This window comes from Aeromonas sp. TS_SC_11 (assembly GCF_057318915.1).
Genome location: NZ_CM170470.1, coordinates 2,195,198 through 2,307,123 on the forward strand (window position 1 = coordinate 2,195,198; position 111,926 = coordinate 2,307,123).

Genomic DNA, 111,926 nt, shown 5'->3' on the forward strand with positions numbered 1-111,926 from the left:
ATCCTGATGTTCGTCATCGCCCTGACATTCTTGCATGATTACCCCGACTACATGGTTGGTCTTATCTTGATTGGCCTGGCTCGTTGTATCGCCATGGTGTTGGTATGGAACGACCTCGGTGGCGGCAACAAGGAATACGGCGCGGGTCTGGTGGCGCTCAACAGCGGTTTCCAGATCCTCACCTATAGCTTCATGGCCTGGCTGTTCATTACCGTGCTGCCGCCGCTGTTCGGTTTGCAGGGTTTCGCAGTGGATATCACCATGCTGGATATCGCCGAAAGCGTGCTGATCTATCTCGGCATCCCCTTCCTAGCAGGCTTTTTGAGCCGTCACTATCTGGTCAAGGCTAAAGGAGAAAAGTGGTACACCGAGCGCTTCATCCCGGCCATCTCCCCCATTACCCTGATCGCCTTGCTGGCCACAATCGTGCTGATGTTCAGCCTCAAGGGGGAGATGATAGTCGAGCTGCCCATGGATGTGGTTCGCGTTGCTATCCCGCTGGTGGTCTATTTCGTGCTGATGTTCTTTACCAGCTTCCTGGTGGGCAAGAAGCTGGGTATTCCCTATGACAAGAACGCCTCCATCGCCTTTACTGCGACCGGCAACAACTTCGAGCTGGCCATCGCGGTCTCCATCGCGGTATTCGGCCTGAACTCGGATCAGGCCTTCGCCGGTGTGATAGGCCCGCTGGTTGAAGTGCCCGTGCTGATCGCCCTGGTCAACGTGGCCCTGCGCATGAAGCGCAACTATGGCAAAGCGGAGGCGCAAGCATGAGTGACCCCAAGATCACCATTTACCACAACCCGGCCTGTGGCACCTCTCGCAATACGCTGGCACTTATCCGCAACTCAGGGGTTGAGCCGACCGTCATCCACTATCTGGAGACGCCGCCGAGCCGCGAGATCCTGGTCGCGCTTATTGCCGCCATGGGGATATCGGTGCGCGACCTGTTGCGCAAAAACGTGCCGCCTTTTGAGGCGCTTGGACTGGCCGAAGAGAGATTCAGCGACGACCAGCTGATCAATGCCATGCTGGCTCATCCCATCCTGATCAACCGTCCCATAGTGGTGACCCCGCTTGGCATCAAGCTGTGCCGTCCGTCAGAGGTGGTGTTGGATATCCTGCTGAACCCACAGCAAGGGGCCTTCACCAAGGAGGATGGGGAGCAGGTAGTGGATGCGCAAGGAAAACGCATCAAGTGACCCAACCAACCGGCGCACCACCTTGCCTGATGACGGCATGGCAGCAGCACGAACATGAGATCTATGGGTGGCTGCTCAAGCAATCTGGCAGCCCGATGGATGCAGATGATCTGCTACAAGAGACCTTCTTGCGAGCAATCCGCCAGCAGGGCAAGTTCTGCGCCATTGAGAATGCCAGGGCTTGGCTGTTTGAAGTCGCCAGACATCTGGTGATTGATAGAAGCCGGCGACAACGCCCGATGTTTCAACTACATGACGAGCTGGTCATGCAGCAGAGTGAGCTTGATGCAGTGGATTCGCTTGCTGGCTGTTTGCCCAGAGTGCTGGAGAAGCTGGCCCAGGCTGACCGGGATATTCTCGGACACTGCGATTTGGAGGGGATGAAGCAGGCGGATTATGCCGCCCAATACGGCTTGACCCTCACCGCCACCAAGTCGCGTTTATTGCGAGCCAGGCAACGCTTGCGTCAGCAGCTTTCTCTGGACTGTCAGGTCAGGCTGGATGAGACGGGTCGGGTGTGTTGCTTCACTCCGGCTGCGAAGTAAGCCATGACCCATGTTCAGCAAAAAGGCCAAGGTGTTCACCTTGGCCTTTTCTTTATTTTTTCTTGGCTTCGGCCAGGTACTCATCCAAGGTTTCTTGGTTGGCTGCTTTAATGGTCATGCCATTGGGGCCTGCCCCGATATTGCTGAACTGTTTTGCCGGTTCGCCATGTTGCTTGAACTCTTCCAGCTCTGGCGAACCTTCTTTAAAGACCCATAGCCGCCCATCTTCCACTTCGGTCACAAAACCGGGCAGGTTGAATTCGCTCGCAAAGGCGGCGGTGCTAAGCAGACTAAAGCCCAGCAGGGCGGCGGAAGCGACGATTTTCTTCATGTTCATCTATCCATACCGGTTGATTAATTCTTATTAATCATTGCTGGGGAGTATGACGAGAATATGACAATGCCTGGGTCAGGTTGACGTGGTTCAGAAAATTGAAGTGCATCCTTTTCGCTGCTTGCGCGTCTTCCTCGTGACGTGCTGCGCTCGTCTGATGAGGATATGAAGATCGCTGTGCGATATGAGGGCTGGGCAACCAGGCCTTGAGGTTCGTGAGTCAATAATCAGGATCGTATGATGAGTTCTTTTGACATCCAGAAAGCCAAAGATGATGCAGTCGAGTGGGCCTTAACCCACGGTGTCGCCTTTAAAGAGTCGCTGTATTCTGCCGTGCATACCCCATTTACCCTGGCGCCGACACCAATCAGCCAACGGGACTACCTGCATTTGAAAAGTGCGGCACAGACCTTAAGCAAACTGATTTATGCCGTCTCAGAGGATCATGGCTTTTTATATGATGCCATTCATCCCATTACGGCGGGCGATCCCTTCTTTTCAGCCCTGCTCAGCATGCATCAACAGATACACTCATCAGCCACCAAGCCACCCCGGCTGCCATTGCTCATCATGCGCAGCGACTTTATGAACGACAAACGAGATGGCCACAAGCTGGTCGAGTTCAATGGCATCGCCGCTGGTATGGGGCCATTTGGTCAGCGAATACATGAACTGCACCACTATCTGCAACGGCAATGGCCTGCTGCGTACATGCAAGAGCCGCATCAGGCAATGGGTGAACTTGTCAGTAATCATGCCATTGAAGGATTGTCAGCAGGTATTGCCGAGGCCACCTTCAAGATCAAGCGTGAGTTTGGCGACCCCGGCCCGGCAAGGTTTCTGATGATTGTGCAGGAGCATGAAAACAATGTGTTTGATCAACACCTGCTTGAGCTGGCACTCCAGCGCAAAGGGATTGAGACGCAGCGCAGAACCTTTCGTGAACTTCATAATCAACTGAGCACGGGCGCTAACAACAGGCTGCTCCTCGATGGTGTCGGCTCCCTCGATACCGTCTATCTGCGGGCCGGATACCAATATTCGGATTATGAGGCTGCTGATCTCAAAGAGCAGAGATGTTGCCAGTCGCTGATGGCGACCCGTGTGTTGATTGAGCAACACAGAGTCGCCGTCAATGCCACGGTTGCCCAGCAATTGGCGACCAGCAAACGAGTACAAATGCTGCTGTCGCGTTTGGGAGAAGAGGGATTCGCTGCATTTGGCTTGACCCTGCAAGAGGCTGACACAGTGAAAGGTGTTCTGGGGGAGATGCACCCTGTTACCCCTGACAGCGCACACTTTATAGAAGCTGCGCCCGCCGATAGTTGGGTGCTTAAAAATCAGGGTGAAGGGGGTGGGCATTGTCTGTTTGGGGCAGACATCCTGGCAAAATTAGAAACACTGGAGCCCCGGCAATATCAGGCTTGGTCACTGATGGGCCGATTACATCCTGTTCCCAGACCGATACCTGCCTGGATAGTACGCAAAGGAGAGCTGCATCGGGTGACGGACTTGATCAGTGAACTAGGCATGTTCACCATTCAGATAGATGGCAATCCTGGTGGCGCCGAGCCGAGCTTTGCTGGATACCTGCTTCGTAGCAAATCAGCCGAATCGACAGAAGGGGGCGTTCATAGCGGGCAAGGCGTCCTTGACTCACTGGTATTCAGTGATTGATTGATGGAGGGGCGGGCTGGGGGCGAACCATGAGATCGCGGCGTTAGCAAAAAAATGAGCATCTTTTGCTGACATGCCACGTCTTCTGGATAACACCGATGTTGATGGAGCCATTATGTTTCAGATTTTCACCGACCTAGCCAGCTGGCTGGTCTACGAGCAATTGGGCCTAAGCCCGCAAACCAAGCTGGGGGATGCGCTGCATTTCTTCGTGGAGGATGTGAGCAAGATCTTTGCTCTGCTGCTGGTCATGATCTACATCGTGGCCATGCTGCGAGCCTCCCTGAATGTTGAACGGGTGAGGGACTATCTGGCGGGCAAGCACAGAGGGTTGGGCTATCTTCTCGGCTCCGGCTTTGGTGCCATCACCCCCTTCTGCTCCTGTTCGAGTATCCCTGTGTTCCTCGGCTTCACCTCAGCCGGTATCCCGCTAGGGATTACCATGGCCTTTCTCATCACCTCACCGCTCATCAACGAAGTGGCCGTCTTGTTGCTGGTCAGTCTGCTGGGCTGGAAGTTCACCCTGATTTACGTGGTGGTTGGCATGGCGGTTGGCATGCTGGGTGGGGCGTTTTTGGACAAGATAAAGGCCGAGCGTTGGCTGGCCGATTTTGCCGCTGAGGCCCTCAAGCAGGGGCAGCATCAGCAAGGCGATATCATCCAGCCGCATGCCGATGCCCCGAGCCTCTCGCTGGCCAAGCGCCATGCCTTTGCTAAAGATGAAACCCTCACCATCTTCAAACGGGTATGGCTCTGGGTCATTGTCGGTGTGGGGCTTGGTGCCGCGCTTCATGGTTTTGTGCCTGATGGCTGGATTGCCTCACACCTTGGTGCCGGTCAATGGTGGTCAGTTCCGGCTGCCGTACTGATCGGTATTCCCCTCTATTCGAATGCGACCGGTGTGATCCCGGTAATGGAAAGTTTGATCGTAAACGGCTTGCCCATTGGTACGACACTGGCTTTTTGTATGAGCACAGTGGCGGCCAGTTTTCCTGAATTTATTCTGCTCAAACAAGTGATGAAGTGGCAGTTACTGGGCACCTTGCTGCTGGTGCTACTGGTTTCCTTCACGTTGGTTGGGTGGGTGTTTAACTTCGTATCGCCGTTAATTTCTTGATGAGGAATATGAGATGAAAAATGTAAAAGTGCTCGGCATCGGCTGTGCCAACTGCAAGAACACTGTTCAACTTATCCAGCAGGTGGTGGATGAGCTTGGTGTGTCAATTCAGCTTGAGAAGGTGGAGTCATTGCCCGAGATAATGAAGTACAAGGTGATGTCTACGCCAGCAGTCGTCATCGATGACAAGGTAGTACATGCCGGTGGGATCCCTGCCAGAGAGGCGGTGCAAAGCTGGTTCTGATACACGCAGGGGCAGGTTATCCCGCCCCTGCTACTTAATTACCTCAGCAACAACAGAGAGGCTTTGGTCGTTTTCAGTATCCCCGTTGTCGTGCTTCCCACAATGAACTGCCTGATCCGAGAGTGACCGTAAGCCCCCATCACGATAAGATCGCTCCCCACCTCGCTCGCATGCTGGCAAACCACTGGCACCACCTCTCCTTGCAGCAGCATTGCTTCAACCCTGATACCCGCACTTTTCAACACCTGCTTGGCTTGTGCCAGCTGGCGTTCGTGCTCGTCACTCGGTTCGCCAACCATCACCAAGTCACATTCCAGCCCCTTGAGCAGCGGACTACTTGCTATCAACTCCAGTACCTTCTTGGCGGTCGGGCTGGCGTCATAGGCAAACAGGAAGCGGCTTGGCGCCTGAAAGCCCTGCTGCACCACCATGATGGGATTAGCCAGGGTACGGATGACGTTCTCGATATTGCTGCCAATCAGATCGTGGGCATGGGTCGTGCCCTGCTTGCCCATGATCAACATCCGCATACCGGATGAGAGCTCCTGGGTCGTCTCTACCAACTGGCCGTGGCGTTGCAGGGTATCGACCTCTGGCATCCCCAAGCCAGCAAGATAATCCTTACCGCTGTTGAGCAGCATCCGTCCCTGCTCATGGGCGAGGCGGCTGCGTTGATGATCCAGCTCGGCGAGCTCCTGGAGAAGAAGCTCGCGACTGCCAAGACCAATGTTGCCGGAGAGATCGCTGTGTCCTTCAAACTCGTTTCTTTCCAATACGTGCAGTAAGGTGACGGGTAACCCAGTATTGGCAGAGGCCCATGCCGCCGCATCACACACTGCTGTCATGGCTGGGGAGCCATCGATACAGGCAAAAATGTTTGTCATGATGAATTCCTTCTTGTGATCAGTGTCCAGCCAGCAGCTTTTCAACTTCTTCCGGCTTGTCGTGTACACCAAAGCGGTCAACGATGGTCGCGCTTGCTTCGTTCAGACCGATCAGCTCAACCTCGGTGCCTTCACGGCGGAACTTGATGACCACCTTGTCCAGCGCAGTGACAGCGGTGATGTCCCAGAAGTGGGCATGGGTGAGATCGATCACCACCTTCTCTACCACCTCCTTGAAGTCAAATCCGGCAAAGAACTGCTCGGCACTGGCGAAGAACACCTGGCCCTGCACCTGATAAGTTCGCACCTCGCGACTGCGCCCACTGTCACTCTTGACCAGCATGAAGCGGGCAACCTTGTTGGCAAAGAAGAGGGAGGCGAGCAGTACCCCGACAAATACCCCAAGCGCCAGGTTATGGGTAGCGACGACCACAGCAACTGTCGCGATCATCACGATATTGGTGGAGAGCGGGTGCTTTTTCAGATTGCGCAGTGAATCCCAAGAGAACGTGCCGATAGAGACCATGATCATCACAGCAACCAGTGCCGCCATGGGGATTTGGCGGATCCACTCATCCATGAAGACCACCATCAGAATGAGCAGTGTCCCTGCGACAAGGGTAGAAAGGCGACCACGGCCACCGGATTTGATGTTGATGATGGATTGGCCAATCATGGCGCAACCCGCCATGCCGCCCATCAGGCCCGCACCGATGTTGGCAATCCCTTGGCCCTTGCATTCGCGATTGCGGTCGCTCTGGGTATCGGTCAGGTCATCGACAATGGCTGCCGTCATCATGGATTCGAGCAGACCGACCACAGCCAGGCCCGCAGAGTAGGGGAAAATAATCGCCAGCGTCTCCAGATTGAGTGGCACTTCGGGCCACAGGAAGATGGGCAGGGTATCGGGCAGTTCGCCCATATCGCCTACAGTGCGGATATCGATCCCCATTGTGATGGCGACTGCCGTCAGGATGACGATGCAGAGCAGCGGAGAAGGCACTAGCTTGCCAACCACCGGAATAAGCGGGAACAAATAGATGATGCCAAGGCCCGCCGCCGTCATGGCGTATACCTGCCAGGTGACATTTGTAAGCTCCGGTAGCTGGGCCATAAATATGAGGATCGCCAACGCATTGACGAAGCCGGTGACCACGGAGCGGGAGACAAACCGCATCAGGCTACCCAGTTTCAAGTAACCCGCTGCGATCTGGAGTACCCCAGTGAGCAGGGTTGCTGCCAGCAGATATTGCAGACCATGCTCTTTGACCAGGGTCACCATCAGGAGCGCCATTGCGCCTGTGGCTGCCGAGATCATGCCTGGACGACCGCCGACAAAAGCGATGACCACTGCGATACAGAAGGAGGCATAGAGGCCGACCTTGGGGTCTACTCCAGCGATGATAGAGAAGGCGATAGCTTCTGGGATCAGTGCCAGGGCGACCACGATTCCGGCTAACAGGTCACCACGTATGTTGGAGAACCACTCTTGTCTTGCACGTTCCAGCATGGGGGGATTTTCTCGCTTGTTTAGGATCCATAGCGCAGCGCATCCATCGACTTGGGGTCAGATAGAGTTAGGGCAGGATCAGATTGTTGTATTGGGATCTAATGGGTGTAAAAAGGTGCTCCGGTTGTGACAACCAGAGTCAAGCGGCAGGAGCCGCAGAGGGAGGGGTTAAGGCGGCGTTACAGTCACGCCAGAGTTATAATTGATCATTGAAGCTATATGCTAACAGGCATTGTTCTTACTTTAAAGTGAGCTGGACCTATCCCACAGGAAGGTGTCGTAGAATTTTGAGTTCTAAGGATGCCTTTTGACGTTTTCAGGCAAAAAAAAAGAGTTCAGCTTGATTAACGGCATTCAAATGGGCCTCTTAGTTACGAGGTTGGTAAGCTGATAGGTGCCGAGGTGCTCCCCGGCGACCAGTTTGTGATACAACATGATGGTGTTCCATACTCCATCGCCCGCCCCACCGCGTTGGACGCGGCAGGGTAGGCTAGGTGTTAGGTGAATGGGGGGACGCGGTACTGGCTGACGGTGTTCAGGCCGCCTGTGTTTACGGGGTGAAGTCGTGCAACGGAATGTGGTAACTGGTGGCTAGCAAATTTCCGACCTGTTTTAGCCAGCAACGATCCGGGTGATCACACAACCATTGTGCCAACGTGTCACCACGTTCATTTTCATAGCGCAGGTAGAGTGCATAATCATCTACCAGTGTGCCTCGGTCATGCACCACTTCAATCTGACCATTATGCTCAAGGTAAGCCTCTAGCTCGATGGCGATCACGGCGTTAATCATCTTCGGTCTCCTTGTCGGGGATGGGGTCAATCTCCACGGTGGTGCAGCAACCAGCGCTCGCCCTGGCGAGTGGGCTGCAGTTTGGCGTTGGCCGCAACCAGTCCCAGCCACTGGCGTGAGGTGTGGGAGAGCGCTAATTCATGGGGCATCGTGTCCTCCTAATCTCCTGCGACCGTGACGCTGAAGCATTCCAACCGGCAGTAGGCAATGAAATTGCTCTGCCAGATATCGAACAACTCCCGTGCTTCGGCCAGTCGCAACGGTCCCCAGCCCAACATGGTGTGTTCCCCATCGAGGAAGTTGAAATCGAGCTCTTTGCAGAGCTCGGCATCCTGCCCCAGCCCTTGATAACTGAAGTCGGTGACGTAATCGAACAGCCAGCCATCGAGCCCACGGATCATGCGGATCTCGACTGGGTGCACGCCGCCATGTTCGGTGCTGTAGCCGGGGTTACGAAAGTTGAAGGTCAGTTGGGTTAAGCGCTCAAGATTGAGCTCGGTTTTAGCGATTTCCTGGTTGAGCAGAACCAGCAATGCTTGATCAACGGGCAGGGCAAAGCCGTCCCGGAAAAAGGGAATGGTCATGGTGTTTCCTCATTGAGTTCAAGCAGGAGGGCCCCTGCTTTTGCTTTGAAGTGATGGGTCAGTCGTTTAACCAATCCCACAGCTTGCTGACGCCATAGGCTGCGACGGCGCCCACGGCAAGGGGGGCTAACAATGGGGCTGTGGCAATACCGGTCACCGACACTACCGTTGCAGCAGTGCCACTACCGCCAGCCGTTGTGGCCAGTGTGCTGGCAGCAAGTCCTGCCGTTGCACTGGTGGCCGCCTTGCCTAACGTGTGACGAGCGACTTCGGCAGCCACCACCGTTGCTACAGCGGTCTGCAGCAGCTTGGAGGAATGCTGAATCCCTTCAATACACCAAGTGACAAACAGCTCACTGTTGGCAAACGGCTGGCCCTGTTCACCTTCACTGAGTCGGGCGTAAGCCCGTGTCAGGCTTTCCTCTCGACTGAACAGGCGTTGAGCATGGGGTTTGACCTCAATAGCGCAGTGTTGACTGAATTGAGCCAACGAGGTCAGCGCCAGTTGGCCTGAATGCTTTCCTGAAGCGGATGGTAGACAGTGAATGACCTGGTCATGGCCAACAAAGATGCCATGATGGTGGCCTTCAGACTGTGGTGATACCAAGTGATCGCCGATAATGAAATGTCGTGTCATGGAGTGATGATCCTCATCAAGAGTTGGAAATGAAAAAGGGCGTCACCGTAATGGTGACGCCCTTTGGCTTTGTTTTCCTGAGCGGGCTAATTGCCGCCAACGGTTATCTTCAGTGGTTGATGAAACTCGGGGGTGAAGGTGGAAACTGGTAGCCGGGTGACTTCGTTGTGAGCGAGCACCTCGGTTGCCTGAATGATGGCGATGGACTTGGCCTGCTCTACCTGTCCGCAGTCAACTTCCGTAAAGCCACCGCCATAGCGTGTAGCGGAGCTCCCGCCGAACGGTTCAACTTCCAGCGTTGATTCGGCCAGCGCTTTGCCCTTCTTGTCATTAAACTGCAGCGTGATATACAAGTGACCAAATTCATCTGCTCCACCACTATCGAGGGAAAAGTGGTACGCACAGACGCCTTGGTTGGCGTATACAGTGTCGGTGTGTTGGATAGCAAGATAACGTTGTTCTTGGGCACTGCAAGCTATGGCCGAGAATATCAGTGTGGAGGCCAATAAATATCGATTTATGTCTTTCATGGAAACCCTCGTAATAATCACTTTTTCTTAATCTATTTAGTTATTTACGTCCGAGATATCTGAATATTTCTTTTCCATTGTAAAAACCAACCAAGTCATCCTCACTCTTATATTTTTTGTTTGGTTGAAATTTGACAATGGTTCCTGGTCGACACATGTCTTTCATTGAAATATTGAATTTTTCATCAGGCGTAATTGTGTAGCCAATGGCAATTTTCTGTGGGGATCCCGCAGTGGCGATCCAGCCCCACATGCCTGCTTCACACTCACCGAATGGCTGACTGCGAACAATGACCATTGAAAGATTACTGATTTCAGTTGCGATACATTTTCTGTTTAACTTCAAATGGGCGTTACACCAAAATGGTTTCCCTGTTTTGTCCTGCACTAGTGCCGGCAGAAAGCCTGTAAACGGCTCTGCTGCCCGTAGTGATAGACTTCCAGACATAAGAGTTAGTAGTAAGCAGAATGTCAGCTTTTTCATTTTTTATCTCACCGAATAACTATTATTAAATAGAGGTGTATGGCTATCACCAGGAACGGTAAACCACACTACTTTTCAGTTGCTCTGAGATCTGAGAATGCGTTGCACACTGGAAATACTGATCCCCGTGCGCTTGGCAATTTCAGATCTGGGTAATCCTTTGGCAACCAGTGCAAGAACTTCATTACCTTTTGCCATTGCGGTAGGCTTACGACCCTTATAAACACCTCGGCGCTTGGCTAACTCAATTCCTTCAGCTTGCCGCTCCAACATCAACTCTCGTTCAAAGGTTGCGATAGCACCGATCATGGTGAGCATTAACTTGCCGGTAGGCGTTGAGGTATCGATCCCCAGATTCAATATCCGCAATGCAACTTGCTTGTGTTGTAGAAATTCTGATGTCTCCAATAGGTGACGAGTATTACGAGCCAGACGGTCCAGCTTGGTAACCATCACCACATCCCCCTCCTTCACATAATCCAAGAGGAGAGCGAGTTGTGGCCTATCATCACAGGCACCGCTAACCTTCTCTTGGAAAACTTTATTGCATTCGGCCAGCGCTCGAAGCTGGACTTCAAGGCTTTGACCTCCCGTACTAACACGTGCGTAACCTACCAGTGCCATGGTCTCCTCCCGGTCAATAGGGCAAGGTACACTGACCCCCATGGTCAAAAGTCTCGAAGAGACCTTCTTGACCTGAAAATGGAGGGAAATAGATGAAATGAGTGCCGATTTCGTGAGTGTCACTAGGGCTTGATCTATTGACCCCAAACCAGCGATGGGGAGAAATAACGGGACGCTTTGTGATAAACATCCCGTCGTGATGGGTAGCAGAATATTGTGCTACTGATTGATTTGATTGGATGTAACAAGATGCCAACGTAAGTTATTGGCATTGTGGCTCAGGCGTAGGCGGTGAAGGGGCCGCGTTTTTACCCAGTTTACTGGTCAGGGGTGAGGAACGAGGGCGGAGGCGTTTTGGTGCTGTTGCGGTTGCCAAAGGCTGTGAGGTGGAAGATGACGCTATCATTTCTGGCTCGGGATAGAACTCCTCCAGTAACATCGGCACCTCTTCATCGATATCTTCAAACTGGCCGTTACGCAGCAACTCACGAGCAGCCTGCTCCATCTGCTCAATGGCCAAGCCTGCCTCTTGGTCACGCTGGGCCGCCTCCTGTGCCAGCCTGACTGCCTCGGTCAGGTTGGTCTCTTCCCGCAAGGTCAAATCCACGTAGTAGACCGGTGTGCGGTAGGACTGGGTGGTGCTCTTGGCTCGCAGCCGTAGGGTGAGTGGCAGATAGCGGGTATGGCCACCGCTCACAGCCTCCAGGTACTTGAGCCGTGCCGCCAGGGTGCGCACCGAGTTGTAGCCGGTGGTGCGGAAGATAAAACTGCCCAGCTCATCCCCTTGCCCCTCCACAAACAGGTTCAGCCGTCCGTACAGCTTGCAGCCCTGTTGTCCACCGTAAGCGCAGCGCTCTGGTCCAGGGCAGCTGACCTCCTCCATGCCTTGCGCCCCCACGCGTCTTGCCACCTCCCCATTCCCGACACACAGCGGCCTGCCGGTTTGCCGGTCAAACGCGCTGTATTCCGCCCGCAGATTCAGGTCGCTATCGTTGAACAGCACCCGCACCGGAATGGCGCGGATCTTGGTCTGCTCCTGCCCTTGGCCACTTTTCTGCGATGAGTAGTGTTGATGCAGAGGATGGAGCAACCATCCCCCCTTTTGTTGTACCTGGGTGGTGAGGGTGAAGCTGTCGTCCTTCTCCGGTACCCACTTATCCTGTTTTTGCACCAGCTTGCCGATGCAGATCCGCCCGATCACGGGCGGGGTGATCGCCAGTCCTTTGATCATGGTGTTTGCCTCAAGGGTTGAATGGTGAAACGGCGCACGCCGGGCACCGGTTTGACGTAACGGGTGAGCAGGTCGGGATGATCCTGTCCGAGCTTATCCAGATCCGGTGCCAGCCGGTCTTTACTGCGTTTCCAGGTGATCTTGCCATCGGCAAACAACCCGGCTGTCGCTTCACCCAAGGTGGCTTGCAGCCGCTGCTTGAGCTGCGACTCCTGCAGCTCGACCGCTTCCTTTTGCTGGCGCAAGCGCAGTAGCTCGCCAAACAGCTGGTTGAACTCGGGGGAATCGGAGAGATCCACCGTCTGGCCATCGTCACGCGGAAACAGCCAGCTCAGGGCATTGGCGGCATCGGAGGAGCCGTCAGGCTCGGGCTGCTGGTCTTGTTGCACCATCTGCCAGAACTGTGCTTCCCGCTCGGTGAGATCCTGGATCTTCTCCTCATCGCGCTCGATGCGGTAAATCCGAAAATCCTGGCCGCCGATCAGCACTGCCACTTCAGCCCAGGCATGGCCGGTAACAGCCAGTTGATGCAGTACCTGACACTGGTAAGCCACCGGCACTCCTTCCTCCCACTGGAGGGCGCTGTGATAGCTGGCGGTCTTGATCTCCAGAATGCCCGGCCCATCGGGATGGCCGACTACCTCCCGGTCGAGGTTGGCGAGCATGAAGGGTTGCTCGGAGTGTTGCAGTACCGCATTGACCCGGCGCACCTTGTAGCCGGTGCGTTTGGCATAGACCTGCGCCAACACAGGTTCCAGCTCAATGCCCCACAGAACCGCTTCCTTGTGGGAGATATCCTCCGGTTCCTTGCGACCGGTCTTCTCCAGCCACAGGCTGAGCGGGCATTTGTAGGGGGATAGCCCCACTGCCACGGCGGCATCGGAGGAGCCAATGCCGAGTTTGCGGAGAGTAAGCCATTGCTCGCGGGTTAATTGGGTAGTAGAGGCCAGCCGCAGGGCTTGGCCGTATTTGGCTTTTGCTTTCATGACTATTCCTTGTTGACGGCATAAATAGCTACGTCCGGATTGGCTTGCGCCAGTCCGGGTGAGGTCGTTATGCGGTTTAAATGGGGAAGAGGAATTACTGCAGTAGGGTGAGGGCCTGATTCAGGGCTTGGGATTTGAGTTGGGCGCCCTGACCAAACCAGGCGGAGTCAAGCCGGTGATCTTGGCTGCGGGCACGGCGGTGGTGATCCACGTATTCGGTGACCGCATTGACCAGCCCCCAGGCGGTATTGCGGGAACTGGCAAGCTCTGAACCCATACCCGCACCCTGATAGAGCTCATGCAGGCGTTGTACCGGCTTGGTGAGGATGATGTTCTCCTCATCCAGCGGTTGCGCCAGCAAGTCGCTGAAAAAGCGTAGCGCCTCTTCGGGGGCCACGGGCCGCTGTGCCAGTGCCTTGCTCTGTACTTTGAACTCATCCCAATGGAAGAGCCCCAGCCCGAGCGACTCTTTGACGGCTGCCGCATCGAACTGAGTAGAGTGGGGTACCTTGATGGCACCGGTCGAACCGCGCAGTGCCATCTGCAGGGTGTTATTGCAGACCACTCGCAGCGAAGTGAACTGCGCCGTGGTGCAGAGTGTGCCGTCGCAGCTGGTCGCCAACAGCAGATAGGACTTTACCAAGTCATTGCCTTTGAGTTTTAGATCCTGGCCGGTCTTGGCCAGTGCCCACAGCTTGCGGCCGCCTTTAAGCGAGCCTGCGGTCTCTAGCTCAAAGCCACCAGCTTCCACCAGGTCTTGGTAGAAGTGCAGCACCTCGTGAGGCTGTACCACGTTGTAACGGCTTGAGACCACCGACAGGGGGGCGAGGGTATCGGAGCGATAAAGTACCTTGCTGTCGCTGTAGGGGCGAATATGCAGCGCATCGGAGGCGACGTTAAACATCACGTCGCTCTGCTCGATGGTCCAATCCATCCCGGCTGCCTGTAGCCAGATATCGAGGGATTGTTGCGGGGGCAAAACATTGCCAAGGCCATGCCAGGGCGTTTGACCGTTGTAGGCCATGGTGTCGATCAGGTGAGCCATGAGAAATCTCCAATGAAAAAGGGACTGCACAGAGCAGTCCCTTAGGTAGGTTCATGGAGATAATATATATCTGAAATTAATTCAAATGAGACTTATTTGTCTCTCTGGTTTTTAGCTATGGAATGCGCGCTGTGGTACCCCGTGTGGTACCCCAGGCCAAAAAAGACCAAGGGGTTGGCACCATTACGATGCCAACCCCTTGTTTTATATGGTGCTCCCGACTGGAGTCGAACCAGTGGCCTGTCCCTTAGGAGGGGACCGCTCTATCCTACTGAGCTACGGGAGCTTTGTGGCGGGCATTATACAAGAAGCCGCTCCCTTTTAAACCCTTGATTCTTATTCCAATACTGCCAGATCCCCGATCTGGATGTTAAACGGTGAATATTTGTTCTGGCTGCTGATGATGGCGCCATCCTCGAACACCTGTACCACTTCGAACAGGCCGTCGGCCGGGTTGCGCATCATGCGGGATTTGCCGTAAGGATCGATGAAGTCGGCGCTGTGCTGGATGCGGTACTGATCCCCCAGCCTGACGCCGTTGCGTCGGCCGAGATTGATGTGGGGGCCCCGCTCGTTCTGACTTATCACCCGGGCGGTAACCGGGGCACAGTTCAGCTGGGCAACCAGATCCTGCACCGCCTCCTGCAACTGATAGTTCACCTCCTGGCCATAGCTGGACTGCCAGAACTGGCCGCTGCTGCTGCCGACCTGATCCCGCTTGCCGAAGGTCCAGTTGGCACGCCCCTGATACTCCTTGCGGCTGATCAGGCTGCCGTTGATGCCATCGAACAGGTAGAGCTGCATGCGAAAATTGCGGATAGGGTCTTCATACCAGCTGGTCAGCTGGTTGCCCTGAGGCTCGAGGGAGAGGTCGTCTATGCTGCCGAGCACCAGATACTGGCTGTCGGTGCGCAGGCTGAGGGCCTTGATCTCCTCCAGAGCGCTGCGATCCCCCTGTTGCAGGTGGAGCGGGTCGATGCGCAGGTTCTCGTCCAGCCACTGACGGGCTGCCACGCCTTGCGGTGCGTTGGCCAGGGTCTCGAACATGCGGCGTGACAGGTTGGCAGGCATGTCATCGAGGGCGCCATAGCTCGCCTGGTCCGGATAGCGCAGCCGCAGCCTGACCAGTGTCAAATCCTTGGCGTAATGCTGGGTCTGGCAGATCTGGCGCTCGGCCTGGATATCGGCCTGTACCGTGATGTACATGCGGCCGTTGCGCACCTCTTCCCGTTTGAGCCTGTACTGGCGAATGTCGCCACCGGAGCGGATCTGGATCTGCTCGGAGCGCAGGCTGCCGTTTTCCAGGCGCTGTATGCTGGAGACGGCAGCGCCGCTCGCCAGCAGGGCCTGGCGCAGGGCGTCGCGGGTCGCTTGCTCACGGGCATAGGCCTCGTCGCCCCCCAAAATGGCGGCACTGCCCTGGGCTTCGATAAGCTCGGCCCGGGCTGACAGGCTGGCCAGCAGCAGGATTAACAGCAGCGGTAATTTCATGACAAACACCTTGAATATGCGGGTCGGCGCATTCACTCCTGTCGAAGTGACGGCGCCGGCCGATACAGACCACAGAACCGTGTCAGTTGCACAGCACACTGCAAATCAAAAGCAAGATTCATGCCTCATTCCTGACTCAAGCTTTGGCCGGTCGAACCGATAACGAATCAGGTGCAGATACAGGAAAGGTATCCATGAACAAACTCATCACGGCGTTGGCCCTTGCGCTGGCCCTGACCAGCTGTAGTGCCGACCCCATCAATCGGGATCAGGGTGACCCTCGCCAGGCCGCTGCTGGCATGGAGCTCAACTGGCTGGTGGCCCGCATGACCGATCAGTTGATGGAGCGCAAGTCGCTCACGACCCTGACCGAGCCCATCGCTGTCTCCTCCTTCGTCGATCTCGATACCTTGCAGGACACCAACTGGATGGGGCAGCAGATTGAGGAGAGCTTTATTTACGAGCTGAACCGCCGTGGGGAAGTGGTGGTGGACTTCAAGATGACCGGCAGCATCAAGGTAACCCCTCAGGGTGACTTCGTGATGAGCCGCAATTACAAGGACCTTTCTCCCCGTCTGCCCATCTCCCGCATCCTGACCGGCACCTTTAGCCGCAATGGCAAGGGGATCCTGGTCAATGCCCGCATCATAGATCTGCGGACCAAGATGGTGGAGACCACAGCCCAGAGCCTGATACCGCAAAAATACCTGTTTGGCGCCAACAATTCGTTCGGCCGGGCCTCCATCAACCGTGGTTATCTGATGCGCGATAGTCAGGCGCGTCCCGGCGGCCATCTGGTCAACCTGACGCCCTGATATAGGAGTGAGCACAATGAAAATCCTGTTTGGATGCCTGCTGGCCCTGCTGCTGACCGCATGCAGTGGCAATCGGGTGGTCAACTACGGTGGCAACAACAAGCCCGATGACTTTCCGGTGCTCAAGGCGGTCGGTTATGCGGTGATCGATATCCAGCCCGGCCCGTCCCAGTCAGAGAAGATGCTGCAAGCCATCCGGGCCTCCAAGATGGATGCCTACCGCGAGCTGGCAGAACAGCTTAATGGCCAGCAGGTGCGCGGGCAGAGCAGCTACAAGGACCTGACCCAGACCTCCAACTCGCTGGATGTGTCCGTGGCCGGCATGGTGCGCGGCGCCCGGGTGGTGGCCTCCTATCCACGTGGCAATACCTATGCCACCGAGATGGAGCTCGATACCCGTGCCCTCTACAACATCAACCAGTTGATGGCGGGTCAGTTCTGACGACGTGCCGAGCTGAGGTAAAAACAAAAAGGCGAACATGATGTTCGCCTTTTTTGTTTGCAGTTACGGTCAGTTGCCCATCAGGACCGGCGGCACTGTGGTCGGCTTGACGTCTTCGCTCGGGTAGCAGCCCAGCACCTTGATGTAGCGGGTGAGTTTGGTCAGCTCGATCAATGCGGCTTGCATGGCCGGCGTCTGCAGGTTGGCGGAGACATCCAGATAGAACATCTCTTCCCAGGGGTTGCCCTGTACCGGCCGGGATTCGAGCTTGGTCATGTTGATCTCATTGTTGCGCAGCACCAGCAGCGCTTCCACCAGGGAACCCGGTTTCTGGGAGGTGGACATGATGAGGGTGGTCTTGGCCGGAATTTGCGGCGCTACGTCGATGGGCTTGCGCGCCACTACGATGAAGCGGCTGTAGTTCTCCTTCTGGTTGGCGAGCTGTTCGGCCAGCACGTTCAGGCCATAGAGCTCACCGCCGGCTGCGCTGCCGATGGCGGCAGCATCGGGGCTGGCCAGCTCTTTCACCTTCATCATGGCGCTGGAAGAAGAATCGCAGATCTCGTGGCGCGCCCCTTCCAGCTTGCTCAGGTAGTGGGAGCACTGCTGGAACACCTGAGGGTGGGCATAGAAGGTTTTGATGCGACCCAGCTCGGTCGGCACTGCGGTGAGGATGCAGTGCTCTATGGGGTAGGTCAGCTCACCGACGATGGAGAGGCTGGTGTGCTGCATCACATCGTACACCTCGTTGATGGAGCCCGAGCTGGTGTTCTCGATGGGCAAGACGCCAAAGGCGGCGCGCCCTGACTCCACCGCATCCAGCACCTCGCGGAAGTTCTGGCAATTCACCTCTATCACCTGATCCTTGTAGCGGGCCAGATACTTGCGGGCCGCCAGGCTGGAGTAGGAGCCGCGCGGGCCCAGATAGGCGACGCTGGTCATGGGCTCCTGCTGCTCCGGGTTGATCAGGCTCTGCAGATAGGCCTGCTGGGAGAGCACCGAATCTTCGATGATGGTGTGGTAGATGCGGGTGATGTACTGGGCATCCAGCCCCAGCAGCCGGCCCTGCTGGATCAGGGCGACCAGCAAGTCCTGCTCGCGCTGGGTATCGCGAATGGGACGGGGATTGGCCTGCTTGGCACGGGCGACCTCGATGCTGAGAGTCTTGCGCTTGGCCAGCAGGGCAAGCAGCTCCTGATCCAACCGGGTGATGTCTTGTCTGATCTCGTCGAGCGTAGCCATGATTGTTCCCTATCCAAGTAATCGATTGTTGTAGCTGCAAAAAAAAGCCTCCACTAGGGGAGGCTCGATTCGTCTTTGGTTGCTGTTCACGCGACGACAGGGCCTTCCCTCATGTGGGCCGGATAAACGAGAAAGCAAAGAAGAATGGTGCGTGCATGGGTCTTGTCCTGAAAATATCGTCATAACCATTAAGGGATTTGGACCCGGGATGCAAGTAAAACTTGCCCGTGGGGTGCGAACGGAGCAGGGTATTTGCTGGCGCTGGCCGGGGCGCTAAAGAGCTGGATTGGTACTGTCAGCCTGGCGGCAGAGGCATATGGAGGAAGTGAACATGGCGATTATTTTCGATCTGGGGCGGGTAGTGGTGAGCTGGGATCCTGTGGCCATAGTGAGTTCGGTGCGAGGGCCGGGCGGCGCTGAGGCGCTGGCGGAGCGGCTGTTCAATCACCCGGATTGGCTGGAAGTGGACAGGGGCACGCTGTCACTGCATACCATGGCCCGTCAGGCGCAGGAGCGTACAGGTTTGTCAGCGGCAGAGAATCTCACCATTTTGCAGGCTGTGCCCGCTTCGCTCCTGCCGGATCCCGCTATGCTGACCCTGATAGCCGAGCTGCATGGCGCAGGCCACACTCTCTATGCGCTCTCCAATATGGGTCATGCCAGCATCGACTTGCTGGAGCAGCAGCCGTTCTGGCGCTTCTTCAGCGGCAAGGTGGTATCTGCGCGGGTGCGGATGATAAAGCCGGAGCCGGATATTTACCGCTACCTGCTGGTGTCGTTTGATTTGAAGGCCGACGAGTGTCTGTTTATCGATGACAGCCCCGCCAATGTGGCCGCTGCCAAAGCGCTGGGGAGCAGGGGCATGCTGTTTACCGATGCGCACAGCTGTCGTCAGCAGCTGGTATCGCTGGGCTATCTGCCCGGTTGAGCTGACTGTCAGGAATGCTCGAGGAGAAGTGATGGAGCATGGCCGGTTTCGCAATTGGTTGAGTCACTATCCGGATGCCGGCTTGCTGATTGCCTGCAAGGATGGCAGCGGTTACCAGCTCTGCGTCGATGTGGATGGCGAGATGCAATGTCTCACCGACAGTGAGGGGGCACGGCTGACATTCGGCTCCCTCGAACAGGCCGAAGGCTTTTTGCGAGCACACAGAGTGCATCAGGCGAAACTGCGGATTTATGACTCCATCCAAGATGAAAATGAAGATAATTGTCATGAAATTATAATTAAATTCTGATTAAACTTGTTTTTTAAGGGTGTATTCAGGATTGCACCGGCACAATGGCCGCCAATTCATCATCCGGTGCTGTCGTTATGGCTGCCAATATAGTTGTGCTGAATCGAGGATACGATCAGACCTTTCAGACCAGGGAACAGTCACTTATCGAGACCCTGGCCAGTTACGGCGAGCTGGTGGTCTCCTTTTCTGGCCGACTGGAATCCTGCTACAGCATGGATTTGTGCCGAGCCAGCGGCGTCCGGATCCGGGCCATCACCCTGGACAGCCCGACCCGCCACCGCAAGGAGATAGCGCGGGCCAAGCGCTACTGTCAGCGCTACGGTATCGAGCAGATCGTCATCAAGACCGACGAGATGATCTTCTGCGATCACCTGCGTCACCTCAACGAGGTCATCGACCCTGTGCGCTACATCTGCCACCTTATGGCGCAGGAAACCGACTGGAGCCATCTGCCCATGTTGTTGCCCGCACCGGTAGAGGAGCAACAGGAGTACCTGCGTCGTTTTGGCAGCCTGCCGGCCAACACCCTCTGGCTATTTGCCGAGCAGGGCATGACCCACAGGGATTTTCGCTATGGTTTCAACAAGCGGCAACTGGGGCGCTGGGGCAAGAGTGCCTATGGCTGCTTGAGCCGCCGTTTCTCCGATCCCGAGCTGGTGGACAAGCATCATCTGCGGATGGTGGACATGGCGGAGCAGATGCTGGCCGACATGGGGTTGGAGGAGGCGCAGGTGTTCTTTCATACCCTCTCTGATCAGGCGACCACACTGGCGCGGGTGAGGGTGCCACCGAAGCTTCGTGCTCAGGCCTTTGATCTGCAACCGGATATCCTCAATGCCCTCAAGAGCACAGAGTTCGATCTGGTGACCCTGGACATGGTGCAGGAAGAGGAGCGACAGGAGTCTCTGCGCTGAGACGAGCGCCACGGCAGAGGACAAGAACGTGAGTTGTGTCATAGGCAAGCCGGAGCCGACTCTTTATACTGACGCCCTTTTCCATCGACGCCGAGCCATCACCCTATGAAACCCTTGTCCCGCCTGCTGGTTGCCCTCTGCCTGTCCCCCCTGTTGGCTCAGGCCGCCCCCATGACCCAGGTAACCCTGCCGGATGGCCGCCAGGTGCAGCTCAACGATGACTTTACCTGGGAATATCTGCTGATCAAGCCGACGGCGAGCGGCGAGAGGGCCACGGGCGCGGTTGCCGTGCCTGTGCTGACCGAGCAGGCGATGACCAATCCGGATCTGCTGGCTCAGGCGGTCAAGGATGGCATCGGCGTCAAGCTCGACAAGGTTGAGGGCTCGGATCCCTTGCTGCTGCAATTTACCGTGAGCAACACCGGCACCCGCAGCGTGGTTCGGGTGCGTGGCACTGTCACCCTGTTCAGCGAACAGGGTGCGCAGCTGGCCAGACAGGAGGCCCGTTTCTGGGTCGGCGAGAACCGTCTGCCGGAATCCTATCTGCGCAAGGGACAGCAGCGCCCCTCCCTGGTGCTCGAGATGCCGCGCCCGGCCGGCCTGACCGGCAAACCCCTGGTGCGGGTCGAGATTGAGGAAGTGGAGTTTCGCTAAGCCCTTGCCAAACAGGCTCCATTAGGGAGCCTGTTTCAGTTCAAGTGTTAACCCGGTAACCGCCAGCAACAGTTGCTTACATCTGACATGATTTGGCAACAGCTTGCCGCTCGGCATTCTGCACGCCCCTCGGCACAATGACTCCATTCCAGCTAGGTCTCAACTAGCTCAACACGAGGAGTCATCAAAATGAAAAAAGTTGCACTTTCTGTTCTGGTTCTGGCCGGTTTCGCTTCTACTTCCGCTCTGGCACAGGATACCTTCAGCTACGCCAAGGGCGGCCTGACCTGGGCCCACACCAAATCCGACTACATCGGTGGCAAAGACAGCAACAACCGCGACTTCGGTGGTCTGAACCTGGACGTCTCCAAGAGCTTCGGTTCCAATTTCTATGGCCGCATGGGCAGTGAATACACCTCCCGCAACGACGGCAATGACAGCATGGGCATCTCCAGCCTGGGTCTGGGTGTCTACACCCCGCTCAGCACGGGTCTGAACCTGTACGGTGAAGCGGGTCTGATGGGTTACACCATGGAGCGCCAGCAGGCTGCCAACGTGAACAACACTGGCTGGGACAACATCAACCGCAAGAACAGCGGCAGCATGTATGGTGAAGTGGGCCTGCGCTATGACATCGGCGCCGTCGAGCTCTCCACCGGCTACCGTTACGCCAACATGACCGACGACATGCAGGACTTCAAAGTGGGCGCCGCCTACAAGGTGAGCCAGAACTTGGCCCTTACCGCCGACTACACCTATCGCAACTGGGATCTGCAAAAAGGTTCCATCTCCAGCCTGGGTGTGAAGTACAGCTTCTGATCTTCCCTCCCGTAGTGTCTTGATTGCTTGCCCATGACGTCAGTCATGGGCTTTTTGGTTTCTGGTGATCCAGATGTCGCCCTTGCGCCGTATTCAGTCCGCAATAGTTATACAGCTTCCATTCTTTTGTATAACTGCTATAACTGAATCAAGGCTTATACAAGGAGCGCCAACATGTACAAGATTAAAGTCGGTATCAGTGCCTGCTTGCTGGGACAGGAAGTGCGGTTCGATGGGGGCCACAAGCGCTCCAGTTTCTGCGAACGGGATCTTGGCGCTCACTTTGACTATCACCCCGTCTGTCCCGAGATGGCCATTGGTCTGGGATCGCCCCGCGCCGCCATCCGGCTGGTCAAGCGCAACGGCGAAATACGCGCCGAGGCGAGCAACGGCAGCTTCGATGTCACCGAACAGCTGATCGCCTTCAGCGAGCAGAAGGCTCGCCAGCTCGACTTTATCTCAGGCTATATCCTCTGCGCCAAGTCACCCAGTTGTGGCATGGAACGGGTGCGCATCTATGGCGCTAACAACGAGGGGAGTGCCAAGGAAGGGATTGGCCTGTTTGCCAAGGCGTTGATGGAAGCCAATCCCCTGCTGCCGGTGGAGGAAGACGGTCGGCTGTGCGATCCCATACTGCGGGAAAATTTCGTGCTGCGGGTCTTCGCCTACCACGACTGGCAGCAACTCTGCGCTCAGGGGCTGACGGCCGCGGCCCTGATCCGGTTCCACTCCCGCTACAAGTATCTGGTGCTCTCTCACGCCACTACCCACTATCGGGCGCTGGGCAAACTGCTTGGCAATCTCGGCAAGGCCAACTTGCAGGAGGTGGCCGACAGTTACATCACGGGGCTGATGACAGCGCTGACCCTGAGAGCCAATCGCCGCAGCCACACCAATGTGCTCATGCACCTGCAGGGTTACTTCAAGCGGGTATTGACTCCTTCCCAGAAGCAGGAGCTGGCCGAGACCATCGACAAGTACCGCACCGGCATTTTCCCGCTGCTGGTGCCGCTGACCCTGATCCGCCATTACCTGCGCGAATACCCCAATCCCTATCTGTCCGGGCAGGTTTATCTCAATCCTCATCCCGATACGCTCAAGCTGCGCTACGGGCTCTGATCCCTGTTTTGCGACCCCGGCCCCTTGGGCCGGGGAGCCCCATAGATTGATGGAAGTCGTTATGTCTGACCTACCCAAACAAGATGATGTCACCCAGCCGGATGAGGGGATCTATCCCATCCGCGACGTTTCCCGCCTGACCGGTGTCAACCCCGTCACCCTGCGTGCCTGGCAGCGCCGCTATGGTCTGGTGCAACCGGCCCGTACCGAGAAGGGGCACCGCCTCTACAGCGAGCAGGATATTCGCCAGATTGGCGAGATCCTGAGCTGGCTGGAGCGGGGGGTGAGCATAGGTCAGGTCAAGGGACTGTTGAGTGATCCTCAGACCCAGCTGGTCAGCGATCACTGGCAGCAGACCCTGGAGCAGATCAGCCAGGCTGTGCTTGGTTTCAATCAGCGCAAGGTCGAAGCGCAGCTTAACGAACTGCTGGCGAGCTACCCGTTCGAGCTGGTGCGCAGCCGGGTGCTGCAACCCTTGGTGGATCAACTGCTCGGCCTGTGGCGTGAGCGGCCCGATGGCGAGCTGCTGCAACAGGTCTGGCTGGGCTGGCTCCATGCCCGCTTCGCTCGCCACCTCATAGAACAAGAAAAGGGACGCCCGGTTACCCTCGCAAGCTGGGGGCAGCTTGGTCCCCTCGACTTGGTCTGGAGCGCCTATGAGCTGGTAAGCCAGGGTTATGAGGTGCAACTGCTGGGGGCCGTCGAGCCCAGGCTGGCCACCTTGCTCGAAGGACGTGCCATGACGCCCTGGCTGGTGTTGCTGGGGGCTGGACTTGGCAAGCAGGAGCTGACTGCCAGCTGGCCCGATGGTACTTGTCTGTTTGGTGAGCTGGGCAGTCTCTATGACGCCCAGTGGCTGGCGACTCAGGGGTGGCAGCCCACCCTTGCCGACTGGCTGGCTGCACAGTCGGCAGAGACGCCAGTCCAGGGCAAGCGCACTCGCGGGAGGAAGGCATCATGAAGCTGGTCTGGTTTCGCAATGACTTGCGCCTCGCCGACAATCCGGCTTTGCGACACGCTTGCGCCGAGGCGGGAGAGGTGGCCGCCCTGTTTGTCATCTCTCCGACCCAGTGGCAGCAGCACAAGATGGCCCCCATCCGTCAGCAGTTCCTGCTGGCGCAGGTGGATGAGCTGGGCAAGGCGCTGGCGGCGCTCGGCATCCCGCTCCATCTGCTGCGAGTGGAGACCTTTGCCGAGATGCCAACGGCGTTGGCGAGCCTCAGCCGCGAGCTGGGTGTCAGCCAGCTGTATGCCAATCAGGCCATCGAGATCGACGAGCAGCGCCGCGACCTGGCCGTCAGCGCCATGCTGGCCGAACAGGAGGTGAGCTGCCACTGGTTCAACGGCTGCTGCGTGCTGCCACCGGGACGGGTGCTGACCGGGTCGGGGGAGATGTTCAAGGTCTTTACCCCCTTCAGCCGCGCCTGGCTCAAGGCGCTGGAGGAGGATGGCTTCGTCATTCATCGCGCCCCCGCTCCGCGCGCCGAGCCGCTGCCGTGGCAACCGCTGGCCGAGAGGGAATGGAGCTATGGGGCGCTCGGCGAAGTAACGCCGGATCCCCGCTGGCCAGTGGGGGAGGCGGAAGCTCAGCGCCGTCTGCACGGCTTTCTGGAACAGGCGGTGTTTGACTATGGGGAGACCCGGGACTTTCCGGCGCAGGCGGGCACCTCCATCCTCTCGCCTTATCTGGCCGCTGGCATCATAAGTCCGCGCCAGTGCGTCGGGGCGCTGCAACAACGGCTCGGCCACCGGCCTCAATCCAAGGCACAACCCGGTTTCGTCTGGCTCAACGAACTTGTCTGGCGCGAATTTTATCGTCATCTGCTGGTACTTGTACCAACCCTCTCCATGAACCTGCCCTTCAAACCCGAGACCGCGGCTCTGCCCTGGAGCTGGGATCCCGTGGCCTTTGCCGCCTGGTGCGAGGGACGTACCGGTTATCCCATCGTCGATGCGGCCATGCGCTGCCTCAATGCCACCGGCTGGATGCACAACCGGTTGCGGATGATAGTGGCGAGCTTCCTCACCAAGGATCTGCATATCCACTGGCGCCTCGGGGAAGATTACTTCATGAGCCAGCTGATTGACGGGGATCTGGCGGCCAACAACGGTGGCTGGCAATGGGCCGCAGGCACAGGCGCCGATGCGGCCCCCTACTTTCGGGTGTTCAATCCCACCACTCAGGGGCAACGATTTGATCCACAAGGAGACTTTATCCGTACTTGGGTAGCTGAACTGGCCGATATTCCCACCGCCTACGTGCATCAGCCTCATGATTGGTTGCGACTCAAAGGAGGAAGGGGGTATCCGGCACCCATGGTGGATCACGCCCTTGCACGGGTGAAAGCCATCGAGATGTTTCGAAATCTGGAGAAATAGGATGAAGGAGCCGCTGGCCCGCTTTATTGCCCTTTACCAGCAACTGGACAAGCAGCAACTGCACCGCTTGCCAGAGGTTTATGCCGAGCAGGTGATCTTCATCGATCCGGCGCACCGCATCGACGGGCTGGCCGCGCTCACCGACTACTTTGCTGCCATGTACCAGCGCCTCGCTTATTGCCGCTTCGAGATAACCAGCCAGCAGCAACAGGGTCGTGAGGCCTGGATCAGCTGGGTCATGACCTTCTCTCACCCAAGACTGGCCGCGGGTCAGCCGGTGAGGGTTGAGGGGGCCACCCGGCTTGAGTTCGACGACGCAGACAAGGTGTGTCTGCATCGCGACTACTTCGATCTCGGGGCCATGCTCTACGAGCAGTTGCCGCTGCTGGGCACCCTGGTGCGCACCATCAAGGGGAGGTTGGGATCATGAGCGGACGTGTGTTGATCACGGGTGCCAGCTCCGGGCTGGGTCGCCAGTTGGCGATGGATTACCGGCAGGCGGGCTGGCAGGTATGGGGTTGTGGTCGCGATGGCGAGCGGCTGGCGCAGTTGGCCCGGGACGGCATCACCCCCTTGCAGTTCGATGCACGGGATGCGGTTGCCATGGCAGAGGTGGCGGCCAGCTTGCCAGCCCTCGATCTGCTGATCCTCAATGCGGGCAACTGCGAGTACATGGATGTGGAGGATGGCTTTGACGGCGAACTTTTTGCCCGAGTGATCGAGACCAATCTCATCGCTACCGGCCATGCGCTTGCCGCCTTTTTGCCGCTGCTTGGCGAGGGTGCGCGGCTCGCCATCGTCAGCTCGTCGGTTAGCTGGTTGCCGCTGCCAAGGGCCGAAGCCTATGGCGCCTCCAAGGCGGCACTCGACTATCTGGCCGCTACCCTGCGACTCGATCTCAAGGCCAGGGGAATCGCCGTGACCCTGATCCGCCCCGGTTTTGTACAGACGCCGCTTACCGCCAAGAATGATTTTCCCATGCCTTGTCTGGTGCCGGTGGAGCAAGCCTCCCGGGTCATCATGACCGGGCTTGCTGCGGGTCGGCATCAGATCCACTTCCCCAGCCGCTTTATCTGGCTGCTGCGCGCGCTGGGGGCGCTGCCGGTGTGGTTGTGGCTGCGCCTTGGCAGCTCGCTTGTTTCGAAAGGACGCCATTCATGAAGAAAAAGATTGCCATCGTCGGCTCGGGTATCTCGGGCCTCACCGCCGGTTTTCTCTTGCACAGGTTGCACGACGTGACCCTGTTTGAGGCCGCGCCCACTCTGGGCGGCCACACTGCGACCGTCGATGTGAGCCAGGGTGGTCGCAGCTATGCCATCGACACCGGCTTTATCGTATTCAACGATCGCACCTATCCCAATTTCCTTAAATTGCTGGAGCGGATCGGCGTGGCGCGCCAGGACGCCGAGATGAGCTTTTCGGTGAAAAGCCCGGAGGGGCTCGAGTACAACGGCCACAACCTGGATACCCTGTTTGCCCAGCGCAGCAATTTGCTGAGCCCGGGTTTTTACCGCTTCGTCGCCGAGATCCTGCGTTTCAACCGGGAAGCGCGCGCCTGGCTGGCCGACAGTCAACGGCAGCAAGATAGTCCTGAGCTGACACTCGGGGATTTCTTGCTGGTGGGGGATTTCAGTGACTACTTCGCCCGCCACTACATTCTGCCCATGGGGGCGGCCATCTGGTCATCCACCTTGGCGGACATGCGCGCCTTTCCCCTTGGCTTTTTCCTGCGTTTTTTTGCCAACCATGGCCTGCTCGATGTGGCCAATCGCCCTCAGTGGTACGTGATCCCCGGCGGCTCGCGGGAGTACATAGGCCCGCTGACCGCAGGTTGGCAACAGCAGATCCGCCTCGCTTGCCCGGTGCAGGGGATCCGGCGCCTGGCCGAGGGGGTGCTGATCCAAAGCAGCTATGGCGAGGAGCAGTTTGACGAGGTGATCCTCGCCTGCCACAGCGATCAGGCGCTGGCCCTGTTGCAGGATGTCAGCGAGCGGGAGCAGGCGATTCTGGGCGACATGGCCTATCAGGCCAACGATGTCTGGCTCCATACCGATGTCAGCTGTTTGCCCACTCGCCGCAAGGCCTGGGCCAGCTGGAACTATCAGCTGGACGGGGACGACGAGGCGCGGCCGCTGGTGAGCTACAACATGAACATATTGCAGGGGGTGAATTCACCGCAGCCCTTCTGCGTCAGCCTCAATCCCAAAGGAAAGGTGGACGAGAGCAAGGTGCTGCGCCGCTTCGTTTATCACCACCCTGTGTTCAATCAGGCATCCATCCAGGCGCAGCAGGCGCGCCTGGAGATCTGTGGTCAGCATCACACCCACTTTTGCGGTGCCTACTGGTACAACGGTTTTCATGAAGACGGGGTGCGCAGCTCACTGGACGTCGCCAGACGCTTCGGAGCCGAGCTATGAGTGCTGTCACCATGGCTCAGACAGTCAGCGCCATCTGGCAGGGCTCGGTGCGCCATCGCCGCTTTGCACCCAGGGCCCACGCCTTCTCCTACAGCCTCTTCATGCTGGGGCTGGATCTTGACGAGCTGCCGAGCCTCAGCCAGGGGCGCTGGTTCGGCGTGGAGCGGGCCGGGTTGCTCTCCTTTCATCGCAAAGACTATCTCAAAGGCAGCGAGGGGAGCCTCAAGCAGGCGGTGTGGCACAAGGTGGCAGAGCTGGGGGGCACAGCCGAGCCGGACGGGCGAGTGCTGCTGCTCGGCAATGTACGCTGCATGGGCTTTTACTTCAGCCCGGTCAACTTCTACTTCTGCTACCGGCAGGGTGAGGCGCGTTACCTGCTGGCCGAGGTGTCGAACACCCCCTGGAACGAGCGTCACTATTACCTGCTGGATCTGGCGGCGCTGGCGCCCCACGACAAGGATTTTCACGTCTCCCCGTTTATGGGGCTGGCCATGCGCTACCACTGGCGCATTCGCCCACCGGAGCAGGAGACATTGATCCACATAGAGAGTCATCCCCAGTCCGGCGAGGCCAAGTTGTTTGACGCCACCCTGGCGCTGAGCCGCGAGCCCCTGTCCCGCAAGGGACTGATGGCGCTGCTCGCTCGCTGGCCCTGGATGACCCTGAAGGTGCTGCTCGGTATCTACTGGCAGGCCCTGCGTCTTTTTATCAAGCGAACACCTATTTTCAGCCATCCGGAGACGCGCTAATGGAGCAGATACAATCCACTTCCGCAGCCTCAATTTCTTATCCGGAGGCCAGCTCAATTCATGAAGCAGATTCAATTCAGACTCTCTGCCACTTATTCTTCAGCCATCCGGAGACTCGCTAATGGAACTGGTGCAATCAACAAGTTCGGCCTCTTTCATCGATAAAGGCGCAAGGCAACTGCTGCTCAAGCTGCTGGGGCGTCTCGAGCACGGTCAACTGCTACTGCGGGACGGCAGCGATCGTCATAGTTTCGGGGTGGCGGGCACTGACCTGCACGCCGAAGTGGTGGTAAAGGATCCGGCCTTCTATCGCCGCTTGCTGCTGGGAGGCAGCATTGCCGCCGGTGAAACCTGGGTAGAAGGGCTTTGGACCAGCCCGGATCCGGTGGCGCTGGTGCGCTTGCTGGCCCGCAACATGACACTGCTCGACAGCCTGGAACGGCGGCTCAGTTGGCTGAGTTTCCCCTTCAACAAGGCGCGCCACTGGCTCAATCGCAATACCCTGACAGGTTCACGATCCAACATCGCCGCCCACTACGATCTGGGCAATACCCTCTATCAGGGTTTTCTCGACAGCCATATGCAGTATTCGAGTGCCATCTATCCGGGGACAGAGTCCACTCTGGAGGAGGCACAACAGGCCAAGCTGCATACCATCTGCGAGCGCCTTGAGCTGGGACCGGACGATCACCTGCTGGAGATAGGCACAGGCTGGGGCGGGCTGGCCATTTATGCGGCCCGTCACTATGGCTGCCGGGTGACCACGACGACCATCTCCCAGGCCCAGCATGACTATGCTCGCGAGTGGATCGAGCGGGAGGGGCTCGCAGATCGCATCACCTTGCTGCTGGAGGATTATCGCAAACTGGAGGGAACCTTCGACAAGCTGGTCTCCATTGAGATGATAGAGGCGGTGGGCCACGCCTTCCTGCCCGATTACTTCCGCCAGTTGTCACGTTTGCTCAAACCCGGTGGCCGCCTGCTTATTCAGGCAATCACCATTGCCGATCAGCGCCACGCCCAGTATGTGCGCAGTGTCGACTTCATCCAGCGTTACATCTTCCCAGGCGGCTGCCTGCCGAGTGTCTCCCAGATGGCGGGACTGATTGCCCGCGAGACCGACATGCAGCTGGTGCGGCTGCATGATCACGGTCATCACTATGCCCGCACCCTGGCGCACTGGTGCGAGCGCTTTCTGGCGCTGGCCCCCGAGCTGCCCAAGCTGGGTTACAGCCAGGATTTCATCCGGTTGTGGCACTTCTATTTCGCCTATTGCGAGGGGGGCTTCTGGGAGCGGGCCATCAGTCTGGTCCAGCTGGAGGCGGCCAAACCAGGGCCAACGGGCTGGCGGGGTGATGTGCCAGTGAGCGGTCACTGACCATGTGGCAGTGGGCCCATCTGCTGGGGTTCAACCTCTACTGGCTGCTGGCGGTGAAATGGCAGCAGCCGGGTCCGCTGCTGTTGATGCTGCTGCTCCACTTCATCTTCTCTCCAAGCCGCAAGGGGGATCTGCGGTTATTGCCGGTGGCCCTGGCCGGTTGTCTGCTTGATGGCCTGCTCTGGCAACTGGGGCTGTTTCAATTCCCGGCCGGCTTTCCTCTCTGGCTGGTGCTGCTGTGGCTGGGATTTGCCTTGAGCCTCAGCCATGGACTGCGCTGGTTGCGCCCCTTGCCTCGCTGGCAGCAGGCGCTGTTTGGCATGGCGGGTGGCGCCTCCTCCTATGTGGCGGGAGCGGCCATGGGCGCAGTACACTTACCCTGGGGCATCTGGATCAGCACAGCACTATTGGCGGTGATCTGGATGTGGTGGTTACCCGTACTCCTGTGGGTAACGGTCAAGCTTGAGGGTGAATCAAGATGAACACCTTTTCGACCGACGCCTTGTTGTTTTCCAAGTGGACCAAAGAGAGCCAGCACGAGCTGACCGAGCGTTACTATCTGGTGGTTGCCTGCCAGCGTGATGCGCAGGGTCGACTGGCGCGCGTGGTGATGCAGGATATCAACACCTTGCTGGAACAGGAGATGGATTGGCATGAACTGGAAGATCCCGCGAATTGGCACATGGGGTGGAATTAGCCTCCTGATTGCCGCACTTGGCGCCATGATGGCACCCTCTGCGCAGGCATCTGCCGCCCCCTGGCAACAGCTGCGCCCGGTCGGACAGGGGGAGATGAACTGGCTCTGGTTCAAACTCTATGATGCCACCCTCTACAGCCAGAGTGGCCGCTATCAGCCGGGCCACTATCCCCAGGCACTGACCCTCACCTACGCCAGAGATATCGAACGAGATGACCTGCTGACCGCCACCGCAGAGGAGTGGCAACGGCTGGGGCTTGGCAGCGAGACGCAGCGTCAGCAGTGGCTTGGGCAACTGGCAGCCTTCTGGCCCGATGTGGCGGCGGGGGACACACTGACCTTCTATGTGGATGAAGCCGGGGTTGGCCACTTCTGGTGGCAGGACAAACCCCTCGGCACTCTTCCTGACCCACAATTTGCGGTCGCCTTTCTGGCCATCTGGCTTGCCGACAACAGTCGCGATCCTGCCCTTACCCGCCGCCTGCGCGGTCAACTCTGATGCTGGAGTACTCAATGTCTTTCTATCGTTGCTGTCGTTTTCTGCTCGTGTTGCCACTCCTGTTGCTCACTGGCTGTGGCGCCAGCCTGGATGACTATCGCGGTCAGGGGCCGAACTGGGATCTCGCCCGTTTCTTCAATGGCAAACTGGTGGCTCATGGCCTGGTGACAGACCGCAGCGGCGAAGTGACCAGTCGCTTTCGGGTCGAGATGGTGGGGCGCTGGCAGGATGGCAAGGGCGAACTGTTTGAGCAGTTCTACTTTGATGACGGCCGTCAGCAGACCCGGACCTGGTTTTTGAGCAAGGGGGCAGATGGTCACTGGCGCGGTACCGCATCCGACGTAGTGGGGGAGGCGGTAGGCAAGACGGAAGGTTTTGCTCTCAACTGGCGCTATCAGCTCGATCTGGTACTGCCGGATGAGCAGGTGGTGAGGGTGAGCTTTGATGACTGGATGTACCTGCTGGATGAGGATCGCCTGATCAATCGGGCCGAGATCAGCAAGTTCGGCATTCATCTGGGAGAGGTGATCCTTTACATCGAACGCACAGAAGGGTGATAAATCTGGATAATCAGCGGGTTGTCACACCAGGCGATAGCCATTCCCTATCAATCACTCAGGTAGCAACGATTACCTCTTGAGTCTTAATGGCGTTAATCTGGCTCCGTCGTCAAATCTGGAGGTGAAACATGAAAAGTCCGATTGGTCTTGATACCGTTCAATCACAAGCCTTGGCCGCCGAGCTGAACAAGTTGCTGGCCAGCTACCAGATCCTCTACATGAACGTCCGTGGCTTCCACTGGAATATCCGCGGCAATCAGTTCTTCGAACTGCACCTGAAATTTGAAGAGATCTATAACGATCTGCTGCTCAAGGTCGATGCCCTGGCTGAGCGCATCCTCACCCTGGATGGGGTACCCATGCACAGCTTCAGCGACTACCTGAAAGTCTCTGCCATCCCGGAGCAGAAGGGGCTGCATGACGGTCGTGCCTGTGTCGAATCCCTGCTCGAGAGCTTCCGCGAGCTGCTGGTCGCCCAGCGCCGGATCCTGGGAAAAGCCGCCGAGGCCGGTGACGAGGGGACGGCATCCATCCTCTCCGACTATGTGCAGCAGCAGGAAAAACTGGTCTGGATGCTGCGCGCCTATCTGGCCTGACCGCTTGTTGATGTGAGTTTTGTTGTAAACCTTTGTCGTAAACCTGAGTTGTCTCTCCTTTTATCCACCCGCTTGCCGCCCTGTTTGGGCGGCTTTTTTGTTTTTGATCTGCATCAATGAAAACTTAATTGGCAAATTGAATGCCTATTAAGTTTTTGGCGAGGGGCATAGAATCGCCACAAAACAAGTAACTGAAATGTCCAATTAGGAGAGGCATGATGTTTTGTGTGCAATGTGAACAGACAATTCGTACCCCGGCAGGCAATGGCTGTGCTTATGCACAAGGCATGTGCGGCAAGACGGCCGAAACCTCGGATCTGCAGGATGTGCTGATCTATGCGCTGCAGGGCCTCAGCGCCTGGGCGCTGGCCGCCCGCGAACATGGCGTCATCGACAACGAGATCGATGCCTTCGTGCCCAAGGCCTTCTTCGCCACCCTCACCAACGTCAACTTCGACTCCGCCCGCATCGTTGCCTATGTCAACCAGGCGTTGGCTCATCGTCAGCAGCTGGTCGACCGTCTGGCTGCACTGGCGGTGCAAGTCACCGGCTTGCCCGAGGCCGCCGGCTTCGAGCCGGGTGACGAGCTGCTCGCCCAGCTGGCCCATGCGCCGCAAACCGCGGTCAATCGCGGCAAGAGCGAGGTGCACGAAGACATCATGGGGTTGCGTCTGCTCTGCCTCTACGGCCTCAAGGGGGCTGCCGCCTACATGGAACATGCCCGGGTACTGGGTCAGCAGGATAGCGAGGTAGCCGCCGAGTTCCATCGCATCATGAGCTGGCTCAGCACTGACCCGAGCGAGCTGGATCCCCTGTTCAAATGCGCCATGGAGATTGGTCTGCTCAACTTCCGTGTCATGGAGATGCTGGATCTGGGCGAAACCACGGCGTTTGGCCACCCCGAGCCGACCCAAGTGCGCGTCACACCGGTGCCGGGCAAGTGCATCCTGGTCTCCGGTCACGACATGGTGGATCTCAAGCTGATCCTGGAGCAGACCGCAGGCACTGGCATCCATGTCTACACCCACGGCGAGATGTTGCCGGCGCTGGCCTACCCCTTCTTCAAGCAGTACCCGCACCTGGTGGGCAATTACGGCTCCGCCTGGCAAAACCAGCAGAAGGAGTTTGCCAACTTCCCCGGTGCCGTTGTGATGACCTCCAACTGCATCATAGATCCCAACGTGGGCGACTATAGCGACCGCATCTTCACCCGCTCCATCGTCGGCTGGCCGGGCGTGACGCACCTCGAAGGGGACGATTTCTCCGCCGTGGTGGCAAAAGCCTTGTCGCTGGACGGTTTCAAGCACACAGAGCTCGAGCACTTCATCACCATCGGCTTTGCCCGCAATGCCCTGATGCAGGCCGCCCCGGCAGTGATTGAGAAGGTGAAAGCGGGTGAAATCAGCCACTTCTTCCTGGTGGGCGGTTGTGACGGCGACAAGGCTGAGCGCGCCTATTTCACCGAGTTTGCCAAGGCCGCCCCCAAAGACAGCCTGCTGCTCACCCTGGGCTGCGGCAAGTACAAGTTCAACAAGCTCGATTTTGGCAACATAGGCGGCATTCCCCGTCTGCTGGACGTGGGTCAGTGCAACGACGCCTACTCCGCCATCCAGCTGGCGCTGGCGCTCTCCGAGGCGTTCGAGTGTGGCGTCAATGACCTGCCGTTGACCCTGGTACTCTCCTGGTTCGAACAGAAGGCCATCGTCATCCTGCTCACCCTGCTGGCCCTCGGGGTGAAGGACATTCGCACCGGCCCGACCGCACCGGCCTTCCTGACCCCGGCCCTGCTCAAGGTGCTGGAGGAGCAATTCGGCCTGAAAGGGACCACCACGGCCGAAGCAGATCTCGCCGAGATCCTGGCTGCCTGAATCCGGTGATCGCGCAGGCCGTGCCGGCCTGATCATCTCAGCATGTTGTAAGCCTTTGGCGAGCCTGGTGGCTCGCCTTTTTTTCAAAGCGTCGTGTTTAAAAAACATGTTTTCAAAATGAGGAGCCTTGTGATGACCTCCACCTCTCTCACCCTGCGTTGCATCGGTCGTCGCGCCGACACCCATGATGTGGTGAGCTGGCAGTTCGCGCCGCTCGCTGGCAGCCTGCCTCCCGTGCTGGCAGGTCAGTGCGTCACTCTGCACACAGAGATAGACGGCCAGCCCATGTGCCGCGCCTATACCCTCTCCTCCAGCCCGCAGGATGCGTGCTGGCAAGTCACCATCAAGGATGTGGGGCGGGTCTCCCACCATCTGCACCAGAGCCTGCAGGTGGGGGACGAGATCCGGGTCGACGGCCCTTTTGGCGACTTCAACCTGACTGCGCTGCCCTGCGAGCGGCCGCTGCTGCTCAGCGCAGGCTCCGGCATCACCCCCATGTGGGCCATGTTGCGCGACGAGCTTGCCAAACGGCCTGAGGCGGACATCCGCTTTATCCACAGCGCCCGCTCGCCAGCGGATGTGATCTTCGCAGATGAGCTGGCTGCGCTGGCCGAATCTCATCCCGGCGTGCGCCACGCTTTAGTGCTGGAGCAAGTACTGGAAGAAGCGCCGACGGCTTATCCCTGGGTTGGCCGACTCAGCCCGGACATGCTGAGGGAATTGGCGCCGGACTTGCTCGCTCGCCACGTCTATCTGTGCGGCCCTGCGCCTTACATGGCTGCGGTGAGTAGCATGCTGGCGGAGCTGGGGTTGCCAGCGGAGCAGTTGCATCAGGAGTCGTTCGGCCTGCCCGAAGCTGTGCCGGTTGCTGCCGCCAGCGACCATTTCTGGCTGACCCTCAAGAAAAGCGGCAAGAAGGTGAAGATACTGCCGGGCCAGACCCTGTTGGCCGCACTGGAGGGGGCTGGCGAGACCATGATGGCCGCCTGCCGCGCCGGAGTATGTGGCGCCTGTCGCTGTACCACGATTGGCGAGATCGAACGGCAGAGCGTGATGACGCTGAGTGCGCAGGATCTGGAGATCGGGGTCGCACTGGCCTGCTCCTGCACCGCCAGGGGGGATGTCAGCCTCGACTATTGATGGCTTCATTGGCATCTCAAGCTTTTCCCGATGACGCAGGGTAGGTAGACTCTGCCCAGTTTCACCAGAACACGGGATAAAAAATGACAATATTGGTCACGGGCGGCGCCGGTTATATCGGTTCCCATACCCTGGTTGAGCTGCTGGGTGCCGGGCAGTCGGTGGTGGTGCTGGACAACCTGTCCAACTCCTCCCCCGAGTCCCTCAAGCGGGTCGAGCGGATCACCGGCAAGCCGGTCATCTTTGTGGAAGGGGACGTGCTGGACAGAGCCTGCCTGCAGCAGCTGTTTGCCGCCCACAAGATTGAATCCGTGATCCACTTCGCCGGCCTCAAGGCGGTGGGGGAGTCGAGCCAGATCCCGCTCACCTACTACCAGAACAACATCACAGGCACTTTGGTGCTGTGCGAGGAGATGGCAAAGGCGGGCGTGTTCCGGCTGGTGTTCAGCTCGTCGGCCACCGTGTATGGCGATCCTGCCTCTGTGCCGCTGCGGGAAGATTTCCCCACCAGCGCGACCAACCCCTATGGTCGCTCCAAGCTGATGGTGGAAGAAATACTGCGTGACTTGTCCAAATCCGATCCGCGTTGGGCCATAGTGCTGCTGCGCTACTTCAACCCGGTCGGCGCCCACGAGAGCGGCCTCATCGGTGAAGATCCCAACGGTATCCCCAACAACCTGCTGCCCTATATCAGCCAGGTGGGTGTCGGCAAGCTCAAGGAGCTGGGGGTGTTTGGCAACGACTATCCAACCCCGGATGGCACAGGCGTGCGTGACTACATCCACGTGGTGGATCTCGCCCTCGGCCATCTCAAGGCGCTGGCCCGCATCGCTGCCGATACCGGTGTTTTTACCTACAACCTGGGTACCGGTCAGGGCTATTCCGTACTGCAGATGATCAGGGCGTTCGAGGCGGCCAGCGGTCGCACCATAGCGTACCAGATCAAACCGCGCCGCCCCGGTGACATAGCCGAATGCTGGGCCGAGCCGCACAAGGCCCGTGACGAGCTGGGCTGGCAGGCGGAGCGCGGGTTGGAGCAGATGATGATCGATACCTGGCGCTGGCAAAGCCAGAACCCGAATGGCTATGGTCCTGCTGCGAAGCCGTGATCAAGGATCATGCGCTGCTCTTCGCCTTGCTGACAGCTCGTCGCGACGGCCCATCAGTTCTGAGGGCTAAAGCCTGAATGGCAAAACGCCCCGGCATCGCAATGCCGGGGCGTTTTTTATGTACGAAGGGCTGGGTTACTGAATGCTCTTGCCCGCGCGCACATCCTTGATGAAGCCTTTCAGGCTCGCCAGATCACGGGGTGCGCCACGCAGTATCTGGTCACCTATGATGAAGGCCGGTGTGCCTGAGATGCTCATGGCTTCGGCCAGCGCCCGGTTGGTGCCGAGGTTCTGATCTATGCTGCCGTCCTTGAGCTTGGCCTCGACCTTGCTCCAGTTTACCCCGGCCGCTTCTGCCAGCTGCTTCACCTGGGCTTCATCGGACAGCGGGCCCTGATGGGCGTACAGCTTCTCGTGGAAGGCCTGGTATTTGTCAGGCTGACCCAGTTGCACTGCCAGCGCCGCCCGGGCCGCGAAGTAGGAGGTCTCGCTCAGGATGGGGAACTGCTTGTAGATGTAGCGGATATCCTTGTCTTCACCCAGCAGTTGCTTGATCAGCGGATGGGCGCGCTTGCAGTAACCGCAGTTGTAATCGAAGAACTCGACCACGGTCAGGCTGCCCTTGGGGTTGCCGCTCTCGGGATCCTTATTGGAATAGAGCTGCTTGGCGTGCGCCTCGATCAGGCTCTTGTCGTTGGCCGCTTGCTGGCTCTCCTGCTTGGCACGCAGGGCATTGGACATCTCGACCAGGATCTCCGGATTCTTGACCAGATAGTCGCGCACGATTTGCTCGACATCGCTCTTGGTCAGCTCGCTTGCCTGAACCGGCGCCGCAAGCAGGGTGGCGCCAGTCAGGGCGCAAAGCAGGGCATGTTTGATTCTCATAAGTCCATCTTGCTGGGAATTTCGTGATGGTCACTATAGTGGGTGAGTCTGTTTTCAAGTCAAGTTATCTGGTTGAAAAAGCGCTGTTTCTGCCCGTTTTATCGACTTTATGCGTCATTTAGCCCAATAAATCGGCAAACGAACCAAAAGGGGATTTACAAGCCGGATCGCCATGGGTAATATTCGCCGCACTGTCGCGGAGGGGTGGCAGAGCGGCTGAATGCACCGGTCTTGAAAACCGGCGATGGGCGACCATCCGTGGGTTCAAATCCCACCTCCTCCGCCATTTATTCAGCCCAAAAGGCCATCCGAAAGGATGGCCTTTTTGCTATGTGCTATGTGCTATGTGCTATGTGCTATGTGCTATTTCTACTTCTTGTTCGGTTTTTAATTGCGTTTTTATGCAGAAAAATGGCGAAACGGTAGCATAAAGTGTGGGAGACCTCTGATTTTAGGATGTGTTGGGGTGTGTCATCTATTGACGCTTGTTAACATGCGATACGTTTCCATGTTTGGTCACCCTATCTTGTGCACGATCCTCATACCGTAGAAATGAACACCCTGCATGCGCTGGATCTCATCGCCCAGTTTGAGACGGCCGCTGATGAGCGCACCATAGTGACCTTGTTGCGTGAATTGACAGCGCGCATGGGGTTCGATTATTTCAGGCTCGGCCTGATCTTCCCCAGTACCATTCAGCGTCCCGACGTCATCATCTTTAACGGTTGCCCACAAGCCTGGGTAGATACCTACACTGCCAGCGGCTTCTTTGCCATCGATCCCATCGTCAAACGCGGCATGACCCAAAGCACTCCCATTCTGTGGGCCGATGTGGCGCGCGATGACGAGAGTTGCGATGAGCAGGGCCGGGAGGTGATGCAACTGGCCAGCGAATTCGGCATTCGCGATGGCGTGACCTTTCCCTGGCACGGTGCCAACGGCCATGTGGGCCTGCTCTCCTTTATCACCAGTGCACCACGTAGTAGCCAACAGTGGCTCTCTGCAGTGCCGTTTCTCAGCTGGCTCTCCATGCATATCTTCGAGGCGGTAGCTCGGGTCTGTCTGGCCGGACTGTCACCGCAGGATGCGCTGAGCGTGCGGGAGCTGGAGGTGTGCCGATGGGCGGCGGAGGGAAAGCAGGTGAGTGACATTGCCCAGATATTGGGGATCACTCCTCGTACCGTGACGTTTCACTTGAACAATGTAGTGAGCAAGCTGGGAGCCAGCAGCAAGAGCCAGGCCATCTCATGGGCCCTGAAGCAGGGCGTCGTCAGACTGAATGTAGAGATGGCATTGGTTGCCAATGTGGATGAGGGGCAGTGATTCACTTTGTATCGCGCAAAAAATTGCGCAATATGCGAAATATTCAGCTGGCAGGGCAACTATTCCCGGTGTAAACGGTGGTCGGGCGCAGCTTATTGCGTCACGTGAGCTGGCTGGTGCAAAGCTATGTTGTTAATGCATTGAAAAATATGAAATAAAAAGAGTGGCATGGTCGCTGCTAATGGTTTCGGTCGAGTGTCATTACCGTTCAACCAATCAGGAGCATACACATGCCAACTCCATGTTATATCAGCATCGAAGGTAAAACCCAGGGCAACATCACCGCGAGTGCCTTCACCTCCGATTCCGTCGGCAATATCTTCGTGCAGGGCCACGAAGACGAGATGCTGGTACAAGAGTTCCAACACGTTGTGACCGTACCGACTGACCCGCAATCCGGTCAGCCTGCCGGCCAGCGTGTCCACAAGCCGTTCAAATTCACCGTTGCCCTGAACAAGGCCGTACCGCTGATGTACAACGCCCTGGCCTCCGGTGAAATGCTGCCGAAAGTGACCCTGAAGTGGTATCGCACTTCCGTGGAAGGCAAGCAGGAGCACTTTTTCTCTACCGTGCTGACCGATGCCACCATAGTCGATATCGACTGCCAGATGCCCCACTGCCAGGATCCGGCGAAGTCTGACTTCACCCAGCTGATCCAGGTCTCTCTGGCCTACCGCAAGATTGACTGGGAACACACGGTCGCCGGTACCTCCGGCTCTGACGACTGGCGCGCACCCAGCGAAGCGTAAGCTCCGCTCTCTTATTGACGTTATTCCTTGTTGCACACCCAGGGTTCTGGCACTTGCAGTGTCAGCGGTTGCCAGACCTGTGCAAATTTTCTCCGGCCTGTTCATCTGGATGTGGTCGGAGCTTTTGTGTTTTGCCATATGGCCCAGGATCTCGGCCTTATTGCAAAGCACAACAGAGGCCAGTCGAGATGTGTTCCACTATTTCAGTGCTCGGTGACATAGGCACCGACCACGATGGTTTTCACCCATCCCCAGTGATTGCTGCCAGCCCGGACGTCTTTCTCGACGGCAAACCGGTGGCCCGTCAGGGCGATCCGCTGGCACCCCATGACAAACCCAATAATCCCCTCCATCCGCGCAGCATCTCGGGCAGCGTCGGCACTGTCCTGTGCTCTTTGCGGCGCAGTGGCAAACCCATCGCCGTGACCGGTACCGCCATCGGTTGCGGTGGGGTTGTGATTGGCTCGGGCAGCGGACAGGCAGGATAAGGAACAGCGTTATGGCAGACAGCACAGGATTACAATTCACCGTCAAGGTAGGGGCGCTGCCCGAGAGCACTTTCGTGGTGGCCGAGTTTGTGCTGGAAGAGGCGCTGAACAGCCCGTTCCAGTTGCGATTGGAATTGGCCAGCCCCCAGCCGGATGTCGACTTTGCCGATGTGCTGGACCAGCCGTGCGAACTGCTGGTGTGGTACAACGGCGAGTTGCAGCGGCGGGTGTGTGGTGTGGTCAGTGACTTTGCGCAAGGGGATAGCGGCTTTCGCCGTACCCGCTATCAGCTCATGGTGCAGCCGGCGCTGTGGCGGCTTTCGCTTCGTCACAATTCCCGCATCTTCCAGGCGCAGAAACCCGATGAAATCCTCTCCATCCTGCTGCAAGAGCACGGTATTACCGATTACGCCTTTGCCCTCAAGAATGAGCACGCCAAGCGGGAATACTGCGTGCAGTACCGGGAAACCGACCTTGCATTCGTCAACCGGCTCGCCGCCGAAGAGGGGCTCTTCTATTTCCATGAATTCGACGTGGGCAAACACCGCATCGTGTTTGCCGACGACGCGGCTGCATTAACAGCCGGTCCCGAGCTCTTCTTCAACCTGGGCAACCGCTCCTTGGAACAAGGGCCATATGTGCGCCAGTTCCACTACCGGGAAGCGGTACGGCCCAGCGATGTGGAGCTCAAGGACTACAGCTTCAAGACCCCGGCCTACGGACTCTCCCACAAGAAACAGGGCAGCGAGCTGGAGCACCAGCGCGATACTTACCAGCACTTTGATTTTCCCGGTCGCTACAAGCAGGACCCGAGCGGCAAAGCGTTTGCCCAGCACAGGCTCGATGCGCTGCGCAATGACGCAGTGGCGGGCAGCGGCAAATCCAATAGTGCAGCCCTGCTGCCGGGGCAGTTTTTCTCGCTGACCGAGCACCCGAACGGCAGCCTCAACACCGACTGGCAAATCGTGCGCATCAGCCACACCGGCTTGCAGCCACAGGCGCTGGAAGAGGAGGGGGGTAGCGGCCCGACCGTCTACCACAACGAGTTTGGGGTGGTCAAAGCTGCGACCACCTGGCGTGCCCGTATTGGCAGCCCACAAGCCCCTCACAAGCCCATGGTGGACGGCCCGCAAATTGCCATCGTGGTGGGCCCCGAGGGGGAAGAGATTTACTGCGACGAACACGGCCGGGTGAAACTGCAATTCCCGTGGGACAGATATGGCAGCTCCAACGACCAGAGCTCCTGCTGGGTGCGGGTGAGCCAGGGTTGGGCGGGTGGCCAGTACGGCATGATGGCGATTCCGCGCATCGGTCACGAAGTTATCGTTTCATTTTTGGAAGGGGACCCGGACCAGCCTATCGTCACCGGTCGCACCTTCCACGTCACCAACCGGCCGCCCTACGACTTGCCAGCCAACAAGACCCGTACCGTGCTGCGCACCGAAACCCATCAGGGTGAGGGCTTCAACGAGCTGCGTTTTGAAGACCAGGCGGGGCAGGAAGAGATTTATATCCACGGCCAGAAAGACCTGAACGTACTCATCGAAAACGATGCGGCCTGGCACATCAAGCATGACCAGCACACAGATATCGACAACGAGCGGGTGACCCGCATCAAGGCCAACGACCATTTGAGCGTGGAAGGAGAAAAGCGGGACCAGGTCAAGGGTGACCTGTCGCTGACCGTCGATGCCTCCATGCATCAGAAACTGGGTCAGTCCCTGCTGGTCGATGCTGGCAGCGAGGTGCATCACAAGGCTGGCATGAAAGTAATGATGGAGGCAGGCGCCGAGCTGACCCTGAAAGTGGGCGGCAGCTTCGTCAAAATAGACCCAAGCGGCGTCACTCTCAGCGGCGGTTCCATCAAGATGAACTCCGGTGGCAGCCCGGGTTCCGGCTCCGGCTGGGGTGGCCAGATGCCGATCCAGCCCGGTGAGGTTGAAGTGGTAGCACCGCCGCCGCCGATGGAGCCTGTGCGTCAGATTGCGACGCTGAAATCGGCAGAGCCGGTCTGTGAAATTTGTGAGCAGTTGGCCGGGCAGGAAGGGGGCGATTGATGGGAGCTATCCCACTCGAGATGACGCCCGATATTGAGCTGGCCAACGCTGAGCGGCTCTATTTGCTGCTCGATGGTGCCCGTATTCCCGAGCTGGAAAGGGTTTTGTTCGAACAGGATGATGCTCCCGTTTATCAGCCTATTTATCTTTATGCTCCCTGGGACAGCCTGCGAGAGGTGAGCCCCTGTCTGGTGTGTGCAACGCCTAATCTGCTCGATTGGTTTATGCAAAACCGTGAACCATCATGGGGTTACCTGCTATCGTCCCAGCTTGGCTTGTTGCCTCTTGCTGAGCGACTGAGAGCGCTAATCGAAGTCGAAAGCCCTTACGGCAGCCGGATCCTGCTCAAACTTGCCATGCCTGAAACCATGTGGCGTTTGTTTATGGATGACGAGCCCTGGCTCTGGCAAGACGTTGAGCAGGTCTGGATCCCGGTGCGGCAAGCCAACCAGCCAGTGTGGTGGCACAAGACAGTGTCACCTGAGTTGGGTGAGCCGGTTGGTAAACGGTTCAGACTCTCGGATGCGCAGTGGACTCGGCTGGGGGAAGTCAGCTGGCAGCACACCCTGGATGTGATCCGGCAACACATGGCCAGCTGGTTCCCGGCCCGTTTGCAGGAACAAATTGAGCCCGCAGCGTGGATTGCCCGTTGGGCTGAACAGGCCTATGGCAAGGGGTTCGAGAGTGAACGGGATTTGCTGCTGTTTTTCAATGTGCTTGGCTACCTCGGCAGTGGCTGGTTTGAGCAGGATGAATATCCCCGTATAAAGGCCTTGATCACTCAGCCTTCGGCACAAACCCCATCGCAACGTATTGAGCAAGCCGCTGAGCTGGCGGAAGCACTGAGTAAAAAGGATCAAGACGCATGAGTACGCCCAATCAAGCCGCCCAGTGTGCAAGTCCAAACAACAGCAAGAGCCCGGCAGGAGTCTGCCCGCTCAAGAACAAGAAGATTGCCATCATCCCTGTGCGTTACGCCCTCGATGAGCCGTTTTCCCCGCCACAAAAGCAGCCTCATCCAGTGCCTGCCGGCGCTGGCTTTATGGCCCCGCTCAAGTTCAAAGAGAGCGACTATGCCTTGCGCCAACTGCGTGATGGCTGGCTCTATGTTTATGACGAAAAGGCCAAGACGTTCGATGAATATGAAATAAAGGGCGCGACTTTCATCAGTCAAAGCAAGGGGAGCAAGGGTCATCTGCTCTACCCGGCGAGTCACACCCTCTCCCTCATTTATTCTCCCCAGCGCTGGACGGGGCGCATCAGAAAAGAGATGGAAAAGAGCAGCAGCTTGCGCAGTGCCTGGATGCGACAAGTCAAGCTGGGCAGCTTTGCCAGCTCCATGAAGGCACCCCATTGCGGCCTGCCTGATTTACTCGACAAGGTCGCGGATCTGGGGATGTCGAATCAGGGATTCGTGCTCTCTTGTGCTCCACTGGCCAAGCCGGCAGAAGAGGATCAGCAAGGGATCAAACTGTTGGCACACAAGCCTGCGGGTTCACCCGCCGCCTACAAGGCGGGAATGCCAGATCCCCAAAGCGCCATGGTGGTCGCTCTGGAGGATCCGCTGGCCGATCTTGCCGACCTTTCCATGAAGGTCAATCAACTGCTGGCCAAGCGGGAAGCTTTGATGGGTGAAGATGAGAAACTGCGCAAGGTAAACACGCACAAGCTGATGATGGCCGAGGTGACGCGCAATCTGGCCAGGGTGCGACTCGATGAGAAAGATTTGCCCGCCTCCGTCAGGGGCAATGTGGCCAGGACCCAGGCGTTTGAAGAGGCGCTGGATGATTATCTTGGGGATCGTTATCTCGCGGATATGGAGAGCATGACGGCAGAGCCTGGCGTGGTGAGGTTTGACTCTCCCATGGAGAAGCAAGCAGATGCCAAGCTGAAAATCTTGCGGGAACAATATGGTTTCAACCCATCCCACAAGCAGGTAAGGCAGTGGAAAGAGCGCGCAGCCTTCCAGGATGAGGTCAATTGGACTGGGCTCAATGCGTTTATCAAGCAGTATCAGGTGCCACTCAATGAGCTGGAACTGGCTCTGGGTCGGGCCCATGAGGACTTGTTCAATGGCGTGACCCGCCTCAAGGCCGAGCCGCTGCCCTTTGGTCTGGACAACAGAACGACCAAGGGACAAGCCTATCTGCAGACCCTGTTTGCCGAGGCTGGGCAGGCGCTCTCCCTCAGTTGCAGCACTGAGACCAGGAAAAAAGCGCTGGAAAAACTGCTTGGCGAAAAGAGCCGCGACAACTTGCTGGCGCTGGCCCCTTATGGTTTTGATATTGAGCTGTACAAGGGACTGAGCGAACAGACGGTAGACAATGCCTGGCTCAGCACTTCGTCTGGCGACATGACGGCCCTCTTTGGTAGAGCGGCCGATCTGGAAACGCTATTAGGGGATGAGAGGCTCAAGCAGAAATCCTGGTTCCAGACTGCCGAAGCCGTGATCGAGGCCATGAAGGTGGCGGGAAAATCAATGGCCAAGGGGGCTCACGCCCAGATCATGGCGGCTATCTTGCCCCACGCCTGGAAGAACAGCCTGGCAGGCAATCTGAGGCTGGTGCTGCTGGAGTCGTTGCTCGGCGACCAGCCGCTGCAGGTCAACCGCGGCTATCGGATGCTCCACAACAGTTTCCAGCAGAGGGTCTGGTCCATTGTCAAAGAGATGTCGGCCATCAGCTCGCCACCACCCGGGCGCAATACCACGGTGCAAGCCATCAATGGCCAGCTAAAAACCCTGCAGCAACGGCTGGATACCCTGATTGCCAGCGAGATGCCCATGCTGGTCAAACTGAAAGGCGATCTTTACCAGCAGCAGGCCAGACAATATGTCGGTGACTATCTGGCGAGCGTGCGCAGTGGAGTGAATCAACGCATCACTGCCATGAACGAGAGAGTCCCCAATCTGGCTACCTTTGGTGGCTTGGTGGCCCTGCTCAATCTCTGGAACCTGACTGTGGTCATTGCAGGGACGGCGCAAAACGCCCAGTCCATCGGTCTGGGACGGGCAAATATGCAGCTGGGCTCGGCCTTTGCCTGGACGGGCAATGCCATCGCCGCGCTCTACCAGGGGGCTGCGTGGGAGAAGTTAAAGCCTCTAGTAATTAACGGCAAAACACTAACATCATTGCCAATTAGTGACGTGTTGGGAAGTGAGAGCGGAGCTTTGATTAAGTCCTTCTCTATACGGATGTTAGCTTTTGCTGGATTGGGAATGGTGGCTGCAGGGGCAGAGATGTGGGACACCTTCCAGGCCAGTCAGGATCCCCTGATAAGCGATATGGAAAAGACGCTCTTACAGATGAAAGCAGGAGTATTGCTGGGGCAGGGAATCATCTTTGGTGCACAACTTTTCTATCTATTGGGTAATGGACTGGGTTTCTCATCAATCGCAGCGATTTTTGCGCCTTGGATGATAGTCGGACTCTTTGTGCTGGGCATAGCCTATCTTGCTCTAACAGTGCTGCTGAATATATTTAAACGCTCGGATCTGGAAAAGTGGCTGCTGCAATCCACCTGGGGCAAGCAACCCGCCAACTGGTCCGCAGAAGACGGACTGGCTCGCTTTGAATTGCTGGTTAATAAGCCTGGCGCCAGCCTGACGGTGGTACGCACCCCAGCTCAGGGCTGGATGGACAGTGGTCGCCCACAGTGGCAGTTGCAACTCTCGCTCCCTGCGCACTTGCGAGGGCAGACTATAGGACTGCAGGTGATCGGTCAGCCTCTGGCTCGGGCTGGTCAGATGGTGCCGATGCGATCCAAAGAGGATCTGGCGCGCTATCAGGCTGCCATGCAGCCCAAGACGCTGGAAACACAACGAGGACGCTGGGATGACATGGTCTATACCCTGCCTTTGGGGATCGATACCAATACCGCCATTAAGTTGGAACTGGGCTATATGGGCGGTATGGTGCAGCGGCAATTTGTCTTCAAGGGCAGCGGCAATAGCAACGGCCCCATCACATTGGATACCAGCAGTGGTGAACTGAAAAATATGCCTGCTCTGGTAGTTGGCAATCAAGGAAGTAAATAATGAACAAGATGAATGAAATAGCTGAGGCAAGCGAGCAGGAGACTCCTTTTCATCAACTATCGCAGGAAGAACAGCATAGAATCAGTTCTGATAATCAGAAGAGAGTACGCGAGGCACCGACAATCCATGAATGGGAAATAAGGGTTAGGGAGTCTTTTGTTCCTGTTTTTATATTGTTGTTGATCGGCACGCCTGTAATTATTGGTGCAGGAATGTTATGGAATAAATCATCTAGCGGTTGGGTTTTTATTATAGTAGGGGCAATTATGTTCCCCTATCTACGTTATTTAGTTATGGCTGATAAGCATTACCATTACCGGCTAACGACAGAAGGGTTAATCACCACTTATCATGATGCCATTCCCGAAGTGGCCTACACCATAGTCCGTGGTTTGGCTTGGCTTGGGGTGGTGGTTTGCGTGATAGCAGTGGCCGTATTGGGACCGTTAGCACTGGTTGGCGCAGGTGGCATGGCACTTTTTGCTATTTTTTTCACTAACTTTGAAAAGAAAATATCGGTTGAGTACACGGTATTTAATAAAGAACAAGAATATGTTGTGAAGGTGGTAAAAAATAGAGGCCTTATTCGGTTTGATATCATCCCATTCAGTTGGTTCGAATTTTCTTATTTATATTGCAATGAAGGTGAACTATATAAGGTATTATCAGGTTTAATGAGAGAGCTTGGGTGCTATGAATATAGAGAGTTTAAAAGTGAATTATCTCTTCGTAGAGCTCCTGTGGGTGTATTGGATGTTGGCGTCCCAAGGAAACTGGATGAAATTGAAAAATAACCTATTAGCATAATACGTTTGTTTAGCTGTGACAGCTATAGGAATATTCAAATTATTGGTTTCAGAGAAATGGTCATTCAATCAACTCTTGGGCAGTCAGTCCGTCGAGAATGAACTGGCTCGTTTTGAACTGCTGGTCAATAAGCCGGGGGCCAGCTTGACTGTGGTTCGTTCTAGGCCTCAGGGCTGGATGGACACTGGTCGCCCCCAGTGGCAGTTGGAACTCTCGCTCCCCGCCCATTTGCGAGGACAAACTATAGGGTTAAATGTCACTTCTCAACCACTTGCCAGTGCTGGCCAGATGATACCCGCGCGCTCCAAAGAGGAGCTGGACCGTTATCATGCTGCCGCCCAAAGTGATAGAGACGCAGCGCGGACGCTGGGATGAGTTGGTATATATCCTGCCGCTGGGTGTCGATACTAATTCGGCCATCAAACTGGAGCTGGGTTATCTGGGAGGCATGATACAGCGAGAATTTCTTTTCAAGGGCAGCAGCAATAGTGGTGGCCCTGTCACATTGGAGACAAGCTCAGGCGGGTTGAGTACTATGCCTGCGCTGGTGGTCGGCAAGCAAGGGAGTAAATAATGGACAAGGCGAACGAGGTAATAGAGGTGAGCGAGCAGGAGACGCCTTTTCATCAGCTACCGCAGGAAGAGCAACAACGCATTATCGATGCCAATCAAAAAAGGGTGCGTGAGGCACCGACGCTCCACGAATGGGATACCCGAGTGCCAGAGGCGTATGCTTGGGTAATGATATCAATAGTAGTCGGTTCTATGATGCTTCTCTTTGGTGGCGGGAGTGTATATTCAACAGGTGGTAATGACTGGAGTTTTTTTATATAGCGCTTGGTGTTTCCATCGTAATGATATTTTATTTACGTTATTTAGTTATGGCGGATAAAAATTACCATTACCGACTAACAACAGAAGGTTTAATTGTTACATATCAGGAGGCTATTCCGGAAATGGCCTACACCATAGTGCGTGGTCTTGCTTGGTTGGCAATGGCAATATGTGTGATGGCCGTTTCCGTATTGGGGCCATTAGCGCTGGTTGGTGCAGGTGGGATGGCGCTCTTTGCGGTATTTTTCACTGGCTTTAAAAGTGAAGTGTCAGAGCATGAAACAATGTTTAAAAAAGACTGGCCCTACACGCTTTCTATTTCTAATAGAAAAAAGGCGATTAGATTCGAATCAAACCCCTTTAAAATATCATATAGCGATAACTTATATTGTAGGCCTGAGGATTTTGAATGGGTTGTTGAACTGATTAAAGAGCAGATTAGATGCGTCGAGATAAAGTATATTAAAGGTCACCCAATGACCTGATGTTTATATCCTAGCTGTCATTAGATAAATAACTATTGTGGCAGTTCACCATGGAAATTACCTGTCAGCTTGTTTGACGAGGAGGTCAAGCTGGTTCGTTATCAGACAGCCATGAAGCCCTGAATACAGGAGACCAAACGCGGACGCTGGGATGAGTTGGTCTATACCTTGCCGTTGGGTGTCGATACCAATTCGGCCATCAAACTGGAGCTCGGGTATTTGGGGGGCATGGTACGGTGGGAATTTATCTTCAAGGGTAGTGGAAATAGTAACGGGTCCATCATTTTGGATAGCAGTAGCGGAGAGTTGGGTTCTATGCCGGCGACTAGTAGTCGGTAGTCAAGGAAATCAATAATGAACAATGCTAATAAAAAAATGACATGAGTGAGCAGGGCGAGTCCCATTGCAAAACTTCACATGAAGAGCAACAAAAGATTGTTGAAGTCAACAAAAATAAAATAAAACACGCACCTGCAGTGTATGAGTGGGATATTAAAGTGAAAACAGTAGGAGTCCTTTTTGCTATATTGTTCCCTACGGGGATATTGTTTCTTGTTGGTACGTTTGTTTTATATGGAGGTAGCAACTCTGGCTGGGGGTTTATAATTGTTAGTATTTTGGTTGCTCTGTTTTCTCGTTATTTATGGCTGGCTGATAAAAACTACCATTATCGAATGACAACTGAAGGCCTCATCACAACTTATCAGGATGCGATACCTGAAATGGCTTACGACATAGTGCGTGTGCTGGCTTGGTTAGGGGGAGGGGTATGCGTAATAGCTGTTACTATTTTAGGGCCTATTGCTCTAGTTGGTGCAGGTGGTATGGCACTTTTTGCATTCTTTTTTACTAATTTCAAAAAGGAAGTTACCACAGATTACACTCTATTTAACAAAGACAAGGTTAATCTTGTTAAAGTGGTTAGAGATATATCCTATATTAGATTTGAAACTGTTCCATTTGGTTACTCTGGGTTCGCGAATATATATTGCCATGAAAGTGACTTGAATAGAATTTTATTGTTTTTGCTACCGACGTTGAGTTGTGATGAATATAGATAATTTAAATCCTTATCATCTTTAATGAAGGCTCCCCATAATAAAATTGATGCTGGTACTCCAAGAAAAATGGATGAGCTCCAAGAGTAACTAAAGTGATATTGTATTAGTGGCTGGAGCAATCTACCAAGGGTAAACAACCTGCTGGCTGGTCTGAGTAAGACGAGCCGGCTCGCTTTGAACAGCTAGTTAATAAGCTGCGGATAAGGATTACCATTACCAGCTAACGATCGAGGGCCTATACCCAGTCCTTGGCTTGGTCTGGCTGGGATACACGTCATGGTCAGGATAAAAAGTTGGGCGTGCGTGCAATCTAGCAAAAAGCGGCCCGGGAGCAGGCCGCTTTGTCTCTACTTTGTTCAATTCGACTCTGCTATTGCACCGCCAGGGTAATGTCAATCCTGTGGTGCCCATCGATCAGTGGCACGCGAAATGGTGAGCCGCAAGGCTCCATCAGCACACCATCGAGTCGGAGGGTGTCTGCTTGCAGCCCCGATAACACCTCTGTATTCACCGCTATGTTGTAGTGGGCGGCATCAAGGGTGATGGTTGCGCTAAATCCGGGCCAATGCGCGGGCAAGTTGGGGGCGATGAGCAACAGCTGCCCCTCACGACGGATCCCCAATATGCCTTCGATACCGGCCTGATACATCCAGCCAGACGCCCCCGTGTACCAAGTCCAGCCGCCACGACCGTTGTGCGGCGCGACTGAGTAGATATCCGCAGCCATCACGTAAGGTTCAACCTTGTAACGCTCGACGGCCTCAGGATCCAGTGCATGGTTGATGGGGTTGAGCAGGCAGAACAGGTCATAAGCCTTGGTGCCTTCTTTGAGGCGCGCGAAGGCGAGGATGGCCCAGATGGCGGCATGAGTATACTGGCCGCCATTTTCGCGCAGTCCGGGCGGATATCCGCGAATATATCCCGGATTCTGGGTCAGCTTGTCGAACGGTGGACTGAACAGCAGAGACAAACCCTGATCGTATTTGATGAGGTGTTGCTCCAGGGATTGCATGGCTATTCTGGCTCGGGTCGGGTTGGCCGCACCGGACAGGACGGCCCAGGATTGTGCGATGGAGTCTATCTGGCATTCGGGGCTCTCTTTTGAACCCAGCCAGCTGCCGTCATCGAAGGTCGCCCGGCGATACCAGGCACCATCCCAGGCTTTGCGTTCCAGCGCGACCCCGACCCGGTTGGCATGAGCCAGCCAGAGCTCGGCACGCTTGTCTTGACGGGCGTGGGCCAGGGGCGCAAACAGACTGATGGTGCGCAGTAGCAACCAGCCTAGCCAGACACTCTCCCCCTTGCCTGCACTGCCGACCTGATTCATCCCATCGTTCCAGTCACCCGAACCCATGAGTGGCAGACCATTGCTCCCGGTGAGCGCCATGGCTTGATCCAGGCAGCGAGCGCAATGCTCATACAGAGAGGCTGACGTTTCGGATACTTGTGGCAGGAAGAAGGCATCCTGCTGCTCCGTGCCCAGTGCCGGGCCTTCCAGAAACGGGATCTCCTCATCGAGAATGCTGTCATCGGCACTGCTTCGAACGTAGGTGGCCGTGGCGAAGGCCAGCCAGACCCTGTCATCGGAGATCCGGGTGCGCACACCCTGGCCCGAGTGGGGCAGCCACCAATGCTGCACATCCCCTTCAATAAACTGGCGAGCGGCCGTGCGCAACAAATGTTGCCATGTGCTCCGGGGGTTGGCAAAGCTGAGCGCCATCCCGTCTTGCAACTGGTCGCGAAAACCGTAAGCGCCTCCCGCCTGATAGAAGGCAGAACGAGCCCAGATCCGGCATGCGAGCGTTTGATACATCAGCCAGCCGTTGAGCATTATGTCCATGGCCCTGTCCGGGGTCTTGACCTGAACGGCCCCGAGCAGTGCCTGCCATTGAGCCTCCACCTCGTCCAGCACCACATCGAGATCATGACGATAGCGGGTGACGAGGGCACGGGCTTGTTCGGTTGAGCCTGCCTGACCGAGCAGGATCACAAGCTCAAGGCTCTGGCCCGGGGCAAGATCAACATGGGTTTGCAGCGCTGAACAGGGATCAATCCCGGCCCCTGTGCTGCCAGACAAGGCTTTATGGCTTGCCAGCGCCGCAGGAGAGGCGGGTTGACCACGGTATCCCAGGAACTCACTGCGATCGGCGGTCCAGCTCGTTTGCTGTCCCCCCAGATCGAGGAAGGCTACCCGGCCAGGGAAGGCGGCATTCCAGGGGTTGTGTGCCAGCATGGCCCCCGTCTGTGCATCCATCTGGGTCGTGATAAAGGGGGCTGTGACGCTGCGAGAGGCGCCCAGCACCCATTCCACGTAACAGGTCACTGAGAGACGGCGGGGGACATTCGTCTGGTTGCGCAATGTCAGGCGGGAGATCTTGACGGGATCCGCTACCGGGACATATTGCAGCAACTCGCTATGGATGCCGTGAACCTGATGCTCGAAGCTGCTGTAACCGTAACCATGACGAGCGATATAGGTACCGCCATCACGAATGGGCTGAGCGGTCGTCGTCCAGAGGTCAAGGGTCTCTTCATCGCGAATATAGATGACTTCACTGACGGGATCCGTCACAGGATCATTGGACCAGGCGGTCAGCTGGTTCTCTTTGCTGTTGTCGGCCCAGGTGTAACCACTGCCTTCGGTGGAGGCTTGAAAGCCAAACTGCGGATTGGCAATCACGTTGATCCAGGGGGCGGGTGTGGTGTGACCCGCGCTGAGCAAGGTGACATATTCACGTCCGTCTTTGGCAAACCCACCCAGCCCATTGAAACACTCCAGCTCGGGATGCTGTAAATGTTTGCTGGCGCCGATGTGGGGGGCCCTGAAGACAGGTGAGGGTTGCGGTGACTGTGATGTGTCTGGCAGACGGGCCAGTTGCTCCTGCAGGGAGCCACGGCGAGCGACCAGTACGACCCGCGCCGCCGCATACAGCAGTTGGCAAACCTCGGCATTCATCAGATCGGTGCGCACCGTATAGACGGAGCCGCGGGCCAGCTCGCTATGGAAGCGTGGTCGGGACTGGCTGCTGCGCACGGCTGTCTCTATGCCATTTTGCAGATCCTGCACATAGGTAGCGGCGTGCTCATTGACGATCACCAGATCGACGGCCAGACGTTTCATGCGCAGATATTCATGGGTCAGCAGCAGTTCGCGTACCTGGGCCAGATCCTCTATGTCATCGATGCGCAGCAGCATGATGGGCAGGTCACCTGAGATGGCGAGCTGCCAGAGGGCGGATTGCAGTGCCAGCCCATGCAAAATGGTGTTCGATGAGGCGCGAAAGCGCGAGTCAGCGTAGAGCAAGGGAGCTGCGAGCCGCTGGAAGTTGGCCGCATCCGCCGCCTGAATATCCAGATGGTGCAACTGCACCTGTGCCTGGGTCCATGCCAGCGTCTTGGCCCGTTGGAAGGCATGGCGGTTGTGGTGCTGATCGATGAGATCGAGCAAGGCCTGCCGCGATGAGGCCACCAGCGTCCAGAATGCAACCTTGGTACTGCTGCCGGGCAAGACCTGCACCTGCTGGCGCAGCGAGAAAATGGGGTCGAGCACTGTGCCCGTTGTGTTGGACAGGGCAACATCCCGCTGCAAGGCATGGGCCGAGGCCAGGGTTCGGCCCTGACCAATAAACCGGGCACGATCGGATTCATATTGAAGCGTACCGGCCAGCTGCTCCTCGACAATGATGAAGTGAGCGGCCCAGATCTCGCTGTCTTCCGGTGTTCTGGGGCGCCGGGTCGCAATCAGCGCGCCCAGCTCCGCCAGAAATTCGGTGACCACAAAGAGCTTGCTGAAGGCGGGATGCGCCCTGTCAGTTTCCGGTGTGGTCAGCACGACCTCGGCGTAAGAGGTGAGCTCGATACAGCGGGTGCTGCGACCACGGTTGTTCAGCGAGATACGTCGTACTTCGCCATCCGCTTCACCGGACACCAGGACTTCCAGTGTGGTGGTCAGGCGGTCGTGATGATGAATAAACTGTGCCCGATCCTCGGCAAAAACAACTTCCCCCTTGTGGTCGGAATTGCCCAGCGGGTGCGCACAAGGAGACCAGGTCTCACCACTGTGGACATCGTGCAAAAAGAGGAAAGAACCCCAGTGGTCCCGAGTGGCGTCCTCATGCCAGCGGGTGATGGCAATGTTGCCCCAACGGCTATAGCCGGCCCCCGCACTGGTGAGCATGACGTTGTAGCGACCGTTGGAGAGCAGGTGGGTCACGGGGGCACCCAGGGTCGATGAGGACAAGCGGCGTACTGATCGCACGTCTTGTATGGTCCTGATCCGCGATGCCTTTATCTCGGCGGCACGGGGTCTGACAATGGGCATGTCCTGCGGGATCCGCTCTTGCAGCAGCAGTTCACAAGCCTGAATGATGGGCTCTTCATGGAATCTGGCGCGCATCAGCCCCTGATGCAGTGCATTGGCGAGGGCGACGATGGTCATCCCCTGATGATGGGCCATGAAGTTGTGCACTATGGCCACATCCTGGTTATCGGGCAAACGGGACGGGGTAAAGTCCAGCGCCTCGTAAAAGCCGTAACGCCCACCGCCACCCATGGCAGCCAGCCGTTGATAGTTTTTCAAGGCAGCGCCCGGGTTGACCATGGCGGCCAAACCTGTGGCATAGGGTGCTATCACCCGGTTTTCGGCCAGTCCGCGCTTGAGGGCAAGCTGGGGAATGCCGAAGTTGGAGTATTGATAGGTGAACTCCATGTCCCGGGCGTTGAACGCCGACTCCGATATGCCCCATGGAATGCCCAGCGAGTGGCCATAGCTTATCTGCAAGTCGACGATCAGGCGGTTGGTACACTCCAGCTGAGAGCCGATAGGGGCCCGCATGACAAGGGAGGGCATCAGATACTCGAACATGGAGCCGGACCAGGAGATCAGGGCCGCAGCTTGGCCCAACGGGGTAGCAGAGCGACCCAGCTTGAACCAGTGCTTGGTCACGACATCGCCTTTGGCGATGGCGAACAGGCTGGCAAGCCTTGCCTCCGAGGCGAGCAGATCATAGCAACTGTTGTCGAGCCGGTTGTCGGAGAGGGAATACCCGATGGAGAGCAGCTGGCGCTCCGAATCCAGCAAGAATGCGAAGTCCATTCCCATGGCCAGGGTGCGTGCGCGTTCGGCCAGTGCCTGCAGCCGTGGCGCAAGCGCATCGGGGAGGCTGGCGTCATCCTGGCGATGTTCGGCCACCGTCTGACGGAGCGCCTCTGACCAGAAGATGACCTCGGCCCCCTCTTTGGGATGCGCTGGCAGATCAATACGGTGGGCTGTCTCGACGCCTTGCTGCGCAAGCCGTTCGAGCTCAGCTAGCTGGCTTGTTACGGGCTGCTCGCCATAGAGTTGGTTGCTGATTGCTTTCAGGCAGGCCGTGAGCGTGTTCACCGGCTCGCTGTTTTTCACCGGGTAGGCTTGCAGGGCCTGAAGCATCAGCAGATAGGTGTCTTGCAAGCCGCTGCGTATCGAGCTGTTGTCGGCGGCTTGTTGCCAGTTTTCGCAGGTGCTCGCGACCACCAGCAGATGGCCCGCAAGATTGCCACTGTCAACGGAAGAGACATAGGCCGGCTCCAGGGTGAGCAGGCGCCGGGTGTCATACCAGTTGAAGAAGTGGCCCTTGAAGCGCGGCAAGTGTTGCATCACCTCCAGGGTGGCTTCCAGCCGTTTGATGACGGCCTCGCGCCCGGCCCAGCCAAAGTCATTGGCAGCCAGGGTCGAGAGCAAATAGAGTCCCATGTTGGTGGGCGAGGTTCGATGGGCAATGACCTCTATCGGAACTTCCTGAAAGTTGTCAGGTGGCAGCTGGTTGTCGAGATCGGTCACAAAGGTCTCGAAATAGCGCCATGTCTTGCGGGCAATCAGCCGCAGCTCTACCGCTTCCCTGGCACTGCAGGTCATCTGTTTGCTCAGATAACGGGGCCGGCTGGTCCAGTACGCCACCAGGGGCGCCAGCAGCCAGAGGGTGCCAAAAGGCAGTACCAGCGGCCAGGCGGTGGGGGCACTGAACAGCGTCATGGCGCACACTCCCATTCCCAGTACCGCACCGCTCATCATCATTTGGTAAAAGCCCTGGCAGGCCAGTCGCGGTGCGCCCGAGGTTTGAGCCGTGGTGGTCCACTCCAGCAGGTGGCGATGTGACAGGGATAACCGGAACAGAGTACGGACTATGGCATCTGTCATGCGCCAGGTCTGGTCGGCCAGAAAGGTGAGGCTGAGCAGGGTTTGCATGACGGCACGCTGCAGGCTATTGCCAATCCTGCCCACATAATGGCGCCATAAAATATCCTGTTTGCGCGGGAGTATGGTGAAGATGAGGGGCAAAAATATCGGAAGAGCAAGACAGGCAAGCAGCATCAGATCCGCCGCCACGGCCGTGCCCAACGGCAGTTGCCAGGACGCCAGAAAAGCCAGCAGGGCACTCGGTGCCAGCAGTGAACGGCAGAGGTTATCAAACATTTTCCAACGCCCTATCAGGGGCAGTGAATGCTGGCCATGTTTGCGCTGACAGATCCAGGCGAGCAGTTGCCAGTCGCCACGTGTCCAGCGATGCTGCCGTTTGGCACTGACGTCGTACCGCGATGGAAACTCTTCGACAACTTCAATATCCGAGGCCAACCCTGCGCGGGCAAAGATGCCCTCAAACAGGTCGTGGCTCAGGTGACTATTTTCCGGTACACGCCCTTCCAGCGCGGCGGTAAACGCATCGACGTCGTAGATGCCCTTGCCGGTGAAAGAGCCCTCCCCGAACAGATCCTGATAGATATCCGAAACGGTGGCTGCATAGGGATCCATGCCGCCGGGCCCTGAGTAGAGCCGTTGGTAATAAGAGCCATCCTGACCCAGTGGAAGAGAAGGTGTGACGCGGGGCTGGAGAATGCCATAGCCATGGGTGACGCGCTGCTGATCGGCATCAAAATGCGCGCAGTTGAGGGGATGCGCCATCTTGGCAATCAGGCGACTGGCGGTATCCCGCGGCAATCGGGTATCTGCATCCAGGGTGATGACATAGCGCACATTTTGGGGGACGGCAGGGGGCTGACCATCGATCACCATAAAACTGGTGTCCGTTGCCCCTCGCAGCAAACGGTTCAGCTCATAGAGCTTGCCACGCTTGCGCTCCCAGCCCATCCAGCACTCCTCGCCCGGGTTGAACTGGCGGTGGCGATGGAGCAGCAGGAAGCGATCCCCTGACGGCCCGGGGCCATATTTGCTGTTCAAGCGGGCGATGGCCTGACTGGCTTCGCTCAGCAGGGCCGCATCTTCGAGCATGTGTTCCTGGGCGGCATCCATCCCGTCGGAGAGCAGGGCAAAGCTGAGATCGCCACTGATCCCTGACAGGTGATGGATCTCCAGCTGCTCGACTTGTGCCAGCAGATCGGAGTGAGAGGTCAGCAGGGTGGGGATGACCACCATGGTGCGCAGGGATGAGGGAATGCCGTGAGTGAGATCCATGGCCGGCAGAGGCATGGGCACCAGATAAAAGCTGATGAGATAGTTGACCAGCGAGATGGCTGCCGCCTTGACCGGCAAGAAGGCAAACAGGATGAAGAGCGGCATCCAGAGGGACCATGGCTCACCGGGCTGTGCGAGCTGCTGGTAGGTGAATGTCAGCAAAAGCAGCGTCAGCAGGGTAATGATGCCGACATAGCCGCCGATCCCGAGTCGGGAATGAAACCGGTGAAGTCGAAGGCGTAACGGGGGGCGAAAACCCAGATCGGTTTCCAGGGCGAGTCGACCCTCGGCCATCAGGTGATAACCGGGATCCTGCACCCTGAGTTTTATGTCGTCTGGCAGGGTGTCGACATCTTGTCGGGTCGCCGACAGGACCCGCGCCGTGACATCCAGCTCATCGTGGGGGGAAGAGCGGGCCAGCAGCTCGATTGCCCGGCGATAGAGATTGCGGGTGGGAAAGTCCATCTCGGCGAAGTGGGTACTGGCTCGTAACTGCTGATCCACCAGACTCATCTTTTCAAATTGCTCGCTCCAATCGATGTTCGAGATGAATCGCATGCTGGTGATGATGTTGCGAATGGTGACGTTGGAGGCCCCCTGCCGCTGCTGTGCATGCTGGACCACTTCATCGATGGACCCCCCCTGCAGCGTCAGGCGCGCTTCCAGCCAGCCGAGTGCCGGTGTGATATCGGGATCCTGGTCACGCAGCTGTTTGACGAGTTGAGCGGCAAAAATCTCGGACAGTGGGCCTGTGGCACGGGAGGCAATGTCTTCGTTCAGCGCAGACAAGGCGCACCCTGAGGCGAGCAGGCGCGAGCAAAGGAGATCTGCATCGGCTCTGGCCTGGCGGGCCAGCGTGATCTGCTCAACCAGACGCCGCAAGTTTTCAATGAGCACGATCCTGAGGGTGATGGGGACAGCCCATAACTCACCAATGGTCAGCGGTTGCACACGCTGATAGGCCAGGATGAAACGGCTCAAGATCTCTGGGTCGAAGTGGCTGTCGTTGTGTGCAATGAAAGCCCAGGCGATGCCAAAGACTCTGGGATAACCGGCAAAGGGGCCTTCGGCCAGCTTTGGCAACTGACGGTAGTAGCTGGTGGGCAGGCTGCTGCGGATCTCGTAGATCTGGGCTTCGACCAGGTGATAGTTGTCGAGGAACCACTCGGCCGCATGGGTCAGATCGTGCCCCAGTTCGAGTTCAGCCGCATTTGCCTGATGGGCTGATGACAAGACGGCCTCGTTTTCTTTCAGGCGCAGATGCAATGATTGCACCGCCGCCGGTCTGGCGGTGACTGACTGGGCTTCTGCCAGCGTCATGGCGTGGGATTCCAGCCGCTCTATGCCGAACAACTCTTCACGAACGGGCTCCTTGTCCTGCCAAGGGTCATTGGTTGGCTTGAAGCCAAATAACCTAGTGCACCAACCATTCATGGATATCTCCCTGCTTGTTGTTACCGGACCCGGGTCCGCGTTCGTGGAACATCAATCCATCGTTGGATATGGGTAATGTCTCTCTGTTGTCGGCGGCTCGTTCGGAGCCATCGACATGCATGACTGATGAAGGGGCTAGCCTCGCCTGTCGCGCGACAGCAGACAGGCAAGGGCCCAGGTGTTGGGTAGCTAATGAACTGTTCAATGGAAGAACGGGGAAAGGTGAGTCCTGGCGGTTCTTCAAAGGCGGGCATAAATGACCTGCCGCCGGGTCTGACAGCCGTGGTGAACAAGCACCTTGTTTCACGTGAGTGCAGTCGCTGCACTGACACTATGGGGGCGCGGGGGAGTGCCGTCTGTTCGCTAACGCACGTGCTCGGGTGAGTCCGCCTGACAAGGTTGTACCATCCAGCCGCAGGGAATGAGCGATTCGCTTGGGTTCAATTGCAAGGCGCCACCAAGCTGTCACTGACAGCGTGGTGGCCTATTGGTGGAACGCAGATGAAGGTGTGCGGGGGCTGGCGCTATGCCGATGCGGTGTCGGTGTGTCTATCATGCCGGCTCGGGATCAGCCCTATCAGGTGCTGCAGGCTCTTCTGACGGGGATGGCGGCGGGTGGCGAGGCTGATGCGGGTGGTGAGCGGTTCATCGGCGATGGGGTGATAGCTGACGCCGTGGGGATGCAGTTCGCTCACAGATCGCGGGATGATGGCAACCCCGAAACCGGCCTGCACCATGCCGACGGTGGAGATCACCTGCGGGCTCTGGCTGCCGAGACGGGGGCTGAAACCGGCCCGCTGGCAGCGTTGGGTGATGGCATCGTGCAGGCCCGGCCCCAGTTCGCGGGGGAACAGGATGAAGGGATCCTGCGCCAGGGCCTCGATGGCGATGGCGCCCGTGCTTGCCAGCGGGTGGTGCGGGGGGAGGGCGATCAGCATCTCCTCCTCATCGATGAGATGGTGAGTCAGCGCCGAGCTGCTGCTGCACGGCAGGCGCAGTATGGCGGCATCCAGCTCCTCGCTCATCAGGTCGCGCACCAGATTGGGCATGCTGTTCTCGATGGGATGCAGGCTCACCTCTGGCCAGGCCTGGCGAAAGTCGTGGATGAGCCGCAGCACGCTCGGGTGCAGCACAGTGGAGCCGGCAAAGCCCAGGCGCAGGGAGCCAAGCTGACCGCGGGCGATGCGCTGGGCCTTCTGCATGGCCTGCTCGGTTTGCGACAGTATGCCCTTGGCATCCTGATAGAGGCTCAGCCCCGCCTCGGTCAGCTCCACACTGCGGGTCAGCCGGTGAAACAGCGGCGTGCCCACCTCCTGTTCAAATTTGCGGATCTGCTGGCTGAGGGGCGGCTGGGCCATGCCCAGCGTCTCGGCCGCCTTGGTAAAGCTCTGCTTCTCTGCCACGGCTACCAGGTAGCGCAGGTAACGAAATTCCATATCTGGTACGTCTCGAAGCTGATGGGTTTGGATATTGGTATCAAAGTGTGATCTTGGTCACTATTGAATCCTGATTTGCCAACCTAACAGGATTGGAGGTTAAATCCAAATGGAAACCCATACACAGTGTGACTGTGCCATCGAGATCAGCCAGCAGTTTGCTCGCTGGCAAGCCCGTCAGGGTGGTGGCGAAGTCTATCAGAGCTCCTTGATGAGCGCCCTGCTGGCCGGCGTCTATGAGGGCGAGACCACCATGGCCGATCTGCTGCGCCACGGCGACTTTGGTCTTGGCACCTTCAACCGCCTCGACGGCGAGCTGATTGCGTTCGAGCGCCAGATCCATCAACTCAAGGCCGATGGCTCGGCCCGTCCGGCCCAGGCCGGGCAGAAAACCCCGTTTGCGGTGATGACTCACTTTCGACCCTGTCTGGAGCGCCGCTTCGATCACCCCCTCAGCCGCGACGAGATCCATCAGTGGATCGATCAGCTGGTGGGCACCGACAACGTCTTCGTCGCTTTTCGCCTCGATGGTCTGTTTGAGCAGGCCCAGGTACGCACAGTGCCCTGCCAGACTCCGCCCTACAAGCCCATGCTGGAGGCCATAGAGGCACAGCCTTTGTTCTCGTTCAGCCAGCGGCGCGGCACCCTGGTGGGCTTTCGCTGCCCACCCTTCGTGCAGGGGATCAATGTGGCCGGCTATCACGAACATTTCATCACCGAAGATCGCAAGGGCGGTGGTCACATCCTCGATTACGCCATGGGCCACGGCCAGCTGCAGTTGTCTGTAGTTCAGCATCTCAACATAGAGCTGCCGCGCAACCCTGCTTTTCAACAGGCTGACCTCAATCCCGCCGATCTGGACCGCGCCATCCGCGCCGCCGAAGGCTAAGCCCTTCGCTTACAAGGAGTTATTCTCATGGAAAATCAACACTGGAGCTGCGGGGCCGAGCTGGTCGTACGCCATCTGGAGGCGCAGGGCGTCAAGCAGGTATTCGGTATTCCGGGGGCCAAGATCGACCGGGTATTTGATGCCCTGGAAGATTCCCCCATCGACACCATAGTGGTGCGCCATGAGGCGAATGCCGCCTTCATGGCCGCCGCCGTGGGCCGTCTGACCGGCAAGGCCGGGGTGGCGCTGGTGACCTCGGGCCCAGGTTGCGCCAACCTGATCACAGGCCTTGCGACAGCCACCTCGGAAGGGGATGCCATGGTTGCGCTGGGGGGCGCGGTGCGACGTGCCGATGGCCTCAAGCTCACTCACCAGAGCCTGGACACCGTCAGCCTGTGCCGCCCCGTCACCAAGTTCAGCGCCCAGGTGGGAACCGGATCCGCCCTGTCCGAGGTGATGGCCAACGCCTTTCGGTCCGCCGAACTGGGTCGTCCCGGCGCGGCCTTCGTCAGCCTGCCCATGGACATCATCAACGAGCCGACCGATGGCGCCATCCTGGTGCCCAGAGCCATACCCGAACCGGGCGCCGCCGATGAGGCAGGCATAGACAGGGCGCTGAGCCTGCTGGCACAGGCCCGCAAGCCGGTAGTGCTGCTCGGCCTGCTGGCCAGCCGGCCGGAGAACTCCCTCGCGGTGCGCGCTTTTCTCGACAAAAGCCGGTTGCCGGTGACGGGCACCTATCAGGCGGCCGGTGTGGTGGATACCCACCATTTCGATGACTTCGCCGGTCGGGTCGGGCTGTTCAACAACCAGCCGGGGGACAGGTTGCTGCAGGATGCGGATCTGGTGATCTGCATAGGTTACAGCCCCATCGAATATGACCCTGTGCTGTGGAATGGCACGGGTGAGCGGCAATTGCTGCACATCGATGCCCTGCCTGCGGAGATCGACAGCAGCTACTGCCCGGCGGTTGAGTTGGTGGGCTCCATCAGTGCCAATCTGTATTGCTTGACCAAGATGTTGCACAAGCCGTTGGCACGGGACCCCGCCATCGCGGCCCTGCTTGGGGAGATACGGGCCCAGCGTCACCAGCTGACCCAGCATGCCCAGCATCTGGGGGGCATGCCCATCCATCCGCTGCGCATCGTCAAGGAGCTACAGGACATCATAGGGCAGGACATGACACTGTGCGTGGACATGGGCAGCTTCCACATCTGGATTGCCCGCTACCTCTATAGCTTCCGGGCGCGCCAGGTGCTTATCTCCAACGGTCAGCAGACCATGGGGGTGGCGCTGCCCTGGGCCATAGGCGCGGCCATGGTGCGGCCGGGGGAGAAGATCATCTCTGTTTCCGGCGATGGCAGCTTCATGCAATCGAGCATGGAGCTGGAGACGGCGGTGCGGCTCAAATCCAACATAGTGCACATCATCTGGGTCGATAACGGCTACAACATGGTGGCGATGCAGGAGGAGAAAAAGTACCGCCGCAGCTCGGGGGTGAGCTTCGGGCCCATCAACTTCAAGGCCTATGCCGAGTCCTTCGGGGCGGCCGGGTTTGCGGTCACCAGTGCCGAAGACTTGCGGCCGACCCTGCGCGCCGCCATGGCGGTCGTTGGGCCTGCCGTAGTGGCCATACCGGTGGATTACAGTGACAACCACCTGCTGATGGAGCAGCTCAGGCCAGAGTTGTTGAGCTAGCGATCTAGGGGGCAGCCCGAGTTGCGCCTGGCCAATAGCAGAGCGCCCCTTGCCAATCGGCAAGGGGCGCTCTGTCATGACGAGAGGGCATCGGCGATGGCAACAGAAGTCATGGCATGACAGAAGGGGGCATCACCATGGGGCCGGCGACAGTGAGGGCGGTGTCATCCCCGCGCAGCATCCGCACGATTTCGAGGGCAAATTCGATGGCGGAGCCCGGCCCCTGGCTGGTGATCAGGCGATGTGCCTCATCCGTCACGACCCGCGCCGTGCTGAGCTGGCTGGTGGGCAGTTGGGCCTGCAAGCCCGGGTGGCAGGTCACGTTGGCATCTCCCAGCAGATCATGATGCTGCAGTACCACCACGGGGGCTGCGCACATAGCCGCCCGCCAGCGGCCGAGCGCCGCCTGTTCCCTGAGCAGATCGATGGCGAGCGGTGTATCGCGGATTGCCTCGCTGCCGGGCAAGCCGCCCGGCACGACGATGGCTTCGAAGTCACGGCTGGTCAGCTCGTCGATATGATAGTCAGCGACCAGCTGTACCCCGCGGGAGGCACGGATCTGGCGCAGACCCGCCGGACAGCAGGAGGCCAGCAGCACCTCGATGCGTGCGCGCACCAGGGTGTCGACGATGGCGACGGTTTCGATCTCTTCAGACCCCGGTGCTACCAATACCAATACGGTCATGCTGCACTCCTTGGTTACCCGCCATCTCGGCGGGCTTAGCTCTTCTCTTTGATGGCCTGATAGAGGCCCTGATTGACCGGCACCGCTATGCCGTGTTTGGCGGCGCAGGCCAGCAGGAAGCCGGTGATGGCCTCGATCTCTGTCTCGCGCCCCTGCTCCATATCCTGATGCATGGATGAGTAGTTGTCGGCGGTCAACTCGACCACCGTCATGGCGCGGCGCAGCAGCTCATCGCTGCTGGTGGGCTGGCCTTCGGCCTGCATGACGTCGGCCACTTCCACGCAGATCTGTTGCAGGGCATCGGCGAAGCGAGGGCCAGCCAGCTCGCCATTTTTGAGCTTATAGAGCGCCGTCAGTGGATTGATGGCGCAGTTGATGGCAAGTTTTTGCCACTGGCGAGCCAGGATCTGCTCGTCCCAGCCGGCCTGACCGAGGGCGGCGGCGAGATCCTCTGCCAGGGAGGCATAAGCCCTGGCCGCTTCATTGACCGGGCCGAGCCAGGTCTCGCCCTTGCCAGTGTGGCGGAACACGAAGTGACCGCTCTGCATGGCGCCGTGGCTGGTGACGCCCGCAATGACAGGATTATGCGGAAACAGCTGCACCACCTGCTCGGCAATGCCCATGCCATTGTGCAGCAGCACTATGGGCACGCCCGCCGCCAGCTTGCCTGCCAAGGGGGTCAGGGCAGACACGACTTGACCTGCCTTGGTCATTACCAGCAGGCGCTTGATCTGACCGGGCTGGTCGATGAAGCCGCGCTCGATGGCGATCAGCTGGGTCTGGCCTTCCAGCGAGGTGAAATCAATCCCGGGGTGCAGGGTCGAACGGTGGCGATCTCGCAGCAAGACGCGGGTCGATTGGCCGCTTTGAGTCAACAGGGAGGCGAAGACGCCACCCAGGGCGCCGCAGCCCAGCAGTGACCATTGGGGGGAGGAGGGCAGTCGGCTTGTTTTAAGGTTGTAATCGCGTAATCCGCTTGGCATGGAGAGACTCAATCAAGGTAGGGTTGCATTCCGATCAACCATTTACCGGGGATAAGTGAAATGTCGCTTGGCGGACACTAACGGGTCTCGCCATTCCTGTGCGCAGGGGATTCTAGCAGAGCAACCCCATCGAAATCAGCAAATTTGCCGGTTTTCTGGTAGATTTGCGCCCTTATAGCGCAACATGAGGAGCCCTGACATGCCGTCATTCGATATTGTCTCTGAAGTCAAAATGAACGAGGTGTTGAACGCCGTCGATAACGCCAATCGTGAACTGGCGACCCGTTTCGATTTTCGTGGTGTTGAAGCCAGCTTCGAGCTGAACAAGGAAGAAGTAAAGCTGGAGGCCGATGCCGACTTCCAGCTCAAGCAGATGGTCGAGATCCTGCGCGCAGCCCTGCTCAAGCGCAACATCGAGAACAGCTCAATGGACGTGGGTGACAGCGTTCACTCAGGCAAGCGTTTCCACCTGAACGTCAAGTTCAAGCAGGGGATCGAGAAAGAGATCGCCAAGAAACTGGTGAAGTTGATCAAGGATTCCAAGATCAAGGTGCAGGTCGCCATTCAGGGTGATGAAGTACGTGTCACCGGCAAGAAGCGTGACGATCTGCAGGAAGCCATGGCGCTGGTACGTGGTGCCGAGCTGGGTCAGCCGATGCAGTTCCAGAATTTCCGCGATTGATGACGGGCGGGGAAGGTTCGGCCTTCCCCCTTGTTCGATTGCACATAGTGCGATAGCAAAAGGCTCGATGACAGAGCCATAAAAAACCGGAGCAGCTGCTCCGGTTTTTTTGTATCCACATTACCCGTTCGATTAGAACTTGTAGGTAACGGAGAAGTAGTGGCTGAAGCCAGAGCTCTTCCAGGCGGTACCGTCAAACGCGGTAGAGCCGTCTTTGGTGCCGTAGGCATCCATGAAGTATTTCAGGCCATAACCCACTGCGTAGCGGTCGGAGTGCCAGTAGATACCGTGGAAGGTCGCCATGTTGTCGCTGGTGCGGTCAGCACGGTTGTGGGTATCCAGGTCGAAGGCGTAATCCAGGTAACCCTGATAGGAAACGAAGCTGCCGTTGCTGAAGGTATAGAAAGGCTTGAACCAGTTCATGGCGAACCAGTAACCGTTCCAGTCACCTTCTTCTTCGGTGAAGAACTGGTTTTCGGTAGCGTGGCGGGCATACAGGTTCATGCCAACTTTGCCGAACCAGGGAACCATGACATCAGCACCCAGACCGATCATGTTTTCCATCTGGTTGTCGCCGATGTTGTTCAGGGAGGCGATGTACACCTCTTGCACCGGGCCGAAGGAGAGATCTTTACCAGTCAGCGCATCCAGAGACATACGCGGCGCAAACTTCATGAACAGGTTCTGACCATTGTGCTTGTCGCTGTGACGGGAGTCGAAGATGTCGAACACATCAACGTAACCGTACAGGTCAAACAGACCGGAGCGACCACCGAATTCCATTTCGAAATAGGTGTCGTTGTAGCTATCTTGACCGGAGGTGAAGGGACGCTGGTCGATGGTGTGCATGACGTTGAACTGCATCCACTTGTAATCATTCTTGTGGATGTCACCGCTGTAGTCAGCAGCGAAGGCCGGAGTAGCGGCAGCAGCCAGCAGACCGGCAGCGATCAGAGTCTTGGTAAATTTGGCCATTTTATTGGTCTCTTGTGCGTTAGTTGAGGTTTTCCGTAGCCTGCCCACAAGGAGCGGGAGGGATTCTAGCCAAATAAATTCATCGGAGAAACAAGCACCGGGGAACTTTATTCGGAAGTGTGAATCTAATCACCCCCAATTTCACGCAAACGCTTGCTATTTGTCCTGTTCCGAGAGCAAGGCCCTTCCTCGTCTGGCAACCATGACAATCAGGATCAAGACGGGAATGCCGAGCAGGCTGGTGCCGATAAAGAAGGTGCTGTAGCCAAACTGTTCGACGAAGTGGCCGGAAAAACCTGCCAGCAGCTTGGGCATCAGCAGCATGACGGAGCTGAACAGGGCGTATTGGGTAGCGGAGAAGGCCACGTTGGTCAGGCTCGACAAATAGGTCACGAAGGCGGCAGTCGCTATGCCGGCGCTCAGGTTGTCGACCGAGATGATCAGGGTCAGCAGCTGCAGGTTGTGGCCCACTTCGTTGAGCAGGGCAAACAGCAGGTTGGTGCTGGCAGTGAGCAGGGCGCCGAGGAACAGGATCCGCAAGGTACCAAAGCGCATTACCAATATGCCCCCCAGGGCCGCACCCACCAGCGTCATGATGACGCCGTACACCTTGGTGATGGTGGCCACTTCTGTCTTGCTGAACTGCATGTCCACGTAGAAGCTGTTGGACATCACGCCCATCACCACGTCCGAGATGCGATAGCAGGCGATGAGCCCGAGGATCAGCATGGCCGATCCACCGTAACGGCGGAAGAAATCGGCAAACGGACACCAGATGGCCTCATAGATCCAGGCACCGACTCCGGCTAGCGAGGTTGGCCAGCCATGGGAGAGCAGCAGCGCCTTGCGCGCCTCCTGCTGTTCGTTCTGACCGGCGAGATCGATATCCGGCTCATGGCAGATCAGTGTGGTGATGACGCCAAGAGACATGAGTCCCGCCATCAGCAGATAGGTGAGTCGCCAGCCGTTGTAGTCATAGCCAGTGTTGCTGCCAAGCCAGGCTGCCAGCGCCAGTGCCCCCGCACCCGCCATGATCATCGCCAGTCGATAACCTGTCATATAGGAGGCGGCCATGGCTGCCTGCAGCCGCTCCGGCGCCGACTCGATGCGATAGGCGTCGATGACGATGTCCTGCGTGGCGGAGGCGAACGCCACCAGCAGGGCGAACAGGGCGAGTTGGGCCAGCTGGGTCTTGGGATCGCAGAAGGCCATGCCCACCAGTGACGCGGCAATCAGTATCTGGGAGAGCAGCATCCAGCTGCGACGCCGCCCCAGCCAGCGGGAGAGCAGCGGCAGGGGCAGTCGATCGACCAGCGGTGACCACAGCCACTTGAAGCCATAAGCCAGTGCTACCCAGCTCATGTAACCTATGTCGGTCAGGCTGACATCGGCCTCGCGCAGCCAGAACGACAGGGTGCCAAACACCAGCAGCAGCGGCAGACCGGAAGAGAAGCCCATGGCAAACAGGATGAGGACCCGAGACTCAAGATAGACGGCGAGCGAGTCTCGCCAGCTCGGTGTGCGGACAGTGTTCAAATACCTGACTCCTCTGGGAAAATTGCGCCATTTTGTCAGGTTCGGGGGGGATAGCCAAGGCAAGCCGAGCAGGGCGGACCAGGATTCAGGGGCGGGAACCCATGCAGTGGCGGGGGCAGGTGTCTTCCATGGTCAGATAATTGGCACACGCCATCAGCTGCATGCGCAGCCAGACATCGGCGATGATCTGCTGCTCATCCCACTGATGCAGGCTGTGCAGCAGGAACCAGAAGACACCCTCCTGATCGGTGGCGGCTTGGGTGTTATAGGGATCGTGGGGCAAATCTTGCCAGTGGGAGAGGAGCTGCCAGCTCAAGTCTTCCAACTGCTGATAAGGGATTTCTCGTGCCAGAAAGTGACGAACCGCCCGAGCCAGCGGGACGGCGTGTTGGGTTAAGTACTGGTGGTAGATCACCGGAACCTCCTTCTCCTCGGGTGGGCCATGCCCCGGGAAACGGGGCAGGGCCAGAGTATAGAAAGGGGCGCCGGTGACCGGGCAAAGACGCGGCGGAATGTGATCCGGCTCGCGTTATTTCTCCGCCAGCAACACCACCTTCTTCAGGATGATGGGGCTGGTGGGTACGTCGTTGGCGCGCAGAATGGAGCTGTAACCCGTCTGCACCTGGGCCAGCTTGTCCAGCACCTCCATACCCTGCACGACCTGGCCGAATACGGTATAACCGGCGCCTGCATTGGCGTTGAGGTTATTGTTGTCGGTCAGGTTGAAGTAGAACTGGCGGGTGGCGCTGTCCACGGCCTGGGTGCGGGCCATGGCGATGCTGCCGCGTTTGTTGGGCAGGCCGCCCTTGGACTCATTGACCACGGGATCGAAGGTCGGCAGTTGCTGGAACTGCTGGTTGTAGCCGCCCCCCTGCACCACGAAATCCTGGATCACCCGGTGGAACAGACTGCCGTCATAACTGCCGTCCGCCACATAGCGCAGGAAGTTCTTCACCGTCTGCGGCGCCTGTTTGGATGCCAGCTCCACCACTATATTGCCGTGGTTGGTCTCCATCCTGACCTTGGGGCCGGCAAACGCCATCGGGGCGATCAGCATGGCCAGTAACCAGAGTTTCTTCATTGTTTATCTCTCCTTTCTCAGCTCGGCTGACCCTTGAGGTAACCACGCAGAGCGTCATCCGCCATGATCTGTTGCAGCAGGCTGCCCAATTGCTGGTTCAGGATGGATTCCAGTTCGGCCATGCTTGGCTCCCCCGGGCCTTCCTTGCTGGAAGACATGTTGAACTGCTTGGTCAGCTTGCTGCCCTGGAAGTCGGCAATCACCTGCAGGCTGACGCGGGACTTGGTGACATAGGTGAAGGTTTTCTCTTCCACCGTGACGGCGGCGCTGGAGATGGCCAGGGTCAGGTTGGTGGTACCGCTGTTGCCCACTTCCAGTCCCTGACTGCGCAGCCCTTCGGCCAGTTTTTCGGCCAGCAGGTTGTTGAGAGGCTGTTCGCTGTTGACCAGCACGGCTGCCTTCTCTTTCTTCTTGATGGAGAAGACGTAGGCGGCTTCACGCTTGTCGACCCCTTCCAGGGTGATGCGGTTGCCAGAGTAGTACTGCTGGTTGGAGGGGATGACCTGCGGGTTCAGCAGCGCGGTTTCCGGCCAGTGAGTAGCACAACCACCCAGCATCAGGGCGGCCAGCAGCAAGATTGACTTTTTCATCATGGGTTTCCTTTAACCTTATCTTTAGCGTTTGATGGCTTTCAAAATAACGAATTTGCTGTTCGACGCAACGACTTGTGCGTTGGCAAACAGGCGCTTGAGTTTGTTGTGATAATCCAGATGACGGTTGCCTACTATCCAGAGTTCGCCCCCCTGGGGCAACACCCTGTGGGCATCGGTGAACATCTGCCAGGCAATATGATCGGTAATAGCCTGCAACTGGTGGAAGGGCGGATTGCAGAGGATCCTGTCCGCCGAACCGACCGTCACACCGTCGAGACAGTTATTGACCATGAAGCGGGCCCGTGGCAGGCCGTCTGGCAGATTGTGCTCGACGTTGAGTTGCGCCGAGGCCACTGCCATATAGGACTCGTCGATGAAGGTCACCTCCACCTCGGCATCCTTCGCCAGCAGTGCCAGCCCCAGCACACCGTTGCCGCAACCGAGATCGATCACCTTGCGCGCACTGTGGACAGGCAAATTGTCCAGCATGAAGCGGGCACCTATATCCAAGCTGGTACGCGAAAACACGTTGGCATGGTTGTGGATGAGCATGCCGGTGCCCTCCAGCGGCCAGACCGTCGGATAGGGGTTGGCCAGTTCCGGCTGCATCGCTTGCGGCTCACAATGGATCAGGCGCGCCTTCTTCCAGGCCAGCGAGGTGCGGGTTGGCCCCAAGTATTTTTCAAACAATGCCAGGGTCGAGCTGTGAATGTCCTTGGCCTTGCCGGCGGCAATGACGCGAGTAGCCGGTGTGACCACCGCACGCAATGCCAGCAGTTGCTGCTCCAGCAGCGCCTGATACTTGGATACCTTGATCACTACCAGTGCCGGGGCCAGGGGCAGTGGCGCGAGCGCATCCTGCAATCTGATGGCGTGAGGATCCAGTTCGTTCTCTGCGAGGTTGGCAAGGGTCGCCCGCTCGCTGATATAGGAGTCGCTGACACAGACAGGGGCGTGAGGATGCAGAAACGCCGCCAGTGCGCCGAAGCCGTCATTCATGATGATGACGGGGCCGGCTTGCTCGAGAGGCGTCTCAGCCAGGGTATTGATCAGATACTCGTCTGCCGCATCCCAGGCTTGCAACGGATCCTGGCTCTGGCGTGGGTAGCGATACAGGGTCAGACGACAATGAGCCGTGTCGAGAAGGGTTTGCATAAGCGAGAGTCCAACGTGATTCATAAAACAGGCGCCGACGGGGCGCAAAGTGGCGCTATTCTAGCGGGGGCGGAGAATTTCACCAGTCCGGCAGCTGTGTGTGCGGGGCATATTTGCGGCTATTTTCCCACGCCGGGCAATTTCGTCATACCGCCAACTCTGGCTACAATGGCCGGACATCTATTTTGGGAGAGATGCTCGTGACCATGCAACAACAGATAGAGGCCAAGCTGGCCGCTGCCTTGTCCCCCACTCATCTGGAGGTCGTCAACGAAAGCTATATGCACAGGGTGGCACCGGGTTCCGAGAGCCACTTCAAGGTGGTGGTGGTGAGCCCGCATTTCGACGGTCAGCGGTTGCTGGCCCGTCATCGTCAGGTCAATGCCGTGCTGGCCGACGAGCTGGCTGGCGCCATTCATGCACTGGCGTTGCATACCTATACTGAGCAGGAGTGGTTGCAAAGGGAACAGGCACCAAAGACGCCGAGCTGTGTCAGTAAAAATGGGCTGGCCTAACATTATTGACCAATCAGTTACTTAATCTGCGACCAGTTAACAATTAACAAACGTTTTTGGGCTGCGTCTTGTGTCCGGAAGCAGGGCGCTATTCCCCTGCCCAGACATCAAAATTTCTAATCCATTTTTGAACATAAAAACTATTACCCATTTTGGGGTATTAATGGCTAACTCAACGCAGAGCCTGAGGTTTAGCGAAAAAAACGGTGCGATTAAATTTCGATGATTTTGTGATAGAGCGGGGATTTTCCCCATTTTGCATAGAAGCTGACTTGCCATAAGTGCTAAACTCAAGCGCTTTTGAATGACCCTGTATGTTGCTGATTTGTTTGTCGCTTCGACATTATCCTGCAACATGAACGGGCTCATTCAACAACTCGTCGTGATGTATTTCTCGGCGCTAACCAACCTGTCTTCCCTTAACGGTAGTGCAAGTGAGTATGATTACAATTAAAAGAGGACTGGACATCCCCGTGCTGGGTGCTCCGGAGCAAGTAATCTACGATGGCCCGGCCATCACCCGTGTTGCTACACTCGGCGAAGAGTTCGTGGGGATGCGTCCTACTATGCTTGTCAAAGTAGGTGATCGCGTCATTAAAGGTCAGGAGCTCTTCGAAGATAAGAAGAACCCTGGCGTTAAATTCACGGCCCCTGCCACCGGTGTGGTTTCAGAGATCAACCGGGGTGCCAAGCGCATTCTGCAATCCGTTGTCATCGATATCGATGGGTCCGACGAGCAGGTGACCTTTGAACACTTTGCGTCTGCCGAGCTGGCACAGCTCGCGCGCAGCAAGGTGCAGGAGATCCTGGTCGCATCAGGCCAATGGACTGCGTTGCGTACTCGCCCGTTCAGCAAGGTGCCGGCCGTGGAGTCTTCTCCCCGTGCCATTTTCGTCACCGCGATGGACACCAACCCGCTGGCTGCCAATGCCGAGCTCATCATCAAGGAACAGTCACAGGCTTTCCTCGATGGTCTGGCCGTATTGACGCGCCTGACCGATGGCGCCGTCTATGTCTGTAAAGGCGAGGCCAGCCTGCCGCACGCCTCTCTGGCGCAAGTCAAAGAAGAAGTGTTCGTCGGTCCGCATCCTGCCGGTCTGCCAGGCACCCATATCCACTTCCTGGATCCGGTCAGTGCCAAGAAGGTGCAGTGGTACATCAACTATCAGGATGTCATCGCGTACGGCAAGCTGTTCACCACTGGCCAGATCTTCACCGACAAGGTGATCGCCCTGGCTGGCCCGAACGTATTGAAGCCTCGCCTGCTGCGTACCCGCATGGGTGCCTGTATCAGCCAGTTGACCAACAACGAGCTGCGGGCGGATGAAAACCGCGTCATCTCCGGTTCCCTGCTCAGTGGTGCCAAGGCCGAAGGGGTCCATGACTACCTGGGTCGTTACCACAATCAGGTGAGCGTGCTGAGTGAAGGTCGTGAGAAAGAGTTTCTGGGATGGGTCAACCCCAGCGCCAGCAAGTTCTCCATCACCCGTACCACCCTCTCGCATTTGGTGAAGGGCAAGCTCATCAACTTCACTACCACCACCAACGGTAGTGATCGCTCCATGGTGCCTATCGGCAACTATGAGCGTGTGATGCCGCTCGACATCCTGCCGACCCTGCTGTTGCGGGATCTGGTCTCCGGTGACATCGACAACGCGCAAGCGCTCGGTTGTCTGGAGCTGGATGAGGAAGATTTGGCGCTCTGTACCTTCGTCTGCCCCGGCAAGACAGAGTACGGCCCGATCTTGCGTGAGTGCCTGACCAAGATAGAACTGGAAGGTTAAGCGATGAGTTTCAAGCAACTTCTTGAAAATATGGAACATCACTTCGAGCCGGGTGGCAAGTACGCCAAGTACTATGCCCTGTTCGAGGCGGCGTATACCCTGTTTTATACCCCCGGGTCCGTGACCCGCAACGCTGCCCACGTCCGTGATGCGATCGATCTGAAGCGCATGATGATCATGGTGTGGCTGGCTGTATTCCCGGCCATGTTCTGGGGCATGTTCAACGTCGGCAATCAGGCGATCGCCGCTATTGCCCATCTGGGTACCGTTGCCGGTGCTGATACTTGGCAATATGCGCTGGCGCAATTGCTTGGTGCCTCGCTGGATCCAGCGGTTGCCGGTATCGGCAGCAAGATGCTGATCGGTGCAACCCACTTCCTGCCAATTTACCTGACCGTGTTCCTGGTCGGTGGTTTCTGGGAAGTGCTGTTCGCCATGGTGCGCAAGCACGAGATCAACGAAGGCTTCTTCGTGACCTCCATCCTGTTTGCGCTGATAGTGCCGCCCGCGCTGCCCCTGTGGCAAGCCGCGCTGGGCATCACCTTCGGTGTGGTATTGGCCAAGGAAGTGTTCGGTGGTACCGGCAAGAACTTCCTGAACCCGGCCCTGGCGGGTCGTGCGTTCCTGTTCTTTGCCTACCCGGGCCAGATCTCCGGTGATGCTGTCTGGGTTGCCGTTGATGGCTACTCGGGCGCGACCGCGCTGAGCCAGTGGGCCCAGGGCGGCCAGATGGCGCTGATCAACGGTGCAACCGGCCAGACCATCAGCTGGATGGATGCTTTCCTTGGTAACCTGCCGGGTTCCATCGGTGAAGTATCCACCCTGATGATCCTCATCGGTGCAGCCATGATCGTCTACATGCGGATCGCCTCCTGGCGCATCATCGCAGGTGTGATGATCGGCATGGTCGCCACTTCCCTGCTGTTCAACGTCATTGGTTCCGATACCAACCCCATGTTCAACATGCCGTGGCACTGGCATCTGGTGCTGGGCGGCTTCGCCTTTGGTATGGCCTTCATGGCGACCGATCCGGTCTCCGCTGCCTTTACCAACAAGGGCAAGTGGTGGTATGGCGCGCTGATCGGCGTCATGGTTGTGCTGATCCGTGTCGTGAACCCGGCGTTCCCGGAAGGCATGATGTTGGCCATTCTGTTTGCCAATCTGTTTGCCCCCTTGTTTGACCATTTCGTGGCGCAGGCGAACATCAAGCGGAGGATCGCTCGTGGCGTTTAATAAAGACTCTACTGTCGGCACCCTCACCATAGTGACCGGTCTGTGTCTGGTATGTTCCATCGTGGTCTCAGTGGCTGCTGTGGGTCTGCGTCCGGCTCAGATGGAAAACAAGGCGCTGGACAAGCAAAGCAATATTCTGTCCGTTGCCGGTGTCGATGTCAGCTCGGTGGCCAAGCGTGATCTGGCCCAACTGTACGGTGACAAGATTGAAGCGCGTCTGGTTGACCTGACTACCGGTGAATTCGTTGACGGCGATGCCGACAACTTCGACACCAAGCTGGCAGCAAAAGATCCGGCCAAGAACATTCGTCTGGCACCTGCCGACGACAAGGCTGGTTTGCGTCAAATCTCCAGACTGATCCCGGTGTTCTTCGCCAAGGATGCCGAAGGCAAGGTCGACAACATTATCCTGCCGATTTATGGCCAGGGTCTGTGGTCTACCATGTATGCCTTCGTTGCCGTGGCGGCTGATGGGGAAACCATCAAGGGCATTACCTACTATGACCACGGTGAAACCCCGGGTCTGGGCGGCGAGATCGAGAACCCGGCCTGGCAAGGCCTGTTCAAGGACAAGAAGCTGTTCGATCAGGACGGCATGCCAGCCTTGCGAGTCATCAAGGGCCATGCCCCTGAAGGTTCCGTGCATGAGATCGACGGCCTGTCTGGCGCGACTCTGACCGGTAACGGTGTACAGCACACGTTCGACTTCTGGATGGGACCCAAGGGCTTTGGTCCTTTCCTGGCCAAGATTCGTGCAGGAGAAATCAACAATGGCTGACAAGAGCGAAATGAAGAAGTTGCTGTTGACGCCTGTGCTCGGCAACAACCCCATCGCCTTGCAGGTGCTGGGTGTCTGTTCCGCGCTGGCCGTTACCAGCCAGATGAAGACGGCATTCGTGATGACGCTGGCCGTGACCGCGGTGACCGCCTTCTCCAACCTGTTCATCTCCCTGATCCGCAACCAGATCCCGAACAGCGTACGGATCATCGCCCAGATGGCGGTGATTGCCTCGCTGGTTATCGTGGTTGACCAGGTGCTCAAGGCATATGCCTATGAGATCTCCAAGCAACTGTCGGTGTTCGTGGGCCTCATCATCACCAACTGCATCGTGATGGGTCGTGCCGAAGCCTATGCCATGAAGAGCGCCCCGCTGCCCTCCTTCCTGGACGGTATCGGCAACGGTCTGGGCTACGGCGCCGTGCTGCTGACCGTGGCCACAGTGCGTGAAATCCTGGGCTCCGGCACCTGGTTCGGTATCGAGCTGCTGCCGCTGGTGAACAATGGTGGCTGGTATGTGCCTAACGGCCTGCTGCTGCTGCCGCCGAGTGCGTTCTTCATCATTGGTCTGATCATCTGGGGCGTTCGCACCAAGGATCCCAAGCAGGTGGAGGCGAAGGATTAAGGTATGGAACACTATCTGAGTCTGTTGATTCGTTCGATTTTCATCGAAAACCTGGCCCTCTCCTTCTTCCTGGGGATGTGTACCTTCCTGGCGGTGTCCAAGAAGGTCAAGACCGCCATGGGTCTGGGGATTGCCGTTATCGTGGTTCAGACCGTTGCCGTTCCGGCCAACAACCTGATCTACAACTACGTCCTCAAGGATGGCGTGCTGGTCTCCGGCCTGGATCTGAGCTTCCTGAGCTTCATCACCTTTATCGGTGTGATAGCAGCCCTGGTGCAGATCCTGGAAATGGCGCTGGACAAGTACTTCCCTGCGCTCTATAACGCGCTCGGTATCTTCCTTCCGCTCATCACAGTGAACTGCGCCATCTTCGGTGGCGTCTCCTTCATGGTGCAGCGTGACTACAACTTCGTGGAGTCTGTGGTCTATGGCGTGGGTTCGGGTGCCGGCTGGATGCTTGCCATCGTGGCGATGGCGGGGATCCGCGAGAAGATGAAGTACTCCGACGTGCCGCAAGGTCTGCGTGGACTGGGCATCACCTTCATCACCGCGGGACTCATGGCGCTGGGCTTTATGTCCTTCTCTGGTATTTCCCTGTAATCGGAAAAGGAATAATAGATGGAAATTATTCTGGGTGTGGTCATGTTCACCGTGATCCTGCTGGCTTTGGTGGCAGTCATTCTGTTCGCCAAGTCCAAGCTGGTGACCGCAGGTGACGTGACAATCAGCATCAACGGCGACCCGGCCAAGGCTGTCACCAGCCCGGCGGGTGGCAAGCTGCTCGGCGTTCTGGCCGGCAGTGGCATCTTCGTCTCCTCCGCCTGTGGCGGCGGTGGCTCCTGTGGTCAGTGCAAGGTGCGGGTGAAAGCTGGCGGCGGTGATATTCTGCCGACCGAGCTGGATCACATCAGCAAGGGTGAAGCCCGTCATGGGGAGCGTCTGGCCTGTCAGGTCACAGTGCGTTCCGACATGGATATCGAGCTGCCGGAAGAGATCTTCGGGGTGAAGAAGTGGGACTGTACTGTTATCTCCAACGATAACAAGGCCACCTTCATCAAGGAGCTCAAGCTGCAGATCCCCGATGGCGAGAGCGTCCCGTTCCGCGCCGGTGGTTATATCCAGATCGAAGCCCCTGCTCACCACGTGCAGTACAAGAACTTCGATATTCCCGAGGAGTATCGCGGGGATTGGGATCGCTTCAAGATCTTCGAACTGGAGTCCAAGGTCAACGAGCCGATCATTCGTGCTTATTCCATGGCCAACTATCCGGAAGAGTTCGGCATCATAATGCTGAACGTGCGGATCGCGACCCCGCCGCCCAGCAACTGGACTGCGCCTCCCGGCCAGATGTCCTCCTATATCTTCAGCCTCAAGGCTGGCGACAAGGTGACCATCTCGGGTCCGTTCGGTGAATTCTTCGCCAAAGACACCAATGCCGAAATGGTGTTCGTCGGTGGTGGTGCGGGTATGGCGCCGATGCGCTCCCATATCTTCGACCAGCTGCGTCGCCTGAAGACCCAACGCAAGATGAGCTTCTGGTACGGTGCCCGTTCCAAGCGCGAGATGTTCTATGTCGAAGACTTCGACATGCTGGCGGCCGAGAATGACAACTTCCAGTGGCACGTTGCCCTGTCTGATCCGCAACCGGAAGACAACTGGGATGGCTACACAGGCTTTATCCACAACGTCTTGTTCGAGAACTATCTCAAGAACCACGAGGCGCCGGAAGATTGCGAGTTCTACATGTGTGGACCTCCCGTCATGAATGCTGCCGTCATCAACATGCTGAAAAACCTCGGTGTTGAAGACGAAAACATCCTGCTGGATGACTTTGGTGGTTAATCAATGCACAGTGTTGTAAAGACCTGGCTAGCCTTAGGGCTAGCCTTTTTCTTGACGGGGTGCGGTCAGGAAACGGTCCAATCCAAGCCGGAGATCCACATCACCGGCAGCACCATGGGTACCTACTATTCCATCAAGGTGGCGGATAACGTCATCCAGGATCCGGCCAAGTTTCAGGCCGAGGTCGACATCCTGCTGGAGCGGGTCAACGACCAGATGTCGACCTATCGTCCCGATTCCGAGTTGTCGCGCTTCAACCAGCACAGAAGCTCGACCCCTGTGGTGGTCTCTCGCGATACCGCCCGGGTAGTGACTGAATCCCTGCATCTGGGCCGTGAGAGCCGGGGGGCGCTTGACGTTACCGTTGGCCCCCTGGTCAATCTGTGGGGCTTCGGACCGGATGCGCGTCCGACCAGGATCCCCTCCGAGGAGCTGATCACCCAGACCCGTCAGAAGACTGGTCTGGGCAATTTGCATGTGATCACCTCCGCCGATGCCGATACGTTGCAAAAAGATATTCCGGACCTCTATGTGGATCTCTCCGCCATTGCCAAGGGCTTCGGGGTGGACAAGGTGGCCGAGTATCTGGAGTCCATGGGGTCTCGCAACTATCTGGTGGAGATCGGTGGCGAGCTGCGGATCAATGGCGTCAACGGCAAGGGGCATCCCTGGCGCGTGGCCATCGAGAAGCCGACTGCCAATGCCGGCTCGGTGCAGGAAGTGATAGTGCCGGGGGACAACGGGGTTGCCACTTCAGGCGAGTACCGCAATTACTACGAAATGGATGGCCAGCGTTTCTCCCACACTATCGATCCCATGACGGGCAAACCTATCCAGCATCGCATGGTGTCGGTGACCGTCATTCACCCTTCCTGCATGACCGCAGACGGGTTGGCGACCGTGTTCATGGTGCTCGGGCCCGAGAAGAGCCTGGCGTATGCCAAGGAGCGCGGACTGGCGATCTTCGTGATCACCAAGACGGCCGATGGTTTTGACGAAGCCTATTCAGATGCGTTCAAACAGTACCTGGTTAGAAAGTAAGGGGCACCAGCATGCAGATTTTTCTGATCACCTTCGGGGTATTTCTGGTCGTTGTAGTGGCCATGGCCATAGGTTACATCTTCCAGAAGAAGACCATTTCCGGCTCCTGTGGCGGACTGGGCACTATAGGTATCGAAAAGGAGTGCGATTGCCCGGAGCCCTGTGACAACCGCAGGAAGAAGATGGCCAAGGAAGAGGCCCGTCGCAAGATGCTGACCGATAACCGGATCATCTGAGCGGGCCAGGGTTTTCGAGTTGTACTCGGGCCAAGGCTGAATGGTAGGCGGGCTGACCTTGGGGTCAGCCCGCCTTTTCTTTGGCGGGAGGGGGATTCAGTAGTCGTATTGATGACAGGCTTTCTTTTTGAACTCGGCCTTCCAGCGCGCCAGTTCCTCCCGTGTTCCCAGCTCATCCCCTTGCTTGATGGCCTTCTCCAGTGTCTCGATGCGATCATGCAGCCAGCTGCATTCGGCGGTCGGGTGGTCCTTGGTACCGCCAAGCTGCGGCAGCAGACAGAGTCCCAGTCCTACTCCCAGTCAAAGTGCTCTCATTCCTTTCCTCCTTGTCATTTGTTGTGAGTGGTGTCTTAAGAGTCTATGCCTGTTCGTTGTTTCATGCCGATGGCAGAAACGGGTGCGCTGGGTTAGCATGGGTGAGTTAACTGTTTATCCGTACAGTGGTATGCGCAAAATCATTCACATCGACATGGACTGCTTTTATGCGGCGGTAGAGATGCGGGACAACCCGGCTCTGCGGGACGTACCCTTGGCGATAGGGGGCTCTTCCGATCGGCGGGGGGTCATCTCGACCTGCAACTATGTGGCGCGCCGTTTCGGGGTGCGCTCCGCCATGCCAAGTGGCCTGGCCAAGAAGCTCTGCCCGCCGCTCGTACTCATACCGGGACGAATGGCGGTCTACAAGGAGACCTCTCGTCAGCTGCGCGCCATCTTCTTGCGTTACACCGAGCTGGTGGAGCCGCTTTCGCTGGACGAAGCCTACCTCGATGTCACCGACAGTAACTGCTGTGGTGGCAGTGCCACCCTGATGGCGGCCGAGATCCGCCAGGCCATAGTGACCGAACTGGGGTTGACCGCTTCGGCCGGGGTCGCACCGAACAAGTTTCTGGCCAAACTCGCGTCGGAGCAGCGCAAACCCGACGGCCTGTTCGTGATCCGGCCAGAGGAGGTGGATGAGTTCGTGCGCCAGCTGCCTTTGGCCAAGTTACCGGGGATTGGGCGCAAGACGGCTGAGCGGCTGGAGTCCCAGGGACTCTATTCGTGTGAGGATGCGAGAGTGCTCAGCAGTGATGAGCTGATCGCCCGGTTTGGCAAGTTGGGGGAGATGCTGACTGGCCGGATCTGGGGCCGTGATGATCAGCCGGTGCAGGCGCAGCGGATCCGTAAAACCATTGGCGTGGAGACAACGCTGGCCAGCGATGTGCTGGATGAGGCCGCCTGCTGGCAGGTACTGAGCCAGCTTATTCCCGAGCTGGAGCGTCGTTTTGCCGCTGGCTATGCCAGGGAGCAGTTGATGGGGCAGGGGATCAAGCTCAAGTTCGCCGATTTTCAGCAGACCACTGTCTATCGCCGTGGCGGCTATCAGCCCGAGCTGTTTCACGATCTGCTCCATGAGGGGCTGCTGCGGGCGCAGGGCAAACCCATTCGATTGCTCGGGCTGGTTGTGGGCTTGCCTCGTGACGGGGAAGTTAACCAGCTGAGCCTGGATTTTGCTTGATTAGGTTAAGTTTTTGTATCCAAAACCGATACACTGATCACATCTGTATGAGCTAGGAATGGTGGCATGAGTTCTCTTTCTGTTCAGGGGCGGATCACCCTGATCGCCGGTTGTTGTTTATTGGCCAGTGCTGGTGCCCTGGTTGCCTCTTCTCTTTATAGCGCCGCCCGGATGCAGGATCAGGTGCTGACCTCCACCACTGAGGAGGCGCAACGCTCGGCCGAAAACTGGATGAAGGCGATGGGATCCGAGCAGGCGGCCAAGGTCACCAGCTATCTGGATGAGGCCTATTTTCGTACCACTCTGCTGGCTCAGAGCATATTGTTCCAGCGCAAGAATGCGGCCGACAACTTTGGCTCTTCCGAGGCGCTGCGTGGTGCCGTCAATCAGCAACTGCACGATGCGGCGGCAGCTTCCGCCAACCTGCTTGGTGTCTATGCGGTGTTCGAGCCCGATCAGCTGGATGGGGAGGACAGCAACTACCACGGTTCCAGCGAGCTGGGTGCCAATGACAAGGGGCGCTTCTCCACTTACTGGGCCCGGGTCGACGGCAAGATAGAAGCTGAGGTGCAAGACGAATCCGTGCTGGCGGACGAGAGCCCCACGGCAGTAGGCGGCGTGGAGAACGACTGGTATCGTTGCAGCATCCGCAGCAAGGCGCTCTGCCTGCTCGAACCCTACCTCGATGATGTGGGGTCGCAGAAGGTGCTGATGACCTCGGTGACAGTGCCCCTACTGGAGCAGGAGACATTGCTCGGCATGGTCGGGGTCGATATCTCGCTGGCGACCCTGCAAAGTCTGGTCAAGGAGATGGATCAGGCGCTGTACGACGGGCAGGGCAAGGTATTGCTGGTCAGTCACGAAGGGCGAGCCGCCGGGGTGGATGGGTTTGACGTCACCCTGGGCAGCCCGTTGGGGCAGCAATATCAGGCACTGGCTGGCGATCTGAAAGGCTGGATCGGCCAGGGGCAGACAATGACACGTTGGAGTCCTGACGGGACTCTGCTGCAAACCTTCGTGCCGGTCAGCATGCGCGGCACCGAGCACAAATGGGGCATCTATATCGAGCTTCCCCGCACCGTTGTGCTGGCCTCGGCCCGCCAGCTGCAAGACGAACTCTCCAACCAGGCCAATGGCAGCGTGGTCACCCAACTGGTGATTGGCGGCGTGATTTCGGTAGTTGCCTTGCTCTGCATCTGGTTGATGGCTCGTCAGATAGTCGCCCCCATTCGCGCCGTGGTGGCTCGCCTCAAGGACATAGCCACGGGGGAGGGAGACCTGACCCAGCGGATTGACCTGCATCGCGATGACGAGATTGGCGAGTTGGCCAAGTGGTTCAACAGCTTCCTCAACAAGTTGCAATCCACCATCAGTCAGGTGATTGATACTGTTGCGGGCACCCGCGCCAGTGCGGAGCAGGCGGCTCAGGTTGCCGAGCGCACCAGTGCCGGCATGCAGGCCCAGTATCAGGAGGTGGATCTGGTGGCGACTGCATTCGAGGAACTCAGTGCCACTGCGTTGCAGGTGGCGGGTAACGCCAACTCGGCGGTGGCGGCGGCCAACCAGGCAGATACCTCGGCGCAGGAGGGAAAGTATGTGGTGGCCGATACCCAGGAGGCCATGCGCAAGTTGATGGCGGTGATCAGCGATGCCAAACCTGTGGTGGAGCGACTCGCCGCCAATAGCGACAACATCAACGACATACTGGTGGTGATCCAGGGGATCGCCGAGCAGACCAACCTGCTGGCGCTGAACGCCGCCATCGAGGCGGCTCGGGCCGGTGAACAGGGCCGTGGCTTTGCTGTGGTGGCCGACGAGGTGCGCAATCTGGCGGGGCGTACCCAGAATGCCATCGTCGAGATCCAGACCCTCATAGGGCAGCTTCAGTCCGGTACCGAGGCCGTGGTCAAGGCGATCATGACGGGTCACAGCCAAGCGGATGTGACGCTGACAAAAGTGGATCTGTCGGTCAGCGTGCTGGAGCAGATCATCCATGCGGTGGCGACCATTCATCAGATGAACGAGCAGATTGCCAGGGCGGCGCAGGAGCAGAGCGGGGTGGCGGACGAGATCAATCGCAACGTCAGCAACATTCGTGATGTGAGCCATACCATACGGGCCGAGGCGGCGACCTCCGCCGAAAATGGGCGCGAGTTGTCGGCGCTGGCGGACAAACAGCAGCAGCTGGTGGGGCAGTTCAAGGTATAGGATAAGAAAAAAGGCGCCATCCAACCGGAGGCGCCAAACACATTCAGATGACAGACTGGGTTAAATCGGTCCGATTTAAGCCCCTCTTCCCGCAGAGGAAGAAACACAACACCACAATCGCAGACCACTGACTCACAAAAATCACATGTAAACCAACATGGAAGAGAAAAAGTGAGCCATATGACAACGGATTGCGAAGCGAATTATGTTTATTCACTGGTCGACCCGCAACCGACAAATTATAATGCGGCCCATTAGAAAAACTCATCGTCGGCTGGTCTCATGTCTCGTCGTTTACCCCCGCTCAATGCTCTGAAAGCATTCGAAGCCGCGGCTCGTCACTTAAGCTTCACCCGGGCAGCGGAAGAGCTGTTTGTGACCCAGGCTGCCATCAGTCACCAGATCAAGGCGTTGGAAGAGTATCTCGGCATCAAGCTGTTTCGCCGCAAGAACCGCTCCTTGCTGTTGACCGAAGAGGGGCAGGGTTACTTCCTCGATATCAAAGACATCTTCACCTCCATCTCGGAGGCGACCGACAAGCTGCTGGCCCGCAGTGCCAAGGGGGCGCTCACCGTCAGTCTGCAGCCAAGTTTTGCCATCCAGTGGCTGGTGCCCAGACTGGTGAAGTTCAGTGAACGTCATCCGGACATAGACGTACGGATCAAGGCGGTGGACATGGACGAGGGGTCGCTGACCGACGATGTGGACGTGGCCATCTACTACGGTCGTGGCAACTGGCCTGGACTGCGTGCCGACAAGCTGCACACCGAGTACCTGATCCCTGTCTGCTCCCCGCTCTTGCTGACCGGCCCCAAGCCGCTGCGCACCCCGGATGATCTGATCCGCCACACCCTGTTGCACGATACCTCCCGCCGTGACTGGAAAGCCTGGTTTCGCCAGCTCGACATCGATGCGCCCAACGTCAATCAGGGGCCCATCTTCAGTCACTCCACCATGGTGATCCAGGCGGCGATCCACGGTCAGGGGGTGGCACTTGGTCACAGTGTGCTGGCTCAGCCAGAAATCGAAGCGGGGCGCCTTATCTGCCCGTTCGAGCAGGTGCTGGTGAGCAAGAATGCGTTCTACCTGGTATGCCAGGAGCAGCAGTCTGATCAGGGCAAGATAGTGGCCTTCCGCGACTGGATGCTGGAGCTGGTGGAGCAGGAAGAGGCTCGTCGCCGGGCACGGCTCGCCGATGCCTGATGTGATGAGAGAGGGGGCGAGTGATGCCCCCGTTCGCATTCTGCTGGCCCATGGCGCCGGGGCCGGCATGGAACACGCCTTTCTTTGCGAGCTGTCACGCCTGCTGGCAGGGCCCGATATCGAGGTAGTGCGTTTCAACTTTCCCTACATGACCAAGCGGGCCCAGGATGGCAAGCGCAGGCCGCCGGACAGGCAGCCGGTATTGCTCGACCATTGGCGCCAGATGGCGCAGCTGTTCGCTCACCCTGGGCTGTTCCTGGCGGGCAAGTCCATGGGGGGACGCATGGCGGCAGAGCTGTATGGCGAAGGTGGGGACGAGATGAATGCTGCAGGATTGCTCATTCTCGGGTATCCTTTCCACCCCCCGGCCAAGCCCGACCGCTGGCGGGGCGAGGTGCTCAAGCAGATCAAGACGCCGACCCTGCTGTTGCAAGGAGAGCGCGACACCTTCGGCACGCGCGCCGAACTGGCAGATTTTCCCTTCTCACCCCACGTATCGGTCCACTGGCTGACCGATGGTGACCATGGCTTCAAACCGCGAAAAGCCAGCGGCGTGAGCGAGCAGGAGAACCTGCAGCAGGCGGCTGATCATATCAGGTGCTTCATCGCGGCGACGCTGGCACAGGGCTGACGGTCGCGAGGGAGACAACGAGGAGGGTAAGAATGCAGATCCATCGACATTGGCTGGTACTGGCGGGTTTTTTTGGCCTGACGGCGACCATGCTGGGGGCTTATGGCGCCCACGGTCTGGCGGCGAGCGGTATTACGGCTTCGAAGCTGGCGGCGTTCAACACCGCCGTGCATTATCAGTTTTTTCACGCATTGGCCCTGCTGGTGCTGGGTTGGTGCGGTGTGCGCAGCAAGGTAATCACCTTCGCTGGCACCGCATTTTTGCTGGGGATCCTTGGATTCTGCGGCAGTATTTACGCCATGGTGCTGCTTGGCAGCAAGGGGCTGGGGCTCATTCCCCCGGCCGGTGGCCTCTGTTTTATGTTGGGATGGGCGGCTCTGATATGGGCTGGCTGTCGTCTTGGAGGAAAAAATGAATAATCTGCTGCTTTATTGCCGCCCCGGTTTTGAGAAAGAGGCGGCGGCAGAGATCACCGAGCGTGCCAGTAACATGCAGTGCTACGGTTTCGCCCGGGTCAAGGACGACAGCGGTTACGTGATATTCGAGTTGTATGACGAGGAGCAGGCCGATCTGCTGGCGCGCAAGTTGCCATTCAAAGAGCTTATCTTCATCCGTCAGATGCTGGTGGTGACCCACGAGCTGAAGGATCTGGATGTGGCTGATCGGATCTCGCCCATCATAGAAGCGACTCGCGAATACACCATCTGTGGCGATCTGCGAGTTGAAACCGCCGATACCAACGAAGCGAAAGAGCTGTCGGCCTTCTGCCGCAAGTTCACAGTGCCGCTTCGTCAGGCCCTGCGCAGCAAGGAGTTGCTGACCAAGAAAGAGACGCCGCACCGTCCGGTGTTCCATGCCTTCTTCATGGCCAACGATCACCTGTTGCTGGGGTATTCCTACTCGTTCAACAACTCCGAATTCCACATGGGCATTCCCCGTCTGCGCTGCCCGCCGGATGCACCGAGCCGATCCAGCCTCAAGCTGGAAGAGGCCTTCTATGTGTTCGTACCGCGGGAAGAGTGGGACCTGCGCCTCACCTCCGGCATGAAAGCGGTCGATCTGGGCGCCTGCCCGGGTGGCTGGACCCATCAGCTGGTACGTCGCGGCATGATGGTGACAGCGGTGGATAACGGCACCATGGCCCAGTCCCTGATGGATACCGGTCAGGTGAAGCACCTGCGTGATGATGGTTTTGTGTGGCGCCCCAGCAAGAAGAATATCTACTGGCTGGTGTGCGACATGGTGGAGAAGCCGGCGCGGGTTGTTCACATGATCGCCGACTGGTTCCGCGAGAACGACTGTCAGGAGGCCATGTTCAACCTCAAGCTGCCGATGAAGAAGCGTTACGCCGAAGCGGTACACAACATAGAGGTGTTGCGCGGCCTGCTCAAGGAGGTAGACAACGCCTTCGTCATTCAGGCCAAGCAGCTCTATCACGATCGCGAAGAGATCACGGTACACGTCTACAACAAGTACTGGGTCTCCAAGCTGGAAGCCAAGGAGTGACATCCGGCCCCTTGCCGTGAGCAGAAAAAAGACCGATGGCAGCGATGCCGTCGGTCTTTTGCTATCTGCGCCATGCAGCCAGTGTCAGAAGCGGTAGTCGAGACGCAGGGATGACTCGTCATCCGTGACTTTGAGCTCTATCTGCAGGGGAATGCTCTTGTCGATCGGATTGAACTGCAACTTGACCCCATCCCCTCTGAGTTTGATGGCCGTATTCATGCCAGCAGCCTTGAACTTGATCCTGGGTTTGTGGTGCTCGAAGGAGAGGCTAACGCTCTTTTCCGCCGTCAAATTCAGCTTCTGGTATGCGGTAACCTGCTGGTTGCCGTCGCTGTCCGTCATGATGTCTACCCCGAAGGAGAGCGGTTTGGGCGCCTTGAGCAGATCATTGGTATCCAGACTGGAACGCCATACCTGACTTGCTGGCTGCGACTGGGCTGCCGGAAGCTGTTTCCAGGCATTTTCGACCGGTCTGTCTACTGCTATGACGCTGCTGCTGATCAGCAACAGGGGAAAAATAGCGCGCATAATGGATCTCCTTATCCCTTATGCATTGAACATAGTAGCCAATTGACTAGGCGGGTAGCGTGCCGCGAGATAAAACAAGGGGAGCCTGAGCTCCCCTTTTAAATCAATGAATTAAGATGAATTACAAACGGTCTATGATGGACTGGGTGAACTCGCTGGTAGAGGCGGTCCCCCCGAGATCCCGGGTCACGCGATCACCGGATTCGATGGTGGCGCGCACTGCCTCACGGATGCGCTCAGCCTTGTCCTGCATGCCCAGGTATTCCAGCATCTGGATGGAGGCGAGGATCACCGAGGTCGGGTTGGCGATGTTCTTGCCTGCGATATCCGGCGCCGAGCCATGCACCGCTTCGAAGATGGCGGCGCCATCGCCGATGTTGGCACCAGGTGCCATGCCCAGACCGCCCACCAGGCCGGCGCACAGATCCGAGAGGATGTCGCCAAACAGGTTGGTGGTGACCATGACATCGAACCGCTCCGGGTACATCACCAGGTTCATGCAGGCGGCATCGACAATCATCTCTTCGCTCTGGATATCCGGGTAGCGAGCGGCGACATCGCGGGCCACTTCCAGAAACAGGCCAGAGGTGGACTTGAGAATGTTGGCCTTGTGGATGATGGTCACTTTCTTGCGTCCTTCCTGGCGGGCCAGTTCGAAGGCAAACTTGACGATGCGTTCTGCCCCGTCGCGGGTAACTATGCTCATCGCCTCGGCGCTATTGTTGTCATCGCTGCGCTTCTGGCCGGCGCCCGAGTACATCCCTTCGGTGTTCTCGCGCACTGTGATGATATCGATGTTCTCGTAACGACTCTTGGTGCCCTTGAAGGAGATGACGGGGCGGACGTTGGCGTAGAGGTTGAATTTTTTGCGCAGGGAGACGTTGATGGAGGTGAAGCCGCCGCCAACCGGGGTGGTGAGCGGGCCTTTCAGGCTGACCTTGTTCTTCTCGATCAGATCCAGAGTTGCCTGGGGCAGCAGCTCGCCGTGCTTCTCCAGCGCGACCAGACCGGCATCCGCATACTCGTATTCGAAGTCACAACCGGCGTGGGTCAGGATCTGGATGGCGGATTCGATGATGCTGGGGCCAATGCCGTCGCCCGGGATGACGGTAATCTTTCTTTTTGACATGAGAGGTATCCACTTCTAGGGAACAGAGGGGGAGGATTCGGCCGTTTTATACCATTTATACAACTAACCCTCCATGTTTCTTTACATTCTATCTGTTTTTGTCAACAGCAAGGGTGAGTCCCGTCATGATTGGCAGGATTGCTGGTCAATGGGGGAAGCCGGTGTCATGCCTCGCTCTCGGGTGCAGGGGGATAGCGTATTTCCCGCAAGTTGAAACCCAGCGGAATATCACGCTGCAGCCGGACCAGACGCTGGGCCAGCAGGGCATCACCCTGATACTGGCGCAGCTTGAGCAAGGGCTTGCTGGCCTCCTCCTGTTGGCAGGCCGCGAGCAGCGCCGACAGGCTGCCATATTGCTGCAGCAATTGGGTCGCCGTCTTGGGGCCTATGCCGGGCACCCCCTTGATATTGGATCCGCCGATGCCGGTCAGGGCCCAGAAATCCACCAGCTGGGTCGGGGCCACGCCATATTGTTGCTCGACGAAGGCGGCATCCAGCCAGCGTTTGTTGAAATAGTCCCTGATCTGGATCTGCGGGCAGATGAGCTGACAGAACCCCTTGTCGGTAGAGATGATGGTGGCCCTTGCCCCATGCTGGGCGATGCCGCTGGCCAGGGTAGCGATGAGATCGTCCGCCTCATCGGTCTGGGAGAGCAGAGCGTCTACACCACACTCCCAGAAGGCATCCTGCAGCGTGTTCAGACCTTCACGCAGCTCCACCGGCATGGGGGGGCGCCCCTCCTTGTAGGCCGGGTAGACCTCTTTGCGCCAGCTATGTATCTCGCCGTCGAATACCGCTATGACGTGGGTCGGCTCGCTGCCCGTCAGCAGCTTGCGGCAGGTATTGATGAGATTGGCACGGGTGGCGATGAGCGCCTGGGACGGGGTCAGCGCCTGCTGGGCTTGCACCGCGTGCAGACGGCGGATGAGGTTGAGGGCATCGATGATAAGCAGGTGTGGCATGGGGGACTCTTGGCAGTCAGGACGCGCCATTGTAACAACTGGCAGCCTTGATGACAGTGTTCGGGTGGTGCCAGAGCGTCAGATGCTCATACAGATGGCAAAAGGAAGGGGCGCTGCTGCGCCCCCTCCGCGATGTTGTCGCTGGTCACCGGCGACTAACAGCCCTTAACGAACTATCTCGTAACAGGGTACGTATTGGGTGCCAGGCAGCTTCATGCGCTGTTGTTTGACGAAGCTCTCCAGCAGCTTGTCCATCAGGTGCATCAGCTCCTTGTCGCCGTGCAGCTTGAAGGGGCCCTTCTTCTCGATGGCGCGGATGCCCCCTTCCTTCACGTTACCGGCGACGATGCCGGAAAAGGCGCGGCGCAGGTTGGCTGCCAGCAATTGGGGCGGCTGGTTGCGATGCAGATCCAGGCTGGCCATGCTGGCGTGATCCGGCTCGAACGGCAGCTGGAACTCGGGCTCGATCTTGAGGGACCAGTTGAAGGAGTAGGCATCGCCGACCGATTTGCGATATTCGCGAATTTTCGGCATCGCTTCCTTCATCACCCGGGCCACTTCCGGCGCATCGCCGACGATGATCCGGTAGAGGCTGGTAGCGGGTTCGCCCAGGGTGGCCTTGACGAAGTCATCGATGGCGCGGAAGTAATCGGCGCTCTCTTTCGGACCGGTCAAGATGATCGGCATGGGTTGGCGCTCGTTGGCCGGATGCATCATGATGCCGAGCAGATAGAGCAGCTCTTCGGCCGTGCCGACCCCGCCCGGGAATATGATGATGCCGTGGCCCAGACGCACGAAAGCCTCCAGCCGTTTCTCGATATCCGGCAGTATCACCAGCTCGTTGACGATGGGGTTGGGCGGCTCGGCGGCAATGATGGAGGGTTCGGTCAGACCTATGTAGCGGCCATTGCGTACCCGCTGCTTGGCGTGGCCGACGGCGCCCCCCTTCATGGGCCCCTCCATGGCACCCGGACCGCAACCGGTGCAGATGTTGAGCTCGCGCAATCCCAGCTCGCTGCCGACCTCGCGGGTGTACTGGTATTCAATGGGGTTGATGGAGTGGCCGCCCCAGCAGACCACCAGATTGGGGTCCGCCCCCGGCAGGATCGCCTTGGCGTTGCGCAGTATGGCGAACACCACGTTGGTGATATGGGTGGAGCTGGTCAGGTTGACCAGTCGGTTCGACTCCAGCTGGGTCGACACATAGAGGATGTCGCGCAGCACGGAGAAGAGGTGCTCCTGAATGCCACGGATGATCTCGCCATCCACAAAGGCATGCTCGGGGGCATTGAACAGTTCGAGCTTGACCCCGCGCTCGCGCCGGATCACATGGATATCAAAGGATTTGAAACGCTCCAGTATCTCTTTGGAGCTGTCGGTATGGCTACCTGAGTTGAGCACCGCCAGCGAGCAGTTGCGAAACAGTTGATAGATATCGCTGGAAGCAGTCTGTTTGAGGCGATCCACCTCGAGTTGTGACAGCAAGTCCATGCTGCCCACAGGATTGATGTGCGTAATCATAAGTTCCCCTTTCACTCGCTTGTTATCGTTGTGCTTTTCCCTGGGGAGAAAACAGGATGCCATGTGGCATCCCTTGAATTTGATAGTAGATGTAAGCGGTAGGGCAGGGGAATAGGGGATAAGTGCGTTTGCTGCTTTTTTAGCCGCAGCCCCGCCCGGATTCAGGCCAGATTGACCTGATCCCGACCCGAGTGCTTGGAGCTGTAGAGCGCCTTGTCGGCTCGCTCGAACGCATCCGTGGTGTGATCCCCTTCCCGAAACAGGGTGGCACCGATGGAGATGGTGATCTCGACCCTGGCATCCCGAAAGCGGAACGGAATGCTCTTGATGGTCTGGCGCAGTGTCTCCAGCGGCTTCTGGTATTTGTCCGGGTTGATGTTCGGCAGCAGCACCACGAACTCCTCACCGCCAAAGCGGGCGATGAAGTCGGTATCGCGCAGGGCGCCCTGCAATGCCTTGGCCACCACCTTCAACGCCTTGTCACCGGCCATGTGGCCATAGTTGTCATTGATGTTCTTGAAGTGATCAATGTCGATGATGGCCAGACAGAGCGGGGTGTTGTAGCGCAGCCAGCGCTTGTATTCGAGTTCGAGCCGCTCGTCCAGCGCCGCCCGGTTATGCACCTGGGTCAGGCTGTCGAGGAACAATTTGTGTTTCTGGATGGTGAGCCGCTTCTTGTACTCGGCGGTCTCCTCCTTCATCAGCCGCAGCTTGGCCTCCATGGTGGATAGGCGGGTGAGCAGGTGGCGCTCACGGGCCGCCATGGCCTCCCTGTCCTGCAGCAGCATGTTGATGGCACCCATATGGCCCGAGATGGCACCCTTGAGCTCGTCGAAGGTGTCGTGGCTTGCCAGGGTATGGTCGAGGGCCCGCAGCTCCTTGTCGATGGCCTGACGGGTATCCTGAGTGGCGCTTTGCAGGGCGCGCCCTTCGTCGAGGGATTCGGTGAAGCTGAAATGCACCGCAGAGAGGCTCTCGTTGAGGGTGCTCAGGAAAGCCTGGGAGGATTTTCGCTCCTCGCGGGTGCCCTCAATGATGAGCTCTATCACCTGCAGGCAGATCTCCGCCAGCAGCGGTGGCGTGATGCCATTGAGCAACTGGCGGCGGATATCCGCCAGACTCTCGCCAACGGCGCCGGCAAAATCCAGCTCTGTGATGAGCCGTTGCAACTCGTCGGCGATATGGGCGTGAGCCTTGGCGTCAAACGGGATCACAGGCTCAGGGGACGAGAGCTCTGTGATGGCCATGGCCTGCACGCTGGCGGCGGGAGCCGGGGCTAGCAGGGGCTGGGTCGGCAGCAGCTGGATCTTGATGGCCTGCTGGTAAAACTCCAGCAGGCGGATCACTTTCTTTTGATGGTCGCCGATGCCATAGCCATCCGGGCTTGCCAGAAATTCCTTGAGGGACTTGCGGGTATCCTCCGGGAAGCCCTTGATGGATTTGAGCTGTTTGGTGCCAAGGTCGATGGCAGACTTGGTCAGGCTGATGGACTCTTCCAGCGCATTGCCATGTTGCTGCAACAGCTTTTCGATGACGGCGAGGTCGGCATCCAGCGAGGAGAGCGGCGGATTGCCGTCGAGTTTTTGCTTGAGCTTGGCGAGCTTGTTGTCCAGCTCCCTGTCATGGCCACGACAGGCTTGCATCAATTTACCGATGAACTGGATGCTGCGGGCTCGCTCTGCATCAGAAAAAGTGACTATGCCGTCTAGCTCCAGCTGCTTTTGCTGAAGGGATTCCCTGAGTCTGGCCAATTGTCCTGCTACGGCAGCGATATCATTCATTATTCAGGTCGCCCTGTTGTCATTATCGTTTTTGTGTTGGATAGCAACGGCGGTCGAACCCAGTTCCAGACCCAGTTGATTATCTATAGGGTTATTGGTTATCCGGTGCTTTCGTCCGTGAAAGTCGAAGCCAATTAACCCATTGCTTTTCATGAGAAGAATTTACTTTTACCAGTCCCTTGTCAATTGCCATCAAGCAGCATTGCCACACATCCCCATTAAAAAATGCGGCCTGTTGGCAATCGATGGCGGCAAGTTCCAGCCAGACGCTTTGCTGATATTTTTCGCTGAGCTGAATGGCTCCGGCCAGTGCCAGATAGCAGAGGTCGAACAGGCCGTTGTGATCGAGGGCGGTCGCCGCCTTGGGCAGGAAGGGGTGGCTGACGATGCCGAGGCTGATATGGCGATCCAGCGAGTGCTGGCAGGGGAAAGCGGCAAAGGCCGCGAGCAGATCCTGAGCCAGCTTGTGCAGGTCCTCCACGTGGCGCTGGGGCACCACGTAGAGCAGATGGCCTTCGCGTAAATCATAGATGCGGCCATCCTGCGGTGTCAGCTCCTTGATATAGGCGCCGAAAGCCTGCTCTATCTCTCGGCTCACCTGATAGCCGTGCTGCTCCAGGCTGTTCACCAGGAAGGGCACCCGAAACAGCAGGTAATGCAGCTTGTCGTCAAATTCGCTGGTGGGCCGTTCGCTCAGATACCAGCGTTCTGATTTTTGCTGGCGTCTTGCCATCTCCCGCGGCCAGCGGCTCATCAGCCGTTGCCAGTTGGCCAAGCCGGTGCGTGGCTCTATCAAGATGGCCTCACCCAGTTGTTTGCCCTGCAGGCGTGCGACTCTGAGCTTGAGCCAGAGGGTGAAGAACAGATAGATGAACAGGGTCAGCAGCAGGCCCGTGATCACGCTCGACCAGAGGTAGCGATCCTGCTGATGCTGGCTGGTATCCAGTTGTTGTTCCAGCTCCTTGATCTGCTGTTCCCGCTCCACCTGGACATAGTTGTCGCGGATCGCCTCCTGCTCCAGATCGACCTGCTGCTGGCGTACCTGCTCGCTGCGCTGGTGGAAATTCTTGTAGCTGTCCAGCGCCTGCTTGAGGTAGCCCTTCTGCTCGTAGGCCACCGAGAGCAGACGGAAGATCTCGAACTGGCGCTGGGCGTCGCCAATCTGGTTGGCCAGCGCCAGCGCATTTTCCAGCTGAAGGATGGCGATGCCCGCCTCCTTCTGCTTGAGGTGCAGCTCACCCAGCAACAGCAGGGTGTCGATCAGCGGCTCCTTGTCGTCCCCCAGTTCGTGGGACTGGCGGGCCGCCGTGAGGTAGTTGCGGGCCAGGGTCAGATTGCCGGTCTGCAGATAGGTTTTGCCTATCTCGTACTTGAGATTGGCGATGCGGGTGCGGTTATTGCCCTCGTCCAGCAGATCCAGCGCATTGAAGAAGTAGACCAGCGCCATGTTCATCTCGCCCTGATCCCGGTTGAGGCGGGCCAGCACGATCAGTGCATCGCTGAGCAGGGAGGGATTGCCGAGGGCGTGGAAGTAGTTGGCGGCCTCATTGGCATATTGCAGTGCCTTCTGTGGCTCCTGCTCCGCCTGATAGAGGTTCACTATCTGGTTCGACAGCAGGCCGAGGAAGAGGGGATCCTGCAGTCCTCTCGCCTGTTGCTGGGCATCTATGTAGTCACCAAGAGAGAGCTGGGGCTGCTGGAGGGCATGGTAGAGATCGCCGCTCACAGCACTGACCCAGGCGCTGGCCAGCGGGTTCTTTGCCTGATCTGCCCAGCGCCGTGCCTCTGCCAGCTGGCGTTTGGCCTCGTCAAACTGGTGCGCCTCTATGCTGGCGTTGGTGCGCAGCAAGCGGCTGTATACCTGCAACTGACTCTCTTTGAGGCTGGGGGTGCTGAGCAGGGTCTCGAGCTGGCCAAGCAGAGTGGCGCTGGCGCCATGGGAGTGCTCCTGCAGATTCTGGCTGCGGATCTTCAGATAGAGGCCGTGGGCCTGCAACTCCAGCTGCTGCTCCTTGGTGGCCATGGCAATGCCTTGATCAAGCGCCTTCTGGGCCGCCTGGAACTGGCCCAGTTGCAGCAGGCATTCCCCCTTGAGCAGGTGGGCGCCTGTGGCCTGGGCTGCTGTGCCATAGCTCAGCAATGGCTCGCGATAGCCATACTCCTGGCGATTGCTGATGATTTGCTTGGGATTATTGGCTGTGCGTGTCAGGAAGGCAGAGGTGATCTGGACACATCTGGCAGGATCGGTCAGTACCAGGGTTTGGGCCTGCTGCAGATCGATAGACAATTGCTCCTTGGCCAGATCCAGATCAGGAGCCGACAGGGAGGACATCATCATTGCCAGAAAAAACAGTTGATTCATTGGATTAAGGACAGCACAGGGGTGTGGGCATGTTATCCAAGCCCCCCCCTGCACGTCCAGAGTTTACTGACAGATACGATATCCAAGGTCCTTCTCTGTCAGCCAGGACCCCAACTTTACTGCCGGATCAGCCGCAGGTTGGCGGGTGGAAGCTCCCAGTCGCTGCGAAACGGGTTGATATCCAGCCCGCCGCGGCGAGTGTAGCGGGCATACACTGTCAGCTGGCTCGGGCGGCAGAGGAGCTTGAGATCGGTAAAGATGCGCTCGATGCACTGTTCATGAAATTCGTTGTGCTGGCGAAACGAGATGAGGTAGCGCAGCAGTTTTTCCCGATCCAGCCGTGGGCCGCGATAGTGGATCACCACTGAGCCCCAGTCGGGCTGGCTGGTGACCAGGCAGTTGGATTTGAGCAGGTGACTGTGCAGTGTCTCTTCCACCTCTTCGTCGCCCGCGGCCCCTTGCAGCAGATTGGCATCGAATTCATAGCAATCAACCTCTATATCCTGCTCATCGATGCACTCACCCGGCAGGGCGGCAATGTGGTGCGGAGCCTGTGCCAGGGGGAACAGCGTCACGCTTACTTCGCTGCCGGCGCAGGCACTCAGATCCTTGACCAGCATGGCTTGTACCGCTTCCAGCGAGTCGCAACGGGTCTGGTTGAAGGAGTTGAGATAGAGCTTGAACGACTTGGACTCGATGAGGTTGGCGCTCACTGCGGGCACGGACACCTCACCCACAGCCACCATGGGTTTACCCCTGGCATTGAGCCAGGAGAGCTCGTACAGAGTCCAGATGTCGCAACCCTGGAAAGGCAACTCGCTGGTCAAGCCGAGGTCGTCGCGATTGAGGCTGCGCGGCACAGGTTGCAGCAGGGCAGGGCTGTACTGACTGATGTAGGCAGATTGCTGACCCAGGCTCAGCCCTTGCAAGGCGCTGGCACCGGCGTATTTCTCTTGTTTGCTCATTGTGTTTATGGATCCGGATGTTGAATGGGCCATTGCGCTGCAGCGTCAGGGGCGCTTGCCCCTACTGGATATTGCAAGGGAGCGCCACCGGATGGTGACGTCTCATGCTTCACCTTGTCTGCTCGTGGGTTTGATGGTGCAATAGCGGACTTTGGCAGCAATTGTGGGGAATTTCGATGTCGGATCAAGTCTTGTCTGCCCTGGAACACTTTTTTTTGCGCTGGCAGCGTGATGGTGAGGCAAGGCGGGGATTGCCCCTGTGTGAGTGGGAAGCTGACTGGCGCTCCCCTTGTGAGCTGGATGAGCCCAGAGAGGGGCGGGTCGCCTGGCGCCCTCACCAGCGCCAGCAAGCGGCCGATTTTGCGGCCATGGCCAATGCGCTGGAGCTGGTGCTGCATCCTGCGGCCCAGGCGCTGTTTGGTCACTGGTTCAGTCGCCCCATCCCCTGTTCCTACAAGGGGCTGCGCCTTGAGCTCATCTTGCCTTGGAACGAGGCGGATCTGGACCTGCTCAGGGAAAACCTCATCGGTCATCTGCTGATGCTGCGCAAGTTAAAGCGCACGCCATCGCTGTTCATTGCCACCACCCGCAACGAGATGACCCTGGTGTCGCTGGACAACGAGAGCGGTCAGGTATGGCTGGAGTGGCTCGATTCAGGTCGACGTCTCACCTTGGCCCCCTCGCTGCCAGCCTTCCTCGAGCGGCTGGAAACCCTGCCCCATTGATCCTGTCCCTGTGAGACGAGAAGGGCCTTGCCATCCGGCAAGGCCCTTCTGCTATCTGGACACAAGGTTGTGCCATCTCAAGGGAGGAGGCTCAATCCTTGAAGTCCCAGGAGAGGTTGGAGATCAGCCGGCAGGGATCGCACTTGAAGTCGAAGATATCGTGCAGCGGCGCTGTCAGTGCCCACTCACCGCCGCAGCCCGGACAGGGGCGGTTTCTCTCTTCGGCTGCGCTCAGCCCGCCGACCCGGTAGAGGTAGTAGTAAGTGGGAATGCCGCTCAGGGCCTCCAGCCGCTTGATCAGATCGTTGCCGCGCCGATGGAGGCGGCTGCCCACTTCGCCTATCTCGTGCAGTGCCGCGTGTTCGGCGATGGAACCGTTCATCTGCAGCTGATCGCACGCCTCCCAATCCTCCTGCCACTTGGTGATCTGCTTGTGATCGCCGTTGGCGACGGCAGGCAGCCGGTAGAGCGGTATGGGAGCGAAGTGGTCACCGCAGCGCAGCGGCGAGCAGGTGTGCAGGAAACTGGTGTAGAGCAGCATCCAGCTCGGCCGCTCGTCTGTGTGGCCGCAAGGGTCTGTGCTGTCGGAGAGCAAATCCATCCCTTGCAGCTGGAGCTTGGGTGCGAGCAGACCCGCCTGATTGAGCTGCTGTTCAGCCAGCTTGACCTGTTCACTCTGGTTGTCCGGATGCAGGCTGTCCTGTTCGGGGCAGACCACCCGGCTGATGAACTGCCCTTCATGCATGCTGGTGGGAAACTCCCGTCCCAGGATCTGGCCCTGATAGCGCAGCATGTCCAGGTAGTTGACGATGGCCCGTTCGGCCTCACCGAGGGAGGTATCGCGATAGCACTCAAAGCAGAGTTCGAGAATATACATGGGGGCTCAGTCTGGTTGGCGTTGGAGCAGCAGGGTGGTCAGGCGATCGACTTTCTGCTCGAGCCGGTTGAGCTGCTCGCTCAACTGTTGCAGGTTGACGGCATCGGCCTGCGTGCCGGTATCGGCAGCGGCTGGCGTGCTCGCCGGGGCCGGTTCTGTGGGTTGGGGCTGCTGCTTCCACTGGCTCAACACCTTGAGCAGTTCGGCCATGGGAACGGGCTGACTGAGGCGGGCCTTGACCATGGCAGTGGAGGGGGTGATCCCCTTGGCGGCCAGTTCGTTGGCGATGCGAATGATCTCTTGGGCGGACATGGGGGCTCCTGCGCAGTAGGGCTGTGATACGGGCTTGACGGGGCACAGAGCTTAACCAAACCGCTCTCCTCTGGAAAGCGGGTGGTAAAAGAAGGGATCAGTCGGTCTGGCGCAGCAGCACATCCAGCTGGTCTATGGTTTCCGACCAGTCCGAGTCATTCCAGAGGGCATCGCGCAGGAAGCCAGCCTGGGATGGGGTCCAGAAGCTGGCTTCGGGCAGCAGGGTCTGATTGTCCAGTTTGTGTTCGTGGATGAAGCGGTGCAGGCTCAGCTCGTCATTGGGCAGGCCCAGCTGGGCGAACAGGGCAGGCAGGTCGTGGGTCAACAATTCCATCTTGATCTCTCCCGGGGGACATCCCTGAACATTATAGGTTGTGATCCGCCGCGTCTTGTTTACTGGGATGGCATGCGTCCGGGGGGATAGGGCCGCTCTGGCCTCGTATCTGGCTACCGGGGGCCTTATTGGGCGGGGATGCGATGGGGCGGCAGGTCGACGCCGACTATATGCAGTCCCTGCATGCGCAACTGTCCCTGATAATGGCTCTCGCCATCGCTGGAAAATTCAAACTCGTAATAGGTCAAGAGTCGCAGCGGCCTGTGTGCCAGCGCGCGGTGGCTGCGTGCCAGAGACAGCAGTTGCAGATCGTGATGCTGGCAGTAGCGGCGCATGTATTGCCAGGCGAGCTCCGCTTGGCGGCGCTGATGCCAGAAGGCGCCCCCGACTAGGATAAGCAGCAAGATACCGAGCATTTCACCCATCAAGGGCTCCTTGTGTGATCTGGAGTTGTCTTTGCCAGGCGGCAGCCCACCTGGCCGTTATTCCATTAACCGTTACGCCGAGGCAAACAGACGTCCGATAGCCTGACCGAGTGCATTGCTGCGCTCAGGATCACGCAATCTTGCCAGCATATCATTGCGCAGGGCCGGCAGGGTCACCAGTTCGGCAAACACCTGATTGAAGAACTGGGTCGGCTGCAGCGCCAACTGTTCCAGGAACAGGCTGAGCAGGCTTGGCTCTTTGAGGTCGGGCCAGAGGCGCCCTGCGATGGCGAGCAACAAGGCCGGACTTGGCTGGGTTTGCAGCAGGGTCAGCAGCTTGTTGGTGCGCATCGCATTGCCGTTGCAGGAAGCCAGCGCCCGACACAGGTAGGCCAGGGTTTCGGCATTGGGCTCGGCAGTTTCCTGTTCCTTGCCGATCCGCTCGAACAGGGCACCTTGCACGGCCGGCGGCAGCGGGACATTTTCCAGGCTCTGACACAGGGCGTAGAGCGGGGCCTGGGGTAGCTTCGGCAGGGCCTTGCACACCAGCGCCAGATTGCGTTCGTCCTGCAGCCGCTCCGCCATGTCGGCAAAACCTTGCAGTCCCAACGCCTGCCAGCCCTCGTCACCCGGCGCAGCCAGATAGTGGCACAGGCCCTCATAGTAGGCGGAAGGAGCCTGTTCCAGCTGGCGAGCCAGCTTGGCATGCAGGCTGGCCATCTTGGCTTCGGCAGGACGGAAAGTATAGGGATTGTCGGCCAGTCGTTGGGCCTTCTCTTCATCCAGATCGCCGGTCAGCTTGTAGCCGAGGGTCTCGACCACTTGATCCATAAAGAGCTTGGGGCCGCTGCCGATGAGCAGGCCACGCTCATCGAGTGCAAACTTGAGGAACCAGAGATAGTGTCGGGATTCTGCCGGCTGGAAGAAATGAACGCCGAGCCAGGCGTGCTGCTGCAGTGGCCAGGGATAGGGCTCTTGCTGCTGCTCTATGCGTTCGAAGGCGTCGCTTGCCAGCGGCCGCACCTGGCGACCCATGTCAAACAGTTGAAACTGGGTATCGGCCTGGGTCAGAAACTCGGTCAGCGTATTGATGGTAGACATGATGTGATCCGGCTAAGAGTGATGCGGGCCGATTATAAAGCGGTTGTATCAGATAGCCAGTGGGGCACCAAGGCCATCCTGTCACGAGCTGAAAAAGACGCATCAGGGCGTTGCGGGTCAATTTGTATAAAGCTGTTGCATCAGATAGCCAATGGGGGCACCAAGGCCACCCTGTCACGAGTTGAAAAAGACGCATCAGGGGCGCTGCGGGTCAATCTGTATCAAGCGGTTGTATCAGATAGCCAGTGGGGGCACCAAGGCCACCCTGTCACGAGCTGAAAAAGATACATCAGGGGGGCAGCGGGTCAATCTGTATCAAGCGGTTGCATCAGATAGCCAGTGGGGGCTCCAAGGCCACCCTGTTACGAGCTGAAAAAGACGCATCAGGGCGCTGCGGGTCAATCTGTATAAAGCGATTGCATCAGATAGCCAGTGGGGGATGCTGAGTCTTGCTTGCCAATGGAACATGGCAGAGGGGGAGGGGGACGGTGTATAGTAGCGCCCTTTTTTGAGGAACCCGGCCAGCCGTTATCTGCCATGCAGATGAGCGTCAGGCCGGTATCGCAGTAAGAGGAAGAGAACGAGATGAATCAATATCTGCTGGTAGCCGGCCTGCTGGGTGAACTCACTGCCGAGTTGCAGCGCCTGGGGCGCTGGCAAGACGAGCATCCTGGCAAAGAGGCTCTGGCGAGCGAGCTGCCGTTCTGTGTCGATACCCTGAGCTTCGATCAGTGGCTGCAATTCGTGCTGATCCCACGCATGGAGCAGCTTGTCATGCTGCAAGCCCCCTTGCCTACCAGCGTCTCCCTCTATCCCATGGCGAGTGAGGTCTACAAGAACGAGCTGGCCGAGATGGCGAGCCTGTTGCGTCTCATCGGTCGCTTCGATCTGCTGCTGACCGGTAAAGTGGTGGAAAAATGAGTCTGACCTTGCGCTTTCAGAGAAAAACGCAGCCGGGTGACGACGTGGTGATGCAATGAAACTGACTCTGCTCTATCAGGATGATTGGTTGGTAGCGGTCAACAAACCCTCCGGTCTGCTGGTGCACCGCAGCTGGCTCGACAAGGCCGAGACCCGGTTCGCCATGCAGATGACCCGGGATCTGATCGGGGGGCGTCATGTCTACCCCGTGCATCGTCTCGACCGCCCCACCTCGGGCGTGCTGCTGTTTGCTCTGGATCCTGCCGTCGCCCGTATCCTGACAGAGGCCTTTGCCGCCCGGCAGGTACACAAGGAGTATCTGGCGCTGGTGCGGGGCTGGGCCCCGGAGCAGGGAGTGATCGACTACCCCCTCAAGGAGCAGCTGGACAAGATCGCCGATGCCATGAGCAATCCTGATCGCCCAGCCCAGGAGGCGGTAACGGCATTTCGTTGCCTGCATCAGGTCGAACTGCCTCATGCGGTTTCCAAGAAGCACCCCACCAGTCGCTATAGTCTGGTCAAGTTGTTCCCGAAAACCGGTCGCAAGCATCAGTTGCGCCGCCATATGGAACATCTTTTCCACCCAATAGTGGGCGATACCACTCATGGTGATGGTCGCCACAATCGCTTCTTTCGTGAACACTTCGGCTGCGAACGCCTGCTGCTGGTAGCTCGTACTCTCAGCTTCGAGCACCCGATCCTCAAGGTCCCGATGCGGATCCAGGCGCCGCTGGGCCTTGATCTATTGCAGCTGTTCGCCGAGCTGGGCTGGCCTGGCAGTGAAAGTGACTACTGATCATCCCCTCTATTCCCTCATCCTGACAGGGTGTTGCCTTTGACGGCGCTGTGGCATGCTGTGAAGCCATACTCGTCAAAGGAATCCGTTATGGCTCAGATAGATCTTGTAGTGGGAACCGTCTATGGCTCAGCCATGCTGGTGGCCGAGACGCTGGCTGAACATCTGCAGCAAGTCGGACATGTATGTCAGATTTTCGATGAGGCCGTGCTGGAAGACATAGATGCCTCCCGCTTCCTGCTGCTGATCACCGCCACCACGGGGCAGGGCGATATTCCGCCCAACCTGCAACCCTTGGCCGCCGCTCTGGCGGATCGGGCTCCCTATATGAAAGGCTGGCGTTATGCCCTTATCGCCATGGGGGACAGCAGCTACGAACACTTTTGCGGTGCCGGTCGTCAGCTCGACGGCTTGTTGCAGGAATTGGGGGCGAGTGCACTATTACCCCGCCTCGAGATAGATGCCGCCGTCGATGATGAACCGGAAAAGGTGGCATTGGCCTGGCTCACCGGCTGGGAGAATAAACTCTAGGGCCATTCCCTCGTCATTTTTTATTCATCCCCGATGGGTTCGACCACGGGGATGTTTATTTCTGCGTTTCATGCCTGTCAGTTGAGTCTATTTCCCACTATTCCTCCGATTATTTTCCTGTCACCCAATCATGTATTTGAGCTTTTATTCCAGTCCTGACCGACATGCAGGAAAATTAAAAGTTCCGCATTGAAAGCGATTTCAGTCATGTTTTTGTCATTGAATTGACACTTTTCACCTTAATGCTCGAAGCGAATTAATTGCTGGTAGCGTTTTCAATATTTTGTTTGAGCAATTTTTTATGTTTTAAGGGTGATGTATTGCTAATTTACGGTCTTTAATCTTCATTTAACCCCCTTGTCGGTGGTGGTGGGCGATTTGTCGCCATTTTGTGAATCAGCTCATGTTTGTCTCGAAATTGGCTACCTATAATCCATCCCGGTTATCACCGAAACGTTTTTCTAGGTGATAAGAACTTGAATATCAGGATCACACTCCTCTCAGCGGGAATAAGGAAAATGAAAATGAAAGCAAAGTGGCTCCCGATCGCTGCAGCAGTAACCGCAGCCCTGGCTTCCCAAGCCGCCTTCGCCGTTGATTTCCACGGCTACTTCCGTTCAGGTGTAGGCGTTTCCGGTGACGGAGACATGGTTAAATACAACGTGAACAAAGTTGGCCGTCTGGGTAACGAAAATGATACCTATGGCGAAGTTCAGCTGGGTCAGGAAGTATTCAACAAGGATGGCAAGACTTTCTACGTTGACTCCATGTTTGCCATGGCATCCAACGGTTCAAACGACTGGGAAGGTACCGGTACCGTTTGTAACTTCGATGCCAAACAGTGCAATGGCGACTCCGATTTCGCCCTGCGCCAGTTCAACGTACAGGCCAAAGGTCTGCTGGGCTTCGCGCCGGAAGCCACCCTGTGGGCCGGTAAGCGTTACTACCAACGTCACGATGTCCATATCTCTGACTTCTACTACTGGAACATCTCCGGTGCCGGTGCCGGTATCGAAGGCATCCAGGCCGGTCCTGGCAAGATCTCCTTCGCCTGGGTTCGCAACGACCGCAGCGCGGCCGATGTGTTCGGTCAGTACACCAACACTGGTACTGTCGCCAACCCGGTTTATCAAAAGAATGAAGACCTGAACGTCAACACACTGGACCTGCGTTATGCCGGTATCCCGCTGTGGAGCGAAGCCTCTCTGGAACTGGGCGTAGACTATGCGCTGGTTAACGAGACCGAAGCTCAGAAACCGCTGAAAAACAACAACATGAAAGACGGCGTCATGCTGACTGCCGAACTGACCGCCGGCATTCTGGGTGGCTTTAACAAGACAGTGCTGCAATACGGTACCGAAGGTTATTCCAAGACCATGGCCTTCTACGGCGACGGCTCCTGGTACGGTGCCGAAGCCAAAGACGGTGCTGATGGTTATCGTATCATCAACTGGGGTGTTGTCCCGATGGGCAACAACTTCGAGATGGGTCACCAGCTGGTCTACGGTGTAGGCAACGATATGTGGGATGGCAACGACAAGTGGGAAGCCATGTCAGCCGTTGTTCGCCCCATGTACAAGTGGGATGACTTCAACAAGACCATCTTCGAAGGCGGCTACTTCAAGGACAAGAACAAGTCCACCAACGGTACTTCCGTTGATGACTCTGGTTACAAGCTGACCCTGGCTCAAGCCTGGTCTGCCGGCTCCAGCTTCTGGGCTCGTCCTGAAATCCGTGTGTTCGCCTCCTACCTGGCCAACGACGAAGATCAGAAAGTCTTCGAAAGCGGCACCTCCAAAGACACCTACCAAGTTGGTGTTCAAGCGGAAGCTTGGTGGTAAGCACCTCTTTCAGTTAAGTTAGTCACTGCCCCCGTATGGGGGCAGTTTTGTTTCGCCGGGTAACGGCAACCGGGTTATGGAGATAAGAAGAATGAAATTGGTAAAGATGTCTATCGCAGCCGTGGTTACTGCGCTGTTGGCCGGTTGTTCCGGTAGCATGGTGGTCCCCATGCAGGATCACGCATCCATTCTGAGCAATGCCGAACAGGCCAAGCAGGCACTCTCACAGGCGACCAGTTGCTGCAATGCTTTCAACGACTTCAATTATGTGGCCTTGCCGGAAGGCGATACCCTGCTGGCCCTCGACGGCAAGCAACCCAGTTTTCAGTTTGACGAGGGGATGAGCTACTTTGCGGCTTATCGCCTGCCAGCCAACACAGGCAACCTGGCCATCAAGGTCGCATCTCAGGTAAGCAAGACGGTACTGGTGCCGCAAGTGATTATGCTGGATGCCCAGTTCAAGGTGACACGGGTGCTGGGTGAGTCAGTGTTCAGCTACCAGCCAGCCCACCTGCTGAATAACGATCGGATTGAAGGCAATATCTTTGTCGATCGCAGCATGCCGGGCAACCCGGCTGCCGAAACCTATATGATTGTCTATGCCCCGGCCAGCGAGCTGGCGGGCAGTACCACCATATTGCACCCGGCCAAAGCCTTCGCCCGTGCCAACCAAACGGTTGAGCCAGCAGTGCCGGATCCCGTGATCCCGCATTCACCATGGGGGCTGGTACAGATCGAGGTGGTCGATATGGCCAAGGGGCAGGGCCTTGAGGCTGTGTTCAAACCCGAGTACGCAGACAAGGTTGCGATGAGCCAGGCCGCGCCAGCAACTGCAGCAGTGGCTGCCAGTGCGGTGACGGCAACTGCGGTTGCTGCCAAACCCGTGCCCGCCATGTTGACCGAGACCGAAGCCTTCTATCAGTCCCAGATTGAGAAAGCGGTGAAAGCCGGTGATATCGACAAGGCCATGCAACTGGTCAGTGAGGCCGAGCGTGCCGGTTCAACCAAGGCTAAATCCATTTTTATTGATGCGGTCAAACGTTCGCAAAAAGGCTGAATATTTTCTAGCCTTTAAATTGTAATATTTATTTGAGGCCTCCCTTGTTGGAGGCCTTTTTAATCGGTAGACTAAAATAGAAAAAACAGCAAATGGTTACATTGGGTTACAATGCGTTTCTTTGTGTATCGATTTGATTGGTTAAAATACAATGCGAAACAGCACTTTTCATATTTGTGGCATACAATGAAAATGCCGAAATATATTCCTGATTAATCTGTAATTCCCCCCGAAATTATCTTGTGATCTCCCCTCCAAAATTTTTATTCCCTTGTGCCTGATGGAAGAAATTTCCGATCTGCTGGGTTATATTCAGCGGGTCAAAATAAACAACCCCAATCGAATTCACGCCAATGAAAGATGATGCTGGTGATCGTCTATCAATTGGACTGAACCGTTTACGGGAAGACAATCCATTCAGGAGCATACACACATGATGAAAAATGCGTTTTCTAATCTGCAAAAGGTTGGTAAATCGCTGATGTTGCCCGTCTCCGTATTGCCAGTCGCAGGTATCCTGCTTGGTGTCGGTGCTGCAAACTTCAGCTGGTTGCCAGAAATTGTTTCCCATTTGATGGAACAGGCCGGTGGCTCGGTATTTGGCCAGATGGCCCTGTTGTTCGCGGTGGGTGTTGCCCTCGGCTTTACCAATAACGACGGTGTATCCGGTCTGTCAGCCATCGTTGGCTACGGCATCATGACCGCCACCCTGTCAGTCATGGCGCCAGTGATGGGTGTTGACAAGATCGACACGGGTGTTCTGGGCGGTATCCTCGCCGGTGGTGTCGCCGCCTGGGCGTTCAACCGTTTCTACAAGATCCAGCTGCCTGAGTACTTGGGCTTCTTCGCTGGCAAACGTGCTGTGCCCATCATCACAGGTTTCGTTTCCATCGGTCTGGGTGTGATCCTGTCCGTGATTTGGCCGCCAGTTGGCTCTGCCATCGGTGCCTTCTCTGACTGGGCTGCCAACCAGAACCCGGTACTGGCCTTCGGTATCTACGGTGTGGTTGAGCGCTCCCTGATCCCGTTTGGTCTGCACCACATCTGGAACGTGCCTTTCTTCTATCAGGCGGGTACCTGTGTCAACGGTGCCGGTGAAACTGTCCACGGTATCATGACCTGCTTCCTGACTGCTGACGACGCTTCCCGCGCTGCCGGTAACGGCTTCGGTCAGCTGGCTGGTGGTTACCTGTTCAAGATGTTCGGTCTGCCTGCTGCTGCGTTTGCCATTGCCCACGCTGCCAAGCCGGAAAACCGCGCCAAGATTGTTGGTATCATGGCCTCCGCTGCCCTGACCTCTTTCCTGACCGGTATCACCGAACCGATTGAATTCTCCTTCCTGTTCATCGCTCCGGTACTGTACGCCATCCACGCCGTACTGGCTGGTCTGGCTTATGTGCTGACCAACATGCTGGGCGTTGTACATGGCCATACCTTCTCCAACGGCTTCATCGACTTCGTGGTTCAATCACCCCGTGCCGACAACATGCTGCTGCTGGTAGGTCTGGGTCTGGTTTACGCTGGTATCTACTACGTGGTCTTCAGCTTCGTTATCCGTGCCATGAACCTGAAAACCCCGGGTCGTGAAGACGAGACAGCTGAAGAGACTGTCAGCCAAAGCAAGGACGGCATGTCTGAAGCTCTGGTGACTGCCTTCGGTGGTAAAGAGAACATTGCCTCTCTGGATGCCTGCATCACCCGCCTGCGTGTTGGCGTGAAGGATGTGGCCAAGGTTGACCAGGCTGGTCTGAAGAAACTGGGTGCTGCCGGTGTGGTAGTCTCTGGCTCCGGTGTTCAAGCCATCTTCGGTACCAAGTCCGACAACCTGAAAACCGACATGGATATCTGGATGAAGAGCAACTAATCCTGTTGCCTGGATTTCAGAGTTCCGAAAAGGGAGGCGAAAGCCTCCCTTTTTGCTGGCTGTTTTTTGATCTGGTAAAGAGCCTGGATAAGGAATATTCAGGTATCTTGGCTTGCTGTATCGAAAAGTGCCTCAAGGGAGCAGTGCGCAGGCGTGAGGTGCCAACACCTGATACCAGCGTCATGAGCCAATTGTGTCGCATTCAAGCCAAACAACAAGGGCGCCAGATGGGCGCCCTTGTTGTTGCTGGTGCTGGCTTACAGTTTTTCCAGATCCCGCTCTATTTCGCTGATCTTGTTCTGCACCACTTTTTCCAGATGGTGCAGGTCACGCAGTATCTTCTGTTTGATATCCGGGTCTGCCTGGATATGTACGCCCTGAGTCAGGTTGTCCAGCTCATCTACCACGTACTTGAGATTGGCGTTGATCTCGGTGACATCCTTGTACTCATGAGTACCCGAGTCGACCAGCATGGTCTTGCGCTGGCGAGGGTATTTGAATTTGACACTCTTAGCGAAGAACTCGCCCTTCTGCTTCTTGAAGTAGATCTTGAGGATGTCGTGATTGGCTTCCTGGCGCAGGGTATAGCTGTCCACTGAGGTGGGTTCCTGGATCCCCAGGCTCTTCAGATTCTCGTACATCGGGCTTCCTCGGTTTGAAACGATCCTGACCAATCTATCTTAACCGAGTCGATGTGGCTTGCCTGTGACAGGGGCGCCAAAATCAAAAGGGCGCCATCAGGCGCCCTTGTTCTCAATGGTGAGAGGCATTACTCGTCAATGGAACGCAGCAGGGCGTTGATGCCGACCTTTGCACGGGTCTTGGCATCTACTTTCTTGACGATGACGGCGGCGTAGAGACTGTACTTGCCACACTTGGAGGGCAGGGAGCCAGAAACGACCACTGAACCCGCCGGCACGCGGCCGTAGTGAATTTCGCCGGTTTCGCGATCATAGATGCGGGTGGACTGGCCGATGAAGACGCCCATGGAGATGACGGAACCTTCCTCGACGATAACCCCTTCAACCACTTCGGAGCGGGCACCGATGAAGCAGTTGTCTTCGATGATGGTCGGGTTGGCCTGCAACGGCTCCAGCACGCCGCCGATGCCGACGCCGCCTGAGAGGTGCACGTTCTTGCCGATCTGGGCGCAGGAGCCCACTGTGGCCCATGTATCGACCATGGTGCCTTCATCGACGAAGGCGCCTATGTTGACGTAGGAAGGCATCAGCACTGTATTGGGAGCGATGAAGGAGCCTTTGCGAGCCGTCGCAGGCGGCACCACACGCACCCCCGCTTCCTTGAACTGCTCGGCGGTGTAGTCGGAGAACTTGAGAGGAACCTTGTCGTAGTACTGGGCATCGTCGCCCTTGATGATGCCGTTGTCATTGATGCGGAAGTAGAGCAGCACCGCCTTCTTCAACCACTGGTGTACCACCCACTCGCCGGCAATCTTCTCGGCGACACGGGCCTTGCCGGCGTCCAGCAGGTCTATGGTCTGCAGGATGGCGGACTTGGTGGCGGCATCGACGGAGCCGGGAGTGATGGAATCACGGCGCTCGAAGGCCGCTTCGATGATCTGTTGCAACTCGGTCATGACAGGTTTCCTTTAAAAAATTCGGTTTGTTGTATCACACTTTTCCAATTGTTTTTAAGGGCTCAAGCCGATTTCTTCAGGAGAATGGCGATTTATTATACTAAGTTGGCCCAACCACTTGTTCTACTTGAAGAATCAGGATGAAGAAAGGCGCCTTGTGAGGCCTGTCAACGGCTCGCCGTCAGGGGCTTCATCCGCCGATTCCTGCGGGTTGAGCTGGCTCACCAGTCGATCCTCCAGCGCCAGTTGTTCGGCCTGATTCAGCGGCTCCCCCGCCAGTGTAGTGAGGCTGAAAAAGTCCTCCACTCGCTCGCCTATGGTGGTGATCTTGGCCGCGTGCAAGGAGAGGCCACACTGCTGGAACACGGCGCCGATACGAGCCAGCAGGCCAGGGGTATCCAGTGCCGTCAGCTCCAGCAGTGTGTGACGGGTTTCGCCCTTGTGGGGCAGAAACACTACCCGGGTCGGCACGCTGAACTGACGGTGGCGCCGCGACAGCGGCTTGTTGCGCAGCACCAGCTTGCCCGGTTCCTGCAGTGCTTTCTCCAGCGCCTTTCTGATGGTGGTGGTGCGGTTGGGGCTGATGGGCTCGCCGCTGGGCTCCAGCACCACGAAGGTATCCAGCACATAGTCGCTGCGGGAATTCATGATCTGGGCATCGTGGATATTGAGGTTTTTCTGATCCAGTGCTGAGGCCACGGTGGCAAACAGATTCGGTGTGTCGCGGCAGTAGATAAAGACCTCGCTGCCACCCCGGGTCGGGTGCTTGCCGATGATCACCAGCGGCGCCGGATTGTCGCCGTGCTCGATGATCTTGCGGCAATGCCAGGCGATCTGCTCAGGGGTGTGGCGCAGGAAGTAGTCGGCCTTGAAGTCGCTCCACAGTTGGTTGATGGCCTCTTCCTGCACGTCCCGCTGGGCCAGAATTTGCTTGGCCTGGCGCTGGTTCTCACGAATGCGCAGTCGCATGTCGGGCGGGTTTTCCAGCCCCTGACGCAGGGCTTTCTGGGTGGCGAAATAGAGTTCGCGCAGCAGGGTGCCTTTCCAGTCGTTCCAGAGGGTGTCGTTGGTGGCGCAGATATCGGCCACCGTCAGGCAATAGATAAGGTCGAGGTGCTGCTCGTCGCGCACCTTCTGGGCGAAGTCGGTGACCACATCCGGGTCGTAGATGTCGCGGCGCTGGGCTGTGACCGACATCAGCAGATGGTGGCGCACCAGCCAGGCCACCAGTCGGCTCTCGTAGCGATCCAGGCCATGCAGCTGGCAGAACTCCAGCGCGTCCACGGCGCCTAGCTCTGAGTGATCCCCGCGGCGCCCCTTGGCGATGTCGTGGAACAGGGCCGCTATGCTGAGCAGTTCCGGCTTGCGCAGCCGGGTAAACACCTCGTGGCAGAGCGGGTGGGTCTGGCGGCTGGCCGGATTGGGAAACTGGTGAATGTTCTTGAGTAGCCTGTGGGTGTGCTCATCGACCGTATAGGCGTGGAACATGTCGAACTGCATCTGGCCGACGATGAGGTTCCACTGGGGCAGGTAGGCCGCCAGTATGCCGTATTTGTGCATCAGGGTGAGGGGCTGGCCGATGCCGTTGGGGTGGCGCAGCAGCGCCATGAATAGGCGGCGGCAATCGGGCAAATCCTGCAGCCAGCAATTGAGTTTGCGCCTCGCCTCGCGCAGCTGGCGCAAGGTGGCGGAGTGAATGCCGGCAATCTCGGGATGCTGGGCGATCTGGTAGAAGAGCCGCAGTATGGCAGCGGGCTCACGGCCAAACAGCTCTGAGTCCACCGCATCGATGAGGCGGCCACGCAGCTGGAACTCGTCGCAGAGACGGCGCACGTCCATGGCGGTGTTGCCGAGGATCGCCTCGTCAAACAGCTGCAGCAGCATCTCGTTGAGCTCGGAGACTCGCCGCACCGTCTGGTAGAAGCGCTTCATCATCTGCTCGACCGGGCTGTTGCCTTCCCCCTCGAACCCCAGCATCTGGGCCACGGTACGCTGGCGGTCGAACAGCAGCCGGTTGTCACCCTTGTTGATGGCCATGTGCAGGGCGAAGCGCACCTTCCACAGGAAGTTCTGACAATCGAGCAGTTCACGGTACTCCGCCCGGTTGAGAAAGCCGTGGCTGGTCATCTCGAACAGGGTGGTGGCGCCGAAGTGGCGGCGGGCGACCCAGGCCAGGGTTTGAATGTCTCTCAGTCCGCCAGGGTTGCTCTTGAGGTCGGGCTCCAGCTTGTAGGCAGTGCCAAGAAATTGCTGGTGGCGCAGGGCCTGCTCTTCGCGCTTGGCCTGAAAGAACTGTTCGCTCGGCCAGAAGCGCTCGGGACGCGTGGCCAGGGTGAGCTGCTCGAAACCGGCTTTGCGGCCTGTGATGAAACGAGCCTCTATGAGGTTGGTGGCGACCGTGATGTCGGCGCGGCCTTGCTCGATGCACTCGGCCACGTTGCGTACCGCCTGACCCACCTCCAGCTTGAGATCCCACAGCAGGGTAATGAATTCACCGATGCGCAGTCCCAGTACCTCGTCCAGCTCCTCCCCTTCATAGAGGATCAGCAGGTCTATGTCGGAGTGGGGATGCAACTCGCCACGGCCATAGCCGCCGACGGCTATCAGGCTGAGATCTGTCTTGTCGAAGCCAAATTTTTGCCACAGTCGGGTCAGCAGCGCATCCATGTATTCGGAACGGGTCGCAACCAGCTCTATGATGTTGTCGCCGGCATCGAAACGGGCGTGCAACCAGCCGAGAAAGCGGCCCAGATATTCTTTGCAGTTCTCGCGGGTGAGCTGATCGTCGGGTAACAGATGGGGGGAAAGCAGGCTGGCATCCATGGCATCTCACGCTCTTGTCGCACGCATACACAGCGGCTGATAAAAACAAACCCCGGTGCCTTCTCGCTTCGGCGCCGGGGTTTTTGATGTTAACCGTGTTTGATATAGCGGTCGATAGTGTCATCGGGGCGCAGGGTAAGCACCTCGCAGCCATCGTCGGTTACCAGCAGGGTGTGTTCCCACTGGGCGGAATCGCCGCCATCCTTGGTGGTCACTGTCCAGCCATCTTTCGGGTTGATGCGGCAGTGATATTTCTTGCTGTTGACCATGGGCTCTATGGTGAAGCACATGCCCGGTTTGAGCTCCTGCTTGCCGCCATTGCGGTAGTGCAGGATTTGCGGCTCCTCGTGGAATTCGCTGCCGATGCCGTGACCACAGTAGTCACGCACCACGGAGAAACCGGCCTTCTCGACGATGGGCTGGATCAGGGCGCCTATTTCTGTGATGCACATGCCGGGGCGCACCTGTTTGATGGCAGCGTAGAGGCTCTCCTGGGCGACCTTGCACAGCTGGCGACGCAGCGGTGTGGTCTCACCCACGATGAACATGGCGGAGGTATCGCCGTGGTAGCCATCCTTGATGACTGTGATGTCCAGGTTGATGATGTCCCCTTCGCGCAATTTCTTGTGGTTGGGGATGCCATGGCAAATCACGTCGTTCACCGAGGTGCAGATGGACTTGGGGAAGCCGTGGTAGTTGAGCGGAGCCGGAATAGCCTGCTGCACGTCGACAATATAGTCGTGGCACAGGGTGTTCAGCTCATCGGTGGTGACGCCTGCCTTGACGTGGGGGGCTATCATGATCAGCACATCGGCGGCCAGCTGGCCGGCAACGCGCATCTTTTCAATCTCTTCCGGTGTCTTGATTTTAATGGACATGGGATCTCTCTTGGGGCCTGACTGCGCATCCTGTCGATGCCCAACAATCAGGTAATGAAAAATAGATGCGTTTGCAATCAGGCCAAAATTTTATCCCCAACCCCCGTTTACTTCCAGTGTGATTGTCATCACAACGTCAAATCCTCTGGTCAGCATTGCGCGCAGGGATCCATTTTTAGCACTGTGGTCGGTGGTGTCCTGAGCAAAGGTATGGTATAAAGCGCGCCGGAATGGGGAACTTGCGTCCACATTTCATCACCCTTAATCAATAACACACACACATCGACACCTGTACCGGGGTGCCCCTTTGGGGTCGGTTACATGGGATGTGTGGAGGCCTAACCCCAATACAGAGGTATATAATGGCTAAAGTTTCTATGCGCGACATGCTGCAAGCTGGCGTTCACTTCGGTCACCAGACTCGTTACTGGAACCCGAAAATGAAGTCCTACATCTTCGGTGCCCGCAGCAAGGTTCACATCATCAACTTGGAAAAAACCGTTCCGATGTTTGACGATGCCATGAACTTCATCAGCTCCGTAGCTGCCAAGAAAGGCAAGGTACTGTTCGTAGGTACCAAGCGTGCCGCGTCTGAAGCCGTAAAAGATGCCGCCGGTCGTTGTGACCAGTTCTATGTCAACCACCGCTGGTTGGGTGGCATGCTGACCAACTGGAAAACCGTTCGTCAGTCCATCAAGCGTCTGAAAGATCTGGAAACCCAGAGCCAGGACGGTACCTTCGAAAAGCTGACCAAGAAAGAGGCGCTGATGCGTACTCGCGAAATGGACAAGCTCGAGAAGAGCCTGGGTGGTATCAAGAACATGGGCGGCCTGCCTGACGTGCTGTTCGTTGTCGATGCCGACCACGAGCACATTGCTATCAAAGAAGCCAACAACCTGGGTATCCCGGTAGTTTCCATCGTTGATACCAACTCCAACCCGGACGGCGTTGATTACGTCATCCCGGGTAACGACGATGCTATCCGTGCCGTACAGCTGTACCTGAATGCTGCTGCTGACACCGTACTGGAAGCTCGCGCTCAGGACATCGTTGTTCAAGCTGAACAAGATGGCTTCGTTGAAGCTGAGTAATTGATAAGGACTGTAAAGCCCTTATTAACCAAGCTGATGTAATTGGTTAGCAGGGGCCCTTGTGGCCCCTGTTTCTTGTCAATTCAAGACCGAGGATACTGGACATGGCTAACGTTACTGCCGCCCTGGTAAAAGAACTGCGCGAGCGCACCGCCGCTGGCATGATGGATTGCAAAAAAGCGCTGGAAGAAGCCGCTGGTGATATCGAGCTGGCAATCGAGAACATGCGCAAATCCGGTCAGGCCAAGGCCGCCAAGAAAGCAGGCCGTATCGCTGCTGAAGGCGTGATCTTTGCTCGTACCGAAGGCAACGTTGCCGTCATGATCGAGCTGAACAGCGAAACCGACTTCGTCGCCAAAGATGCCAGCTTCATGGCAATGGGCCAGAAGATCGCCGATATCGCTGCGACCCAGAAAATTGCTGACGTTGACGCACTGAAAGCGGCTGACTTCGGTAACGGTGAGTCCGTCGAACTGACCATCACCAACCTGATCGCCAAGATCGGTGAGAACATGAACCTGCGTCGCGTG

The 111,926-nt window shown here is 57.6% G+C and carries 111 protein-coding genes, 2 tRNA genes and 1 other annotated feature (2 of these 114 running past the window's edge); of the genes, 68 read left to right on the top strand and 45 right to left on the bottom strand.

What is annotated here, in order from left to right:
- The 3 genes in view from arsB to AC1P02_RS10400 are tightly spaced (each overlapping or abutting the next) and all read left to right on the top strand, a layout consistent with a single transcriptional unit that may run on beyond the window.
- On the top strand, positions 1–774 hold the 3' portion of the coding sequence (gene arsB / locus AC1P02_RS10390; RefSeq protein WP_241324509.1) for an ACR3 family arsenite efflux transporter. It extends 303 nt beyond the left edge of the window; only the last 774 of its 1,077 coding nucleotides appear in the window; its start codon lies off the left edge, out of view; its stop codon occupies positions 772–774.
- Positions 771–1,202 carry a glutaredoxin-dependent arsenate reductase gene (gene arsC, locus AC1P02_RS10395; protein ID WP_485185319.1) on the top strand — a complete coding sequence of 144 codons (432 nt, stop codon included), beginning with the start codon at positions 771–773 and terminating at the stop codon, positions 1,200–1,202. Before arsB ends, arsC begins: the two co-directional genes overlap by 4 nt.
- The gene (locus tag AC1P02_RS10400; RefSeq protein ID WP_232471765.1) at positions 1,199–1,747 is read left to right on the top strand and encodes a sigma-70 family RNA polymerase sigma factor; all 549 of its coding nucleotides are present in this window, start codon (positions 1,199–1,201) and stop codon (positions 1,745–1,747) included. Before arsC ends, AC1P02_RS10400 begins: the two co-directional genes overlap by 4 nt.
- Positions 1,748–1,799: 52 nt before the next feature.
- On the opposite strand, the gene AC1P02_RS10405 is transcribed toward AC1P02_RS10400, so the two are convergent.
- Complete coding sequence (locus AC1P02_RS10405; protein ID WP_052816438.1) at positions 1,800–2,078, bottom strand: hypothetical protein; 279 nt, start codon at positions 2,076–2,078, stop codon at positions 1,800–1,802.
- A 240-nt stretch (positions 2,079–2,318) separates the two neighbouring features.
- Here AC1P02_RS10405 and AC1P02_RS10410 point away from each other — a divergent pair, with 240 nt between their 5' ends.
- The 3 genes from AC1P02_RS10410 (at position 2,319) to AC1P02_RS10420 (ending at position 5,119) form a co-directional block, all read left to right on the top strand.
- Positions 2,319–3,758: a glutathione synthase gene (locus AC1P02_RS10410; RefSeq protein ID WP_485185322.1), complete on the top strand. Its 1,440-nt coding sequence runs from the start codon at positions 2,319–2,321 to the stop codon at positions 3,756–3,758.
- 115 nt (positions 3,759–3,873) lie between these two features.
- On the top strand, positions 3,874–4,875 hold the full coding sequence (locus tag AC1P02_RS10415; RefSeq protein WP_485185324.1) for a permease: 1,002 nt from the start codon (positions 3,874–3,876) through the stop codon (positions 4,873–4,875).
- A 13-nt stretch (positions 4,876–4,888) separates the two neighbouring features.
- Positions 4,889–5,119 carry a thioredoxin family protein gene (locus AC1P02_RS10420; protein WP_005303858.1) on the top strand — a complete coding sequence of 77 codons (231 nt, stop codon included), beginning with the start codon at positions 4,889–4,891 and terminating at the stop codon, positions 5,117–5,119.
- A 38-nt stretch (positions 5,120–5,157) separates the two neighbouring features.
- Here the strand turns inward: AC1P02_RS10420 and AC1P02_RS10425 are convergent, their stop codons facing one another.
- The 14 genes from AC1P02_RS10425 to AC1P02_RS10490 all read right to left on the bottom strand — a co-directional run bounded on the left by AC1P02_RS10425 (position 5,158) and on the right by AC1P02_RS10490 (position 15,918).
- Complete coding sequence (locus tag AC1P02_RS10425) at positions 5,158–6,003, bottom strand: universal stress protein (protein ID WP_485185327.1); 846 nt, start codon at positions 6,001–6,003, stop codon at positions 5,158–5,160.
- 19 nt (positions 6,004–6,022) lie between these two features.
- On the bottom strand, positions 6,023–7,513 hold the full coding sequence (locus AC1P02_RS10430; protein WP_485185329.1) for a SulP family inorganic anion transporter: 1,491 nt from the start codon (positions 7,511–7,513) through the stop codon (positions 6,023–6,025).
- Positions 7,514–8,063: 550 nt separating this feature from the next.
- The gene (locus tag AC1P02_RS10435) at positions 8,064–8,306 is read right to left on the bottom strand and encodes a hypothetical protein (protein WP_485185331.1); all 243 of its coding nucleotides are present in this window, start codon (positions 8,304–8,306) and stop codon (positions 8,064–8,066) included.
- Between the two features lie 26 nt (positions 8,307–8,332).
- Positions 8,333–8,455 (bottom strand): hypothetical protein, encoded by a 123-nt coding sequence (locus AC1P02_RS10440; protein WP_485185333.1) that lies wholly within the window; start codon positions 8,453–8,455, stop codon positions 8,333–8,335.
- Positions 8,456–8,464: 9 nt separating this feature from the next.
- Complete coding sequence (locus AC1P02_RS10445; RefSeq protein ID WP_485185335.1) at positions 8,465–8,890, bottom strand: DUF2787 domain-containing protein; 426 nt, start codon at positions 8,888–8,890, stop codon at positions 8,465–8,467.
- A gap of 58 nt (positions 8,891–8,948) precedes the next feature.
- A complete protein-coding gene (locus AC1P02_RS10450) occupies positions 8,949–9,527 on the bottom strand; it encodes a lecithin retinol acyltransferase family protein (protein WP_485185336.1) in 579 nt (192 codons plus the stop codon).
- Positions 9,528–9,613: 86 nt separating this feature from the next.
- Positions 9,614–10,057 carry an IrmA family protein gene (locus AC1P02_RS10455; protein ID WP_485185338.1) on the bottom strand — a complete coding sequence of 148 codons (444 nt, stop codon included), beginning with the start codon at positions 10,055–10,057 and terminating at the stop codon, positions 9,614–9,616.
- A 40-nt stretch (positions 10,058–10,097) separates the two neighbouring features.
- Positions 10,098–10,541 (bottom strand): hypothetical protein, encoded by a 444-nt coding sequence (locus AC1P02_RS10460; RefSeq protein WP_082040753.1) that lies wholly within the window; start codon positions 10,539–10,541, stop codon positions 10,098–10,100.
- 75 nt (positions 10,542–10,616) lie between these two features.
- Positions 10,617–11,165, bottom strand: coding sequence for a recombinase family protein (locus tag AC1P02_RS10465; RefSeq protein ID WP_485185339.1), 549 nt, complete (start codon positions 11,163–11,165; stop codon positions 10,617–10,619).
- Between the two features lie 262 nt (positions 11,166–11,427).
- Positions 11,428–12,396, bottom strand: a complete 969-nt coding sequence (locus AC1P02_RS10470; RefSeq protein ID WP_485185342.1) for a recombination directionality factor — start codon at positions 12,394–12,396, stop codon at positions 11,428–11,430.
- Positions 12,393–13,382 carry a YqaJ viral recombinase family nuclease gene (locus AC1P02_RS10475; RefSeq protein ID WP_485185344.1) on the bottom strand — a complete coding sequence of 330 codons (990 nt, stop codon included), beginning with the start codon at positions 13,380–13,382 and terminating at the stop codon, positions 12,393–12,395. Before AC1P02_RS10475 ends, AC1P02_RS10470 begins: the two co-directional genes overlap by 4 nt.
- Positions 13,383–13,476: 94 nt before the next feature.
- A complete protein-coding gene (locus AC1P02_RS10480; RefSeq protein WP_485185346.1) occupies positions 13,477–14,427 on the bottom strand; it encodes a DUF932 domain-containing protein in 951 nt (316 codons plus the stop codon).
- 209 nt (positions 14,428–14,636) lie between these two features.
- Positions 14,637–14,713, bottom strand: a tRNA-Arg gene (locus AC1P02_RS10485).
- A 50-nt stretch (positions 14,714–14,763) separates the two neighbouring features.
- On the bottom strand, positions 14,764–15,918 hold the full coding sequence (locus tag AC1P02_RS10490) for a flagellar assembly protein FlgT (RefSeq protein WP_485185348.1): 1,155 nt from the start codon (positions 15,916–15,918) through the stop codon (positions 14,764–14,766).
- 194 nt (positions 15,919–16,112) lie between these two features.
- Here AC1P02_RS10490 and AC1P02_RS10495 point away from each other — a divergent pair, with 194 nt between their 5' ends.
- Together AC1P02_RS10495 and AC1P02_RS10500 are read left to right on the top strand one after the other, a co-directional pair.
- Complete coding sequence (locus tag AC1P02_RS10495) at positions 16,113–16,733, top strand: FlgO family outer membrane protein (RefSeq protein WP_485185350.1); 621 nt, start codon at positions 16,113–16,115, stop codon at positions 16,731–16,733.
- Positions 16,734–16,749: 16 nt separating this feature from the next.
- Positions 16,750–17,175 carry an LPP20 family lipoprotein gene (locus tag AC1P02_RS10500; RefSeq protein ID WP_021140532.1) on the top strand — a complete coding sequence of 142 codons (426 nt, stop codon included), beginning with the start codon at positions 16,750–16,752 and terminating at the stop codon, positions 17,173–17,175.
- A gap of 69 nt (positions 17,176–17,244) precedes the next feature.
- Here AC1P02_RS10500 and pheA read toward each other — a convergent pair whose 3' ends face one another.
- Positions 17,245–18,417 carry a prephenate dehydratase gene (gene pheA / locus AC1P02_RS10505; RefSeq protein WP_058393536.1) on the bottom strand — a complete coding sequence of 391 codons (1,173 nt, stop codon included), beginning with the start codon at positions 18,415–18,417 and terminating at the stop codon, positions 17,245–17,247.
- A gap of 38 nt (positions 18,418–18,455) precedes the next feature.
- Positions 18,456–18,578 (bottom strand) — a sequence feature (Phe leader region).
- A 170-nt stretch (positions 18,579–18,748) separates the two neighbouring features.
- Here pheA and AC1P02_RS10510 point away from each other — a divergent pair.
- The 21 genes from AC1P02_RS10510 to galE all read left to right on the top strand — a co-directional run bounded on the left by AC1P02_RS10510 (position 18,749) and on the right by galE (position 36,556).
- Positions 18,749–19,345 carry an HAD family hydrolase gene (locus AC1P02_RS10510; RefSeq protein WP_485185353.1) on the top strand — a complete coding sequence of 199 codons (597 nt, stop codon included), beginning with the start codon at positions 18,749–18,751 and terminating at the stop codon, positions 19,343–19,345.
- Between the two features lie 31 nt (positions 19,346–19,376).
- Positions 19,377–19,655, top strand: coding sequence for a DUF6482 family protein (locus tag AC1P02_RS10515; protein WP_005311907.1), 279 nt, complete (start codon positions 19,377–19,379; stop codon positions 19,653–19,655).
- A gap of 44 nt (positions 19,656–19,699) precedes the next feature.
- Positions 19,700–20,572 carry an adenine nucleotide alpha-hydrolase family protein gene (locus AC1P02_RS10520; protein ID WP_017412863.1) on the top strand — a complete coding sequence of 291 codons (873 nt, stop codon included), beginning with the start codon at positions 19,700–19,702 and terminating at the stop codon, positions 20,570–20,572.
- 105 nt (positions 20,573–20,677) lie between these two features.
- Entirely contained in the window at positions 20,678–21,226 is a 549-nt protein-coding gene (locus tag AC1P02_RS10525) for a DUF3157 family protein (protein WP_096118038.1), read from the top strand.
- Positions 21,227–21,415: 189 nt separating this feature from the next.
- A complete protein-coding gene (locus AC1P02_RS10530; RefSeq protein ID WP_485185356.1) occupies positions 21,416–22,045 on the top strand; it encodes an outer membrane beta-barrel protein in 630 nt (209 codons plus the stop codon).
- Positions 22,046–22,219: 174 nt separating this feature from the next.
- Positions 22,220–23,164 carry a YbgA family protein gene (locus tag AC1P02_RS10535; RefSeq protein WP_087756312.1) on the top strand — a complete coding sequence of 315 codons (945 nt, stop codon included), beginning with the start codon at positions 22,220–22,222 and terminating at the stop codon, positions 23,162–23,164.
- Between the two features lie 61 nt (positions 23,165–23,225).
- Positions 23,226–24,125 carry a MerR family transcriptional regulator gene (locus AC1P02_RS10540; RefSeq protein ID WP_485185358.1) on the top strand — a complete coding sequence of 300 codons (900 nt, stop codon included), beginning with the start codon at positions 23,226–23,228 and terminating at the stop codon, positions 24,123–24,125.
- Positions 24,122–25,543 carry a deoxyribodipyrimidine photo-lyase gene (gene phrB, locus AC1P02_RS10545; RefSeq protein ID WP_485185360.1) on the top strand — a complete coding sequence of 474 codons (1,422 nt, stop codon included), beginning with the start codon at positions 24,122–24,124 and terminating at the stop codon, positions 25,541–25,543. Before AC1P02_RS10540 ends, phrB begins: the two co-directional genes overlap by 4 nt.
- 1 nt (position 25,544) lies before the next feature.
- Positions 25,545–25,973: a nuclear transport factor 2 family protein gene (locus AC1P02_RS10550; RefSeq protein ID WP_408123609.1), complete on the top strand. Its 429-nt coding sequence runs from the start codon at positions 25,545–25,547 to the stop codon at positions 25,971–25,973.
- Complete coding sequence (locus AC1P02_RS10555; RefSeq protein ID WP_485185363.1) at positions 25,970–26,704, top strand: SDR family NAD(P)-dependent oxidoreductase; 735 nt, start codon at positions 25,970–25,972, stop codon at positions 26,702–26,704. The genes AC1P02_RS10550 and AC1P02_RS10555 overlap by 4 nt, the downstream gene beginning before the upstream one ends.
- Positions 26,701–27,960 carry an NAD(P)/FAD-dependent oxidoreductase gene (locus AC1P02_RS10560; RefSeq protein ID WP_485185364.1) on the top strand — a complete coding sequence of 420 codons (1,260 nt, stop codon included), beginning with the start codon at positions 26,701–26,703 and terminating at the stop codon, positions 27,958–27,960. The genes AC1P02_RS10555 and AC1P02_RS10560 overlap by 4 nt, the downstream gene beginning before the upstream one ends.
- Complete coding sequence (locus tag AC1P02_RS10565; protein ID WP_005311927.1) at positions 27,957–28,709, top strand: DUF1365 domain-containing protein; 753 nt, start codon at positions 27,957–27,959, stop codon at positions 28,707–28,709. Before AC1P02_RS10560 ends, AC1P02_RS10565 begins: the two co-directional genes overlap by 4 nt.
- A gap of 121 nt (positions 28,710–28,830) precedes the next feature.
- Positions 28,831–30,087 (top strand): SAM-dependent methyltransferase, encoded by a 1,257-nt coding sequence (locus AC1P02_RS10570; protein WP_265458729.1) that lies wholly within the window; start codon positions 28,831–28,833, stop codon positions 30,085–30,087.
- Between the two features lie 2 nt (positions 30,088–30,089).
- Positions 30,090–30,569 (top strand): DUF2878 domain-containing protein, encoded by a 480-nt coding sequence (locus AC1P02_RS10575; protein ID WP_005311932.1) that lies wholly within the window; start codon positions 30,090–30,092, stop codon positions 30,567–30,569.
- The gene (locus tag AC1P02_RS10580) at positions 30,566–30,784 is read left to right on the top strand and encodes a TIGR02450 family Trp-rich protein (RefSeq protein ID WP_005311934.1); all 219 of its coding nucleotides are present in this window, start codon (positions 30,566–30,568) and stop codon (positions 30,782–30,784) included. Before AC1P02_RS10575 ends, AC1P02_RS10580 begins: the two co-directional genes overlap by 4 nt.
- The gene (locus AC1P02_RS10585) at positions 30,741–31,283 is read left to right on the top strand and encodes a chalcone isomerase family protein (RefSeq protein ID WP_058393524.1); all 543 of its coding nucleotides are present in this window, start codon (positions 30,741–30,743) and stop codon (positions 31,281–31,283) included. The genes AC1P02_RS10580 and AC1P02_RS10585 overlap by 44 nt, the downstream gene beginning before the upstream one ends.
- 14 nt (positions 31,284–31,297) lie before the next feature.
- Positions 31,298–31,840, top strand: a complete 543-nt coding sequence (locus tag AC1P02_RS10590) for a DUF3833 domain-containing protein (RefSeq protein WP_485185365.1) — start codon at positions 31,298–31,300, stop codon at positions 31,838–31,840.
- A 131-nt stretch (positions 31,841–31,971) separates the two neighbouring features.
- Complete coding sequence (locus tag AC1P02_RS10595; protein WP_485185366.1) at positions 31,972–32,439, top strand: Dps family protein; 468 nt, start codon at positions 31,972–31,974, stop codon at positions 32,437–32,439.
- Positions 32,440–32,657: 218 nt separating this feature from the next.
- Positions 32,658–34,307, top strand: coding sequence for a hydroxylamine reductase (hcp, locus tag AC1P02_RS10600; RefSeq protein ID WP_485185443.1), 1,650 nt, complete (start codon positions 32,658–32,660; stop codon positions 34,305–34,307).
- A 132-nt stretch (positions 34,308–34,439) separates the two neighbouring features.
- Complete coding sequence (locus tag AC1P02_RS10605; RefSeq protein ID WP_447832316.1) at positions 34,440–35,447, top strand: FAD-binding oxidoreductase; 1,008 nt, start codon at positions 34,440–34,442, stop codon at positions 35,445–35,447.
- Between the two features lie 83 nt (positions 35,448–35,530).
- Complete coding sequence (gene galE, locus AC1P02_RS10610) at positions 35,531–36,556, top strand: UDP-glucose 4-epimerase GalE (protein WP_447832317.1); 1,026 nt, start codon at positions 35,531–35,533, stop codon at positions 36,554–36,556.
- Positions 36,557–36,691: 135 nt separating this feature from the next.
- On the opposite strand, the gene AC1P02_RS10615 is transcribed toward galE, so the two are convergent.
- Positions 36,692–37,441 (bottom strand): DsbA family protein, encoded by a 750-nt coding sequence (locus tag AC1P02_RS10615; protein ID WP_155603914.1) that lies wholly within the window; start codon positions 37,439–37,441, stop codon positions 36,692–36,694.
- A gap of 198 nt (positions 37,442–37,639) precedes the next feature.
- Here AC1P02_RS10615 and AC1P02_RS10620 point away from each other — a divergent pair.
- From AC1P02_RS10620 to AC1P02_RS10675, 12 genes are all read left to right on the top strand, one after another.
- Positions 37,640–37,727, top strand: a tRNA-Ser gene (locus AC1P02_RS10620).
- Positions 37,728–37,993: 266 nt separating this feature from the next.
- Entirely contained in the window at positions 37,994–38,764 is a 771-nt protein-coding gene (locus AC1P02_RS10625; protein ID WP_485185367.1) for a LuxR family transcriptional regulator, read from the top strand.
- A gap of 230 nt (positions 38,765–38,994) precedes the next feature.
- The gene (gene hcp1, locus AC1P02_RS10630; protein ID WP_021140316.1) at positions 38,995–39,513 is read left to right on the top strand and encodes a type VI secretion system effector Hcp1; all 519 of its coding nucleotides are present in this window, start codon (positions 38,995–38,997) and stop codon (positions 39,511–39,513) included.
- Between the two features lie 188 nt (positions 39,514–39,701).
- The gene (locus AC1P02_RS10635) at positions 39,702–40,001 is read left to right on the top strand and encodes a type VI secretion system PAAR protein (protein WP_125606263.1); all 300 of its coding nucleotides are present in this window, start codon (positions 39,702–39,704) and stop codon (positions 39,999–40,001) included.
- A gap of 11 nt (positions 40,002–40,012) precedes the next feature.
- On the top strand, positions 40,013–42,058 hold the full coding sequence (locus AC1P02_RS10640) for a type VI secretion system Vgr family protein (RefSeq protein WP_485185368.1): 2,046 nt from the start codon (positions 40,013–40,015) through the stop codon (positions 42,056–42,058).
- On the top strand, positions 42,058–42,927 hold the full coding sequence (locus AC1P02_RS10645; protein WP_249276931.1) for a DUF4123 domain-containing protein: 870 nt from the start codon (positions 42,058–42,060) through the stop codon (positions 42,925–42,927). The genes AC1P02_RS10640 and AC1P02_RS10645 overlap by 1 nt, the downstream gene beginning before the upstream one ends.
- The gene (locus AC1P02_RS10650; RefSeq protein WP_485185369.1) at positions 42,924–46,094 is read left to right on the top strand and encodes a T6SS effector BTH_I2691 family protein; all 3,171 of its coding nucleotides are present in this window, start codon (positions 42,924–42,926) and stop codon (positions 46,092–46,094) included. Before AC1P02_RS10645 ends, AC1P02_RS10650 begins: the two co-directional genes overlap by 4 nt.
- Positions 46,094–46,888 (top strand): hypothetical protein, encoded by a 795-nt coding sequence (locus AC1P02_RS10655; protein ID WP_485185370.1) that lies wholly within the window; start codon positions 46,094–46,096, stop codon positions 46,886–46,888. The genes AC1P02_RS10650 and AC1P02_RS10655 overlap by 1 nt, the downstream gene beginning before the upstream one ends.
- A 341-nt stretch (positions 46,889–47,229) precedes the next feature.
- A complete protein-coding gene (locus AC1P02_RS10660; RefSeq protein WP_429179633.1) occupies positions 47,230–47,475 on the top strand; it encodes a hypothetical protein in 246 nt (81 codons plus the stop codon).
- Positions 47,475–47,735: a hypothetical protein gene (locus tag AC1P02_RS10665; protein ID WP_306641018.1), complete on the top strand. Its 261-nt coding sequence runs from the start codon at positions 47,475–47,477 to the stop codon at positions 47,733–47,735. Before AC1P02_RS10660 ends, AC1P02_RS10665 begins: the two co-directional genes overlap by 1 nt.
- 20 nt (positions 47,736–47,755) lie before the next feature.
- The gene (locus AC1P02_RS10670) at positions 47,756–48,220 is read left to right on the top strand and encodes a hypothetical protein (RefSeq protein ID WP_485185371.1); all 465 of its coding nucleotides are present in this window, start codon (positions 47,756–47,758) and stop codon (positions 48,218–48,220) included.
- Positions 48,221–48,600: 380 nt separating this feature from the next.
- On the top strand, positions 48,601–49,281 hold the full coding sequence (locus tag AC1P02_RS10675) for a hypothetical protein (RefSeq protein WP_485185372.1): 681 nt from the start codon (positions 48,601–48,603) through the stop codon (positions 49,279–49,281).
- A 370-nt stretch (positions 49,282–49,651) separates the two neighbouring features.
- Here AC1P02_RS10675 and AC1P02_RS10680 read toward each other — a convergent pair whose 3' ends face one another.
- Both AC1P02_RS10680 and AC1P02_RS10685 read right to left on the bottom strand, forming a co-directional pair.
- The gene (locus AC1P02_RS10680; RefSeq protein ID WP_485185373.1) at positions 49,652–58,162 is read right to left on the bottom strand and encodes a GH36-type glycosyl hydrolase domain-containing protein; all 8,511 of its coding nucleotides are present in this window, start codon (positions 58,160–58,162) and stop codon (positions 49,652–49,654) included.
- Between the two features lie 524 nt (positions 58,163–58,686).
- Positions 58,687–59,598 (bottom strand): LysR family transcriptional regulator, encoded by a 912-nt coding sequence (locus AC1P02_RS10685; RefSeq protein ID WP_485185374.1) that lies wholly within the window; start codon positions 59,596–59,598, stop codon positions 58,687–58,689.
- A gap of 109 nt (positions 59,599–59,707) precedes the next feature.
- Between AC1P02_RS10685 and budA the strand changes: the two genes are divergently transcribed.
- Entirely contained in the window at positions 59,708–60,487 is a 780-nt protein-coding gene (budA, locus tag AC1P02_RS10690) for an acetolactate decarboxylase (RefSeq protein ID WP_005311953.1), read from the top strand.
- Between the two features lie 27 nt (positions 60,488–60,514).
- The gene (alsS, locus tag AC1P02_RS10695; protein ID WP_169046636.1) at positions 60,515–62,185 is read left to right on the top strand and encodes an acetolactate synthase AlsS; all 1,671 of its coding nucleotides are present in this window, start codon (positions 60,515–60,517) and stop codon (positions 62,183–62,185) included.
- Positions 62,186–62,294: 109 nt separating this feature from the next.
- Here alsS and AC1P02_RS10700 read toward each other — a convergent pair whose 3' ends face one another.
- Both AC1P02_RS10700 and AC1P02_RS10705 read right to left on the bottom strand, forming a co-directional pair.
- Positions 62,295–62,870 carry a DJ-1 family glyoxalase III gene (locus AC1P02_RS10700; protein WP_271772015.1) on the bottom strand — a complete coding sequence of 192 codons (576 nt, stop codon included), beginning with the start codon at positions 62,868–62,870 and terminating at the stop codon, positions 62,295–62,297.
- Between the two features lie 35 nt (positions 62,871–62,905).
- Positions 62,906–63,853, bottom strand: coding sequence for a ketopantoate reductase family protein (locus AC1P02_RS10705; RefSeq protein WP_485185375.1), 948 nt, complete (start codon positions 63,851–63,853; stop codon positions 62,906–62,908).
- Between the two features lie 199 nt (positions 63,854–64,052).
- On the opposite strand from AC1P02_RS10705, the gene AC1P02_RS10710 reads away from it, so the two are divergent.
- Positions 64,053–64,535 (top strand): YajQ family cyclic di-GMP-binding protein, encoded by a 483-nt coding sequence (locus AC1P02_RS10710; protein ID WP_005311958.1) that lies wholly within the window; start codon positions 64,053–64,055, stop codon positions 64,533–64,535.
- Positions 64,536–64,667: 132 nt separating this feature from the next.
- Here AC1P02_RS10710 and AC1P02_RS10715 read toward each other — a convergent pair whose 3' ends face one another.
- The 6 genes from AC1P02_RS10715 to AC1P02_RS10740 all read right to left on the bottom strand — a co-directional run bounded on the left by AC1P02_RS10715 (position 64,668) and on the right by AC1P02_RS10740 (position 69,875).
- Complete coding sequence (locus AC1P02_RS10715) at positions 64,668–65,510, bottom strand: nucleoside-specific channel-forming Tsx family protein (protein WP_021139380.1); 843 nt, start codon at positions 65,508–65,510, stop codon at positions 64,668–64,670.
- A 156-nt stretch (positions 65,511–65,666) separates the two neighbouring features.
- Complete coding sequence (locus AC1P02_RS10720) at positions 65,667–67,046, bottom strand: AmpG family muropeptide MFS transporter (RefSeq protein ID WP_059112156.1); 1,380 nt, start codon at positions 67,044–67,046, stop codon at positions 65,667–65,669.
- 85 nt (positions 67,047–67,131) lie between these two features.
- Positions 67,132–67,461: a hypothetical protein gene (locus AC1P02_RS10725; protein ID WP_485185376.1), complete on the bottom strand. Its 330-nt coding sequence runs from the start codon at positions 67,459–67,461 to the stop codon at positions 67,132–67,134.
- Between the two features lie 114 nt (positions 67,462–67,575).
- Complete coding sequence (locus tag AC1P02_RS10730; protein ID WP_021139377.1) at positions 67,576–68,127, bottom strand: peptidylprolyl isomerase; 552 nt, start codon at positions 68,125–68,127, stop codon at positions 67,576–67,578.
- A gap of 17 nt (positions 68,128–68,144) precedes the next feature.
- Positions 68,145–68,717, bottom strand: a complete 573-nt coding sequence (locus AC1P02_RS10735) for a YajG family lipoprotein (protein ID WP_059112153.1) — start codon at positions 68,715–68,717, stop codon at positions 68,145–68,147.
- A 24-nt stretch (positions 68,718–68,741) separates the two neighbouring features.
- Positions 68,742–69,875 (bottom strand): methyltransferase, encoded by a 1,134-nt coding sequence (locus AC1P02_RS10740; RefSeq protein ID WP_485185377.1) that lies wholly within the window; start codon positions 69,873–69,875, stop codon positions 68,742–68,744.
- A 194-nt stretch (positions 69,876–70,069) separates the two neighbouring features.
- Between AC1P02_RS10740 and AC1P02_RS10745 the strand changes: the two genes are divergently transcribed.
- Positions 70,070–70,390, top strand: coding sequence for a BolA family protein (locus AC1P02_RS10745; protein ID WP_277736430.1), 321 nt, complete (start codon positions 70,070–70,072; stop codon positions 70,388–70,390).
- Between the two features lie 36 nt (positions 70,391–70,426).
- Here the strand turns inward: AC1P02_RS10745 and AC1P02_RS10750 are convergent, their stop codons facing one another.
- On the bottom strand, positions 70,427–70,747 hold the full coding sequence (locus AC1P02_RS10750; protein WP_125728881.1) for a hypothetical protein: 321 nt from the start codon (positions 70,745–70,747) through the stop codon (positions 70,427–70,429).
- Between the two features lie 83 nt (positions 70,748–70,830).
- On the opposite strand from AC1P02_RS10750, the gene AC1P02_RS10755 reads away from it, so the two are divergent.
- The 8 genes from AC1P02_RS10755 to nqrM are packed head-to-tail and all read left to right on the top strand — an operon-like array spanning position 70,831 to position 77,929.
- Complete coding sequence (locus AC1P02_RS10755) at positions 70,831–72,174, top strand: Na(+)-translocating NADH-quinone reductase subunit A (protein WP_058393508.1); 1,344 nt, start codon at positions 70,831–70,833, stop codon at positions 72,172–72,174.
- A gap of 3 nt (positions 72,175–72,177) precedes the next feature.
- On the top strand, positions 72,178–73,407 hold the full coding sequence (locus AC1P02_RS10760) for an NADH:ubiquinone reductase (Na(+)-transporting) subunit B (protein WP_005311979.1): 1,230 nt from the start codon (positions 72,178–72,180) through the stop codon (positions 73,405–73,407).
- The gene (locus tag AC1P02_RS10765; protein WP_017412496.1) at positions 73,397–74,185 is read left to right on the top strand and encodes a Na(+)-translocating NADH-quinone reductase subunit C; all 789 of its coding nucleotides are present in this window, start codon (positions 73,397–73,399) and stop codon (positions 74,183–74,185) included. Before AC1P02_RS10760 ends, AC1P02_RS10765 begins: the two co-directional genes overlap by 11 nt.
- Positions 74,178–74,810, top strand: coding sequence for an NADH:ubiquinone reductase (Na(+)-transporting) subunit D (locus AC1P02_RS10770; RefSeq protein ID WP_058393507.1), 633 nt, complete (start codon positions 74,178–74,180; stop codon positions 74,808–74,810). Before AC1P02_RS10765 ends, AC1P02_RS10770 begins: the two co-directional genes overlap by 8 nt.
- Positions 74,811–74,813: 3 nt before the next feature.
- Positions 74,814–75,410, top strand: a complete 597-nt coding sequence (gene nqrE / locus AC1P02_RS10775; protein ID WP_005311986.1) for an NADH:ubiquinone reductase (Na(+)-transporting) subunit E — start codon at positions 74,814–74,816, stop codon at positions 75,408–75,410.
- Positions 75,411–75,428: 18 nt separating this feature from the next.
- Entirely contained in the window at positions 75,429–76,652 is a 1,224-nt protein-coding gene (gene nqrF, locus AC1P02_RS10780) for an NADH:ubiquinone reductase (Na(+)-transporting) subunit F (protein ID WP_059112146.1), read from the top strand.
- 3 nt (positions 76,653–76,655) lie between these two features.
- The gene (locus AC1P02_RS10785; RefSeq protein ID WP_485185378.1) at positions 76,656–77,693 is read left to right on the top strand and encodes an FAD:protein FMN transferase; all 1,038 of its coding nucleotides are present in this window, start codon (positions 76,656–76,658) and stop codon (positions 77,691–77,693) included.
- An 11-nt stretch (positions 77,694–77,704) separates the two neighbouring features.
- A complete protein-coding gene (nqrM, locus tag AC1P02_RS10790; protein ID WP_485185379.1) occupies positions 77,705–77,929 on the top strand; it encodes a (Na+)-NQR maturation NqrM in 225 nt (74 codons plus the stop codon).
- Between the two features lie 96 nt (positions 77,930–78,025).
- Here nqrM and AC1P02_RS10795 read toward each other — a convergent pair whose 3' ends face one another.
- Complete coding sequence (locus tag AC1P02_RS10795) at positions 78,026–78,229, bottom strand: hypothetical protein (protein WP_485185444.1); 204 nt, start codon at positions 78,227–78,229, stop codon at positions 78,026–78,028.
- Positions 78,230–78,374: 145 nt separating this feature from the next.
- Between AC1P02_RS10795 and dinB the strand changes: the two genes are divergently transcribed.
- From dinB to rlmM, 6 genes are all read left to right on the top strand, one after another.
- Positions 78,375–79,427, top strand: coding sequence for a DNA polymerase IV (gene dinB / locus AC1P02_RS10800; RefSeq protein ID WP_058393505.1), 1,053 nt, complete (start codon positions 78,375–78,377; stop codon positions 79,425–79,427).
- A 66-nt stretch (positions 79,428–79,493) separates the two neighbouring features.
- Positions 79,494–81,635: a methyl-accepting chemotaxis protein gene (locus AC1P02_RS10805; protein WP_485185380.1), complete on the top strand. Its 2,142-nt coding sequence runs from the start codon at positions 79,494–79,496 to the stop codon at positions 81,633–81,635.
- A gap of 282 nt (positions 81,636–81,917) precedes the next feature.
- Positions 81,918–82,838, top strand: a complete 921-nt coding sequence (locus AC1P02_RS10810; protein WP_005312000.1) for a transcriptional regulator GcvA — start codon at positions 81,918–81,920, stop codon at positions 82,836–82,838.
- Positions 82,831–83,469 carry an alpha/beta family hydrolase gene (locus AC1P02_RS10815; RefSeq protein WP_256687694.1) on the top strand — a complete coding sequence of 213 codons (639 nt, stop codon included), beginning with the start codon at positions 82,831–82,833 and terminating at the stop codon, positions 83,467–83,469. Before AC1P02_RS10810 ends, AC1P02_RS10815 begins: the two co-directional genes overlap by 8 nt.
- A 32-nt stretch (positions 83,470–83,501) precedes the next feature.
- The gene (locus tag AC1P02_RS10820; protein WP_485185381.1) at positions 83,502–83,888 is read left to right on the top strand and encodes a DUF423 domain-containing protein; all 387 of its coding nucleotides are present in this window, start codon (positions 83,502–83,504) and stop codon (positions 83,886–83,888) included.
- Positions 83,881–84,975, top strand: a complete 1,095-nt coding sequence (gene rlmM, locus AC1P02_RS10825; RefSeq protein ID WP_265430669.1) for a 23S rRNA (cytidine(2498)-2'-O)-methyltransferase RlmM — start codon at positions 83,881–83,883, stop codon at positions 84,973–84,975. Before AC1P02_RS10820 ends, rlmM begins: the two co-directional genes overlap by 8 nt.
- 84 nt (positions 84,976–85,059) lie before the next feature.
- On the opposite strand, the gene AC1P02_RS10830 is transcribed toward rlmM, so the two are convergent.
- The 7 genes from AC1P02_RS10830 to queF form a co-directional block, all read right to left on the bottom strand.
- Entirely contained in the window at positions 85,060–85,503 is a 444-nt protein-coding gene (locus AC1P02_RS10830; RefSeq protein ID WP_440146619.1) for a hypothetical protein, read from the bottom strand.
- Positions 85,504–85,624: 121 nt separating this feature from the next.
- Positions 85,625–86,632 carry an isocitrate dehydrogenase gene (locus AC1P02_RS10835; protein ID WP_058393501.1) on the bottom strand — a complete coding sequence of 336 codons (1,008 nt, stop codon included), beginning with the start codon at positions 86,630–86,632 and terminating at the stop codon, positions 85,625–85,627.
- Between the two features lie 164 nt (positions 86,633–86,796).
- Positions 86,797–87,594: a flap endonuclease Xni gene (xni, locus tag AC1P02_RS10840; protein ID WP_485185382.1), complete on the bottom strand. Its 798-nt coding sequence runs from the start codon at positions 87,592–87,594 to the stop codon at positions 86,797–86,799.
- Positions 87,595–87,759: 165 nt separating this feature from the next.
- Positions 87,760–89,115 (bottom strand): nucleotide 5'-monophosphate nucleosidase PpnN, encoded by a 1,356-nt coding sequence (ppnN, locus tag AC1P02_RS10845; protein ID WP_021139357.1) that lies wholly within the window; start codon positions 89,113–89,115, stop codon positions 87,760–87,762.
- 161 nt (positions 89,116–89,276) lie between these two features.
- Positions 89,277–90,896 (bottom strand): GGDEF domain-containing protein, encoded by a 1,620-nt coding sequence (locus tag AC1P02_RS10850; protein WP_087756282.1) that lies wholly within the window; start codon positions 90,894–90,896, stop codon positions 89,277–89,279.
- 91 nt (positions 90,897–90,987) lie between these two features.
- Positions 90,988–93,258: an HIT family protein gene (locus tag AC1P02_RS10855; protein ID WP_265430673.1), complete on the bottom strand. Its 2,271-nt coding sequence runs from the start codon at positions 93,256–93,258 to the stop codon at positions 90,988–90,990.
- Between the two features lie 116 nt (positions 93,259–93,374).
- Positions 93,375–94,223: an NADPH-dependent 7-cyano-7-deazaguanine reductase QueF gene (queF, locus tag AC1P02_RS10860; protein WP_271771978.1), complete on the bottom strand. Its 849-nt coding sequence runs from the start codon at positions 94,221–94,223 to the stop codon at positions 93,375–93,377.
- 176 nt (positions 94,224–94,399) lie between these two features.
- On the opposite strand from queF, the gene syd reads away from it, so the two are divergent.
- A complete protein-coding gene (gene syd / locus AC1P02_RS10865; RefSeq protein ID WP_099991911.1) occupies positions 94,400–94,948 on the top strand; it encodes a SecY-interacting protein in 549 nt (182 codons plus the stop codon).
- Positions 94,949–95,039: 91 nt separating this feature from the next.
- Here syd and AC1P02_RS10870 read toward each other — a convergent pair whose 3' ends face one another.
- The 5 genes from AC1P02_RS10870 to AC1P02_RS10890 form a co-directional block, all read right to left on the bottom strand.
- A complete protein-coding gene (locus tag AC1P02_RS10870; RefSeq protein WP_485185383.1) occupies positions 95,040–95,825 on the bottom strand; it encodes a Zn-ribbon-containing protein in 786 nt (261 codons plus the stop codon).
- A gap of 6 nt (positions 95,826–95,831) precedes the next feature.
- Positions 95,832–96,137: a hypothetical protein gene (locus AC1P02_RS10875; protein WP_219615278.1), complete on the bottom strand. Its 306-nt coding sequence runs from the start codon at positions 96,135–96,137 to the stop codon at positions 95,832–95,834.
- A 97-nt stretch (positions 96,138–96,234) separates the two neighbouring features.
- Entirely contained in the window at positions 96,235–96,471 is a 237-nt protein-coding gene (locus AC1P02_RS10880; protein WP_005312027.1) for a DUF2789 domain-containing protein, read from the bottom strand.
- A gap of 125 nt (positions 96,472–96,596) precedes the next feature.
- Positions 96,597–96,896, bottom strand: coding sequence for a DUF3301 domain-containing protein (locus AC1P02_RS10885; RefSeq protein WP_005312029.1), 300 nt, complete (start codon positions 96,894–96,896; stop codon positions 96,597–96,599).
- 72 nt (positions 96,897–96,968) lie between these two features.
- Positions 96,969–97,997 (bottom strand): DUF3549 family protein, encoded by a 1,029-nt coding sequence (locus AC1P02_RS10890; protein WP_059167939.1) that lies wholly within the window; start codon positions 97,995–97,997, stop codon positions 96,969–96,971.
- 585 nt (positions 97,998–98,582) lie between these two features.
- Between AC1P02_RS10890 and AC1P02_RS10895 the strand changes: the two genes are divergently transcribed.
- The 6 genes from AC1P02_RS10895 to ptsG all read left to right on the top strand — a co-directional run bounded on the left by AC1P02_RS10895 (position 98,583) and on the right by ptsG (position 105,007).
- Positions 98,583–98,918, top strand: coding sequence for a YqcC family protein (locus AC1P02_RS10895; RefSeq protein ID WP_005312033.1), 336 nt, complete (start codon positions 98,583–98,585; stop codon positions 98,916–98,918).
- Between the two features lie 55 nt (positions 98,919–98,973).
- On the top strand, positions 98,974–99,714 hold the full coding sequence (gene truC, locus AC1P02_RS10900; protein WP_005312035.1) for a tRNA pseudouridine(65) synthase TruC: 741 nt from the start codon (positions 98,974–98,976) through the stop codon (positions 99,712–99,714).
- A 90-nt stretch (positions 99,715–99,804) separates the two neighbouring features.
- Positions 99,805–100,245, top strand: a complete 441-nt coding sequence (locus AC1P02_RS10905) for a flavodoxin (protein ID WP_096118006.1) — start codon at positions 99,805–99,807, stop codon at positions 100,243–100,245.
- Positions 100,246–100,769: 524 nt separating this feature from the next.
- Positions 100,770–102,086 (top strand): maltoporin, encoded by a 1,317-nt coding sequence (locus AC1P02_RS10910; RefSeq protein WP_282684564.1) that lies wholly within the window; start codon positions 100,770–100,772, stop codon positions 102,084–102,086.
- A gap of 91 nt (positions 102,087–102,177) precedes the next feature.
- Positions 102,178–103,143: a MalM family protein gene (locus tag AC1P02_RS10915; protein WP_059167936.1), complete on the top strand. Its 966-nt coding sequence runs from the start codon at positions 102,178–102,180 to the stop codon at positions 103,141–103,143.
- Positions 103,144–103,576: 433 nt separating this feature from the next.
- Positions 103,577–105,007 (top strand): PTS glucose transporter subunit IIBC, encoded by a 1,431-nt coding sequence (ptsG, locus tag AC1P02_RS10920; protein ID WP_005312062.1) that lies wholly within the window; start codon positions 103,577–103,579, stop codon positions 105,005–105,007.
- Positions 105,008–105,264: 257 nt separating this feature from the next.
- Here ptsG and AC1P02_RS10925 read toward each other — a convergent pair whose 3' ends face one another.
- From AC1P02_RS10925 to map, 4 genes are all read right to left on the bottom strand, one after another.
- Positions 105,265–105,648 (bottom strand): DUF3461 family protein, encoded by a 384-nt coding sequence (locus tag AC1P02_RS10925; protein ID WP_485185384.1) that lies wholly within the window; start codon positions 105,646–105,648, stop codon positions 105,265–105,267.
- Positions 105,649–105,776: 128 nt separating this feature from the next.
- Complete coding sequence (gene dapD / locus AC1P02_RS10930; protein WP_005312067.1) at positions 105,777–106,604, bottom strand: 2,3,4,5-tetrahydropyridine-2,6-dicarboxylate N-succinyltransferase; 828 nt, start codon at positions 106,602–106,604, stop codon at positions 105,777–105,779.
- A 135-nt stretch (positions 106,605–106,739) separates the two neighbouring features.
- Positions 106,740–109,427 (bottom strand): bifunctional uridylyltransferase/uridylyl-removing protein GlnD, encoded by a 2,688-nt coding sequence (gene glnD, locus AC1P02_RS10935; protein ID WP_485185385.1) that lies wholly within the window; start codon positions 109,425–109,427, stop codon positions 106,740–106,742.
- Positions 109,428–109,516: 89 nt separating this feature from the next.
- Entirely contained in the window at positions 109,517–110,305 is a 789-nt protein-coding gene (gene map, locus AC1P02_RS10940) for a type I methionyl aminopeptidase (protein WP_005312070.1), read from the bottom strand.
- A gap of 362 nt (positions 110,306–110,667) precedes the next feature.
- Here map and rpsB point away from each other — a divergent pair, with 362 nt between their 5' ends.
- Both rpsB and tsf read left to right on the top strand, forming a co-directional pair.
- Positions 110,668–111,396 (top strand): 30S ribosomal protein S2, encoded by a 729-nt coding sequence (gene rpsB / locus AC1P02_RS10945; protein ID WP_005312073.1) that lies wholly within the window; start codon positions 110,668–110,670, stop codon positions 111,394–111,396.
- Between the two features lie 104 nt (positions 111,397–111,500).
- A protein-coding gene (gene tsf, locus AC1P02_RS10950; protein ID WP_005312074.1) for a translation elongation factor Ts crosses the window boundary here: on the top strand, positions 111,501–111,926 show its beginning. Its footprint extends 456 nt past the window's final position; only the first 426 of its 882 coding nucleotides appear in the window; it begins with the start codon at positions 111,501–111,503; its stop codon lies beyond the right edge, outside the window.

Excerpts from the sequence above, each read along its gene's own strand:
- AC1P02_RS10670 (WP_485185371.1), top strand. The coding sequence starts at position 47,756 with ATGATATTTTATTTACGTTATTTAGTTATGGCGGATAAAAATTACCAT.
- AC1P02_RS10785 (WP_485185378.1), top strand. The coding sequence starts at position 76,656 with ATGCACAGTGTTGTAAAGACCTGGCTAGCCTTAGGGCTAGCCTTTTTC.
- hcp1 (WP_021140316.1), top strand. The coding sequence starts at position 38,995 with ATGCCAACTCCATGTTATATCAGCATCGAAGGTAAAACCCAGGGCAAC.
- AC1P02_RS10440 (WP_485185333.1), bottom strand. The coding sequence starts at position 8,455 with ATGCCCCATGAATTAGCGCTCTCCCACACCTCACGCCAGTGGCTGGGA.
- AC1P02_RS10480 (WP_485185346.1), bottom strand. The coding sequence starts at position 14,427 with ATGGCTCACCTGATCGACACCATGGCCTACAACGGTCAAACGCCCTGG.
- AC1P02_RS10470 (WP_485185342.1), bottom strand. The coding sequence starts at position 12,396 with ATGATCAAAGGACTGGCGATCACCCCGCCCGTGATCGGGCGGATCTGC.
- AC1P02_RS10915 (WP_059167936.1), top strand. The coding sequence starts at position 102,178 with ATGAAATTGGTAAAGATGTCTATCGCAGCCGTGGTTACTGCGCTGTTG.
- AC1P02_RS10550 (WP_408123609.1), top strand. The coding sequence starts at position 25,545 with ATGAAGGAGCCGCTGGCCCGCTTTATTGCCCTTTACCAGCAACTGGAC.
- AC1P02_RS10465 (WP_485185339.1), bottom strand. The coding sequence starts at position 11,165 with ATGGCACTGGTAGGTTACGCACGTGTTAGTACGGGAGGTCAAAGCCTT.
- AC1P02_RS10570 (WP_265458729.1), top strand. The coding sequence starts at position 28,831 with ATGGAACTGGTGCAATCAACAAGTTCGGCCTCTTTCATCGATAAAGGC.
- AC1P02_RS10740 (WP_485185377.1), bottom strand. The coding sequence starts at position 69,875 with ATGCAAACCCTTCTCGACACGGCTCATTGTCGTCTGACCCTGTATCGC.
- AC1P02_RS10460 (WP_082040753.1), bottom strand. The coding sequence starts at position 10,541 with ATGAAAAAGCTGACATTCTGCTTACTACTAACTCTTATGTCTGGAAGT.
- AC1P02_RS10815 (WP_256687694.1), top strand. The coding sequence starts at position 82,831 with ATGCCTGATGTGATGAGAGAGGGGGCGAGTGATGCCCCCGTTCGCATT.
- AC1P02_RS10890 (WP_059167939.1), bottom strand. The coding sequence starts at position 97,997 with ATGTCTACCATCAATACGCTGACCGAGTTTCTGACCCAGGCCGATACC.
- AC1P02_RS10425 (WP_485185327.1), bottom strand. The coding sequence starts at position 6,003 with ATGACAAACATTTTTGCCTGTATCGATGGCTCCCCAGCCATGACAGCA.
- rlmM (WP_265430669.1), top strand. The coding sequence starts at position 83,881 with ATGAATAATCTGCTGCTTTATTGCCGCCCCGGTTTTGAGAAAGAGGCG.
- AC1P02_RS10565 (WP_005311927.1), top strand. The coding sequence starts at position 27,957 with ATGAGTGCTGTCACCATGGCTCAGACAGTCAGCGCCATCTGGCAGGGC.
- AC1P02_RS10700 (WP_271772015.1), bottom strand. The coding sequence starts at position 62,870 with ATGACCGTATTGGTATTGGTAGCACCGGGGTCTGAAGAGATCGAAACC.
- AC1P02_RS10605 (WP_447832316.1), top strand. The coding sequence starts at position 34,440 with ATGACCTCCACCTCTCTCACCCTGCGTTGCATCGGTCGTCGCGCCGAC.
- AC1P02_RS10885 (WP_005312029.1), bottom strand. The coding sequence starts at position 96,896 with ATGGGTGAAATGCTCGGTATCTTGCTGCTTATCCTAGTCGGGGGCGCC.
- nqrF (WP_059112146.1), top strand. The coding sequence starts at position 75,429 with ATGGAAATTATTCTGGGTGTGGTCATGTTCACCGTGATCCTGCTGGCT.
- AC1P02_RS10435 (WP_485185331.1), bottom strand. The coding sequence starts at position 8,306 with ATGATTAACGCCGTGATCGCCATCGAGCTAGAGGCTTACCTTGAGCAT.
- dapD (WP_005312067.1), bottom strand. The coding sequence starts at position 106,604 with ATGACCGAGTTGCAACAGATCATCGAAGCGGCCTTCGAGCGCCGTGAT.
- AC1P02_RS10645 (WP_249276931.1), top strand. The coding sequence starts at position 42,058 with ATGGGAGCTATCCCACTCGAGATGACGCCCGATATTGAGCTGGCCAAC.
- AC1P02_RS10655 (WP_485185370.1), top strand. The coding sequence starts at position 46,094 with ATGAACAAGATGAATGAAATAGCTGAGGCAAGCGAGCAGGAGACTCCT.
- AC1P02_RS10595 (WP_485185366.1), top strand. The coding sequence starts at position 31,972 with ATGAAAAGTCCGATTGGTCTTGATACCGTTCAATCACAAGCCTTGGCC.
- AC1P02_RS10530 (WP_485185356.1), top strand. The coding sequence starts at position 21,416 with ATGAAAAAAGTTGCACTTTCTGTTCTGGTTCTGGCCGGTTTCGCTTCT.
- AC1P02_RS10855 (WP_265430673.1), bottom strand. The coding sequence starts at position 93,258 with ATGAATCAACTGTTTTTTCTGGCAATGATGATGTCCTCCCTGTCGGCT.
- AC1P02_RS10905 (WP_096118006.1), top strand. The coding sequence starts at position 99,805 with ATGGCTCAGATAGATCTTGTAGTGGGAACCGTCTATGGCTCAGCCATG.
- AC1P02_RS10615 (WP_155603914.1), bottom strand. The coding sequence starts at position 37,441 with ATGAGAATCAAACATGCCCTGCTTTGCGCCCTGACTGGCGCCACCCTG.
- ppnN (WP_021139357.1), bottom strand. The coding sequence starts at position 89,115 with ATGATTACGCACATCAATCCTGTGGGCAGCATGGACTTGCTGTCACAA.
- AC1P02_RS10705 (WP_485185375.1), bottom strand. The coding sequence starts at position 63,853 with ATGCCAAGCGGATTACGCGATTACAACCTTAAAACAAGCCGACTGCCC.
- glnD (WP_485185385.1), bottom strand. The coding sequence starts at position 109,427 with ATGGATGCCAGCCTGCTTTCCCCCCATCTGTTACCCGACGATCAGCTC.
- AC1P02_RS10475 (WP_485185344.1), bottom strand. The coding sequence starts at position 13,382 with ATGAAAGCAAAAGCCAAATACGGCCAAGCCCTGCGGCTGGCCTCTACT.
- rpsB (WP_005312073.1), top strand. The coding sequence starts at position 110,668 with ATGGCTAAAGTTTCTATGCGCGACATGCTGCAAGCTGGCGTTCACTTC.
- AC1P02_RS10445 (WP_485185335.1), bottom strand. The coding sequence starts at position 8,890 with ATGACCATTCCCTTTTTCCGGGACGGCTTTGCCCTGCCCGTTGATCAA.
- AC1P02_RS10810 (WP_005312000.1), top strand. The coding sequence starts at position 81,918 with ATGTCTCGTCGTTTACCCCCGCTCAATGCTCTGAAAGCATTCGAAGCC.
- AC1P02_RS10870 (WP_485185383.1), bottom strand. The coding sequence starts at position 95,825 with ATGTATATTCTCGAACTCTGCTTTGAGTGCTATCGCGATACCTCCCTC.
- AC1P02_RS10910 (WP_282684564.1), top strand. The coding sequence starts at position 100,770 with ATGAAAGCAAAGTGGCTCCCGATCGCTGCAGCAGTAACCGCAGCCCTG.
- hcp (WP_485185443.1), top strand. The coding sequence starts at position 32,658 with ATGTTTTGTGTGCAATGTGAACAGACAATTCGTACCCCGGCAGGCAAT.
- dinB (WP_058393505.1), top strand. The coding sequence starts at position 78,375 with ATGCGCAAAATCATTCACATCGACATGGACTGCTTTTATGCGGCGGTA.
- AC1P02_RS10405 (WP_052816438.1), bottom strand. The coding sequence starts at position 2,078 with ATGAAGAAAATCGTCGCTTCCGCCGCCCTGCTGGGCTTTAGTCTGCTT.
- AC1P02_RS10510 (WP_485185353.1), top strand. The coding sequence starts at position 18,749 with ATGGCGATTATTTTCGATCTGGGGCGGGTAGTGGTGAGCTGGGATCCT.
- map (WP_005312070.1), bottom strand. The coding sequence starts at position 110,305 with ATGTCCATTAAAATCAAGACACCGGAAGAGATTGAAAAGATGCGCGTT.
- AC1P02_RS10410 (WP_485185322.1), top strand. The coding sequence starts at position 2,319 with ATGATGAGTTCTTTTGACATCCAGAAAGCCAAAGATGATGCAGTCGAG.
- AC1P02_RS10760 (WP_005311979.1), top strand. The coding sequence starts at position 72,178 with ATGAGTTTCAAGCAACTTCTTGAAAATATGGAACATCACTTCGAGCCG.
- AC1P02_RS10660 (WP_429179633.1), top strand. The coding sequence starts at position 47,230 with ATGCTGCCGCCCAAAGTGATAGAGACGCAGCGCGGACGCTGGGATGAG.
- AC1P02_RS10640 (WP_485185368.1), top strand. The coding sequence starts at position 40,013 with ATGGCAGACAGCACAGGATTACAATTCACCGTCAAGGTAGGGGCGCTG.
- truC (WP_005312035.1), top strand. The coding sequence starts at position 98,974 with ATGAAACTGACTCTGCTCTATCAGGATGATTGGTTGGTAGCGGTCAAC.
- galE (WP_447832317.1), top strand. The coding sequence starts at position 35,531 with ATGACAATATTGGTCACGGGCGGCGCCGGTTATATCGGTTCCCATACC.
- AC1P02_RS10535 (WP_087756312.1), top strand. The coding sequence starts at position 22,220 with ATGTACAAGATTAAAGTCGGTATCAGTGCCTGCTTGCTGGGACAGGAA.
- AC1P02_RS10580 (WP_005311934.1), top strand. The coding sequence starts at position 30,566 with ATGAACACCTTTTCGACCGACGCCTTGTTGTTTTCCAAGTGGACCAAA.
- nqrM (WP_485185379.1), top strand. The coding sequence starts at position 77,705 with ATGCAGATTTTTCTGATCACCTTCGGGGTATTTCTGGTCGTTGTAGTG.
- nqrE (WP_005311986.1), top strand. The coding sequence starts at position 74,814 with ATGGAACACTATCTGAGTCTGTTGATTCGTTCGATTTTCATCGAAAAC.
- AC1P02_RS10710 (WP_005311958.1), top strand. The coding sequence starts at position 64,053 with ATGCCGTCATTCGATATTGTCTCTGAAGTCAAAATGAACGAGGTGTTG.
- AC1P02_RS10755 (WP_058393508.1), top strand. The coding sequence starts at position 70,831 with ATGATTACAATTAAAAGAGGACTGGACATCCCCGTGCTGGGTGCTCCG.
- AC1P02_RS10560 (WP_485185364.1), top strand. The coding sequence starts at position 26,701 with ATGAAGAAAAAGATTGCCATCGTCGGCTCGGGTATCTCGGGCCTCACC.
- AC1P02_RS10880 (WP_005312027.1), bottom strand. The coding sequence starts at position 96,471 with ATGGAATTGTTGACCCACGACCTGCCTGCCCTGTTCGCCCAGCTGGGC.
- AC1P02_RS10835 (WP_058393501.1), bottom strand. The coding sequence starts at position 86,632 with ATGTCAAAAAGAAAGATTACCGTCATCCCGGGCGACGGCATTGGCCCC.
- AC1P02_RS10625 (WP_485185367.1), top strand. The coding sequence starts at position 37,994 with ATGAACACCCTGCATGCGCTGGATCTCATCGCCCAGTTTGAGACGGCC.
- AC1P02_RS10715 (WP_021139380.1), bottom strand. The coding sequence starts at position 65,510 with ATGGCCAAATTTACCAAGACTCTGATCGCTGCCGGTCTGCTGGCTGCT.
- AC1P02_RS10430 (WP_485185329.1), bottom strand. The coding sequence starts at position 7,513 with ATGCTGGAACGTGCAAGACAAGAGTGGTTCTCCAACATACGTGGTGAC.
- AC1P02_RS10515 (WP_005311907.1), top strand. The coding sequence starts at position 19,377 with ATGGAGCATGGCCGGTTTCGCAATTGGTTGAGTCACTATCCGGATGCC.
- AC1P02_RS10685 (WP_485185374.1), bottom strand. The coding sequence starts at position 59,598 with ATGGAATTTCGTTACCTGCGCTACCTGGTAGCCGTGGCAGAGAAGCAG.
- AC1P02_RS10770 (WP_058393507.1), top strand. The coding sequence starts at position 74,178 with ATGGCTGACAAGAGCGAAATGAAGAAGTTGCTGTTGACGCCTGTGCTC.
- phrB (WP_485185360.1), top strand. The coding sequence starts at position 24,122 with ATGAAGCTGGTCTGGTTTCGCAATGACTTGCGCCTCGCCGACAATCCG.
- arsC (WP_485185319.1), top strand. The coding sequence starts at position 771 with ATGAGTGACCCCAAGATCACCATTTACCACAACCCGGCCTGTGGCACC.
- syd (WP_099991911.1), top strand. The coding sequence starts at position 94,400 with ATGTCGGATCAAGTCTTGTCTGCCCTGGAACACTTTTTTTTGCGCTGG.
- AC1P02_RS10450 (WP_485185336.1), bottom strand. The coding sequence starts at position 9,527 with ATGACACGACATTTCATTATCGGCGATCACTTGGTATCACCACAGTCT.
- AC1P02_RS10875 (WP_219615278.1), bottom strand. The coding sequence starts at position 96,137 with ATGTCCGCCCAAGAGATCATTCGCATCGCCAACGAACTGGCCGCCAAG.
- queF (WP_271771978.1), bottom strand. The coding sequence starts at position 94,223 with ATGAGCAAACAAGAGAAATACGCCGGTGCCAGCGCCTTGCAAGGGCTG.
- AC1P02_RS10895 (WP_005312033.1), top strand. The coding sequence starts at position 98,583 with ATGAATCAATATCTGCTGGTAGCCGGCCTGCTGGGTGAACTCACTGCC.
- AC1P02_RS10585 (WP_058393524.1), top strand. The coding sequence starts at position 30,741 with ATGAACTGGAAGATCCCGCGAATTGGCACATGGGGTGGAATTAGCCTC.
- AC1P02_RS10525 (WP_096118038.1), top strand. The coding sequence starts at position 20,678 with ATGAAACCCTTGTCCCGCCTGCTGGTTGCCCTCTGCCTGTCCCCCCTG.
- pheA (WP_058393536.1), bottom strand. The coding sequence starts at position 18,417 with ATGGCTACGCTCGACGAGATCAGACAAGACATCACCCGGTTGGATCAG.
- ptsG (WP_005312062.1), top strand. The coding sequence starts at position 103,577 with ATGATGAAAAATGCGTTTTCTAATCTGCAAAAGGTTGGTAAATCGCTG.
- AC1P02_RS10735 (WP_059112153.1), bottom strand. The coding sequence starts at position 68,717 with ATGAAAAAGTCAATCTTGCTGCTGGCCGCCCTGATGCTGGGTGGTTGT.
- AC1P02_RS10680 (WP_485185373.1), bottom strand. The coding sequence starts at position 58,162 with ATGAATGGTTGGTGCACTAGGTTATTTGGCTTCAAGCCAACCAATGAC.
- AC1P02_RS10415 (WP_485185324.1), top strand. The coding sequence starts at position 3,874 with ATGTTTCAGATTTTCACCGACCTAGCCAGCTGGCTGGTCTACGAGCAA.
- AC1P02_RS10420 (WP_005303858.1), top strand. The coding sequence starts at position 4,889 with ATGAAAAATGTAAAAGTGCTCGGCATCGGCTGTGCCAACTGCAAGAAC.
- AC1P02_RS10590 (WP_485185365.1), top strand. The coding sequence starts at position 31,298 with ATGTCTTTCTATCGTTGCTGTCGTTTTCTGCTCGTGTTGCCACTCCTG.
- AC1P02_RS10540 (WP_485185358.1), top strand. The coding sequence starts at position 23,226 with ATGTCTGACCTACCCAAACAAGATGATGTCACCCAGCCGGATGAGGGG.
- AC1P02_RS10455 (WP_485185338.1), bottom strand. The coding sequence starts at position 10,057 with ATGAAAGACATAAATCGATATTTATTGGCCTCCACACTGATATTCTCG.
- AC1P02_RS10650 (WP_485185369.1), top strand. The coding sequence starts at position 42,924 with ATGAGTACGCCCAATCAAGCCGCCCAGTGTGCAAGTCCAAACAACAGC.
- alsS (WP_169046636.1), top strand. The coding sequence starts at position 60,515 with ATGGAAAATCAACACTGGAGCTGCGGGGCCGAGCTGGTCGTACGCCAT.
- AC1P02_RS10730 (WP_021139377.1), bottom strand. The coding sequence starts at position 68,127 with ATGAAGAAACTCTGGTTACTGGCCATGCTGATCGCCCCGATGGCGTTT.
- AC1P02_RS10925 (WP_485185384.1), bottom strand. The coding sequence starts at position 105,648 with ATGTACGAGAATCTGAAGAGCCTGGGGATCCAGGAACCCACCTCAGTG.
- AC1P02_RS10635 (WP_125606263.1), top strand. The coding sequence starts at position 39,702 with ATGTGTTCCACTATTTCAGTGCTCGGTGACATAGGCACCGACCACGAT.
- AC1P02_RS10500 (WP_021140532.1), top strand. The coding sequence starts at position 16,750 with ATGAAAATCCTGTTTGGATGCCTGCTGGCCCTGCTGCTGACCGCATGC.
- AC1P02_RS10495 (WP_485185350.1), top strand. The coding sequence starts at position 16,113 with ATGAACAAACTCATCACGGCGTTGGCCCTTGCGCTGGCCCTGACCAGC.
- AC1P02_RS10750 (WP_125728881.1), bottom strand. The coding sequence starts at position 70,747 with ATGTTGCAGGATAATGTCGAAGCGACAAACAAATCAGCAACATACAGG.
- AC1P02_RS10820 (WP_485185381.1), top strand. The coding sequence starts at position 83,502 with ATGCAGATCCATCGACATTGGCTGGTACTGGCGGGTTTTTTTGGCCTG.
- AC1P02_RS10830 (WP_440146619.1), bottom strand. The coding sequence starts at position 85,503 with ATGCGCGCTATTTTTCCCCTGTTGCTGATCAGCAGCAGCGTCATAGCA.
- AC1P02_RS10850 (WP_087756282.1), bottom strand. The coding sequence starts at position 90,896 with ATGAATGATATCGCTGCCGTAGCAGGACAATTGGCCAGACTCAGGGAA.
- AC1P02_RS10555 (WP_485185363.1), top strand. The coding sequence starts at position 25,970 with ATGAGCGGACGTGTGTTGATCACGGGTGCCAGCTCCGGGCTGGGTCGC.
- AC1P02_RS10665 (WP_306641018.1), top strand. The coding sequence starts at position 47,475 with ATGGACAAGGCGAACGAGGTAATAGAGGTGAGCGAGCAGGAGACGCCT.
- AC1P02_RS10745 (WP_277736430.1), top strand. The coding sequence starts at position 70,070 with ATGCTCGTGACCATGCAACAACAGATAGAGGCCAAGCTGGCCGCTGCC.
- xni (WP_485185382.1), bottom strand. The coding sequence starts at position 87,594 with ATGCCACACCTGCTTATCATCGATGCCCTCAACCTCATCCGCCGTCTG.
- budA (WP_005311953.1), top strand. The coding sequence starts at position 59,708 with ATGGAAACCCATACACAGTGTGACTGTGCCATCGAGATCAGCCAGCAG.
- AC1P02_RS10520 (WP_017412863.1), top strand. The coding sequence starts at position 19,700 with ATGGCCGCCAATTCATCATCCGGTGCTGTCGTTATGGCTGCCAATATA.
- AC1P02_RS10575 (WP_005311932.1), top strand. The coding sequence starts at position 30,090 with ATGTGGCAGTGGGCCCATCTGCTGGGGTTCAACCTCTACTGGCTGCTG.
- AC1P02_RS10675 (WP_485185372.1), top strand. The coding sequence starts at position 48,601 with ATGAGTGAGCAGGGCGAGTCCCATTGCAAAACTTCACATGAAGAGCAA.
- AC1P02_RS10805 (WP_485185380.1), top strand. The coding sequence starts at position 79,494 with ATGAGTTCTCTTTCTGTTCAGGGGCGGATCACCCTGATCGCCGGTTGT.
- AC1P02_RS10490 (WP_485185348.1), bottom strand. The coding sequence starts at position 15,918 with ATGAAATTACCGCTGCTGTTAATCCTGCTGCTGGCCAGCCTGTCAGCC.